Annotated in this window: 85 protein-coding genes and 1 tRNA gene (1 of these 86 running past the window's edge); 46 read left to right on the plus strand and 40 right to left on the minus strand. The window is 62.8% G+C overall.

From position 1 onward, the window contains the following. Window positions 1-337: 337 nt before the first annotated feature. A complete protein-coding gene (gene polA, locus WKV53_RS25815; RefSeq protein ID WP_341407727.1) occupies window positions 338-3,115 on the minus strand; it encodes a DNA polymerase I in 2,778 nt (925 codons plus the stop codon). A gap of 137 nt (window positions 3,116-3,252) precedes the next feature. On the opposite strand from polA, the gene WKV53_RS25820 reads away from it, so the two are divergent. Beyond that, window positions 3,253-3,885 (plus strand): hypothetical protein, encoded by a 633-nt coding sequence (locus WKV53_RS25820; RefSeq protein ID WP_341407728.1) that lies wholly within the window; start codon window positions 3,253-3,255, stop codon window positions 3,883-3,885. A gap of 71 nt (window positions 3,886-3,956) precedes the next feature. On the opposite strand, the gene WKV53_RS25825 is transcribed toward WKV53_RS25820, so the two are convergent. The 12 genes from WKV53_RS25825 to WKV53_RS25880 all read right to left on the minus strand — a co-directional run bounded on the left by WKV53_RS25825 (window position 3,957) and on the right by WKV53_RS25880 (window position 21,396). Then, window positions 3,957-4,475: a hypothetical protein gene (locus tag WKV53_RS25825; RefSeq protein ID WP_341407729.1), complete on the minus strand. Its 519-nt coding sequence runs from the start codon at window positions 4,473-4,475 to the stop codon at window positions 3,957-3,959. A gap of 22 nt (window positions 4,476-4,497) precedes the next feature. After that, window positions 4,498-5,964: a carboxypeptidase M32 gene (locus tag WKV53_RS25830; protein WP_341407730.1), complete on the minus strand. Its 1,467-nt coding sequence runs from the start codon at window positions 5,962-5,964 to the stop codon at window positions 4,498-4,500. Between the two features lie 47 nt (window positions 5,965-6,011). Beyond that, window positions 6,012-7,025 (minus strand): chorismate-binding protein, encoded by a 1,014-nt coding sequence (locus WKV53_RS25835; protein WP_341407731.1) that lies wholly within the window; start codon window positions 7,023-7,025, stop codon window positions 6,012-6,014. Continuing rightward, window positions 7,022-7,462, minus strand: a complete 441-nt coding sequence (locus WKV53_RS25840) for a hypothetical protein (RefSeq protein WP_341407732.1) — start codon at window positions 7,460-7,462, stop codon at window positions 7,022-7,024. Before WKV53_RS25840 ends, WKV53_RS25835 begins: the two co-directional genes overlap by 4 nt. A 30-nt stretch (window positions 7,463-7,492) precedes the next feature. Beyond that, the gene (locus WKV53_RS25845) at window positions 7,493-8,614 is read right to left on the minus strand and encodes a hypothetical protein (protein WP_341407733.1); all 1,122 of its coding nucleotides are present in this window, start codon (window positions 8,612-8,614) and stop codon (window positions 7,493-7,495) included. A gap of 2 nt (window positions 8,615-8,616) precedes the next feature. Beyond that, the gene (locus WKV53_RS25850; RefSeq protein ID WP_341407734.1) at window positions 8,617-9,843 is read right to left on the minus strand and encodes a proprotein convertase P-domain-containing protein; all 1,227 of its coding nucleotides are present in this window, start codon (window positions 9,841-9,843) and stop codon (window positions 8,617-8,619) included. A gap of 133 nt (window positions 9,844-9,976) precedes the next feature. After that, window positions 9,977-10,363 carry a hypothetical protein gene (locus WKV53_RS25855; RefSeq protein WP_341407735.1) on the minus strand — a complete coding sequence of 129 codons (387 nt, stop codon included), beginning with the start codon at window positions 10,361-10,363 and terminating at the stop codon, window positions 9,977-9,979. A 50-nt stretch (window positions 10,364-10,413) separates the two neighbouring features. Beyond that, window positions 10,414-10,779 (minus strand): 30S ribosome-binding factor RbfA, encoded by a 366-nt coding sequence (gene rbfA, locus WKV53_RS25860; RefSeq protein WP_341407736.1) that lies wholly within the window; start codon window positions 10,777-10,779, stop codon window positions 10,414-10,416. A 92-nt stretch (window positions 10,780-10,871) separates the two neighbouring features. Further along, window positions 10,872-13,034 (minus strand): translation initiation factor IF-2, encoded by a 2,163-nt coding sequence (infB, locus tag WKV53_RS25865; protein WP_341407737.1) that lies wholly within the window; start codon window positions 13,032-13,034, stop codon window positions 10,872-10,874. Window positions 13,035-13,097: 63 nt separating this feature from the next. Beyond that, window positions 13,098-14,363, minus strand: coding sequence for a transcription termination factor NusA (gene nusA, locus WKV53_RS25870; RefSeq protein WP_341407738.1), 1,266 nt, complete (start codon window positions 14,361-14,363; stop codon window positions 13,098-13,100). Between the two features lie 152 nt (window positions 14,364-14,515). After that, window positions 14,516-15,139, minus strand: a complete 624-nt coding sequence (locus tag WKV53_RS25875) for a LamG domain-containing protein (protein WP_341407739.1) — start codon at window positions 15,137-15,139, stop codon at window positions 14,516-14,518. Between the two features lie 29 nt (window positions 15,140-15,168). After that, window positions 15,169-21,396 carry a PA14 domain-containing protein gene (locus WKV53_RS25880; RefSeq protein WP_341407740.1) on the minus strand — a complete coding sequence of 2,076 codons (6,228 nt, stop codon included), beginning with the start codon at window positions 21,394-21,396 and terminating at the stop codon, window positions 15,169-15,171. A gap of 244 nt (window positions 21,397-21,640) precedes the next feature. Here WKV53_RS25880 and WKV53_RS25885 point away from each other — a divergent pair, with 244 nt between their 5' ends. Together WKV53_RS25885 and WKV53_RS25890 are read left to right on the plus strand one after the other, a co-directional pair. After that, window positions 21,641-22,315, plus strand: a complete 675-nt coding sequence (locus WKV53_RS25885; protein WP_341407741.1) for an HAD-IA family hydrolase — start codon at window positions 21,641-21,643, stop codon at window positions 22,313-22,315. Window positions 22,316-22,403: 88 nt separating this feature from the next. Further along, a tRNA-Lys gene (locus WKV53_RS25890) sits at window positions 22,404-22,476 on the plus strand. A gap of 72 nt (window positions 22,477-22,548) precedes the next feature. On the opposite strand, the gene WKV53_RS25895 is transcribed toward WKV53_RS25890, so the two are convergent. Next, on the minus strand, window positions 22,549-27,966 hold the full coding sequence (locus WKV53_RS25895; RefSeq protein WP_341407742.1) for a beta strand repeat-containing protein: 5,418 nt from the start codon (window positions 27,964-27,966) through the stop codon (window positions 22,549-22,551). Window positions 27,967-28,263: 297 nt separating this feature from the next. Between WKV53_RS25895 and WKV53_RS25900 the strand changes: the two genes are divergently transcribed. Continuing rightward, entirely contained in the window at window positions 28,264-29,343 is a 1,080-nt protein-coding gene (locus WKV53_RS25900) for a hypothetical protein (RefSeq protein WP_341407743.1), read from the plus strand. 32 nt (window positions 29,344-29,375) lie between these two features. On the opposite strand, the gene WKV53_RS25905 is transcribed toward WKV53_RS25900, so the two are convergent. After that, entirely contained in the window at window positions 29,376-31,055 is a 1,680-nt protein-coding gene (locus tag WKV53_RS25905; protein WP_341407744.1) for a LamG-like jellyroll fold domain-containing protein, read from the minus strand. After that, window positions 31,045-31,611, minus strand: a complete 567-nt coding sequence (locus WKV53_RS25910; protein ID WP_341407745.1) for a sigma-70 family RNA polymerase sigma factor — start codon at window positions 31,609-31,611, stop codon at window positions 31,045-31,047. The genes WKV53_RS25905 and WKV53_RS25910 overlap by 11 nt, the downstream gene beginning before the upstream one ends. 172 nt (window positions 31,612-31,783) lie before the next feature. On the opposite strand from WKV53_RS25910, the gene WKV53_RS25915 reads away from it, so the two are divergent. The 4 genes from WKV53_RS25915 (at window position 31,784) to WKV53_RS25930 (ending at window position 37,548) form a co-directional block, all read left to right on the plus strand. Beyond that, entirely contained in the window at window positions 31,784-35,170 is a 3,387-nt protein-coding gene (locus WKV53_RS25915; RefSeq protein WP_341407746.1) for a beta strand repeat-containing protein, read from the plus strand. Between the two features lie 194 nt (window positions 35,171-35,364). Continuing rightward, complete coding sequence (locus WKV53_RS25920; RefSeq protein WP_341407747.1) at window positions 35,365-36,069, plus strand: LuxR C-terminal-related transcriptional regulator; 705 nt, start codon at window positions 35,365-35,367, stop codon at window positions 36,067-36,069. A gap of 24 nt (window positions 36,070-36,093) precedes the next feature. Next, window positions 36,094-36,375 carry a hypothetical protein gene (locus WKV53_RS25925; protein WP_341407748.1) on the plus strand — a complete coding sequence of 94 codons (282 nt, stop codon included), beginning with the start codon at window positions 36,094-36,096 and terminating at the stop codon, window positions 36,373-36,375. Between the two features lie 81 nt (window positions 36,376-36,456). Continuing rightward, the gene (locus tag WKV53_RS25930) at window positions 36,457-37,548 is read left to right on the plus strand and encodes a glycoside hydrolase family 76 protein (RefSeq protein ID WP_341407749.1); all 1,092 of its coding nucleotides are present in this window, start codon (window positions 36,457-36,459) and stop codon (window positions 37,546-37,548) included. 171 nt (window positions 37,549-37,719) lie between these two features. Here WKV53_RS25930 and WKV53_RS25935 read toward each other — a convergent pair whose 3' ends face one another. Continuing rightward, the gene (locus WKV53_RS25935; protein WP_341407750.1) at window positions 37,720-41,568 is read right to left on the minus strand and encodes a beta strand repeat-containing protein; all 3,849 of its coding nucleotides are present in this window, start codon (window positions 41,566-41,568) and stop codon (window positions 37,720-37,722) included. A gap of 230 nt (window positions 41,569-41,798) precedes the next feature. After that, a complete protein-coding gene (locus tag WKV53_RS25940) occupies window positions 41,799-42,965 on the minus strand; it encodes a substrate-binding domain-containing protein (RefSeq protein WP_341407751.1) in 1,167 nt (388 codons plus the stop codon). A gap of 116 nt (window positions 42,966-43,081) precedes the next feature. Here WKV53_RS25940 and WKV53_RS25945 point away from each other — a divergent pair, with 116 nt between their 5' ends. The 5 genes from WKV53_RS25945 (at window position 43,082) to WKV53_RS25965 (ending at window position 50,084) form a co-directional block, all read left to right on the plus strand. Continuing rightward, on the plus strand, window positions 43,082-44,446 hold the full coding sequence (locus tag WKV53_RS25945) for a sugar porter family MFS transporter (RefSeq protein ID WP_341407752.1): 1,365 nt from the start codon (window positions 43,082-43,084) through the stop codon (window positions 44,444-44,446). Continuing rightward, window positions 44,430-44,942: a hypothetical protein gene (locus tag WKV53_RS25950; protein WP_341407753.1), complete on the plus strand. Its 513-nt coding sequence runs from the start codon at window positions 44,430-44,432 to the stop codon at window positions 44,940-44,942. Before WKV53_RS25945 ends, WKV53_RS25950 begins: the two co-directional genes overlap by 17 nt. Window positions 44,943-45,079: 137 nt before the next feature. Beyond that, complete coding sequence (locus WKV53_RS25955; protein ID WP_341407754.1) at window positions 45,080-46,960, plus strand: glycoside hydrolase family 32 protein; 1,881 nt, start codon at window positions 45,080-45,082, stop codon at window positions 46,958-46,960. 58 nt (window positions 46,961-47,018) lie between these two features. Beyond that, on the plus strand, window positions 47,019-49,136 hold the full coding sequence (locus tag WKV53_RS25960) for a fused MFS/spermidine synthase (protein WP_341407856.1): 2,118 nt from the start codon (window positions 47,019-47,021) through the stop codon (window positions 49,134-49,136). Between the two features lie 45 nt (window positions 49,137-49,181). After that, the gene (locus WKV53_RS25965) at window positions 49,182-50,084 is read left to right on the plus strand and encodes a YihY/virulence factor BrkB family protein (protein ID WP_341407755.1); all 903 of its coding nucleotides are present in this window, start codon (window positions 49,182-49,184) and stop codon (window positions 50,082-50,084) included. A 31-nt stretch (window positions 50,085-50,115) separates the two neighbouring features. On the opposite strand, the gene WKV53_RS25970 is transcribed toward WKV53_RS25965, so the two are convergent. Continuing rightward, complete coding sequence (locus WKV53_RS25970) at window positions 50,116-54,249, minus strand: Calx-beta domain-containing protein (protein WP_341407756.1); 4,134 nt, start codon at window positions 54,247-54,249, stop codon at window positions 50,116-50,118. A 351-nt stretch (window positions 54,250-54,600) separates the two neighbouring features. Here WKV53_RS25970 and WKV53_RS25975 point away from each other — a divergent pair, with 351 nt between their 5' ends. Genes WKV53_RS25975 through WKV53_RS25985 form a run of 3 tightly spaced genes read left to right on the plus strand, consistent with a single transcriptional unit; the run spans window position 54,601 to window position 57,203 of the window. Next, window positions 54,601-54,825 carry a hypothetical protein gene (locus WKV53_RS25975; protein WP_341407757.1) on the plus strand — a complete coding sequence of 75 codons (225 nt, stop codon included), beginning with the start codon at window positions 54,601-54,603 and terminating at the stop codon, window positions 54,823-54,825. Between the two features lie 25 nt (window positions 54,826-54,850). Then, window positions 54,851-56,209 (plus strand): hypothetical protein, encoded by a 1,359-nt coding sequence (locus tag WKV53_RS25980; RefSeq protein ID WP_341407758.1) that lies wholly within the window; start codon window positions 54,851-54,853, stop codon window positions 56,207-56,209. A gap of 34 nt (window positions 56,210-56,243) precedes the next feature. Next, on the plus strand, window positions 56,244-57,203 hold the full coding sequence (locus WKV53_RS25985) for a hypothetical protein (RefSeq protein ID WP_341407759.1): 960 nt from the start codon (window positions 56,244-56,246) through the stop codon (window positions 57,201-57,203). A gap of 126 nt (window positions 57,204-57,329) precedes the next feature. On the opposite strand, the gene WKV53_RS25990 is transcribed toward WKV53_RS25985, so the two are convergent. Together WKV53_RS25990 and WKV53_RS25995 are read right to left on the minus strand one after the other, a co-directional pair. Continuing rightward, complete coding sequence (locus WKV53_RS25990) at window positions 57,330-57,692, minus strand: hypothetical protein (RefSeq protein ID WP_341407760.1); 363 nt, start codon at window positions 57,690-57,692, stop codon at window positions 57,330-57,332. Next, on the minus strand, window positions 57,658-58,005 hold the full coding sequence (locus WKV53_RS25995; RefSeq protein WP_341407761.1) for a hypothetical protein: 348 nt from the start codon (window positions 58,003-58,005) through the stop codon (window positions 57,658-57,660). The genes WKV53_RS25990 and WKV53_RS25995 overlap by 35 nt, the downstream gene beginning before the upstream one ends. A 235-nt stretch (window positions 58,006-58,240) precedes the next feature. On the opposite strand from WKV53_RS25995, the gene WKV53_RS26000 reads away from it, so the two are divergent. Beyond that, on the plus strand, window positions 58,241-58,825 hold the full coding sequence (locus tag WKV53_RS26000; RefSeq protein WP_341407762.1) for an REP-associated tyrosine transposase: 585 nt from the start codon (window positions 58,241-58,243) through the stop codon (window positions 58,823-58,825). 301 nt (window positions 58,826-59,126) lie between these two features. Here the strand turns inward: WKV53_RS26000 and WKV53_RS26005 are convergent, their stop codons facing one another. Together WKV53_RS26005 and WKV53_RS26010 are read right to left on the minus strand one after the other, a co-directional pair. Next, entirely contained in the window at window positions 59,127-59,888 is a 762-nt protein-coding gene (locus WKV53_RS26005; RefSeq protein ID WP_341407763.1) for a hypothetical protein, read from the minus strand. Between the two features lie 261 nt (window positions 59,889-60,149). Continuing rightward, a complete protein-coding gene (locus WKV53_RS26010; RefSeq protein ID WP_341407764.1) occupies window positions 60,150-60,854 on the minus strand; it encodes an SDR family oxidoreductase in 705 nt (234 codons plus the stop codon). Window positions 60,855-61,025: 171 nt separating this feature from the next. Here WKV53_RS26010 and trpS point away from each other — a divergent pair, with 171 nt between their 5' ends. From trpS to WKV53_RS26060, 10 genes are all read left to right on the plus strand, one after another. Beyond that, the gene (trpS, locus tag WKV53_RS26015; RefSeq protein ID WP_341407765.1) at window positions 61,026-61,994 is read left to right on the plus strand and encodes a tryptophan--tRNA ligase; all 969 of its coding nucleotides are present in this window, start codon (window positions 61,026-61,028) and stop codon (window positions 61,992-61,994) included. A gap of 88 nt (window positions 61,995-62,082) precedes the next feature. After that, window positions 62,083-62,424, plus strand: a complete 342-nt coding sequence (locus tag WKV53_RS26020) for a DUF6547 family protein (protein WP_341407766.1) — start codon at window positions 62,083-62,085, stop codon at window positions 62,422-62,424. Between the two features lie 371 nt (window positions 62,425-62,795). Beyond that, window positions 62,796-63,548 (plus strand): YebC/PmpR family DNA-binding transcriptional regulator, encoded by a 753-nt coding sequence (locus WKV53_RS26025; RefSeq protein ID WP_341407767.1) that lies wholly within the window; start codon window positions 62,796-62,798, stop codon window positions 63,546-63,548. Window positions 63,549-63,564: 16 nt separating this feature from the next. Continuing rightward, window positions 63,565-65,550 (plus strand): transcription termination factor Rho, encoded by a 1,986-nt coding sequence (gene rho / locus WKV53_RS26030; RefSeq protein WP_341407768.1) that lies wholly within the window; start codon window positions 63,565-63,567, stop codon window positions 65,548-65,550. Window positions 65,551-65,906: 356 nt separating this feature from the next. Next, window positions 65,907-66,179, plus strand: a complete 273-nt coding sequence (locus WKV53_RS26035) for a hypothetical protein (RefSeq protein WP_341407769.1) — start codon at window positions 65,907-65,909, stop codon at window positions 66,177-66,179. Continuing rightward, window positions 66,172-66,483 carry a hypothetical protein gene (locus tag WKV53_RS26040; RefSeq protein ID WP_341407770.1) on the plus strand — a complete coding sequence of 104 codons (312 nt, stop codon included), beginning with the start codon at window positions 66,172-66,174 and terminating at the stop codon, window positions 66,481-66,483. The genes WKV53_RS26035 and WKV53_RS26040 overlap by 8 nt, the downstream gene beginning before the upstream one ends. 647 nt (window positions 66,484-67,130) lie before the next feature. Beyond that, window positions 67,131-71,051: a DUF7133 domain-containing protein gene (locus WKV53_RS26045; RefSeq protein WP_341407771.1), complete on the plus strand. Its 3,921-nt coding sequence runs from the start codon at window positions 67,131-67,133 to the stop codon at window positions 71,049-71,051. Between the two features lie 118 nt (window positions 71,052-71,169). Then, a complete protein-coding gene (locus WKV53_RS26050; protein ID WP_341407772.1) occupies window positions 71,170-71,745 on the plus strand; it encodes a hypothetical protein in 576 nt (191 codons plus the stop codon). A 49-nt stretch (window positions 71,746-71,794) separates the two neighbouring features. Further along, the gene (locus WKV53_RS26055) at window positions 71,795-74,320 is read left to right on the plus strand and encodes a protein kinase domain-containing protein (RefSeq protein WP_341407773.1); all 2,526 of its coding nucleotides are present in this window, start codon (window positions 71,795-71,797) and stop codon (window positions 74,318-74,320) included. 83 nt (window positions 74,321-74,403) lie between these two features. Further along, complete coding sequence (locus tag WKV53_RS26060) at window positions 74,404-75,330, plus strand: phytoene/squalene synthase family protein (protein WP_341407774.1); 927 nt, start codon at window positions 74,404-74,406, stop codon at window positions 75,328-75,330. 4 nt (window positions 75,331-75,334) lie between these two features. Here WKV53_RS26060 and WKV53_RS26065 read toward each other — a convergent pair whose 3' ends face one another. The 4 genes from WKV53_RS26065 to WKV53_RS26080 all read right to left on the minus strand — a co-directional run bounded on the left by WKV53_RS26065 (window position 75,335) and on the right by WKV53_RS26080 (window position 82,109). Continuing rightward, window positions 75,335-76,042, minus strand: a complete 708-nt coding sequence (locus tag WKV53_RS26065) for a hypothetical protein (protein ID WP_341407775.1) — start codon at window positions 76,040-76,042, stop codon at window positions 75,335-75,337. Between the two features lie 36 nt (window positions 76,043-76,078). Then, window positions 76,079-79,591, minus strand: coding sequence for a pilus assembly PilX family protein (locus WKV53_RS26070; RefSeq protein WP_341407776.1), 3,513 nt, complete (start codon window positions 79,589-79,591; stop codon window positions 76,079-76,081). Between the two features lie 195 nt (window positions 79,592-79,786). Next, window positions 79,787-80,575, minus strand: coding sequence for a hypothetical protein (locus WKV53_RS26075; RefSeq protein ID WP_341407777.1), 789 nt, complete (start codon window positions 80,573-80,575; stop codon window positions 79,787-79,789). Next, complete coding sequence (locus WKV53_RS26080) at window positions 80,550-82,109, minus strand: S8 family peptidase (RefSeq protein WP_341407778.1); 1,560 nt, start codon at window positions 82,107-82,109, stop codon at window positions 80,550-80,552. The genes WKV53_RS26075 and WKV53_RS26080 overlap by 26 nt, the downstream gene beginning before the upstream one ends. Window positions 82,110-82,351: 242 nt before the next feature. Here WKV53_RS26080 and WKV53_RS26085 point away from each other — a divergent pair, with 242 nt between their 5' ends. The 7 genes from WKV53_RS26085 (at window position 82,352) to WKV53_RS26115 (ending at window position 88,425) form a co-directional block, all read left to right on the plus strand. Continuing rightward, window positions 82,352-83,773: a PLP-dependent transferase gene (locus WKV53_RS26085; RefSeq protein ID WP_341407779.1), complete on the plus strand. Its 1,422-nt coding sequence runs from the start codon at window positions 82,352-82,354 to the stop codon at window positions 83,771-83,773. A 190-nt stretch (window positions 83,774-83,963) separates the two neighbouring features. Further along, entirely contained in the window at window positions 83,964-84,188 is a 225-nt protein-coding gene (locus tag WKV53_RS26090; RefSeq protein WP_035602756.1) for a hypothetical protein, read from the plus strand. 77 nt (window positions 84,189-84,265) lie between these two features. Continuing rightward, window positions 84,266-85,030 (plus strand): NIPSNAP family protein, encoded by a 765-nt coding sequence (locus WKV53_RS26095; protein ID WP_341407780.1) that lies wholly within the window; start codon window positions 84,266-84,268, stop codon window positions 85,028-85,030. Between the two features lie 67 nt (window positions 85,031-85,097). Next, on the plus strand, window positions 85,098-86,069 hold the full coding sequence (locus WKV53_RS26100; protein ID WP_341407781.1) for a DHH family phosphoesterase: 972 nt from the start codon (window positions 85,098-85,100) through the stop codon (window positions 86,067-86,069). Between the two features lie 18 nt (window positions 86,070-86,087). After that, window positions 86,088-86,822: a tRNA pseudouridine(55) synthase TruB gene (gene truB / locus WKV53_RS26105; protein ID WP_341407782.1), complete on the plus strand. Its 735-nt coding sequence runs from the start codon at window positions 86,088-86,090 to the stop codon at window positions 86,820-86,822. A 93-nt stretch (window positions 86,823-86,915) separates the two neighbouring features. Beyond that, entirely contained in the window at window positions 86,916-88,001 is a 1,086-nt protein-coding gene (locus tag WKV53_RS26110) for an alpha-hydroxy acid oxidase (protein WP_341407783.1), read from the plus strand. 76 nt (window positions 88,002-88,077) lie between these two features. After that, on the plus strand, window positions 88,078-88,425 hold the full coding sequence (locus WKV53_RS26115) for a hypothetical protein (RefSeq protein ID WP_341407784.1): 348 nt from the start codon (window positions 88,078-88,080) through the stop codon (window positions 88,423-88,425). Between the two features lie 9 nt (window positions 88,426-88,434). Here the strand turns inward: WKV53_RS26115 and WKV53_RS26120 are convergent, their stop codons facing one another. Then, window positions 88,435-89,127: a Fe2+-dependent dioxygenase gene (locus WKV53_RS26120; protein WP_345789690.1), complete on the minus strand. Its 693-nt coding sequence runs from the start codon at window positions 89,125-89,127 to the stop codon at window positions 88,435-88,437. 212 nt (window positions 89,128-89,339) lie between these two features. Between WKV53_RS26120 and WKV53_RS26125 the strand changes: the two genes are divergently transcribed. Further along, window positions 89,340-91,697: a TonB-dependent receptor gene (locus tag WKV53_RS26125; RefSeq protein ID WP_341407786.1), complete on the plus strand. Its 2,358-nt coding sequence runs from the start codon at window positions 89,340-89,342 to the stop codon at window positions 91,695-91,697. 77 nt (window positions 91,698-91,774) lie between these two features. Continuing rightward, window positions 91,775-92,950: a PepSY-associated TM helix domain-containing protein gene (locus WKV53_RS26130; protein ID WP_341407787.1), complete on the plus strand. Its 1,176-nt coding sequence runs from the start codon at window positions 91,775-91,777 to the stop codon at window positions 92,948-92,950. On the opposite strand, the gene WKV53_RS26135 is transcribed toward WKV53_RS26130, so the two are convergent. Both WKV53_RS26135 and WKV53_RS26140 read right to left on the minus strand, forming a co-directional pair. Further along, on the minus strand, window positions 92,947-94,398 hold the full coding sequence (locus tag WKV53_RS26135) for a DUF1501 domain-containing protein (RefSeq protein WP_341407788.1): 1,452 nt from the start codon (window positions 94,396-94,398) through the stop codon (window positions 92,947-92,949). The two genes, WKV53_RS26130 and WKV53_RS26135, sit on opposite strands and share 4 nt — an antisense overlap. A 6-nt stretch (window positions 94,399-94,404) precedes the next feature. Continuing rightward, complete coding sequence (locus tag WKV53_RS26140) at window positions 94,405-97,626, minus strand: DUF1553 domain-containing protein (protein ID WP_341407789.1); 3,222 nt, start codon at window positions 97,624-97,626, stop codon at window positions 94,405-94,407. A gap of 242 nt (window positions 97,627-97,868) precedes the next feature. Between WKV53_RS26140 and WKV53_RS26145 the strand changes: the two genes are divergently transcribed. Beyond that, window positions 97,869-98,330 (plus strand): hypothetical protein, encoded by a 462-nt coding sequence (locus WKV53_RS26145; RefSeq protein WP_341407790.1) that lies wholly within the window; start codon window positions 97,869-97,871, stop codon window positions 98,328-98,330. Window positions 98,331-98,402: 72 nt separating this feature from the next. On the opposite strand, the gene WKV53_RS26150 is transcribed toward WKV53_RS26145, so the two are convergent. The 6 genes from WKV53_RS26150 to WKV53_RS26175 form a co-directional block, all read right to left on the minus strand. Continuing rightward, entirely contained in the window at window positions 98,403-99,182 is a 780-nt protein-coding gene (locus WKV53_RS26150) for a TatD family hydrolase (RefSeq protein ID WP_341407791.1), read from the minus strand. A 55-nt stretch (window positions 99,183-99,237) separates the two neighbouring features. Then, window positions 99,238-99,696: a RidA family protein gene (locus WKV53_RS26155; protein WP_341407792.1), complete on the minus strand. Its 459-nt coding sequence runs from the start codon at window positions 99,694-99,696 to the stop codon at window positions 99,238-99,240. A gap of 58 nt (window positions 99,697-99,754) precedes the next feature. Beyond that, window positions 99,755-100,828, minus strand: coding sequence for a M23 family metallopeptidase (locus WKV53_RS26160; RefSeq protein WP_341407793.1), 1,074 nt, complete (start codon window positions 100,826-100,828; stop codon window positions 99,755-99,757). Window positions 100,829-100,835: 7 nt separating this feature from the next. After that, entirely contained in the window at window positions 100,836-101,321 is a 486-nt protein-coding gene (locus WKV53_RS26165; protein ID WP_341407794.1) for a hypothetical protein, read from the minus strand. A gap of 198 nt (window positions 101,322-101,519) precedes the next feature. Then, window positions 101,520-102,431, minus strand: a complete 912-nt coding sequence (locus WKV53_RS26170; protein ID WP_341407795.1) for a nucleotidyltransferase family protein — start codon at window positions 102,429-102,431, stop codon at window positions 101,520-101,522. Between the two features lie 102 nt (window positions 102,432-102,533). Further along, entirely contained in the window at window positions 102,534-103,277 is a 744-nt protein-coding gene (locus WKV53_RS26175) for a gamma-glutamyl-gamma-aminobutyrate hydrolase family protein (protein ID WP_341407796.1), read from the minus strand. 142 nt (window positions 103,278-103,419) lie between these two features. Between WKV53_RS26175 and WKV53_RS26180 the strand changes: the two genes are divergently transcribed. Further along, window positions 103,420-104,076 (plus strand): thioredoxin family protein, encoded by a 657-nt coding sequence (locus WKV53_RS26180; protein ID WP_341407797.1) that lies wholly within the window; start codon window positions 103,420-103,422, stop codon window positions 104,074-104,076. Window positions 104,077-104,085: 9 nt separating this feature from the next. Here the strand turns inward: WKV53_RS26180 and WKV53_RS26185 are convergent, their stop codons facing one another. Continuing rightward, on the minus strand, window positions 104,086-104,448 hold the full coding sequence (locus WKV53_RS26185) for an MGMT family protein (protein ID WP_341407798.1): 363 nt from the start codon (window positions 104,446-104,448) through the stop codon (window positions 104,086-104,088). 82 nt (window positions 104,449-104,530) lie between these two features. On the opposite strand from WKV53_RS26185, the gene WKV53_RS26190 reads away from it, so the two are divergent. Genes WKV53_RS26190 through WKV53_RS26205 form a run of 4 tightly spaced genes read left to right on the plus strand, consistent with a single transcriptional unit; the run spans window position 104,531 to window position 108,154 of the window. Next, the gene (locus WKV53_RS26190; RefSeq protein ID WP_341407799.1) at window positions 104,531-105,553 is read left to right on the plus strand and encodes a thiamine pyrophosphate-dependent dehydrogenase E1 component subunit alpha; all 1,023 of its coding nucleotides are present in this window, start codon (window positions 104,531-104,533) and stop codon (window positions 105,551-105,553) included. A gap of 2 nt (window positions 105,554-105,555) precedes the next feature. After that, on the plus strand, window positions 105,556-106,524 hold the full coding sequence (locus WKV53_RS26195; protein ID WP_341407800.1) for an alpha-ketoacid dehydrogenase subunit beta: 969 nt from the start codon (window positions 105,556-105,558) through the stop codon (window positions 106,522-106,524). 6 nt (window positions 106,525-106,530) lie between these two features. After that, complete coding sequence (locus tag WKV53_RS26200; protein WP_341407801.1) at window positions 106,531-107,763, plus strand: dihydrolipoamide acetyltransferase family protein; 1,233 nt, start codon at window positions 106,531-106,533, stop codon at window positions 107,761-107,763. 16 nt (window positions 107,764-107,779) lie between these two features. Beyond that, window positions 107,780-108,154, plus strand: coding sequence for a hypothetical protein (locus WKV53_RS26205; protein WP_341407802.1), 375 nt, complete (start codon window positions 107,780-107,782; stop codon window positions 108,152-108,154). A gap of 78 nt (window positions 108,155-108,232) precedes the next feature. Here WKV53_RS26205 and WKV53_RS26210 read toward each other — a convergent pair whose 3' ends face one another. Then, window positions 108,233-109,114, minus strand: coding sequence for a transporter (locus WKV53_RS26210; RefSeq protein WP_341407803.1), 882 nt, complete (start codon window positions 109,112-109,114; stop codon window positions 108,233-108,235). Window positions 109,115-109,223: 109 nt separating this feature from the next. Next, the gene (gene ald / locus WKV53_RS26215; RefSeq protein WP_341407804.1) at window positions 109,224-110,333 is read right to left on the minus strand and encodes an alanine dehydrogenase; all 1,110 of its coding nucleotides are present in this window, start codon (window positions 110,331-110,333) and stop codon (window positions 109,224-109,226) included. 105 nt (window positions 110,334-110,438) lie between these two features. Here ald and WKV53_RS26220 point away from each other — a divergent pair, with 105 nt between their 5' ends. Then, window positions 110,439-111,362: a malate dehydrogenase gene (locus tag WKV53_RS26220; protein WP_341407805.1), complete on the plus strand. Its 924-nt coding sequence runs from the start codon at window positions 110,439-110,441 to the stop codon at window positions 111,360-111,362. A 50-nt stretch (window positions 111,363-111,412) separates the two neighbouring features. Here the strand turns inward: WKV53_RS26220 and WKV53_RS26225 are convergent, their stop codons facing one another. Next, window positions 111,413-113,443, minus strand: coding sequence for an ATP-dependent helicase (locus WKV53_RS26225; protein ID WP_341407806.1), 2,031 nt, complete (start codon window positions 113,441-113,443; stop codon window positions 111,413-111,415). A 137-nt stretch (window positions 113,444-113,580) separates the two neighbouring features. Here WKV53_RS26225 and WKV53_RS26230 point away from each other — a divergent pair, with 137 nt between their 5' ends. The 3 genes in view from WKV53_RS26230 to WKV53_RS26240 are tightly spaced (at most 6 nt apart) and all read left to right on the plus strand, a layout consistent with a single transcriptional unit that may run on beyond the window. Next, a complete protein-coding gene (locus WKV53_RS26230; protein ID WP_341407807.1) occupies window positions 113,581-114,333 on the plus strand; it encodes an energy transducer TonB in 753 nt (250 codons plus the stop codon). A gap of 3 nt (window positions 114,334-114,336) precedes the next feature. Next, window positions 114,337-115,002, plus strand: a complete 666-nt coding sequence (locus tag WKV53_RS26235) for a MotA/TolQ/ExbB proton channel family protein (protein ID WP_341407808.1) — start codon at window positions 114,337-114,339, stop codon at window positions 115,000-115,002. 6 nt (window positions 115,003-115,008) lie between these two features. Then, window positions 115,009-115,343, plus strand: the 5' portion of a protein-coding gene (locus WKV53_RS26240; RefSeq protein WP_341407809.1) for an ExbD/TolR family protein. It continues 91 nt past the right edge of the window; only the first 335 of its 426 coding nucleotides appear in the window; its start codon is at window positions 115,009-115,011; its stop codon lies beyond the right edge, outside the window.

Below are 115,343 nucleotides of genomic sequence, written 5' to 3' on the forward strand. Positions count from 1 at the left end.
CGGCATCGGCCCCCCAGCCGATGCCGCCGCGTTCTGTCCCACCGGTTCACTGCTACCAGCCATTCGGAAGCCTCCTCTGTGGCTTCACGCGGTCAGCGAACCGGAAGTTTACACCCAGTGTTACAACACCCTGGCCCCGTGTGATCACACGAAGGGAATCAGTGGGGGACCAGCGTCTCATGACGAGGGCACGATTCGCCCGGATCTCCCGACAATCAATAGGGCATGATAACGAATTTTTTATGAGCGGATAACTCGCCGTAGTGCAACACGCCCAAATTCGGCAATCGGGATTGCCGAATGCGTTTTTCCCGGCGCAGAAAGTCTTCCACGTTGCTTAATGCGCCGCCAACCAGTTTGGACCGGTGCCGTGTTCGACCAGGATCGGCACATCTCCGGGAAGCGGCAGTGCGGTCTCCATGGCATGAAGAATTTGCGGGATGAGTTCTTCTTGTTCTGGAAGCGCGAGATCGAAAACGAGTTCGTCGTGGACCTGGAGAAGCATCCTGGTTTGGCGAGACGTCTCGCGGAGCAGGGCATCGATGCGGATCATCGCCAGCTTGATCATGTCGGCGGCGGTACCTTGGATCGGGGTATTGATCGCCGCGCGCTCGGCATTGCCGCGGATGGTCTGGTTGGCCGAGGTGAGATCGGGGAAATGGCGGCGGCGACCACTGAGGGTCTCGACGTAGCCTTTGTCGCGGGCCTCGGTGATGGTGCGATCCATGAACTCTTTGATCGCGGGATACTCCTTGAAGTAGTTGTTGATGATGTCCGCGGCCTCGCCGCGGGGGATGCCGAGGCGTTGGCTGAGGCCGAAGGCGGAGATGCCGTAGATGATGCCGAAGTTCACCATCTTCGCGCCGCTGCGCTGCTCGCGGGTGACTTCGCTTTCGGCGATGCCCCAGACCTTGGCGGCGGTGGCGGTGTGAATGTCGCGGTTCTCGCGGAATGCCTCGATCATCGAGACGTCGTTGGCGAGGGAGGCCATGACGCGGAGCTCGATCTGGGAGTAGTCGCAAGAAAGCAGCGTGAAGCCTTCGCGGGGGACGAAGGCCTTACGGATCTGGCGGCCGAGCGCGGAGCGGATCGGGATGTTCTGCAGGTTCGGATCGGTCGAGGCGAGACGGCCGGTCGCGGCGACGAGTTGGTGGAACTGCGTGTGGATGCGGTTCGTCTTCTGAACGATGTGGCCGGGAAGGGCGTCGAGGTAGGTGCCCTTCAGCTTGGTGGCTTCGCGGTATTCGAGGATCTCGTCGATGATCGGGTGTTTGCCGGCGAGCGAGGCGAGAGTGGCTTCGTCGGTCTTGAACTGGCCGGTCTTGGTCTTCTTCGCCTTGTCGGCGAGGCCAAGTTCGTTGAAGAGGATTTCCCCGAGCTGCTTGGGGGAGTTCAGGTTGAAGGGGCGTCCGACATGGGCGGCGATTGACTTCGAGAGTTCATCGATGCGCTGCTGGAGCTGTGCGCCGATCTCGACGAGGGCAGTGGGATCGATCGCAATGCCTTCCATCTCCATGCGGACGAGCACGGGCAAGAGGGGGCACTCGATGGCGCTGAAGACGTGCTGCTGTCCGTCTAACAGCGGGCGAAGTTTTCCCGCGATCTGCCAGGTGACGTCGGCGTCTTCGGCGGCGTATTCCGCCAGCGTGGCGAGTGGAATGGAGGCGATGTCGAGTTCCTTGGACGCCTTCTTGGTTTCGGCAAAGGCGAAGAGATCATCGCTGGCCGCGGGTGACGGGACGGCATTGGCGATGTCGATGAGCTTGACCGGCGTGTAGCCGAGCATGGTCTCGCTGACGTAGTCCATGGTGTGGCGCTGGTCAGGAAACGCGAGGCCGTGGGCGAGCATCGAGTCGAAGATGGGCCCGGCGACTTCGATGCCGTGCTGGTGCAGGACGCAGAGGTCGTATTTGAGATTGTGGCCGATCTTTTCCGCGGGTGAGGAGAGCGCCTTGCGGAGGTCCGGGAGGAGCGAATCGGAGTAGGGGAGATACCAGCCTTCGTAGTCGTTCCAAGAGAAGGCGACGCCGAGCAGCCTGGCGGCGAAGCGATCGAGCGAGGTGCTCTCGATGTCGAAGCAGAAGCGCTCTTGTTTGGCGAGCTGGGCGAAGAGCTCGGCTTGTTTCTCCTGGGTGTCGGCGAGGTGATAGGTATGCGGGACCTCGACGATGGTCTTGAGGTGGGAGAAGACCGGCGCGGGCGATGTGGTTTCGCTGGCTTCCGCTGGAGCATCAGCGGTGCTGGCGGATTCACCGAAGAGCCGCTTGGTGAGGGTGCGGAATTCGAACTCGGTGAAGATAGCCTTCACTGCCTCATCATCGCGCGGGGAGAGGGCGAGGTCTGCCCAGGTGACGTCGATCGGTGCGTCGATGATGATGGTGGCGAGATCCTTAGAAAGCAGCGCCTGATCGGCGTAGGTTTCGAGGTTCTCCTTCTGCTTACCCTTCAGGGACGAGAGATTGGCGAGGAGGTTTTCCACGGAGCCGAAGTCGGCGATGAGCTTTTGCGCGGTCTTGGGTCCGATGCCGGGGACGCCGGGGATATTGTCGACGGCGTCACCCATGAGGCCGAGCAGGTCGATGATCTGGTGCGGATCCTTCACGCCCCAGATTTCCGGGAGCTGGGGGACGCCGATGACTTCGTGCTCGGAGCCCTTTTTGCCGGGCTTCCACATGAAGGTGCGCTCGCTGAGGAGCTGGGCGAAGTCCTTGTCCGGCGTGACCATGTAGGTCTCGATGCCCTCCGCGTCGGCGCGCTTGGCCAGTGTGCCGATCAGGTCGTCGGCCTCGTAGCCGTCGATTTCCAGAAGCGGCAGGTGAAAGGCGCGGCAGAGGCGCTTCACATTCGGGATGGCAGCGGCGAGTTCCTCCGGCATTTCGTCGCGCTGGGCCTTGTAGGCGGGAAATTTCTCGTGGCGGGGGGTGGGGGCGGAGGTGTCCCAAGCGACGCCGAGGTGGGTCGGCTTCTCCTTTTCCAGAATCGTCAGCAGGGTATTGATGAAGCCGTAGAGGGCTGACGTGTTGACGCCCTTGGAGTTACGGATGGGGTTCTGGATGAAGGCGAAATGGGCGCGATAGACGAGCGCCATCCCATCCAGCAGGAAAAGTCGAGACATGGGCGGAGGCTACGGGGGGGCGTGGCGAGCCGGAAAGCGGAAAGGACGGGCGATGGCGGGTGGAAAATGGATCGCCGGTTGGACCGGTGAAATTTCTCGTCAAAGGGTGTGTTAAACTCCTACGTATCCGCAGTCACATGAACGTTGTTTTCCCGATCATTTGTGTCGTTGCTGCCGGTGCGGCTGGCTACTACTTGGAGCCGGGCTTGCGCCCGACGCTGACCGGGAGGACCCAAGTGGCCATCGTGGTGCAGAACCTGCCGGAAGACGGGGATGATACCCCGGCGCCGCCGACGCCCACTCCGACTCCGAAGCCGGAACCCACGCCAAAGCCCGAGCCCACTCCGAAACCGGAGCCTGCTCCCGAGCCCGCGCCGCCTGAACCGGCTCCGACCCCGACACCGGAACCAACACCCGAGCCCGCACCGACGCCTGAACCGGCTCCCACTCCGACTCCTGAGCCTGCACCGACTCCTACGCCCGAGCCTGCCGCGACTGCAGGTGGTGCCGCGCTGGGTGCGGACGACATCGTGAAGGCGATGCAGGAGAGCATCAAAGGCAAGCAGGTGAAGGAATTCACCTTTGAGCAGGTGCTCGGCTGGAAGGCCGGTGAGGAAAAGGAAGTGGACGGTGTGAAGTATCAGACCGGCCAAGCAGCCTACAAGGCAGAGACGATTTTCGGTGTGAAGACAATCCAAGCCCAAGCCCTCATCAAGGATGGCAAGGTCGCCAAGTGGATCTGGCCGAACAGCGGGATGGAGATCAAGTAAGCGACGGAAGGCGCGAACACTCCAGACACCAGACTTTAGAACGGCGGCCGGTGGGCCGCCGTTTTTCTTGCTCAGCCGCCACTGCCTTCCATGAGCAAGACCGCGCCCTCGTCCTGACTCAAATAGTGGGTCATTTTCAAGGAACTCTCAGCTTGGAAGAGAATGTGGTTGAGAGTCGTGGCCTCTTGGGAGAAGGCGGGCACATTCTTATCAAGCAGGTGCGGTGAAGGATAGAGGACTTCGTCCATGCCCAAGCGAAGCTTGATGTCCCTTTTCTTCAGCAGCGCGTTGATCGCGAGGATGCGCTCTTGCAAGGTCTGCTCCGGGAATTCGGTTTGTCCGGGCAGGATCTCTCTCAATCCCGCGAACATCTCGTCAATGCCATGCTCCTTCTTCGGTTCGCGTTCGTGGAGCTTGCCCTTCAAGCGAACTGCTTCTGTCGATGAAGTCTTCCCTTCGTCTGAATGAGCTTCGCTTGCTCCGGAGGCGGGCATGCCGACTTCTGCAACCCCGTGCTGCAAAAAGACGGAACGGAGAAACAACGCCAAGCCGACGACGAACAGTAGGATACAGAATCGGCGGAATGACATGGCTGGGATCGCCGTGAGTTCTTCAGCCGACGTAGCGCGCCTTGAGATGGGCGAGGTGGGCTTCGGGTGAGGGGGCTTTGCCGGTCGCTTGCGTGACGATCTCGGTGGGAGTGAGCACGGCGCCCTTGCTGTGGACCTTGTCGCGCAGCCAGGAGAGCAGCGGGCCGTATTCGGCCTTTGCGATGGTGGAGGCGATGTCGGGCTGGGTGTTTGCGGCGGCGAAGAGTTGGGCGGCGTTGAGGTTGCCGAGTGTGTAGGTCGGGAAGTAGCCGAGGCCGCCCATCGCCCAGTGGATGTCCTGGAGGCAGCCGTGGGCGTCGTCCGGCGGTGTCATGCCGAAGAGGTCGCGGAAGCTTTCGTTCCATGCGGCGGGCACGTCCTTGACGGCGAGCTCTCCGGAGACGAGGCGGCGCTCGAGGGCGAAGCGCAGGAGGATGTGAAGGTCGTAGGTGGCCTCGTCGGCTTCGACGCGGATGAAGGAGAACTCCGCGCGGTGGATTGCGGCGAGGAAGTCATCGAGCGAGGTGTGGGACAGCTGCGGGAAATGTTTGGCGGCGACGGGCAGCCACTTTTCCCAGAAGGGTCGCGAGCGGCCGACGTGGTTTTCCCAGAGGCGGGATTGCGACTCGTGGATGCCGAGCGAAGCGGCTTCGCCGGAGGGCAGGCCGACTTCGCTGGAAGGCAGGCCTTGTTCGTAGAGGCCGTGGCCGGCCTCGTGCATCACGCCGAAGAGCGAGGAGGTGAAATCGCTCTCATCGTAGCGAGTGGTCAGCCGGATATCGCGCGGGCCGAGGGTGGTGCAGAAGGGATGTGCGGTGGTGTCGATACGGCCGGCCTTGAAATCGAAGCCGAGCGATTCGGCGACCAAGGCATTGAACTCCTGCTGGGCGGCGATGGGATAGGGGCCGCCGGGAAGAGTGGCGTTGCGTTTGTTAGAGCGCTCCACGGCGGCTGCGGCGAGTTCGCGGAGCTGTGGCTTCAGGGCATCGAACAAAGAGGCGATGTTGGACGCGGTCGAGCCGCGTTCGTAAGTATCGAGCAAGGCGTCGTAGGCTTCGGCTTGGTAGCCCCAGCGCTCCGCCTTCTCACGCTCGATGCCGAGGATGGTCTCCAGATGCGGAGCGAAGGAGGAGAAGTCGGAGCGCTTGCGGGCATCGGCCCATGCGACTTTAGCCAGCGAAGACGCTTGGGCTTCTCTCGCGACAAGCTCGCCGGGCAGCTTGGTGGCGCGATCGAAATCGCGGCGCATGGCGGCGGTCAGCGCCGGTGCGGTGGCATCCGCTTCGGCGGCGGCAAGGGCGTCGCCCCAGGCGGCGGAAGTGCCGAGTTCGTGGGCGCGTTCCGAAAGCCAGGCGAGCTGATCGGCGCGCCACTCGTGGCCATCGTCCGGCAGGTAGGTTTCCTGATCCCAGCCGATGGTGGCGGCGGAGGTGGCGACGACGGCCCGCTCGCGGGCCAAGGTGCGGAGGCGATCGAGGGCGGTGCTCACGTCCGGGAGATTGGAGAGCGGACAGGCCCGAAGCAAGAACTGGACTGCTACAGTCCGAAGCGAGCTTTCACCGCCTCGCGTTTGAGGCGCAGTTCGCGCCATTCGTTGACGAGGCGGCTGGCCTCGATGACACCGCAGCCGGCGGGGAGGATCACCTCGCGGTGGTGCCACCAGAGGCCGCGGATGGCGACGATGGCGTGGAATTCGCCGTCGAGGATCGCGCCGAATGGGGCGCCGAAGTCTTCTGGTGTGCCGAGACGGCGACGCCAATCGATGAGCTGCTGCAGTGTTTCGGGCGTGCGGGGCAGGGGACCGAGCGCGGGCGTCGGGTGAAGGCGGCGGACCAATTGGGCCGGGCTTTCATCGCCGATGAGATCGACTTCGATGGGGGTGTGGAAGTGAACGATGGAGCCGAGTTCCATGATGCCGCGCGGGCCACGGCGGACACGGCCGATGTCGCCGAGCTTGGAGACGAGTGACTGGGCGACGTATTCGTGCTCGCGGATCTCCTTTTCATCCACGGCGAGGACGTCGCGTTCTTCGGTGCGAGCGGTGCCGGCGAGGGCCATCGTTTTCAAGATGGTGCCGGTGATGGAGAAGAGCTGTTCCGGCGAGGCTCCGGCGAATCCCGAGATTCCATCCGAAAAGCCGTAGCCTAACAGGGGCTCCTCGCTTCCCGCGGCAGTTGCCAGCAGGCGATGGCCGGGTGGCTCTTCCAAGGTCCCGCGCTCGACGACAACGGGGACGGTTTTTTCAAAGGTGCCGGTGCGGATGGCGGCGCTGATTTCCTGGAAGATGGCGGCGAAGTCGGAGGCGTCCGGTGGTTCCCAGTTGCAGGTGGGAACGCCATCGGTTTCGGCGATGAATGCCGCCACTTCATTTCGACCGACGACTTCCCAATGTTGAGGGACCAACCACGGCTCGGTGGATGTTAGTCCGAAGTCATTCCGGTAAAACGCGACGCCATCGTGTGGTGGCTTAGCGGACGACGCAAATGGTCCGCGACCGACGAGGGAACGTCCGTCCGCGAGGTCGAGGAAGGCGAAGCTGTCGGAACTCACGCGATCGGACCTCCTTCACGCAGCCGGTTGATTTCCTCGGACATCGCGGCGGTCAATTGCTCGAGTTCTTCGGCGCGATTTGTCGCGCGTGCAGCGGCGAATCCATGAATCGCGAAGCCCACCGAGAACAAGATCAATCCGATAGGAATCAACAAGCCACCGGCCATCAGAAGGCCGGGAATTGCGGATCCTCCGACCGAAAAGGCACTGGAGCTAGCGCTTGCGGAAGTCGACCCCAAGGACCGGAAAAGGATCATCGTGCCTGCTGAGTAGAGGAAGGGCCCGATCGTCAGGAAGGTTATGCCAATGGCCATCATCCACCACGCCGCACCCCGGCGGGCTTTCCACAGGCCGACGATTCCGGCCCAGAAGCCGGACATCAGACCGAGAAACAGGATCAGGACGATGATGCCGATCCAAGACGATGCGGTGGCCATGCCGCATCCAAGGAAACTTCAGCCATGCCGTCAATTACCTGCCTGTTTGGTCCATCCCTGCAGGCGTCCTTCGAGTGTCGCGAAATCTCCGGCAAGGTTGGCAAGTCCGGGATCGCTTTTCCAAGCGGCCACCATGGCGAGGGCGGCTTGGTCACCGGCTTGGACCTGGTCTTTTTGAAACGGCGCAGGTGGCTTGCCATAGAGGCGATAGCCGGTGGTCGCGCTACGCAGGGGGAAGAGTGAGAGGAAGCGCTGCTTCTCGGATTGGGGGATTTCCGGATTCTTGAGATAGGCTTCCACCTGACCCGCTTGGGCTGGGTCCGAGACATTGGTCCGTGCCATGAGGCTGGCGCGGAGGTCCGGTTGTGCGGCGAACAGGCTATCGTCCGTGGAGATCAGTTCCGCCACCAAGGCCGGCTGCTCTGCTGCCGTTTCATGGAGGGCGAAGGATCCGGCCTTGAGAGCGGTTGGGGAATGATCGACCCAGTGAGCGAGGCTTTCTGCGATTTCAGGAGACCGGGAGAAGCGGGAAAGATCGAGGGCTTCCGCCAATCCGACGGAATCCTGCCAGGCAGGCGTCTCCAACATCTTCGAGAAATACCCGGCGAGTTCCTTGTCGGAAGCGCGCCACGTCTCGCCGAAGGTCAGCGGTTTCAGCGCCACGGCGAACTCTTCCGCGGAAGAGGTGGTCGTAAGGACTTCGCGAGCGATCTCCATCGCAAGGTCCGGATCAGTGACGGACAAGACATCGAGAAGGAAGACCCGCATGGTGGGCCAGCCACGCAATGCACGGCCGGGCCCGGTTTCGAAGGCGATGCCGGTCTTGGCGTCGGCACCGCTGCGGAGCAGTTGGCCGATCGTCTGGGCCACGACATCCGGCTCTTCTTCAAGCCACCGACTCTTGGTGGTGACGAGCCATTGCTTCAGCTTGGCGGGATCGTCTCCATTCTCACATCGCGAAAGGCATTCCTGCCAGTCGGACAAGATGGTCTTGTGGCCGGGCACGTCCAAGCGAGCCGGTGGGGTCGCTTGCTTCGGCGGTGGAGGTGGGGTGGAGGCAAGGTTTTCCCGAGGGCCGTGCGAAAGCGCGATCCATCCCGCGAGTCCGCCGACCGCGATGAGAACCAAGGGTAAGGCCTGGGGGCGAGCCATGCTCAGTCGGTGCCGACTTCCAGTTGAAAGCGTGTGACGGTGGCGATGTCTTCGGTCAGGCGATCCTGCACCAGGAGTTGCCACTTGCCGGGGATACCTTCGGTGGTGCTTTCGCCGCCACCGATGAACTCCCCGCTGAGGTCCATGTCATTGATGACGAGGTCATCGGCACCCGCGCCTTCGCTATCGTGGAGGAGAACGAAGGTGCCATCCGGGCCTAACAGGCCGACGACGAGATCGCCGACGTGGTTGGTGGTGATGGTCAGATTCAGCCGGACGAAGGAGATCACGGAGCCTTCCGGGAAAGCACCGATTTTCAGCGGGATGCGAGTCCACTTCTGGCGGCCGTCTGGAATCACCTTCGGGGTGGAAAGCGCGGCGAGGCGGCTGCTGGTGGTGACGCTCGAGGTGTCCTTGACCGTGCCGGTGACTGACTCACCCAGGACGGGCTGGGCGCTCTTGAACAGGCTCTTGATCTCGGAGGTGAAGGCGTAGAGTCCGGCTTCCGAAGGGCGACCGGAAACGAGTAGGGCGCCGACCTTCCATCCGCCTTCTCCATCGCGAACCCATACCGGACCGCCGCTGTTGCCGGGACCGGTCGAGATGTGAGTGGCGTAGAGATAGTTTCCCTGTTCGGATTTGAAGGGATGGGCCTCTTCGAGGGTGGTGTGCAGGTAGTAGTTCCCCTCATTCCCGGTGTAGTCGATCAGGGCAGGATAGCCGGTGATCATCGACGGGATGCCTGCGCGCAAATTGACGGCGCCCTTGAAATCCACGACGGCGGGTGCTTCCTCGGTGAAGAGGTCGAAGGACCATGCGAGGGCGGCGTCACGGGTGAATGCGGCTCTGGAATTGGAGCCCGAGAGTTCGACTTGTTTCGCGTAGGATGCCCAGCGGAAGAAGCCGCGGGCCTGGACGCCCGATTCCTCGGCGGGTGCGTCTTCGGAATTCACGCCGCTGAACCAGAGCGGAGGCAGGCTCCAGCGGCTGCCTGCGTCATCATAAAGCACGTGCCCGGCGGTCAAAAACAGATGGCGATCTTGTGCGACCACGCCGCTGCCGCGGCTGTCGTCCGAATAGACCACGCCGTTGAGGTTATAGGGACGTTCGGTGAGAAGGCTCTCATCGATGGGAAGGGATGAGTTGGTTTTGGGCGGCGGCTCTACGGTGCCTGCGAGGGCGGGGAGCGACAAGCAAGCGGCGACAAGCGAGGGCGCGAAAATTCTCATATCTTGAAGGGTGACAAACGTGGACAGCACGCATCCCTTAAATTTTTAGAAAAATGTTGTCAAGACACGCCTTCGGCCGGGGAAAGGCGATCCCGTCACCAAAACTTCCCGGGACATGTTAGAAGCCAGCCTCCTACGATGGCCGGGAGCCCTCGCTGCGGAGTCTATCCATGTCCTCTGACATGGCGGCGACCAACTGCTCAAGCTCGGCCTGGCGTTGGAAGGCGCGGGCCATCTGGAGCGCGTACAAGGTGAATCCCACGGCAAAAGCCACACCCCCCAAGCGGGAGGCCATGGACCACCATTCCCAGATCCTAGGATTCCCAAACCGGGACAATCCGATCATCGGGCCGACGATGAAGTAGATAGAGGTAAGGGTGCCAACGAGCAGTCCCGAGAACATCAGCCACCACGGGAGTCTGGCCGAAGACCGCCGGAGAAAGACTATGCCGGCCCACTGTACCACGAAATATACCAGCGAGCCGAAGGCGGCCAGCACCTGGGGAAGGGAGAAACTCATTGCCACCATCTCATCATGGCGGCAGAGGATAGGTCAATTCCCCGGAGGCTTCAGTCCTGCGGTTCGTCCGCGTCCTTCGCCGTGGGCAGTTTCGCGACTTCGTCGAGAAGGTTCACGATTTCCACGCCGCGCTCGGCGGAGCCGTCGTGACGGAAAGACAGAATGGGTGTCGACTTCAGCACCACGCGCTTCGAGATCTTCTTCTGGATCGCGCCGTGGTCGCGATTGAGCTTTTCGAGCACGGGCTCGACCCGGCCGCCGAGGACGCCAATCCAGACTTTGGCTTCCTTGATGTCCTGGGTAGTCTCCACTGCGTTCACGGTCACGAGGGCGCCATGCCACTCATAGTCCTTCTGGACCACGGTGCCGATCTCGCGCTTCAGCAACTCATTGACCCGGTCGATGCGTTGGGACATGGGAATGTGTTCAGTTTGAAGTTTCAAGTTTTCAGCAAAGGCAGGAACCATGGATCAGTTCCTGCCTTTGTCTTGGAAAACCAGCCCCCAGCTTACAGCGTCTGCGGGATCTTCTCGAGCGTGTAGCACTCGATGACGTCGGCTTCCTGATACTCGTTGAACTCACCGAGTCGGATACCGCATTCCATGCCCGACTTGACCTCTTCCACTTCGTCCTGGAAGCGGCGGAGGGTGGACATCTTGCCGTCGAAGACCGGCACGCCACCGCGGATGACGCGGGCGTGGGCCTTGCGATGAATCTTGCCATCCGTGACGTATGAACCGGCGGCGCGGCCCTTCGACTTGGAGAGCTTGAAGATCATTCTCACCTCGGCGTGGCCGATGATGTTCTCGCGGGTGAGCGGCTCGAGCATGCCGAGCATCGCCTCGCGGACCTGATCGATCAGTTCGTAAACGATCGAGTAGAGCTTCACCTGGACGCCCTCGGACTTGACCACCTTGACGGCGTTGGCCTCGACCTTGGTATTGAAGCCAAGCACCACCGCGTCGGCGGAGCTTGCCATCTGGACGTCGGCCGCAGTGATCGGACCGGCAGCAGCCACGATGATCTGGGTGGTAACCTTGTCGGACTTGATGTCGCCGATGGCCCGCTTGATCGCTTCGACCGAGCCCTGCACGTCGCACTTGAGGACGACCTTGAGGACGGCCTTGCCGGTGCCTTCGATGACGTTGGAGAAGAGGTCCTCCATGCGGCTCTTCCGGGTCAACTGGAGGCGATCGTTGCGGCGGTCAAGCTGGCGTTCATCGGCCAGCTTCTGGGCTGCGCGGATGTTGTCCATTTCGACGAGGCTGTCGCCGACGTTCGGCATCTCGTCGAAGCCAATGACTTCGACTGGGGTGCCGGGCTTGGCTTCCTTGACGGATTCGCCGCGGTCGTTGATGAGCGACTTCACCTTGCCGGCGAAGGGACCGCAGATGAAAGGAGTGCCGACCTTGAGGGTGCCGGTTTCCACGATGACCGAAGCGGTGGCGCCGCGGCCGGGCTGGACGCGTGCCTCGATGATCGAGGCGCGGGCATTGCCCTTCGGGTTGGCCTTGAGTTCGAGCACCTCGGCCTGGAGGGCGAGGAGTTCGAGCAAGCCATCGACACCGGCTCCGGTGAGAGCGGAAACTTCCACGCATTCGACGTCGCCGCCGAAGTCGACGGTCTGCAGGCCTTTCTCGGCGAGCTGGGTCTTCACCCGCATCACGTTGGCAGTCGGCAGATCGACCTTGTTGATGGCGACGATGATGGTCTTTTCGGCCTTCTTCGCGTGTTCGATCGCTTCCAGCGTCTGCGGCATGATGCCGTCATTCGCGGCGACGACGAGCACCACGATGTCCGTGATGTCGGCACCGCGGGCGCGCATGTCGGAGAAGATGGCGTGACCCGGAGTATCGATGAAGGTGACCGGCTTGCCCTCGCGCTCCACCTTGTAGGCGGCGACGTGCTGGGTGATGCCGCCGGCCTCGCCCTTGGTGATCGAAGACTTGCGGATGTAGTCGAGCAGGGAGGTCTTCCCGTGGTCGACGTGGCCCATGATGGTGATGATCGGCGGGCGGAGTTGGAGTACGTCTTCCGGCTCGTCCTGGACCTTTTCCGGCTCGACGACGACTTCCTCGATCTTGTGAACGCCGCCGCCCTTTTCGCGCTTCTCGCGCTCGAAGATGAAGCCGTGGAGTTCGCAAACCTTCGCGGCCGTTTCGGGCTCGATCGCCTGATGGGGAGCGACGAAGACCTGGAGCTTGATCAGATCCGCCAGCAACACGAAGGGCTTGAGGCCCATGCGGGTGGCGAGCTCGCTGACGATGATCGGCGGCTTGATGCTGATGACGTTGCCACTGTCGCCGGATTCTTCGACGGGCGCTTCGACCGCGGCGGCTGGCGAGATGGACTCGGCTGGCGGCGGGGGAGGAGCCGGTGCCGCGGGAGCGGGTGCAGGCTTCTCCTCTTCCAGCAGCTTGGAAATGGTCGGCAACACGGCCTTGCCCGATTGCTCGGTCTTGCGGACGCCACTGCGCTTCTTCTTTCCGCCTTCGTCGAAGAGATCAAGGGCGGCAGCCTTGGCTTTGTCGAGGGCGCTTGGTGGCGGCGGTGTGTCGGCTGCAACTTGAGCGGCTCGCTGGCGCTCGCGGCGCGTCGATGCCTTCGGTTCCTCGATCAGATCGAGAACCTTCTTTTTCGGAGGCGTGCTATCCTTGTCTTTAGGGACCATCAGGCGTGTGTGTCGTCGTTTCGGAGCAACTGGCTCCGGGAAAAATCTGTCGAATCAATCGTATCAGGCCGAAGCCGAGTGCTGCTTCGCGCGGTCGAGGATATCTTGGGCGCGCTCTTCGGTAATCTCAAGGTTGGCGGCAATGTAGTCCACCGGCATCTCCGCGACAATATCGGCGGACATGCCACCTGCGCGGAAGAGTTTGGCGGCCAGGTCGTCGTCGAGACCGAGTTGCTCGGCCATCGAGTGGGCGGCACCGGCGATCTTCTTTTCGAATTGCTCCAGCTTGCTCTCGTCCTTGCGAACTTGGACGTCCCAGCCCATCAGGCGGGAAGACAGGCGGGCGTTCTGGCCGCGGCGGCCGATCGCCTTGCTGAGGTCTTCCTCGTCGACGGTCACATGGACCACGCGGTTTTCCTTGTCGACGGTGATGGTGCGGAGGACGGCCGGCTTGAGGGCTTCGCGGACGAATTCCTCCGGATCATCGCTCCAGCGGATGATGTCGACCTTCTCGTTGTTGAGCTCGCGGACGATGTTCTTCACGCGTGCGCCGCGGAGGCCGACGCAGGCGCCCACAGGGTCCACCTTGTCGTCGGTGCTGAAGACGGCGACCTTGGTGCGGTAGCCGGCTTCGCGGGCGATGCCGCGGATTTCCACGGTGCGGTCGGAGATCTCATTCACTTCCGCTTCGAAGAGGCGGCGGACGAAATTCGGGTGGCTGCGGGAGAGGATGATCTCCGGGCCGCGGCCTTCGTTTTCCACGGCCACGACGTAGGCGCGGATGCGGTCACCGATGTTATATTCCTCGGTCTGGACGCGCTCGCGGGACGGCATGACGCCCTCGAACTTGCCGAGGTCGATGAGCACATCGCTGCGGTCGAAGCGGCGGACGGTGCCGGAGACGATGTCGCCCGCGCGGTCCTTGAACTCCTCGTAAATCATCTCCTTCTCCGCCTGGCGGAGGCGCTGCATCATCGTCTGCTTCGCGGTCTGGACGGCGATGCGGCCGAAGTCCTTCGGCGTGACGTTGAACTCGAGGAGGTCGCCTGGTTGCGCGTCCGGCTTCTTCTTGAGCGCGGTGGCAAGGGGGACCTCGTTGAACTTGTCCTTATACTCCTCATCGGCCACGGCCGTCAGTACCGCGAAGATGCGGGTCTCGCCCTTCTTGGTGTTCACATCGGCCCGCAGGGTCTCGATGGCATCGGCCCCGGGGACCATTTTGCGATAGGCGGAAATGAAGGCGTACTCGAGCGCTGCAACGACCTTGTCGCGGTCGATGCCTTTTTCTTTCTCGTAGTAATCGATGAGGGCGACGATGTCGTTGGTCATGGCGGGCAGTGCGGCGCGGGTGCGCTCCGTATGTCCAGAGACGCGAAAGAGCGGGCTTTTGACCCGCTCCGTTCGCGTCGGAAGTTTGATCTGCGGCGGGGATACGGCGGAACGACTTGACTTGCAAGCCGAATCTCCCGTCTGAGTCAGGGCTAAAAAGGCCTCCAGCGGAGGCTCCGAAACTCCCCGCTGGTCTGCCATGTGGCGAGCCCGAAAGGGGCGCATTGGTCGATCGGTCCGGGCCGCAAACCGAGCTTCCGGCCGGTGGTCTGGAAGTCAATGACCTGCTCGTCATCGATCCACGCCTCGATGCGCCCGGCGGAGCATTTCAGGCGCAGCCGGTACCAGCGTTCCTTTTCAAAGGAGCGGCGGAAGGTGGTCTCGTTTTCGGACGCATCCTTGCCGTCGATCGAGGAGAGTCCGACGGCGTTGCCGCCCCAGCCGCCGACGATCCAAGTCAGGCATTCGCCGCCAGCGCGGGCGGGGAAGGTGAGGCCGCAGAAGAAGTCGGTGCCATCGAGTCGGCGGGCTTCAAATTCTATTTCAAACGGCGGTTTCACGGGTGGCCCGGTCCACTTCGTCGCGCTGAGGCTTTCGCTCGACTGGAGCCGCAGCTGGCCGGGGGAGGGGAATGAGAGCTCGCCGCCCGCGGCGGGTTGCCAGTGGGCTGTGAGGGGCTGCCAAACTGACCCGGCCTCGACGGCCGCCGGTCCCTCCCTACGGCAGGCCGCGGGGAGGGTGGCGAAGGTGAGCTGGAGCCAGCCGCGGCGGTTCATGGCGGAATTACGCCACGAACCGCGGGGATTTACAGGTTCCCATTGAGGCGGACGAACATCTTGGCCCCGGTGCGCGGGATCTTGACCGTCACGCGATCGACACCGGGGCCGAAGCCATCGTCGGTCTCGGTGATCTGGACACCGTTCACGCCATTGGTGGCGGGGGTCCAGGTTCCGGTGAGAGTTCCACCATACTCCGCGAAGGGCGCGGCCGCGGAGGCGACGTCGGCGCGGCGGAACACGAAGGTGGCCCAGGTGGGGTCCATGGTCAGCTGCGGCAGGACGGCGACGGGTGGAGTGCCGGTGCCGGTGGGATTGCCGCCGAGGACGAATTCCAGGCTGTTCGGAATGCCGTCCTTGTCCGGGTCGGCGGTGGCGAGGCGGTTCGTGCCTTGCAGTCCCATGTAGTCGAGCCAGAAGGTATAGCTCGGGTCGCCGGGTGGTGGGGCGATTGCATTACCAGGTTGCGTCTCTCCCGGCATCAGGCCCGGATACTCCAGGAACTCCTTGCGGATGATCTGACGGCTGAAGCCCGGCACTTGCCAAGCCACCGACACGTAATCGTCGCCGCCGCCTTCCTTCTGCAGCGCCTCGATGTAGCAGCGCTGGCCTGCGACGAGTGCGATCGTTGCCGAGGTCTGGTTGGTGTTGTTGGTCCAGTTTTGGTAGCCGGTGGCACCGGTCGTGTAGGCGACGCGGGTCTTGTTCGCGGGATTGCCATCGGTCGCGAGGTTGAGGTCGCCGCCATCGTCCGAGGCGATCCAGAACGTGTAGCTGCCGGTGCGCGGAGCGATGAGGTAGCCGCTGATCTTCTGGCCGTAGTTGTCGCCCCAGTTCACCGGCGCGTCGAAGCTATCGAGGGTCAGGGTCTGGTTCGGCGTGTTCGGGTAGTTCGCGTTGCCGGTGAGGTCGCTGACGTTGTTGCCGCCGATGCCGGTCCAGATCTCGCGCTTGAGTGCCACGTTTGCCGGGGGCGTGCCGGGGTATTGGAGGAAGCGTCCATCGAGGACCTGCCGTGGGAACGATGGGCCCTGCCATGCCACCGAGACGTGATCTCCGCCCGCGCCTTCCTTCTGATACGCTTCGATGTAGTAGGTGGTGCCTGCAATCAGCGGCAAGCTGCCGGATTCCTGGGTGGCATACTTGGTCCACTGGCGGAAGTCGGTGAATGCCGTGGTGTAGGCGATGCGCACCTTGTTCGCGGGATTGGCATCGGTGGAAAGCCAGAGCTCGCTGGCGTCGTCGGAGCTGATCCAGAACTTGAAGTTGCCGGACTCCGGGGCCACCAGCTTGGCGGTGAGGCGCTGGCCGTAGTTGTCACCGTGATCGGTCGGCGTTTCGAAGGTGGTGAGCTGGCCACGTGCGGTGGGCGTGCCGGCAATGAAGGCGGCATTGCTCGTCAGATTGGAGACCTGCTCACCGGCGATGCCCGACCAGACCTCGCGGCGGATCGATGGCTTGCCGGGGATGACCGACGGGTGCTCCAGGAATTGATTCGGAATCACGCGACGGGCAAAGCCGGGGCCCTGCCACGCGACCGCGAGATGATCGGTGGTGGTGCCTTCCTTATGCAGCACTTCGAGGAAATAGCGGCGGCCTGCTTCAAGGGCGACCGGCACCGATTTCTGCGTGGCCTGCACATCCCAGCCCTGCGCCGCCACGGAACCGCTCACGCTGGCGAGCTTGATGCGGTTCGCCGGATTGCCGTCGGTGGAAAGCCACAGCTCGCTGGAGTTGTCGGAGGCGATCCAGAAGGTGTATCGCCCGTGATCCGGCGCGATGAGGTAGCCGCTGAGGCGCTCGCCAAAGGTATCGGCCACATTCGAGCCAGTAACCAGGCCGACATTCGCTGCCAGCGTGGTGACGGTCGATGGCGTGGCCGGGAACGCGGCGTTGCCGGTGAGGTCGGTAACGTTATCGCCGGCGATGCCATTCCACACCTCGCGCTTCAGCAACGAGCGATCCGCGGGAGCGGTGGGGTGTTCAAGGTAGTCATTGCCGATGACCTGCCGCGTGATGCCGGGGCCTTGCCAGGCTACGGCCACGTGGTCGCCGCCGATGCCGTCGCGGTGGCGCACTTCGATGTAGTAGCGCTTGCCTGCGATGAGGGTGCGGGCGGTCGATTTCTGCGAGGCATTGATGTCCCATGCTTCCGGGGCGACGAAGCCGGTGACCGAGGCGATCTGCGCGGCGTTGGCGGGGTTTTCGTCGGTGGAAAGCCTAAGCAGTCCATCGTCATCGCAGGCGAGCCAGAAGGTGTAGCTTCCTGTCACCTGTGGGACGAGGTAGCCGGAGATGCGGTCGCTGTAGTTGTCCGCAGTGTCGGCCCAGGACTTGAAGGTGAAGAGCGCGCCTTCCGAGCTCGGCGCGGTGGCCGGTGGCGTGGTGGTGGTATTGCCGAGCCAGACCTCGCGCTTCAAGGAGGGGCGATAGCTGTCGGGATACTCGAGGTTGTCGCCGCTGATCCGGGTGCGGGCGATGCCGGGGCCTTGCCACGCCACGGCGAGGTGATCGCCGCCGCCGCCTTCTTTCTGCAAGGCTTCCACGTAGTAACGCTGGCCGGCGACCAGCGAGATCGCCACCGATTGCTGGCTGGCTTGGTCGGTCCACGCCTGATTGCCGGTGGCTCCCACCACGCTGGCGATGGTCTTCTTGTTAGAAGGATTCGCGTCGGTGGAGAGGCGCAGCTCGCCGCCATCGTCGGAAGCGATCCAGAACGTGTAGCTGCCGGTGGCCGGGGGGATGAGATAGCCGCTCAGGCGCTGGCCGTAGTTGTCGCCCCAGCCGGACGGGGCCTCGAAGTGCTGCGTGTAACCGCTTTGATCCGGCGACTGCGGGAAGTAGAGCGAGTCGGTAAGTTCATTGAGACCCTGTCCTCCGGTGAGGCCGGTCCAGACTTCGCGCTTCAGGCCGGCCTTCACGACGTTCACGGTGACGGACGCGGTGTCGGAAAGGGGAGTAGGGCCGTTGTCGGTGGCAGTGATGGTTAGAACGCGAGTGCCCGTCGGCAGACGAGAGCCGGTGGCGCGGATGGTGCCGGTGGCGGGATCGATGGTGAAGGCTCCGTCCGTGTTTCCGCCGGTGATCGAGTAGGTCACCTTGGTGCCTGGATCAGACCAGTCTTTGGCTTCAAGGGTTGTTACCAGGCCATCGCGGTCGAAGACGGTGACTGTCTTGTCATCGAGCACCGGTGCGGCGTGATTGTAGAACTGCTGCGTCACATGGGGCGCGCCGAGGATGACCTGGCCGAAGTCCGGACCTTGCCATGACACGGCGAGATTATCCGAGACCGCGCCTTCCTTGTGGAGTGCCTCGATGTAGTAGAACTTGCCGCCTTCCAGCGTGATCGCGGCGGATTTCTGGGTGGCATACTTGCCCCACTCGCGCGAGCCGGTGGCGCCGGTGTGGTAGGCGATCTTCACCTTGTTCGCGGGATTGCTGTCGGTGGAAAGCCAGAGCTCACCGGCATCGTCGGAAGCGATCCAGAAGGTGTAGCTGCCGCTGTCCGGTGCGCGCAGGTAACCGCTGAGGCGCTGGCCGTAGTTTTCGGCGATGTTCTGCGGCGTCTCGAAGAATGCCTGGTAGGTGACCGAGGTCGGGCTGTTAGGGAAGGCGGCGTTCGAGGTCAGGTTGGTGATCTGGCCGCCGCTGATGCCGGACCAGTATTCGCGCTTCACGGCGCGCGGTTCGACTTCCACGGCGATCTGCGCGGTGCGCTGCAAGCCGCCGGAATCGGTCACGCGGACATCGAGGTAGTATTTCGGAAGGGTCGCGAAGGAGAGCGCGCCATTCACGGTCAGCGCGCCGGTGGTGGCATTCAGGGCGAAGGCGGTGCCGGTATTGCCGCCGGTGATGGTGTAAGCGGAGAGGACGGAGCCCGGCTCGAAATCGCCAGCCGCCAGGGTGCCGACCGCCGTGCCCACGGTGCTGTCTTCACGGACGCGGAAGGTCATATTCGCGAGCCACGGTGGGCGGTTCGCCATGGTGCCCGGATACTCGAGATACTCCATACCGATGAGACGGCGGGAAAGGGTGGGTGTCTGCCACGCCACCGCGGCGTGGTCACCGCCGGCATTTTCCCGATGCAGGTATTCGATGTAGTAACGCTGCCCGGCCACGAGCGCGATATTGGCGGACTGCTGGGAAGCCTGGTTGGCCCAATTGATGTCCGTGTTCGCGTTGTTGTAGGCGACCTTGACCTTGTTCGCAGGATTGCTGTCGGTGGACAGCCACAGCTCGCTGATGTCGTCGGCTGCGGTCCAGAAGACGTGATTGCCGGTCTCGGTCGGGACGAGATAGCCGCTGAATTTCTGGCCGTAGTTGTCGGCGGGGTAGCAGCCTTGGAAGGTGCCGGCATGGCGGGTGACGTTCGGGCTGTTAGGATAGTTTGCATTCGTGGTCAGTCCCGCGAGCGTGTTGCCGCTGAGGCCGGTCCAGATCTCCTGCTTCAGGCCACGCATGGGCGCGACGCGCACGGTGACGGGCACCGATTGTGCACCGCCGGAGGTGTAGCCCACGGTCAGATTGAAGACTGTGCCGCCTGTGAGAGCGGCGGCATTGGCCACGCTGAGCACGCCGGTGCCGCTGATCGCGAAGGCGGTGCCGGTATTTCCCGCGGTGATCGAGTAAGCCGAACCGCCCGGAGCGACGGTGCCGATCACTGCGGTGTTCAGGGCAATGACCGGAACATTGAAGCGCCAGCCGGGAGTGGGGACGGTGCCGGTGATGGTGTATTCGCCGAGTGAGCCGTAGTCATCGTAGCCATCGGTGGCCCAAGTGCCATTGCCGACGCCGTCGACCGTCACGGTGTAGGTGCCGGCGACGACGGCAGTGGAAAGCGTGGCGCTCAACTGATTCGCCGGGCTGGCGGTGGCAACCAGCGTGCCGGCGGAGTTGTAGAGCTTCGCCTCGATATCGAGGTTGGGGCTGTTGACCGCGCCATTGAACTGGAGATTCAAGGTGCCGCCGCCGGTGGTGAAGGTGAAGCCATCCACGTCATCAGGGCTGGCGATGATCCCTGTGTTAGAAACCGCTCCGCCCGAGCCGATGGTGAGCGGCGTCGCCTGCACGGCATCCGGCATGTGGTCGTCCACGCGGCGGGCTGCGACCGCCCCGATGATGATCAGGTCATCCTCGTGCTGGTTGGCATTGTTGTAGTCGCCCTTGCTCCACTGGCAGATGTTCTGATTGTAGGGTGCGCCCATGATCGGGCCCCAGCTCATCGCGCCGCTGCCGTGGCCGCCGTAGTAGCCCTGGGTGGTGGTGTCGTCGTGGCTGAGGCCGAAGGTGTGGCCGACCTCGTGCGAGATCACTACCGCGCCGGCGTTGCCGCTGTAGAAGTTCCAGCACACCGGATCGCCGGATTCGCGGAAGGTATTGTTGAACGCGACGCCGCCAGCAGAGGCGAAATTGTTCGTGGTGGTGATGCAGCGAATGCGCAGCCCCTGTGGTGCGCGCAGGTAAGCTTGCAAGTCGGTGGTCACATTGACCTCGAACGGTGCGAAGTCCTCCGACACCCGTTGCCACATGCCGGTGATCTCGCTGGCCGACAGATTATAAGCCGGGGCGATGATTCGCCGTCCGCCTTCCCACGATTGGCCTTCGATGATCTCGCCGTCGAAATCGAGGTAGATCGTCGCTTCCGCGCGCGGCAGGCTGCTGAGGACCGGGATGGCTTCATAGATGGTGCCGACTGAACGGCCGCCGTTATAGATCGCCGCCTTTTCCGGATCCGGGGCATCGGTCTTCGCGAACTGCTTCCAATTCGGGTCCGGCTCGCAAATCACATCGCCGATGGGCCGCCGGGCGACCTGCAATCCGCCATCCGGCCCGCTGGAATAGACGTAGGCGATGCCGTCTTTCTTCTGGAGAACGAATCCGCGATAGCCCCATGGCTCGCCGCCGATTTCAAAGGTGCCGCTGCCGTCCTCGACATCGCCGCCAGCCGCGCGGGCGCCATTGTCGTAATGATTCACGTAATTCAGGCGGGCGGCGATCTCGCCACCGCCGGGGAGGGGGAGGCGGATCACCGATCCTTTTTCCAAGGCGCCGATGTCGGTGAAAGGACCTGCATTCCCGGCGGCTACGGGCATTGGCTGGGTGAGCGGCAGCGCGGGAGCTGCCTTTTCCTTCACTTTCACCGCCGCGGGGGCGACGGCCTGGGCGGCGACCTCCGGCTTTTCCTTCAATAGGCCGAGCGCCAGAATGCCGGCTCCAGAGGTGATGGACGCGAGTAGGACCTTGGTCGAATTCTTCATTGGGTTTGGGGACAAGGAATCCCGACGGGCGGCGGGATTCGGGCGTAGGCGTAACGTCGTTTGTCCGCCTGCGGCTTAGTCGCTTTTTCTAACCGGCTTCTAACTTCCGCAGCTGCCTCCGGTGGCATCAAAGCTCATTTCCAGCGGTGGCTTAAGTTCGCGCCGTTCTGTCCGACAGCAACGGGAATCGCTTCCCGGGAAAACGCCCTGTGAAAGTGGACTCCCAGCCTTCACGCTCCAGCCCGTGCTCCAAGCTCTCTTCCTCGATGCCGCCGGGACCTTGATCGAACCGGCCGAACCAGTCGCCGTCGTTTACGCGCGCACTGCGGCAGCATACGGGCAGACGGTGGATCCAGCGGAGGTGAAAAAGTGGTTTGGCTTGGCTTTCGACGGAATCAGCGGTCCCGAGTATGAAGCCCATCCCGACGGCGACGCTGCGGAACGCGAGTGGTGGTCTTGGATCGTTCTCCTCGTCTTTAACAAGAGCTTGGGCACGCCATTGCCGGAGGGTTTTTTCCGGCCCTGTTTCGAAGCTTTGTTCGCGCACTACGCTCGCCCGGATGCGTGGCGGGTGTTCCCGGAGGTTCCCGATGTCCTTGCCGAGGCTCGATCTGCCGGGCTGAGGCTGGCCGTGGTGTCGAATTTCGACCTCCGGCTGCATGGCATTCTCGCCGGCCACGGGCTGCATTTCGACGAGGTGATCACCTCCGCCGATGTCCGGGCCCGCAAGCCGGATCCCGCGATCTTCCGCGCCGCTCTTGGAAGGCTCCGTCTCCAGCCGCACGAAGTCTTCCATGCCGGAGACTCGCCGGTAACGGACATCGACGGTGCCTCCGCCATGGGGATCGATGCCTGTCTCATCTCCCGCCCGGCGATGGACCTGCGCGCTTTCCTCGCCGAGGCCCTCGCGCGGTGTTGAAAATGATCTTGCCAAACTCCGACCCCACCTCTACCCATCCGCGCCCCGGCGACCGCCACCAGACGGTCACCGGATCCGGAACGGTAACGCGAGGATAGCTCAGTCGGTAGAGCAGTTGGCTTTTAACCAATTGGTCCTGGGTTCGAGTCCCAGTCCTCGTACTGTCCGGTTCATTGGTTTGCGGGAATTTGATTTCCCCCGTGGGCCCGAATTTGTCGGGTTGCAAGTTCCCCTTAGTCTTGGGCCTTGGCGCGCATGAATGCCTTCGTTTGTCCGGTGGGGACGATGTAGAAGGTGCGGTTGGTCCAGCCGGCTTCGGGTGCGGGGATGTTTGCCTGCGCGATGGCGGCGTCCGGGCCGGTCAGCTCCGTCACGGGAGCGGACCAATCGGTTAGATCGAATCCTCCCTGGATGGTGTAGGTGACACCATCGACGGGAGTGGACACTTGTTCACCGGGGCCGCTGAAGGTCGCGCCATTCCGCACTGCCAGGGTGAGCGTGAAGAGGCGGACTCCGGAGACCTCAAGGACCTTCGGGGTCATGCGCGGGGTATCCGCTGCGGAAAGGGGGGAGGTATTGAACGCGAACTCGGCGAGGTTAGTGAGGCCGTCGTTGTCTGGATCGGCGGTGATGATCAGGTTCGTGGTTGTTAAACCCTTCGCGAACGCCCAGGCGGTGTAGGCTGCGGAGCTGCTGAGGACCGTGAGTTTGCCGGTGCCGGAAAAGTGCGCGTCATCGATGTGGGCGGCTCCGGAGCCGGTGGCGCCGTAGGTGCCGGCGGCCATCTGCACGCCATCGAGGAAGAGCTGGGTGACAGTGTCCGAGGCGGTGGTGATCGAGAGCTTCGCGCCGCTGGCGATGCTGACCGTGGAGCTGTCCGCCAAGGTGGACGCGCCGAGAATCAAGGTGCCGGCATTGACGGTGGTGCTGCCGGTGTAGGTGTTCGCGCCGCCGAGCGTGAGATCGCCCGCGCCGCTCTTCACCAGCGAAAGGCCGCCGGTGCCATTGGCGATGATGCCCGCATAGGTGCTGGCGGTGGCGTTGTTGATGGTGAGCTCGGACGCGGTGGCGGCGGTGTTGGTGATGGTGGCGGCGTTCGTGCCTTTGGTCACGGTGTTCGCGGTCTGATTGAAGCCGTTCAGATCGAGGGTGGTGGCGGCCGAATTCGCGAGCACCACGTCCGCGGTTTTCACAAGCGCGTCATTGCTGCCGATTTTCAGGGCTCCGGAAATGTAGATCGAGGAATAGCTGCTGGTGGAGGCGGCGGGGATGATGAAATTCCCGGCGCGGAAGCTGACCGGCACGGTGCTGGTGATCGGTCCGGAAACCGTGAGCGTGGAGGTAGCGTCAGTGTAGAAATGGCCGCCGTTGGTTGGGTTCGCGGTGATGTTGATGGGGCCGGACCAAGTGGCGGCGGACGAGGTGTTGTTGATTTCCAGATCACCGCGGCCGGAGATGCCTTGATTCACGCCGAGGTTCAGCGTGTTGGCGACGTTCACGCCGTTGGTGAGTTGGATGCGTGCGGTCGTCGAGCCGCTGGTGTTGAGGGTCACCGCGCCGGCACCGAAGGCGGAGCTGTTAGAGATGATGAACAGGCCGTCGGTGATCGAGGTGCCGCCGGTGTAGCTATTGGCACTGGCAAGCGTCACGGTGGTGGTGCCCGACTTGGTGAGCGTGCCGCTGCCGGTGATGTCCAGGTTGGTGAGGGTGCCGGTATTGAGGGTCAGCTTGCTGACATCGATCTGCGTGCCCCCGCCATTGAAGATGCCGGCATTCGAGGTGAAGGTGGTGGTGCCGGTGTAGGTCTGCGGCGAGGTGAAGGTGACGTTGCCGTTGATCGAGAGGTTATTGGAGCCGGTGACGATGTTCGATCCACTCAGAGTGAGCGTGCCGCCGAGTTGATTGCCCAGCCGGACGGTGGTGCCATTCGGGGTGAGAGTTCCGGTGTAGGTGACGTTGTCCTTCGCGCCGAGATAGCCGTTGTAGCCAGCGGTGCTGAAGTTGAGGTTTTCGGCGAGGTTGTTGTTCGCGGTCAGTGCGAGGCCACCGGTCGATCCTACGGTGATGCGGGTGGTGAGCAGGGTTTGGAGCGAGGTGTTGTAGTCGAAGGCGATCGCGCCATTGGTGGATGAGCCGATATTCCGGCTGCTGCCGGGAACCGCATTGGCGTTGGCAAACACGAGGGTGCCTCCGTTGGAATTGGTCGCGCCGGTGTAGCTGTTGATGCCGGAGAGCGTCCAGATGCCGCCGCCGGTTTTGGTCAGGGCGGTGGAGCTGGAGCCGTCGACGATGGAGCCGGCGAATTCACCGATGCCCGAACCTTGCAAGGTGAGGACCTTGGCACCCGCACCGGTGACGGTAAGATTGCTGGTGAATTTCAGCGTGCCGGTGCCTCCCTGATCGAGGGTGCCGCCGCCGGTGGTGCCTGCCAGATTGATCACGCGGTCGGTGGTCTCGCCGGTGCCGCCGTAGGCGAGGTTGGCGCCAGTGGTGGTGTCTCCGAGTGAGATGGTGCCGTCGGCCACGGTAACGGGAGCGCCGAGTCCGCTGCTGGCAGTGCCACCGACCACGCTGTTGAAGGAATTAGCCTTCAATACGCCGCCCGCGACGCTGGTCGGACCCTTGTAGGTGTTAGATCCGGTGAGCGTCAGAGTGGAGGTTCCGAGTTTGGTGAAGCCGAAGCCATTGCCTTCGTCGCCGATCGCGCCGCTGATGGTGCCATTGAAGCCGTTGCTCGCTCCGAGCGAGGTGTTCGCCTTGAAGGTCACCGGGCCGGACCAAGTGCCGTTTTCAACCCGGAGTTGGCCGAGCGCCTCACCGGTCGTGCCACCGTAGAGCTGAACTGCCGCGCTATAGGATAAGGCGGAAGACGTGTAGAGCGTGCCGCCGTTGAGCACCTTGATGGTGGCGGCGGATGAGATGATCGTATTCTGTGAGCCATTTGCGACCGATAGTTTGCCGCCGGTGGTGGCGGGGGAAACCTCGATGATGCCGGTGAAATTATTCAGCGGGCCAGAGAGGGCGGTGGTGTTAGATCCGGTGGAGGTAGCCACGGTGATCTTGCCGGAGCCGGAGATCGTCTGGCCATAGTTTGAGGCACCGGCGATGGCCAGGGTGCCCGCTGCATTCACGGTGACGCTGCCGCCAGTGGGAAACGACGCGAGTGCAGGAAAGGACAGCGTGCCGCCATCAATGCGGGTGCCGCCGCTGTAGGTATTCGTGCCGCTCAATACGAGCGTGCCGCTGCCGAGCTTGGCCAGACCTGTGGAGGTGGAAGTGCCTGCGTTGACCAGGTTTGCGGAGTAGGTGAAGGTTCCGCCAGCGTTGGTGGTGTCCAGTCCGAGGACGGCTCCCGTTTTCAGGCCGCCGGTGGAGGAGCCGAGTGCATCGAAAAGGGCGATGTCCGAGGCGGTGAACTCACCGGCACCGCCGATGTTCAGGCCGAGGGTGCCGCCGGAGTTCACCACGAGATTGGAGGTGGTCCAGGCGGCGGAATTTCCCTGATAGAGGTTGGCCGGCTTGGGAAAGATGAGGGTTCCGCCGTTGATGGTGGTGACGCCGGTGTAGGTGTTCGCACCGGACAAGGTCCAGGTGCCGCTGCTGTTCTTCGCAACGCCTGTTAGATTCGTCACGCCGGAGACCGTCACGAGCTGGCCATTGACGCCGGTGCCCGTCGCCGCGGGGGAAAATGTGACCGTGCGGCTGCCGGTATTGATGGCAGTGATGGTGGTTCCGGCGGAGAAGCCGGTGCCGGAAATGCTGCTGCCCACGGTGACGCCATCCACGGAGGACAGGTTCACGGTGGTGCTTCCGCTGGAGATGGCGCTGGTCATTTGGGTGGTCCCGGACAGTCCATTCGCGATCACGCCGCTCAGTTCGCCGATGCCCGCGGTGGCTCCGCCGAGGGTGAGGACTTTGCTTCCCACACCGCTGGTGGTGATGTCGGAGGTGAATCTTAGCAGTCCGGTGCCGGATTGATTCACCGCCGGTGTGCCGGTGGTGCCCGCCATGTCTAGCACGCGGTCGGTGGTCTCACCGCTGCCCGTGTAGTTCAGGGTGCCGCCGGTAGTGCTGGCTCCAACGGTGATGGTGCCATTCGCCACGGTGGTAGGTGCTCCCAAGGAGCTGGTCGCGAGCAGGGGCGAGCCGCCGTTCACGCTATTGAGGGAAGTGGCGGTTAGGGTTCCGCCATTGACCTTTGTTTGGCCGGTGTAGGTGCTTGGGCCGGAAAGGGTCCAAGTGCCATTGCCAGTCTTCAGGATGGAGGTGAGATTCTGGACGCCGGAAACGATCATGGTCTGGCCGTTGGCGCCTGCGCCAGTGGCTGCCGGGCTGATGGTCACCACGCGGGTGCTGGTATTGATCGCGGTGATGGTGGTACCTGCGCCAAGGCCGGTGCCGGAGATGGTGCTGCCGATGATCACGCCATCGACGGAGGCCAGCGTGATGGTGGTGGCACCGCTGGAAAACGCTGCGGTGGTGGCGGTGCTGCCGGATGCGGCATCGCCGATCGCTCCGGCAATCTCGCCGGTGGTGGAGCCTTGAAGCGTGAGGGCCTTGCTGCCGAGGCCGGTGACGGAGAGGGGACTGGTGAATTTCAACAAGCCGCTGCCTCCCACGCTCAAGGTGGGTCCGGCATTGGTGCTGGCGATTTCCAACACGCGGTCGGTGGTTTCGCCGGTGCCGGTATAAGTGATGGAACCAAAGGTCGTGCTGGTGCCGAGTACGATGGTTCCCGTAGTCATGGTGGTGGGCGCGCCGAGGTTGCTCGTCGCGAGCAAGGGTGTGCCGCCGTTCACACTGTTGAACGATGTGAGGTTCACGCTGCCATAGCCGATTTTCGTTTGACCGGTATAGGTATTCGCTCCGGAGAGGGTGAGCGTGCCGGTGTCAGTCTTGAACAGGGAACCGCTGCCACTCACCGTGCCGCTGAGCACCAGGGTGGTCCCGCCGAAGGTCCGGAGCACGCCGGTGCCGCTCAGTCCGATCGCATTGGTCAGCGTCAGGGTGCCGGTGGTGGCTACGATGCCGCCGCCATTCAGGGTGATCGGCCCGCTGCCGGCGGCGGCCGGGCTGCCAAAGGCGACGAGGCCCGAGGTGATGGTCATGCCATGGGTCAGGCCGGTATTGGTGCCATTGAGCGTGAGACGGCCGGTCGTGAATCCACCGGTGGCTGTTAGATCGCCATTCGATGCGATCGAGACTCCGGGTGAGCCGGTGCCTGCGAGGTTGCTGTTGATGGTGGAGAAGATGTTGGTGGCTTGGGCCGTGGTGTTCACCACTCCGGTCGAGCTGCCGAAATCGAGGGTTCCGTTTCCGGCGACGTTGCCGATGACGTAGTTACCGCTGTTGATGTAAATGCCGCCGAGCGTGATCGTTCCACCTGGAGTGCCTGCGGTGACGAGGGTGACCGTTCCCGACGCACTGCCGAACATGGCGGTGTCGGCAGTGGTATTGCTCCACGCGATGTTCGAGCCACTGACGTTCGCGGTGTCCCAATTCGTGGAAACCGTATCCCAAGTGCCAGCGCCGCCATTGGCCGTGGAATTGCTGTCGGTGCCGTCCCAGTAGAACGTCGCCGCGGAGGCAGGAGAAACTAAAGCGCTGAGAGTTAAGGCGATGAAGGTCGGGAAGGGACGGGTGGTGAACATTCGGGCATCCTAGCTTCCGTTCATTAACCTAACATGAATGTAGCCAAAGGTTTCGCTTTTTCAAAGCGGTCACCTGCCCGCCCGATGTGTCGGCGACCCATCTTTTTCCCGCCTTTTTTGTCAGGATCTGCCGCCACGGGTGAATAAGGACGAGGATGGGGGAAACCCCTTCGACCGCAGAGCCTCTTCTTGATGCCGTAATTACCGGCGAGAAGTCCCAAAGGTGCGACAGCTCGCGCGTTCTTGAGCCGTAGGCCCGTCGTTTCGACTCCATTCTAACAAAAATCCACGGATATCATGACCAGCAAACCCCATCAGGTGAGGATGATTCTTTCGGCCATTGGTTTGGCCGCTGCTTCCGGGAGCCTTTCCAAGGCACAGGCGGCGACGCCCTGTATGGACGTGCTGCACCTTTTCACGGCGCCAGGGGTCCCGGCATTTGCCCCGGGCGAGATCGCGGTGCCGGACCGGCCGGCGGATGGGGTGGTGCGTGAGGGGCTGCCGGGTGAGGGTCTGGCGCGGCACCCGATGCTGTATGTGGGGGAGAACTACAACAAGATGTTCCTGGTCAACGATGGCAAGGTCATCTGGACCTATGCGACGGGGCCGCGTCCTGAGTTCGATGACGTGTGGATGCTTTCCAACGGGAACATCCTTTTTTCCCGCATGGAGTACGTGGCGGTGATCACGCCGGACAAGAAGGTGGTGTGGCGCTACGACTGCAAGCTCTCGAACGATGACAAGAAGACGGAGATCCATGCGTGCCAGCCGATCGGCGAGGACAAGGTGATGTTCGTGGAAAACGCGCTGCCGCCGCGGCTGAAGGTGATCAATATCAAGACCGGCGAGGTCGAGGTGGACCATGAAATTCCCTATGAGAAGCCGCAGGGAGTCCATGGCCAGTTCCGGCGCGCCCGTGTCACGGCGCAGGAAACCTATCTGCTTTCCTATCTGAGCCTCGATCGCGTGGTGGAGTTCGACAAGGACTTCAAGGAGATCTGGCGATACGACATCGCCAAGCCTTGGGCGGCGGTCCGCTTGAAGAACGGGAATACGCTGATCACGAATGAAAAGGACAGTCTCACGCGCGAGGTGAATGCCAAGAAGGAAACGGTCTGGGAGTTTGATTGCGCGAAAGATCTGCCGGCGGAGTATCAATTCACGTCGGCACCGCAGACCTGCACCCGCCTCGCGAACGGGAACACCATTTTCACGTCGCGCGGGCAGAATGGCAAAGGGCCGCAGCTCATCGAGGTGACACCGGACAAGAAGGTCGTGTGGGTGCTGCAGGATTGGAAAACGCTGGGGGATGCGACCGCGGTGCAGATTTTGAATGATCCCGGTGTTCCTGAAGTTCCGGGAGAGTCGGAGCATTGATCTTCCTTAGCCGTCTTTGGTGATTGGGCGGTTCAACGTTGCTTTCCTCCGAGCGCGGCGTGCTGGCGGATTTCTTCCGGGGTTAGTACACGATCGTAGATTGCGATCTCCGCGAGGCGGCCGTGAAGCTGGCGCCATGGCTTTGAGTCGGCTTCGGTGGTGGTGTAGCCGACGGAGTAGCCGAAGAGCAGGGCAACAGGAGTTTGCGGAGCCACCTCATCGCAGACCCCGGAGGCGAGGCGGACTCCGTCGACATGGATGGACATCTCGCGTTCCTGCCGTTGGGCGACGACATGGTGCCAGACGAAGGGGAGGGTGCCAGGTTGTGAAATCAGATTCACGCCCTCGGTGCTCATGGCCGTCGCACGCATCAGATAACGCATGCGGCCCGGGGCCAGCGAGCCGGCTGGAGAAGATGAGGTGCCTGCTTCCTGGCGGCCGGCAGGGACGACGAAGTCCGGATACTGCGTGGCAAACTCCAGCAGGCTGAATTGCCGCGAGCTTCCGGCATCTGGAGCGAACGATGCCAAAGTGGCGTGCCCGCAGTCGGTGGTGGCGAACCACATTTCCACTGCCGAACCGGCCCGTATCATGGTCCACGGCTGCTCTGCGACAAGGCCGGCGGGACCTTCCTCGTGGCCGAGTCTTGCGCTGACATGGCCTCGTTCATCCGGCAGCAGTTTGACGGCTCCCACCGATTGCAGCGCCATGCCGCCGGCGATTTCATTCGGGATAAGCCCGTCGGCGTCGCTGCGATCGAGTCGCCAGTAGTGCTTCGGCTTCGCGGCGAGGATGGCGCCAGCATAGTCATCACTAAGAGGAAGTGGCGGCAGCGGGATTTCCGGGGCGGCGGGGAAATCATTCATGCCGGAGGGTTCGAACTCTCCGGTGCTGGGAAGCATGCGGACGGCTTCGCTTGGCTTTAGAACCTGGGTGCGCACGCCGTCCTGTTCCGGTTGCTTTAGAGCGGCGAGCACCGAGCCTTTGAAGACGCCGACTTGCGTGGCGCCGTCATCGGCCACGGTCACGCCCATCTCTGTTCCCAGGTCGGTCGCGGTGCCGCGCGGGGTTTCGACGCAGAATCCCTCCGCTCCCATCGGCACATTCGTGCGGATCTTGCCGCGGTGAAAGATCACGCGGTTGAAGGCGGCCAACTCGAGATCCGCAGGGCCTTCTATCGTGAGCAGCACGCCCTTGTTGAAGAGCAGCGTGACCCGGCCGGATTGCAACTGCAGCCGTCCTTGCCTGAGCAGGTCTCCCGGTTGGGGAGGGCGTGCATTGGCCCATTGAGGGGAATCCGCCAGGAGCAGTTGGGCAAGTGGTGGCGGCTCAAGAGGCGAGTCCGCTGGTTTTCGCCAGAGGAGGAGGATGCAGAGCATCACCGCGACCGAGGCTGCGCCGACGGCGGCCAAGCGCCACCAGCTCTGGACGAGACGGAAGGGTTGCTTGCTGACGGCGGTCATCACGCGGCTTTCCAGCGCCTGCTGCGAACCTGCCGGCTCGTGGACGATGCCCAACCTTTCGCATAGCTCCAGCCAGCGGGGCTCGGGGGCCTGGGCGACGCGCGCGAGGGACAGCATCCAGATTTCCCCGGTGAAGGCGGCTCGGAACTCCGCGTCTTGTTCCAGCCGCGCGAGCAAGGCGTCGGCCCTTCCTGGCGGCAATTCACCGCCTTGCCACGCGGCCACGGCATCGAGCAGGTCAGGATCCATGGGACAAATTCCTTTCAACGCAGTCCCGCAGCAGTGCCGAGGCCCGGTGCTGGATCTGATAGATGTTAGGCACGGAAAGCGCCATCTCCCGGGCTAAGGCGAGAGCCTTTTCTTGGTCAAGCCAGCCTCGTATCACCCGGCGCATGCGGTCTGGCAATTTACCGATGCAGCCTAACAGGGCTTCGAGATGCACTTCCTTCGTTCGGCTGGCGGCGGTGTCGAGATCGGCTTCGAGGAGATTGACGGCCTCCCGCTGGAAAAGCTCCAGCGCTCCGGTGCGGCGTGAGGTGCGCTCGTAGTGATGCCGTAGCTTGTTGCGGGCGATGCCACGCAGCCAGGCTCCGAAATTCTCGCTCCTGACAAAAGTGGGAAGCCGTTCGTAGGCGACGATGAATACCTCCTGAGCGAGATCATCGAGATCATTCAGATGGAAGAGCTGCGTGCCGAGAAACGTGCGCAACGATGGACCATACTCGCGGACAATGCCGAGGAAGGCATCGGTCTGTCCGCCGAGGATGTCATCGAGGTGTTTTTCGAGATCAAAGGCTTCGGCCATATTCAGCTCTTATTCACGCGTTGCGGGGGATCCTGACAAAAAAAGTTCACCGGGAAAAATAAACGCGGCGGTTTGTCAGAATTCCGAAGTGGGCGGGAAGTTGTCGGACAGCAGCCCTTCGCAGCCCAGTGCGAAGCCTTTCCGCTGCTTCTTCAGAACCCAAGACCCCACAATGAAAGTCCGTAGAAACAACCCCTTCCTCCGTTTTTCGCCACTGTCCCCCGCAGCGGTGGTGATGATTTCCTTCGCTGGCTCCACCGGAGCACATGCCAACACCGCACTGAATGTGAAAACGGCGCTGGCTCTCGATGCCGGCCTGCAGGTGGCCACGACCTATGACCAGAACCTGGTGCCTGCCGCTACCCGCGACATCGTTTTCACCACGACCGCGAACTACGCGAACAACTTCGTGGCGGGCAGGTTTGGCATGGGAAACACGATCAATACGGGATCGATCAACCTCCTCAACACGGCCACGCCGATCACCCTTTTCAATGGCAACCAAGGCACCGCGGCACCGGTCACGCTGAGCGGAGGCAACTCGACGTCCGGCAATGCGGCGGACCTGCTCTATGTTGCTACCGGTGCGAATCTGGCGATCTCCGGATTCAAGGCCGATGGGATCGTGCCGAACACGGTGAACCTGATCCTGGGAACTTCCGGCAACTTCAACGTGGCGGGCACGGCGTGGATCAGCGCGCCGATCGCGAGCGGCACCATCACGCAGAATGGCACGACCAACAATCTCACAGCGAACACCAATGCCATCACCAAGACGGGAGCCGGCACGCTCCTCCTGACCAGCTCGCTGAACAACTTCACGGGCGGCATGACGATCAGCGGTGGCGTCTTGCAGTTGGGCAACGGCGGCACCACGGGGAAGCTCGCCACGGCCAGTGCCATCGTCAATGACGCGAACCTCACGATCAACCGGAGCAACGCGACGGTGCAGGGCACGGATTTCAGCGCCGCAGCCATCACTGGAGCTGGTTCGTTCATTCAGGCAGGATCGGGTAGCACGACCCTCACGGCAGCGAATACCTACACTGGTGCCACCACCGTGAACGCTGGCACCCTCCAACTGGACGGCTCCCTCACTTCGAACATCACCGTCAACGCCTCGGCGACTCTCACGGGCGCGGGTTCCACGACGGGTTCGCTGACGATGAACGCCGGATCGACCTTTTCCGCGGCGACCTTCGATCCGGCTTTCCAAGCCAACGGGGTCAACTTTGCCGGCGCTACCAAGCTCACGTTCAACGGCACTCCGAGCTACGGACAGCAGACGGTCCTCTTCAAATACGGTGCGGGTGGCGTGCAGTCCCTTGGAAATCTAACTTCCAACTTCCGGATCACGCCGCAAAACGATGTGGCGAATTCCCAAGTGGTGGGCACGGTGACGGTCAATGACCTGACGTGGAACTCGACCGATGGCACGTGGGCAATCGGCACCGGTGGATGGAGCGGCGCGCCGAGCTACTATGATGGTGACAGCGTGACCTTCAATGAACGTCCGGCGGCAAGCACGGTCACGATCAGCGGCGTTGTCAGTCCGGCATCAGTCGTGGTCACCAATACCGTCAATCCCTACACCTTTACGGGCAGCGGTTCGATCAGCGGGATCACGAACCTTTCCAAGGAGGGTGCGGGTGCCTTGACCCTCGCGACGGGCAATACCTACTCCGGTGGCACCAATCTCGAGGCGGGGATGCTCAATATCAATCATGCGTCGGCGCTCGGGACCGGTCCGCTGGCCATCTATGGCGGTGGCATCGACAATACGAGCGGCGCGGCGTTGGTGATGACGAACGCCGTCCCGCAGAATTGGAACACCGACTTCACGTTCACCGGCAGCCAGAATCTCGACATGGGACGCGGCCTGGTGGTGACGGGCGGCGAGGGATCTAACAGGACGGTCACGATTGCGGCGGGGACGCTCACGGTGGGCAGACTCACGACGTTCGGCCAGGGCTTCACCAAGCAAGGCCCCGGCAAGCTGGAGGTGACCGGATTCGCGAACAATATCGCCAACAGCACAGTCACCGGCGTGCTGAATGTTGCCGCGGGTGAACTGCAGATCAATCGCACCGGGGTGGCCGCGGCCGATTCCGGAGACTTCACGGCCGCGGGCCTCACCGGAAGCGGCACCGTCACCAATGGAGGCGCTGGTTCGCGCTGGTTCTACTCGAATCCGACGGAAGGCAGCTTCACTTTCACCGGCCTCCTGGCGAATGGCGGGGCGGGCGGCCTTGGATTCTACAAGAGCAATGCTGGCACCCAGATCCTGACCGGGGCGAACACCTTCACGGATGTCGGGAACGTCGTCGGCGGCGCTCTGGTCCTCGCGAATAACACGGCCTTGGGAACACCGGCTGGCAATACGAATGTGAGCACCGGTGGCTCGCTGCAATTGCAGGGTGGCATCACCGTGGCGGAGCCGCTGGTGACCTCGGGGCAGGGGACAGGTGTCGCGTCTAACAACGTGGTGGACCTCAATCCTGCCGCGCCGGGAGCGATCCGGAATCTGTCGGGAAACAATACCTTGAGCGGAACCGTGAGCCTCACCAGCGGTGGTGGTGGCACGCTGGTGCGGGTGGACAGCGGCAGCACGCTGCATTTCACGGGGACGATCGGCATCATCAATGCCGGTACTAACCGCCGTATCTTCCTCGGTGGTGCTGGCAGCGGTGACGTCAGCGGCGTCATCAGCAACAACTTCGGTGGAGCGGGAGTGCTCAGCGTTGATAAGGTGGACGCAGGCACGTGGACGCTCGCGGGCGTGAATACCTACACGGGTACCACCACGGTAAACGCGGGGACTCTGGTGCTGAACGGGAGCCTCTCTACAGGCGCGGTCACCGTGGCGACGGGCGGCACCCTTGGCGGAAATGGGTCGATTGGCGGAAGTGTCACCATCGCGACGGGAGGCATCCATTCGCTGGCGCTTGCTGCGACTCCGGAGGCCCAGGTGCCGCAGACCATCACCGGCTCGCTCACCCATGCCGTGGCTTCGGTCCTGAATCTGACTGCGCTGTCAGCGCCTGCTGCCGGAACCTACAATCTGGTCACCACCACGACGGGAACGATCACGGGACTTCCGGATCGCTCGGGATTTGCCGGTGGCACGCTGGAGATCTCGCCGGATGGCAAGACGCTGAGGCTGGTGGTTACCGGTGGAACGGACTATGGCAACTGGATCGGCGGGTTCACCTTCGCTCCCGGTGCGGATACGACGGCAGCGGGCGATCCGGATGGAGATGGCGTGAGCAATGCGAAGGAATACTCCTTCGGCCTCACTCCGAATAGCGGCGCCTCCCTCAGTCCGATGGTCTCGACCCTCGACAAAGCCACGGGGCAATTCAGCTATACCCGCCGCAAGCCGTCGCTGACCGGCCTCAACTACAGCTACGAATTCAGCACGAATCTCAGTGGCTGGACTTCCTTCACACCGACGGCGGTCGTTTCCAACAACGGTGATCCGATCGAGACAGTAACCGTCACCGTTCCCGCCGCGGTGATGAACAACGCGAAGGCATTCATCCGTGTGAGCGACCAATGACCGGGTGAAGATCGTCAAAATTGAAGTGAACCACTCACACGCGAGCGAGCCGACAACGAGGCTCGCCACATGACGAGTTTCCAGGGGTTTTCCTGAACGAGGTCATTCAGGAAGCGTAGTGGCGGCCCGGCCGGGTTACCGGGCCGCCATCCTTGGATGAGAGCTATGACGTGACTTTCACCTGCAGCAAGCCAATGAACCTTTTTCGAACGCCGATTCACGTCGGGATCGTGGAAAGCAATCGAGGGATCCTGTCCGAGCTTCAGCAGCTCATCAATGAAGCAGGAAACCTGCGTTGTGTCTGTGCCTCGACCAGCGGCGAGGATGCCTTGGAGAGGATTCCACAGGCGCGACCGCACGTGGTGATCATGGGCCTGGGCCTTGCCGGGATCTGCGGCATCGAGTGCACGGTCCGCCTCAAGCGGATTCTCCGGGAGACCCAGGTGTTGATATACTCGTCGCAAAGCGCGGAACAGTCGGTATCGCGTGCCTTTCAGGCTGGAGCGGGAGGATATCTTCTCAAGCACCGCGATCATTCGGCGATCGTGCAGGGGGTGTTGGATCTGGTGGACGGTGGCGCGCCGATGACCGGCGAAGTCGCCCGCAAGGTCGTTCAATCCTTATGGAGGACAGAAGCCCGCAGTCTCAGTGATCTCCTCACGCCGCGGGAAGAAGAGATCCTCGGATGTCTGACGAGCGGGCTGGTGAACAAGGAGATCGGGGACCGGCTTGCCGTGAGTTGTGACACGGTGCGCTATCACCTGAAGAATATTTACGCCAAGCTGAGTGTGCGAACGCGCACGGAGGCGGTGGTCAAGTATCTGAGTTCAACCGACCGACACCCGGGTGATGCGGAAGTGTATCCGCTGCCGCTGTCGCCCCTGATCGGGAGCAAGTGAAGCAAGCTCACGAATCGCCGGATCATGAGAGAAGCCATCCATGAAGCCGACTCGCTCGACCTCGAGAACGAGATTTTCGAGACGGCCCTGCAACTCACCGATCCCGAGCGAAGACGCGAATACCTGGACAGGACGTTTTACGGGGATCGTCAGGGCAGGGAGGGAATGGAGGAGTTGCTCGGGATGACCGGGATCGCATCGAGCTATTTTCTGGAGGGTCGCCAGAGAATGCTGGAACTCGCCCGGGAAGTGCTGGAGGAGCTACCGGAGTGGGTAGGTGTCCCGGTGCTTCCTCCAAAGCGCTGAAAGAATTTCCCCTCGCCACCGTTCCCGGAGTTCAATCGCTCGGCCCATGAGAGCGGCTTTCAACTCCCGTCAGGCGTGACAATGATACGAACCATCCGGATCCCTTGTATTGCAGCGACTAGCTTCGCACTGGCGGGCGGCCATTTGCAGGCATTCACCACGGCGGATTCGGATGCGATTTTCGAGGCCCATACGAAGACCTTCTATCGAGTGGAGAATGGCAAAGGGTGGCACCTCAAGAAGTCGGATGGAGACAACAGGGCGGACTTCTGGATGCAGGCGGAGATGCTGGAAATGGTGCTGGATGTTTACGCCCGCACCCAGAGCAAGAAGCAGCTCGCGATGTTCGACGAGTTGCTCAAGGGATTCATCGCCAAGCATGGGGAAACCTGGGAGCGCAACGATTTCAACGATGACATCATGTGGATGGTCATCGCCTGCACGAGGGGATACCTGATCACGAAGAATCCCGAGTATCTCTCGGTGGCGAAGGCGAACTTCGACCTCTGCTACAAGAGGGCGATCTCGGATGACCTCGGCGGTGGCCTGTGGTGGAAGACCGACAACAAGTCGAAGAACGCCTGCGTGAATGGCCCCGGAGCAATCGCGGCTTTCCTGCTGGGGCAGGCGACGAAGAATCACGCCTATACGACCAAGGCGAAGGAGCTGTTCCTGTGGGAGCGAAAGACGCTGTTCGACGAGAAGACGGGAAAGGTCTCCGATAACATCCAGAAGAGTGGCAAGGTGGGTGCCTTCGCACTCACCTACAATCAGGGGACCTTCGTCGGAGCGGCGAACTTGCTCGGTTACAACAGCGATGCGCAGCTGGCGGCTGCCTTCACGATGAACAGCATGTGCAAGGATGGTTATCTGCCGGCGTCCGGAGAGGCGGGCGATGGCGGTGGATTCAATGGGATCGGCGTGCGATGGATCGCCCGCTACATGAGGGACCAGAAGCAACAGGCGACCTTCGAGCCATGGCTGCAGAAGAATGCCGAGGCCGCCTGGCAAGCGCGGCGGGTGGACGACAATCTCTCCTGGTGTGCCTGGCCGAAGCCGACGCCCGAGGGAACGAGGCATGCGTGGGGCTGCAGCAGTGCGGTCGTGATCCTGCAGGCGGTGCGGCCGACCGAGCCGGTCAAGCAAGAGGGTGCTGTTAGAAAAGCGCCGTGAGTTGAAACGAGGGACCTCTTCTCCGGAACCTACCGCCGTTTTTTCCGGCGAACCCATGCCGGAGAAGAAAAGGCGGTTGCCCTCGGGAGCTGCGGTTGCCGGAGAAGAGGACCAAGTCGGGGAGGACACTTTGCCGCCCGCTGAGGAGGCGGGCGGCGCGTGAAGGGGTGCTTACTCGGTGGTGGTGGCCGTGATCCGGGCGAACAGTTTCCCGGTCGGCGCATTGGATGCCGGGATGGTGACGATCACGTGATCGGGCGTGGTTTCCTCATCGATCGTGACGGTGATGCCGCCCGCGTAGGAGCCGCCGCTCTGGGTGATGGGCACATCGGTCCAAGTGCCATTGAGAGTGGCGGCCCACTGGACGGTCGCATCGACTTCTCCGATGGAGGTTTCGTCGCGGTCGAACTCGAGGGTGAGTCCTTGGCTGCCGTCGCCAGTGACCGTGATGAGGGGCGTATTGTCCGTCACGAGTGGATTCCCGCCGAGCACCCACTCGAGGCCATTGGCGATGCCGTCTTTCTCCGGATCATCATTGAAGCCATTCTCCTTGCCGGGAGAGCCATCGAGGCCCTTTGACGTGGCCCAGACGAGATAGGGGCTGGCCGCGGAAGTGGAGACGAGCTGCACTTGGAACGGGGTGTAGTGGATTACAAAAGAGTTCAATCCAGAGCTGATCGTGGCACCTTCCGGCAAGCTGGCGAACGTGCCGGTGACTCCCCCGGAAGCATCGACGATGGCGAACTCGGTTCCCGTCGACAGGGTGCTCGCGCCGATTTCACCGAGCGTGAGCGTCGCGCCCGCGATATCGATGGTGCCGAAGGATTGGACCTGGTCGGCGCTGCTGAACTCGCCATCGATCTTCACATGGAGGGTCGAGCCCGGGGCGAGGTCGGCCGAGCTGCAGAAGAAGACAGCCGTGTCCGCATCACCAGGGGCAAGGGTGGCGCCCGAGGCTACGGTCAGGGCGGAGTTGTCGCTATTGCCATTGCCGCCGAGCGTGCCTGCCTGGACGGCCGTCGTTCCGCTGAAGGAATTGAGGCCATTCAGGATGAGCGTGCCGGCGCCGGTCTTCACGAGGCCGCCGGTGCCATCGAGGGCGCCCGTGAGGCGGATGGTGTGGCCGGCGGTGTCGAAGGTGGTATTGCCGCCGGTGCCGGTCAGGGCGATGGCCAGCGGTGACTGCCAGTCCGCGGCGGCACTGATGGTGCTGCCGCCGAGAGCGAAGGTGTAGAGTCCGCTGGTGGTGGTGATGCCGCCGGTGCCGATGGTGAAGGTGCCGCCATTCAGCGTGCAGGTGGCGGTGCCGAAGCCAAAGGTGGAGCCTAGTTCCAGCTGGCGGACGGAGACGGAGCCGCCGGCTTGCGTGAAGCTGCCGGTGACACCGGCGCTGGTGCCTCCGAGGGCGAGGCCGAGCTTGATGTTTGGCATATTCAGCGTGCCGCCGTTCATCTGGTAGCTGGAGGCGGTGCCCGTGTTCGCTCCGCTGGCGCCGATGAAGGCGTTGGCGCGGTTGGCGGGAGTGTAAGTGAAGGTGCCGCCGTTTTGAACGACTGCCGCGGAGCCGCCATCGCGGCCGAAAACGAGATCGTCAACGTAGCTGCCGGTGACATTGATGACGGCACCGGGCTCGATGGTGGCGGTGGTGTGGGCGCCGGTGATATTGCCGAGCCAGATGGTCGCACCGCCGCCGGTGAAGTTGGTGGTGCCGGTGAAGCTCAGCGTGGCATTGGTGGTGGTGATGCCGCCGAAGCTGCTCGTGCCCGTGAAGCTGCGGATGGCCGAGCCGCTATCGAGCAGACTGCCGGTGAAGGTATTGTTCCCACCGAGGGTGAGATTGCCCGAGGCTCCGATGAGCACGAGGTTTCCAGAGACCGTGGAGGTGCCATTGAGCGCGACCTCGCCAGCGTCCAACAGCAACGAGCTGCCGGAGGACAGGGGGGAGGTCAGCGTGAGCGAGCCGGCGCCCAGCTTGTGCAGGCCGCCGGAGGATGTGATCGTGCCGGTGCCACCGAAGGTGTAGTTGTTGGAACTGCTATCCACGGTGAACGAAGCGGTGGAGACGTTCGTGCTGACATTCACGGCGGGAGTTGCCGAGCCGGTGTTGCCGAAGCTCACCGGATCGCCGTCGGCGAAGGTGGTGGCGGCCACGCCGTCATTCCAATTCGGAGTGAGGAAATTCCACGCGTTGGTGGTGCCATCGCCGACCCAGGTAAGATTGCGGCGGCTGGTGCCGAAGACGACGTCCGACCAGCTCTGGCCGATGCGAATTTCATCGTGCTTCACGGTGCGGGTGCCGTCGAAGGCGGCGAGCGAAATGCCATTGAAGGACATGTCGGCCGCGGCCAGCCGGGTGAGCGTGGGGACGCCGGGCTCGGTGGCCGAGACGGGATTCTGATAGACGAGGACGTCGTCATTGCCGGCCTTGAAGTTGATGCGCACGACGTAGAAGTTCACGCCGGTGCTGCCGGCGCCGATGACGGTCTGGGTGCCATTCGGCGCGCGGAGCGAGATGGTGGCGTTGCCGGTGTCATTGCCGATGCCGCCGATGCGTCCGGGGTCGCCGAGATTGCCGCGGTGGAACTCGAACTCGAAAAACTTGGTGGTGCCGTCCGGCTGCTGGAGGAAGCTGATGTAGATCGTCTTGCCATCGGCGCCGATGTTGCCGCTGCCATCGACGTAGCCAGCGGTGCCGAAGCGGCCGCCGGTGGTGGCATCGAGCAAGCGTCCGTCACGCTGGCCATTGGGGACGAAGGAGGCGTTTCCGTGCGAGAGCAGGTCGTGGCCGTTGGGAGCATTGGTGCCGGCGACGAGGCTGGCGCCGATGATGTCAGAACCGCCGCCGGAGACATTGGTCCACGCGGCCCCCCAGCCGAGGCCGCCGGTTTTGGCGACGGTGGCGCCGGGACCTGTATCATAGTCGAAGCCCTCGTAGGCGAGCAATCCGGCGGGTGCAGTCTCCACCGTGACCTGTGCATCGGTGGTAGTGGCGTTGCCTTGGGAATTGGTGGCTACCAGATGGTAGGCACCGCTGTTAGAGGGTTGGGCATTGCCCAGCGTAAGCGTCGCGTTGGTCTCGCCGCCGAGTGGATCGCTGCCTTTGTACCACTGGTAGGTCGGCAGCGGTTGGGCGGTGACGTCCGTGGTGAGCACCACGGTGGAGCCGGCGTAGGCCTGGGTGGCGGCCCGCGGTTGCTTGACGATCACCGGTGCCGCATTGGGAGGAACGGTCACGTCCGCCCAAGTCTCGCCGATGCGGACTTCATCATGGGCGACGGTGCGGCTGTTGTTGAAGGCGCCGAAGGAGATGCCATCGAAGGACATGTCCGCTGCACCAAGCCGGATGAGCGTGGGGGAGGCAGGTTCGGTCAGGGATGTGGGATTGCGGTAGACGTAGACGTCGTCGTTGCCGTTCTTGAAGTCGATGCGGACAACGTAGAAGTTCACATTGGTATCGCCCGCGCCGATCGCGGTGTGGGTGCCGTTCGGTGCACGCAGGTTGACGTTGGTGCCGCCCTGGTCATTGCCGATACCGCCGATGCGTCCCGCGTCGCCGAGGTTGCCGCGGTGAAACTCGAACTCGTAGTAGTTCGAGGTGCCGTTCGCTTGCTGGAGAAAGCTGAGGTAAATGGTCTTGTTATCCGCGCCGATGACATTGCTGGCGTTCACGTAGCCGCGACTGCCGAAAGGGCCGGTGGCGGTGATATCCAGCTTGCGGCCGACGCGGCGGCCATTCGGCAGGAACGAGGCGCGGCCGAGCGAGCGGAGGTCGTAGCCTGCCGGGGCGCTGGCGGATGCGGTGAGACCAGCGGCGGAGACATCGGAGCTGGCGTTGCTCACCGTTTGCCAAGCGCCGTTCCAGCCGGAGCCACCGGCCTTGCCGGTCAGGCTGCCTGAGCCTGCGGGATAGTCGAAGCCTTCATAGGCCATCGGTGCGGCATGGGTTGCCAAGGGAATCAATAAGGCCACGCCAAAGGCGAGCGGGGTCAAAGGGAGGTAGGACTGAGTTGGTTTTTTCATGGACTCGGGGTCGCGGTTTTTCGAACCGGACACCGGACGGCGGCAGGATCATCACGATCACTCTCCATCCGATGGGTTATGCCAGCTACCCCGGCACCCAAAGGCGCAACAACCGGAAAGCCCGTGCCCCTTGCACGATTCTGTCACGACCGCTTTTGAGTGCAGCCATGACAGCATGCCGGCTCTCGAGACTCTCGGGTGCCGTTTTCAATCGTGTCGCTCCGCCTCCCCTACTTGCTCCCGCTGCGGGACGAGCCTTGGTAAGCGCCGCAGGTTTCACGCACGATCATCTGCGGCGAGAGCATGATGTTTCGCGGCGGCAGGGAGGGGTTAGAGATCCGCTCGAGCATGCAGTTGAAAGCCGTCAGGGCGATATCGCGGCAGGGCTGCTGCATGGTGGTCAGCGGGATGGTGAGCAGGTTGGCAAAGCGGACGTCGTCGAAGCCGACCAGTCGCACGTCATCCGGCACCTTTACGCGCAGGCGGTTCAGTGTTTGCAGCAGTTGCGCGGCGATGTGATCGCTGGTGCACATGATCGCCTCGATCCTGCCGCTCTGCACTATGGTGCGGACAAACTTCTGGTCGAGCGGATCGCCGATGCGGACGAAGTCCCTCGGGACATCGATGCCCTGGGCAAACATGGCGGATTGTGCGCCCGCGATTCGCAGATCCACGGTGGACGCGGTGTAAGGCTTCGCGACGTAGACGATGCGCTTCACGCCTAGCTTGATCAAGTGGGCGGCGAGGCGATAGCCGCCGGAGAAATTATCCACGCCCACGAGATCGAATTCGCTGCGGCGGGGGAGGCCTACCGCATCGCGATCGAGCAAGACGATCGGAATGCCAGCCTGTCGGAGCCGCGTGAGAATGCGCAGGTTCGCTTCATCGCGATCTGCTTGATGCTCGAAGGGGACGGCGAATACCCCGGCGAGTCCGCTTTCGATGAAGCGCTCACAGAGTTCCTCGGCCTCGCTGACGGTCATCTTGGGTTCGTTCAGGTTGCGGCTCAGTCCTTGGTCGCCCCACCACAGTCCGAAATCATGGACGCGGGCGAGGTCGGCAAGCTCGCCGCAGATCGTTTCGAAGATCTCGGTGTGGCGGAGATTCGGCACCAGCATGCCGAGTTGCCGGGTGCCTGCCTGAGGCCGACGAGGTGCGCTGCTACCGCTGCCAGTGCGCGGATCGGAGACATAGGTGCCTGAGCCCGCGCGGCGCTCGATCAGCCCTTCATCACGCAGCGCAAGCAACGCCCGGCCGATGGTAGGGCGGGAAACCTGGAACCGTTCCGCAAGCTGGAGCTCGCTCGGCAGCCGACCGGTTTTGGCATATTTTCCGGCCAGGATCTCGGTGGCCAGTATCCTCGAAACGTCACGGTGCTTTGCCTGCTTGTCACTCATGCGGTCATCTCAGGTTTTATCCAGTCATGTCTGGAAAATTGACCGTGTCAACGCTGGCTCTTGTCCGGGGAAGGGCTCGGGCTTGAGCTTGAGGTGTGATTTCAAACCCAGAATCGGTGAACGCCGACGACCTTGCCGGAGAACCGGTCGGCATTAGTCCGGCATTGATAGGTGCCACCTTGGTGGGAGCGCTGGGCGGCCTGCTATTCGGCTTCGACACGGCGGTCATTTCCGGCTGTCAGGACCAATTGAAGAAGCTGCTTTCGCTCACGACGGAGGCGCAGGGAATCATGACCGCGTCAGCCATGGCCGGGGCGACCGTGGGATCGCTGGCCGCTGCGAAACCCGGCGACCTCTTCGGCCGGCGCGACTGCCTCAAGTGGACGGCTGGCTTCTACCTGCTCTGCGCGCTTGGGTGCGCTTTCGCCACCGATCTGTGGATGATCATCGCGGCGCGTGTTCTTGGTGGTCTCGCGGTAGGCGCATCCTCGGTGCTGGGCCCCATGTATCTCGCGGAGATCGCACCGGCATCATGGCGTGGACGGTTGGTGGCCTGCTTCCAGGTGAACATCGTCCTTGGCGTGCTGGTGGCCTATTTCTCGAACTATCTGATCGGCACGTTCAACCTGGGCGACCAGGAGTGGCGATGGAAACTCGGCGTGCAAGCCGTGCCTGCCGCGGCTTTCCTTGCGACCCTATTTTTCATCCCGCGCAGCCCGCGTTGGCTGCTGATGAAAGGAATGCGGCAAGAGGCGGCGGAAACGCTTGGCCGGCTCGGCGTGAAGAATGTGGATGCCCAGATTGCCAGCATCGAAGGCTCGCTTTCGGCGAACCGTTCCACGGTTAGCGCATCGCTTTTCACGGCGCAGTTCCGCAAGCCGGTGATGCTGGCCATTATCATCGCGGTCTTCAACCAGGTCGGCGGCATCAATGCGCTGTGGTACTATGCGGATACGATTTTCACGATGGCCGGATTCGACAAGAATACGAGCGCGCTCCAGGCTGTAGGACTTGGCATTGCCAACATCCTGGCAACGCTCTTCGGCATGGCGGTCATCGACAAGGTCGGCCGCAAGCCACTGCTGATGTGGGGCACCGTGGGCTGCGGCATCGCCTTGGCCGGGGTGGCCTTGATCTTCACGACGGGAGCCCGGCCGGAGCTGCTGGTGTGGCTGTTCGGGTTGTTCGTGATCTGCCACGCCTTCGGCCAGGGTGCGGTGATCTGGGTCTTCATCAGCGAGATCTTTCCGACCGTGGTGCGGAGCAAGGGCCAGACGCTCGGCAGCTTCACGCACTGGTTCATGGCCATGCTCGTCTCGTATTCCTTCCCGATGGTTGCCCGGGGTGTGGGCCAGCCGCTCGCAGGATTGCCTTTCTGGATCTTCGCGATCTTCATGGTGATCCAGCTCATCGTCGTCGGAATGACCTTCCCGGAAACCAAGCAAATCGCACTCGAAGACATTGATGAAACCATCCGCTGAAACGACCGAAGCCGCCGGATGGCGGACCCTGCGCGCCACGGTGGTGCCGGGCCATCAAGTGGCCTCCGGCAATAACCGCAATCCGCTCTTTCCCGGTGGAACGATCCGCATGCAGGTGCCTCACTTCCGCGCGCTGGGCCTGGATCTCTCGGAATTCCATCCGGGCACGATCAACATCAGCATCGCTCCGAACCGCTACCAGGTGCTGGAAGCGGCGGTAACCTTGCGCGAGGTGCAATGGCATCCCACTGAGCCAGCGGAGGACTTTTCGTTCTTCGATGTCGAGGTGACCGCAGGTGAAGGTGCTCCGGTGCGCGGCTACATTTACTACCCGCACCCGGATACGAAGCCAACGCACTTCCAGAGTCCCGATGTGCTGGAGCTGCTGCTGCCGTTCGTGAGTGGCATCGAGTATGGAGCCGCGATCAAGCTGAAGGTCCGCGAGAACCAGCTGTCCGTGCTGGAGCCGGACGCGCGGGAACTGGCCGATTGTTAGATGCCGTATCTCCGAACGTTGATAGCAGCTTTACTGAAGCGACGTTCTGCTCTCTGCCTGGAATTCCCGGGTGCCTGTGCGTGTGGATCTCCGCGAGACAGAAGAATCCCGGCAAAGCTGCCCCTGATCCTTTCCCGATGAATTTCAAACGACCTTTCACCACCATGCCCCTCCGCTACCTCATCATGCACTCGTTGCTCGCCACCGTTGCATTCGGTGCCGACGATATTGTCATCAACGACTTCGAGAGCGCCGGCTACGGGGCGTGGCGGAAGGACGGCACGGCCTTCGATGAGGGGCCGGCGCGTGGAGCCAGCCTAGCGACGCTGGAGATCACCAATGCGGTGGGCTCGGGTGTCGCGTGCAGCGAGAACTTCAACTCGGGGACTACCGGCGGCAATGATGTGCCGCAGGGGCGCTTGACCTCGCAGGAGTTCGAGATCCAGCGGAAATACATTTCCTTCAAGATCGGCGGCGGCGACTACGAGCGCCATGCGTGCATGAACCTGCTGGTGGACGGCGAGATCGTGAAGAGTGCCACGGGAAGGAACTCCGATGCGATGTATGCCGCGAGCTGGGATGTCACGAAGTGGGCGGGCAAGAAGGCGAAGATCGAGCTGGTGGATGAAGCCAGCGGTAACTGGGGCCACATTCTCGCGGATCAGCTGGTGCAGACGGATGCGCCTGCGGTGCTGCCGGTGGTGACCACGCCGGTCTATCGGGAAGCGGCGCGCCCGCTGTATCACTTCACTGCCCGGCAGTGGACGATGGACCGGCTCAATCCCGGCATGCGGCAGGAAGGCTGGCTGAATGACCTCAATGGCATGATCTTCTACAAGGGCGAGTATCACATGTTCGCTCAGCGCTGGAACAAGTGCTGGATCCATGCGGTGAGCAAGGATCTGGTCCACTGGACCGAGCTTCCGCCGGCCTTCTGGGAAGAGGAGCTCGACAGCGCGGTGCAGTCCGGCTCCTGCGTGATGGACATGAAGAACACGTCCGGCCTCGGGCAACCGGGCAAGGAGCCGCCGATGGTTGCCGTGTGGTCCCGCAACGACAACCGCACCCAGTGTCTTTCCTACAGCCTCGACAGCGGACGCACCTTCAAGCACTACGAGAAGAATCCGCTCTTCGTCTTCCCCGAGCGCGATCCCAAGATCTTCTGGCACGCGCCGTCTAACAAGTGGGTGATGGTGATGTATGGCAGCGGCCAGTATCACATCTTCACGTCCACGAACCTGCTTTCGTGGAAGAACGAGAACAACCCGATTCCCAATGCCTTCGAGTGCCCGGATTTTTTCGAGCTGCCGGTGGAAGGCACGAGCACGAAGAAGTGGGTGCTGGTTCACGCGGACGGGAAGTATTCCTCAGGCGCCTTCAGCGGGACGAAGTTCACGGAGGAGACGGACCGCTTCCTGATGGACATCGGCGGCGACCCTTTCTACGCCACGCAGACCTTCAACAATACCGAGACCGGCGACGGACGGCGGATCCAGCTCGCCTGGATGCGCGGCTCGAATTTCCCCGGCCAGCCCTTCAGCCAGCAGGTGACCTTCCCGTGCGAGCTGAAGCTGAAGAATACCCGGGCGGGCCTGCGCATCTTCCGGCAGCCGGTGCGCGAGATTTCGCTGCTGGCGGATCAGGTCAAGAATGTGCCATGCGGAAAGCTCACCCCCGGTGAGGTGACCACCATTTGTGAAACGGGCGAGGCCTATCGCATTGAAGCCGAGGTGGACATCCCGGCGAATGCCTCGGTGGTTTTCAATGTTCGTGGCACCGCGGTGCGCTTGGGCAAGAATGAGCTCCGCGTGAATGACAGGAGCGCCAAGATCCCTGAGGACGTGAAGAAGGTGGAGATCCTCGTGGACCGCGCCTCGCTGGAGGTGTTCGTCAACGACGGCGAGATTTCCTGCACGCGGATCCTCCATCCATCGGCGGCGGGGACGCTGCTGACCACCGAGGGTGGCAGCGCGACGGTCCCCACCGTGCGCCTCACGACCCTGAAGGGAATGTGGTGAGTTAACCCCGGAGATAAAAACAGCTTGTCCAAAGGCCCTTCTCCGTGAAGTGAAGGGCATGCTCAGGCGAGGTGCGCCTCTTTTCACCCTAACCCTCTTTCTTGGCGCGGCGCTGCTGTTTCTGATCCAGCTCGTCTTCGCCCGCATGGTGCTGCCGTTGCTCGGCGGCGCACCGGCCGTGTGGAATACGGCGATGGTGTTCTACCAGGCGGTGTTGCTGGCGGGCTATGGCTACGCGCACTGGCTGACGACGAAGGCGGGAAGAAAGTGGCAGCCCGGGATTCACGCGCTGGTTCTTTTGGCGGGCTTCGCTTGCTTGCCGTTCGCCGTTCCGGGCAATGGCGGGCCTCCGGGTGACAGCAGTCCCATTCCGTGGCTCATAGGAGTGCTCACGATGGGGGTGGGGTTGCCCTTTTTCGCCGTTTCAGCGACCAGTTCACTGCTGCAACATTGGTTTTCCAAGACGGCCGATCCCGATGCTCGTGATCCGTATTTCCTCTACGCTGCGAGTAATGCCGGCAGCCTCGCCGGCTTGCTCGGCTATCCGCTACTGGTGGAGCCGAATGTCACGCTGAGAGGACAGGCGTGGGGATGGATGATCGGCTATGCCGTGCTCGCGGTGGGCGTGTTGGCTTGTGGCTGGCGTTCCGCGCAAACAACGTCGTCCGAGGTGGAAGCGCCACGTGGACGCATCACCGGCAAACGGCGCCTGCGGTGGGTGCTGTGCGCGCTGGTGCCGTCCAGCCTGATGCTCAGCGTGACGACCTATCTCTCCAGCGAGATCGCGGCGGTGCCGCTGCTGTGGGTGCTGCCGCTGGCTCTCTATCTGGCGACCTTCATGATCGTCTTCGCGCAACGCCCGCTGATCCCGCATGAAGCGTCGAAGCGGCTGCTGCCCTTGTTGCTGGTTGGAGTGGTGATGGTGATCGCGACAGTGGTGACGACGCCGATGTCGTTGCTGGCGGCGTTGCACCTGGCGGGATTTTTCGTCGCGGCGCTGGTGTGCCATGGTGAATTGGCAAAGGACCGGCCGGGCGCGGAGTCTCTAACAGAGTTCTACTTCTGGATGTCGTTCGGTGGGGTCCTGGGCGGGGCATTCAATGCCTTGGTCGCGCCGGCGATCTTCGACCGGGTCATCGAGTATCCGCTGATGGTGGTGGCTGCTGCATTGATCGGCATTTCCTCGGGGAAGGCCGGTCGCCATCTCGCCTGGGCGGTGGTGCCGGTGGTGCTGGCGCTTGTTTTGGTCAAGCCGCTGGGGCCGATGTTTGCCTTCGGTGTGGCGTCATTGACGTGCTTCCTCTTGTCGAGGAACGGTATCCGCTTCGCCCTCGGGCTGGCGGGAGTGCTATTGGTCGCGGGCTTCACGGGGGAGGGGGGAAGCCGGGTGCTCTTGACCGAGCGGAGCTTCTTCGGGATTCACCGGGTGGAGGACGATGGCAGATTCCACAGCCTCTTCCACGGCAAGACGATCCACGGGGTGCAGGACATGAGCCGGCCAAAAGTGCCGCTGAGCTACTATCATCCGGAGGGATCGCTGGGGCGCATCTTCGGCGCGGGCGTCACCGGGCCGGTCGGGGCCGTGGGGCTCGGTGCGGGGGCGCTGGCAGCGTATGGAAGGCCGGGGCAGGCAATCGATTTCTACGAGATCGATCCGGTGGTCGCGCGGATTGCCAGCGATCCACGATATTTCTCGTACTTGTCCGGTTCGCGGGCGAAGGTTTCGATCATTCTCGGGGATGCACGGCTGATGCTGGCGAAGGCTCCGGATGCCCGCTACGAGCTGCTGGTGCTGGATGCCTACGGCTCCGACTCGGTGCCGGTTCACCTGCTCACCCGCGAGGCGCTGCAGCTCTACCTGCGCAAGCTCGCCCCGGGAGGGCGGATCGCCTTCCACGTCTCGAATCTCCACCTGAATCTCCGGCCGGTGGTGGCAAATCTCGCCCATGATGCCGGGCTGGTCTGCCTCGCCGAAGACGACGAAGACGTGACCGATGAGGAAATGAAGGCTGGCAAGTTTCCCTCGCGCTGGATGATTGTAGCGCGGCGGTTGGAGGATTTCGGGTCCTTGCCGGACCACGGGAATTGGGAAGTTCTTGGAAGCGATCCGAAGTCGCCGTTGTGGACGGATGACCATTCCTCGATCCTGCCGCTGCTCGATTTCCGGCTGCGCTGAATCCGGGCTTTCGCGGGTGCCTTTCCGGGTGTTAGATCCCCGGTGATGTCGCGGATGAGAAAGCTGCGGTTTTTCCTCTTCTTCCGGATGATGACCCGCCGGTGGAGGCAGCATCGTCATGCGGACAATGCGGCGGCGCTGGCCTTTTACGCGCTGATTTCGCTGCCGCCGCTGCTGCTGATCGGGGTCACCGTGGCGGGCGTGGTGCTCGGCGAGACGGCGGCGCACGGGGAGCTGGAAAGCAAGTTCACCGCGGTGCTCGGGGTGGACATGGCGCGGATGATCGAGGCCATCTTGCAGAGCGCACGGATCGCTCCGCGGTCCCAGCCGGGAGCCTTCGTGGTCGCGCTGGTGACGCTGCTCTACGCAGGCTCGCACGTTCTTTCGAAATTACGCACGACGCTCAATATCGTGAACGAGGCCGCGCCGGCCGATCCCTCGCGGCGGTGGCTCGGCAAGCTGGCGGCGAGAGCGCTGTGCGCGGGATTGATCCTGATGTTTGGCGTGATGCTGGCTGCGGGCACGGTGCTGGATGCCTTTGCAGCCTTCGTGGCTGCACGGATGGATGCGCCGTGGCTCTCGAAGCTGAATCTGGTTCAGCGCTTCGGCTGGCTGTCCACCTACACGCTGCTGATGTTCGTCTTCGCGCTGATCATGAAGGTGCTGCCGCGGCGGCGTCCGCTGTGGCGGCACGCCTTCGCCGGAGCCGCCTTCGCCGCGCTGGTCGCGATCTCACTGAAGGGCGGCCTCGACCTCTACTTCCGCTACTCGGCGTGGGGATCCTTCATCGGTGGCGGTGTGAACTTCCTGGTCTTCCTGTTTTGGCTCGCGGCTTCGATCCAGGCCTTCCTCGCGGGAGCGGAGGTGGCGGCCTGGTTCAGCCGGCAAGTGGCGAGGAAGAAGCGGGCTGCCCAGCGGGCTGCGCTCTCTCGCGCGGGCAGCCAGTAGATCAGAAAGGTCTCTAACAGACGCCGATAGCTCAGTCCCACCGGAGCCGGAAGAAGCCGCCTGCTGCTTCTGACGGAATGGCCAGCGAGCCATCTTCGGAGAGCGTGCTGCCGGTCATTCCATGTTCCGGAAGCAAGTCCCAGTTGCCGGAGGTGTCGCGCTTCGCGACCGGATTCCAGGTCAAGAGATCACCGGAGTTTTCCAAATGGATCACACCACCGGAGGGAATAGAGAAATCGGAAGCCAGCGGGAGCGTGAGCGTCCAACCGCTTGCCGATTTCGTCAGCACCAGCGGCTGGGATTCGATGGACGGAGTGGTGACGATCGTTTGTGCCACGACGGTGGGCACGATGGGAGCCGGGAGGAAGGGCTGGAGCTGTGGGATATCGCGGAGATCGATGACCTTGGCCTTGGCCTGGTCGAAGATGTCGTTTTGCTGGCAGGCGAGTTGTTCGCCATTGAGCTGGATGTCGTAGAAGCCGACCTGCGAACCGCCCTTGATCTGGACGATGAGGTGCGGTGGCAGGGTGCCCGACAGCTCGTAGAGATAGAGGCTGCTGCCGCCGACGGCGAGGACGTTGCCCGGCAGGATGGCGAGCGAGTAGCCGATGTATTCGTCTTCATCGGTCGGAGTGCCGGTCCAGAGAAGGGCGCCGGTGGTGGCGGAGTAGCCTTGGACGGCACCGCGGAACTCGGGATCCGGGGCACTTGTCGGCTTCGAGGAGGCGATGAGCAGGTCTGCGGTCGAGACCATTTCCTCGCCGAAGAAGCGGCCGGCACCGGGCGAAGGCGTGGCGAGCGTGCGCAGCAGCTTGCCCTTCGGCATGGAGTATTGGAAGACCGCGCCGGAGCGGTTGTTGATCCATGGCGCGGCGATCCACACCGATTGGTCGTTCTCGGTGATGGTCTCGCCGAAGCTCATCGTTTGACCCTTCGGTGCCTTGATGGTCTTCAGCTTCTTGCCAGTGCGGATGTCGTAGAGGTAGGCGGCACCAGGAGACTTCTTCTCGGTGACGAATGCCTCCGAGCCGGGCGCGCCGATCCACAGATGATTTCCGCGGGTGTAGAGCTCATCGCCGAAGCGCTGGAGATACTTCTGGCCATTGATGTAGTAGAAGGGCGTCTTGCGATCGCCGGGACGATAGACGTAGACCCGCGATGGAAGCTCGTTGCCCAATTTGCGCCCGTAGTTTTCCTGGGTGACGGCCAAGTAGTCGCCAGTGCCTGCCATGGTGAAGGCGAAGGAGTAGGCGCCCATGGTGCCGACCGGCGAGATCTGTGAGAAGGTCGGGTCTTCCGTCCAGGATACGAGGTGGGCGCCATCAAGGCGGCTCTGATAGGCCCAGCCGTCGCCAACGGGGGCGAAGTTGCGGCCCATCGGCTTCTCGACCCAGCCGATCTCATCGACCGAGATCAGGTCGTCATCGGTCACGCCTACGGAGACGCGGCGGACCTCGGTCTTGCCATTGCCGGTCAGGGTGATTTCGAGCGCGGCGGTGAGGTCTTCCTCCGGGATGTAGTCATTCACGACCGACAAGCCGGAGTCGAAGGTGGTGGTGCCTGCCGGAACCACGACGGGGATGCCCGTGCCAGCCCAGTCCGCGGCCTCATTGCGACCGGCGGCGATGACCTGGCAGGTGACGGTGATCGGATAGGGAGCGGCCTCGGTGAAGGAGACCTGCAGGGTGCCATCGTTCTCGCGGATCGAGTCCGGAGTGACGAGTGACGGTAGGTCGGTGCCCTGCGAGAAGCGTGCGATGCGGAAGCCGTCCCACTCGAAGGAAGTCACGGCCTTCGTTCCCTCCACGGCGAAGGGCGCAAGCTGGAAGCGCGGTGTCTCCAGCGAGTCCGGCAGCTCCGCGGAGCCCGGCAAGACGGTGGCGGCGAGGTCGCCTAACAGCATGTCGATTTCCACGCTGGTGCTGCTTTCGAAAATGCGGACCACGGGGTGTCCATCGTAGCGCCGGTCGGTGACGAAGATCCTGCCGCCATCGACATCGATGCGGCCCACGTCGCCAAAGGAGCCATTCAGCGGGAACAGCTGCTTGAGATCCTGCGGCGTGGTGACATTGCAGAACCACACCTTGTTGTGATACGTCATCACAAGGAGGTTGCCATCCGCCGCGAGGGTGGGAGTGCCGCCGTTCCATGGACCGGGGGAGATCAGCAGGCCGAGGTCCGAGCCATCGGTGCGCGAGTACTTCCGCAGGGAACCGCCGGGCTCCGTCATGATCAGGAAGTCCTGCGTGTAGGCGGCAGTGCTCAGGAAGAGATTGCGCTCCGGCTTGAGCGTCGTGTGGGGCGGGGTGAGCGAATACTCGAAGCTGGCATCGGTGCCGATGCCGGTGACGACGTGAGTGTCGGAGAATGCCTCGGTGCCATTGTCGCCGAAGTCGCTGCTCTTCCGGAAGACCACCTGGTCCGTCACGGGATCATAGACGGTGATCGCGGCATACTCGCGCAGCAGGGCGCGGCCGTTGGCATTCCCGAGGAAGCTGAGGCCGGTCTGCGGGACCGCACGATTCCAGTTCGCCGCTGTCCAATCGCCGGAGTCAAACGGCTTTGTTAGAACGGCGGGCTGAGAGGAAGGAGCGGTGGTCCATTGGTTCGTCTGGATCAGGCGGCCACCGGCGAGTGAGACGCCCGTGGCCTTCGCCTCGGAGCCTACCCATGGTGCCACGGGTGACAGCAGGTTGAAGGACGAGCCGCGGATCACACCGGCGAAGCGGGTTGATGTTAGAAGGGCATTCGCGCTCGGTTCGGAGAGCTCGACGAAAAGCGATTCATTGCCCTCGATGACCTGGTCTTGCGTGAGCGGCACGTCGATGACCTTCGTCGTCTGCCCGGCGGCGATCGTGTAAACTTGGTCGACCGCGGTGAAGTCGGCGGGCGAGGTCGCGGAGCCATTGCTGGTGCGCAGGCGGAAGGACACGGGACTGGTGTCCGTTTCGGAAAGCGACACCTGCACCTTCAGGATGCCATCCGACTCATGGGCGGGCAGGCATTGGCCGCTGAGCTTCGTTTCCGGCAGGCCGCCGGCGGGCATGCGATAGGAGACGGTGCCGGACAGGGCGCTATCGGCCGGCAGGAACCACAGGTCGCCATCCACGAAGGCATAGGGACTGGCGACATTCGGTCCGAGGCTGCCCATGAAGAGCGACGCCTGATAGGCAGCGCTCGCAGAGGTGCCGGAGAGGAATAGGACATCGTTGCCATACTTGGAGAGCGTGGCGTGCCAGTTGCCATTCGCCGCGATCACCGGGCGGAGCTGTGCCTGGTAGTAGTTGTCCGCCGTGAAGTCCGACCGCGCCGAGAGTTGCGACGTGGCGAGATTGTAGTGAAGCAGCGAGGGAAAGGGATACGGGCTGCCGGTGCGGGCGGTGAAGATGAGCGCGCTGCCATTCATCGCGAAGCTGGCGCCCACCTCCGTGCTATTGAAGTCCTCGGGCAGTGGGAGGGCGGTGAAGGTGCCGGTGGCGAGATTCACATCCACGAGCTTCTGCGGGCCGGACCACATCGCGGCGTAGTAAACGACATGATCGCCGGCCATGGCGGCCGTGTTGCCACCGGCGAAGGTCTGTTGGTTCAGGTACGGGAACTCCGCCGGGATGGTCAGCGTGGGCAGCTCGGCCATCGTCGCGACATTCCACAGGTGCAGTTTTCTCGGGACCGGATCGGAGACGAGCAGGCGGCCATTCGAGAGTCCGCAGAAGGAATTGCTGACGCCACCTCCGACGGCGAGATCGGCGCTGCCGACGAGCGTGCCGGTGGACACTTGATACACGATGGCGGTCACGCCGCTATTCGCGCCCGGTGGATTCGTGTGGGTGACGAAGGAGTCGCAGAACACCGCGAGGTAGTCGCCCTCTGCGGCCATGGCCGAGCCGAAATTCGAGATATCCCGCAGTGAGCCGGGGCTGCCCGCGATCGGGGCGTCATCGGCGGGGCGAGTCAGCGTGCGGATCACCAGGCCGGTGGTGCGGTCGGCGATTCGGACGGTATTGAAGTCGGTGCGATAGGCGACCCAAGTGCCGCCGTGGACCACGTTCACGGCCGGCAGGGATCCCTCTGCCACGGGCTGCGGGATGAAGGGGACCTGTGCCTCCGCCGGAAGGGCGGCCAGCAAGGAGATCAGCGCGATGGCGCGGAAGTTGAAGAGTGACATGTGAGGCAGAGGGTCTAGGGGCGTGGGAAGTCTGGCGAATCGTTTTCTCGCCTATCATCATCGGGAAAGCCGATGGTCTCTGTGGCTCCGGGGGGAAGTTGTGTGGAGACTCTCCGTCATCTGACTGAGGTCAACTCGAATGTTGGAAAAGCAGCACGTTTCGGCGCGTCCTTAGCGCCGTGTTGCTTCCTGCAATCTGCACCGCTCGGGCCGCGATGATTTCGCGTGGGGCGAGGCACCGTGTGACAACTTCGTGCCAATGCGGGTCCTGTTCATGAAAAGGTTTTCTTCCGCCAGGGGGCCAGTCGATGCGATAGCCTCCCCAAAGGCTCCCGTGGCATCATGCTGCCGATGGTTGCATCACCTGATAGTCCACAGCTCGTCGGTGCCGAGGAGTGCATCGAGCTCATCTTCCCTTGTGAAAAATCCCGGCCGGGACTGCGGACCTTCCGCCAATGGCAGGCACAGGGATACATCCCGGTCCACAGGATCGGGCGGCGCACTTACTTCGATCCGGTGCAGGTCCGCGCCGCGATCGAGCGGCGCTTCCGCATCGCTCCCGCCGAGGTTCGCTAATCCACTCATCCTGCCGACGGAAATCATGCCAGATTCCCCTCAACCGATCACGCTCTCGTCCTTTGGCGAGGAGCCGGATTACTTCGAGCCCTACTCGTCACGCTATCTTGTCCGGAATGCCACGGGGCGCTGGCTGCCGCTGCTGGAGTCCGGCTACAAGCGCCACCTGCGAGCCCGCGGCTTGAAATCGAAGCCGGACGAAGGAGACGCGCTGTCGGACATCGATGCCGCCATCCTCGATGTACAGGACCACCGCGACATCTCGCACTACGGTCCCATCTGCGGGAAGAACGCGGGGCTGTTAGAAGCGAATGGCCAGCGCATCCTGGTCACCGAGGACCTGCGGTTGCCCGAGCCCGCGGCGGGATCGTGGGCGAACCTGCGGGCGGTGCTGGAGGGCCTGCTGCAAAGGGGCGAGGAGGAAGCGACCGGACGGCTCCAAGTAGCGACCTTCCACGGATGGATACGGAGCAGCGTGAAGGCCCTGCGAGCGGGCGAGCTCCAGCAGCAGCAGGCGCTCGCGCTATGCGGGCCGCCGCGCTGCGGGAAGTCCTTCCTGCAAGGCATCATCACCCACATGCTCGGGGGCAGGGGAGCGAAGGCGGAGCGCTACTTCTCCGGCAGGACGCCCTTCAATGCCGACCTCTATGCGGCGGAGCACCTGATGCTGGAGGATGAGCACTGCTCCACCCGCATCGAGAACCGGCTGAAGCTCGGCTCCTCGCTCAAGCAGCACACCGTCTCCACCTACCTCGGCAGCCTGCATGCGAAGGGGCGGAATGCGGTGAACCTGCCCGGCTGGTGGCGCGTGTCCATCACGCTGAATGACGATCCCGAGGCGATGATGGTGCTGCCACCGCTGGACCAGCACATCGCGGACAAGATCATCATCCTGCGTGCCTCGGTCTTCCAGTGGCCGATGCCGATGGAGAGCACCTCGGATCGCACGGGCTTCCATGCGAGGATTGTCAGCGAGATTCCCGCTTACCTGCATTGGCTGCTGCATGAGTGGCAGGCACCGCGGGAAGTGATCGATCCGCATCGCTACAATGTGGCGACGTTTCATCATCCCGAGTTGGCGGAGGCGCTGCATTGCTTCTCACCGGAGGCGGAGCTGCATGAGCTGCTCCAGCTCGCGTATGCGGATGCCGCGCTGCATCGCAGGTCAGTGGAGGCGACGGCGGCGGAGATCGAGGCGGCGGTGAGGTATCGCGATCCGGCACGTGCCGATCGTCTCTTCAGTTTCCGGAATGCGTGCAGCACTTACTTGGGAAGGCTGGTGAAGAAGTATCCGAACCAACTCGAAGCGGTGCGTGACAAGACGCACCGCTGGTGGGTCATCGATCATGGATTCCTCTCCAGCCAGCCTCCGGTGACGCGGTGACACGCGAAAGTCATATTCTCAGGAAATAGATAAAATGGCCCTCGATGTGGCGCGGCTGGAGAAGGTCCGGCACAGTCCTGCTGGCAAGATCACCGCCCGCTGTCCGGCCTGTGCGGAAGACGGCGGCGATCGGACCGGCAATCACCTGGTGATCTTCCCCGATGAGAAATTCGCCTGCGCCGCCCGCGCGGGAGACGGGGATCACCGGAAGAGGATCATGGCGCTGGTGGGCATTCGTTCCGAAGTCACCTTCGACGCGGAGCAACGCCGCCAATGGTGGAAAGAGAAGCATGCGACGCGGCAGCGGAGCATCGGGAAGCAGCGTCTTGCGAACTCCGCGCGGCATCGACGGCAGGAACTCATCCGACAATACGGGTGGCTTCGGGAAGAGGTGTGGGAGGATTCACCGCAACGGATCGACAGCGATCTCGTGGCGATGGACCCCGCCCATTTCCTCGGCAGCCTCTTCCTGCCGGATGATCTCCTCTGGACCGGTGAAGTTCATCAAAGCGGCAGTGACTGGCATGCGGAGCGCTGGAAGACCTGCTCGGAGTGGGCTGCCACCAGCACACGCATCGGCCCCATGACCACGCCCGCCGTGTGGATGCCGGGAACGATTTCCCGTGCTTCTAACAACGTGCTCAGGTCTCCGTATGTGGTCCTCGATTTCGATGGCTTCGATGGGATCAAGCCCATCACACCTGACGAGCTTTCGAGACACGTCTTGGACTCACTCGCGATCATCCGCTGGCTCCGCGAAGCCATGGCCTGGCAACTCGCCGCCATCCTCTGGACCGGAGGAAAGAGCCTCCACGCGTGGTTTCACACGCCACCGCCTGAAGTGCTGAAGAGCCTGCTCCCCGTGGCTCAATCCCTAGGCATGGACGCCGGCCTTATCGGACGGCCGGAGCATCCGTGCCGGCTATCGGGGCAGGTTCACAAAGGGAGCGGAAAGGTGTCGCGGGTGATGTGGGTCCAGGCCCGAACCCAGTAGTCGAAGACCCGGACTGCGGCAGCCTGCTGCCGCTCAATGCCAGCAGCCCTGCTGCGGGGAAGGACGGGGTAGATGAGCTCCATCAGAAAGCCAGCCCAATGGACATGCCGCATCGGCTTGTGTCTGCTAAGCGCGTCCCGGCTGACTGACGAATTGCTTCAGGGAGTAGTATGTGGGCGTAAGCCTTCCCATACCCCCGTAAGCTGCCGTGTATTTTCCCTCAAAAGTTTCGAAACACCCGGTTCGCGAAAGTCTGTTCATGAAGTCATCAAGCTGATCCGCCGGAATAGAAAGCTCCCGTGTCAGCGTCTTCTCCAACGCATCCCAAAACTTCTGAGCCAAGGTGTAGTCATTGTCGCCGGGTGCTCGCTCGATGGTTGATGAATACCCATCCAAAATCGAAAGCGCCCTCAGTTCACGGAAGCTCAGCTCATCGAGAATGGAAAGCAGGTCTTCATAAGCATCCGCATCGCACGAGGCATCGGTCACCGTTTGCCAGCAAGTTCGCGAACAGGACAATCTTCTCGCGCCGCCTTGTGTTTCTAGCAGCGTTCGCAGTGATGAAATACTTGTGGAGGAACTCCTCGCTACCAATGACGTCGTTCGATAGTTGGATCTGATTGTTGGAGAGAGCCTCGAAGAATACGGCTGTCCGTTCCTTTCGGATGGCATCGACTTTTCCGGTGATCAGGACATCAACCGCTCCTCCGATTCCGGCGGGGAACAATTGAAGCAATGCTCGCACGAGTTCATGGTCGGCATACCATGCCAAGGCGGTCTCTGATTTGGTGGGCTTTTCCATGAGGCCGGATTGGAACCGGGGAGTGAGGTCGTCGTCTGCTATAATCGGCCGGACGATTTCGACGCATCCGGCAGGGTGCTTCCCCGCAACAGGGCTGCTGCACTGCAGTCCGGGTCTCCGACTGCTGGATCAGGCAGTCCATATGTCCGGTCCGCTCGTTTGATTTCGATCTTAGTAACTCCCCATTGGTGTCTATTCACTTGAACATCTATGGGACGGGAGGCAAAGTGCTTCAGTGATCCCCCAGTCATCCCTTCCTGACGAAGAGACCTGCAAAGGCAGCCGCGATTGGCCTCATGCTCCACCTCATCGTCTCCAGTCCGCCGGGGTCTATTTCCTTACTGCCCGAACTTCTGAGCGTCGGCACTTGCTAGCAGAAGACTCCGCCAAGGATTGGTTCCAAGACACCTTGTTGAAGTTGGCCGAGGAGAAAGGCTGGAGGCTCGAAGCATGGTGCATCCTCTCCAATCACTATCACCTCGTCGCACATAGCCCGAAGGACGGCGGCGCTTCCTTGGGGCAGCTAATCCAGCAGCTCCACGGTCTAACAACCAAGGAGCTGAATCGACGCGATGGCATGGAGGGAAGAACGAGGCTTTGGCAAAACTTCAGGGAGACGTTGCTCGTGGAACAAGCCTCCTACCTGGCCCGGCTCCACTATGTGCATCAGAATGCGGTGCATCACCGGCTTGTGAAGACCGGTTCCGAGTGGAAATGGTGTAGCGCCTTGGCATTCAAGAAAGCCGCTACCCCGGCATGGGTGAAGACGGTGGCTAGTTTTAGATATGACCGGATTGCGGAGTTGGATGAGGATGGGTGATGGGTTTGAATGGTTAGACGGGGCTGAGGGGGCGGCTTGGGCGGGCAGTTTGGCGAGGGGCAGCCACACGGGTGCTTCCCTGCAGCAGGGCTGCTGGCTTCGAGCGGCAGCAGGGCTGCCGCAGTCCGGGTCTCCGACTACTGGTGTCGGGGTCTCTGACGACTTGGGCGACGCGGCCAAGTGTTTGAGCCACCCGCGGAGAAAAATTCCCCGCAAACATGACTTTCGCGCGTCACCGCGTCATCGCAGGCCGGTTCCAGCGCCTTTGCGATGCCTCAGGGCTTCGCTGGCCTGACTCACCTTATTCCTTCCAATACTCCTCCACCCACGGTGCGGGGAGCACGCGGTGGTGGATCTTGCCGGTGGTGACGCCGTTGACGGCGTCGGGCGGATCGGGCTTGCCGTGGAAGACGAGGAACTTGGCGCCCTTCGGTTTCTTGGGTGGGACGAAGAGATTGAGCGGGAAGGGCGGCCGGACGTTGAACTTGAAGCTGCGGACCCATTCTTCCGGCCACCAGTAGCGCTCCTTCATGGCGTAGGTGAGGAAGGCCTGCTCGGTCTGGAAGATGGAGCGGTCCTGGGCGCGGTCCATCTCGCGGAGGAAGGTATCGTAGATGTACTGCGACTTGCCGGCCTCGAAGCGGAAGATGGAGGAGTTCCCGATCTCGGGGCGCTTGTTCAGGATCTGTTTCCGGCGCTCCCACCAGTTGTGGATGATGCAGTTCTTGCCCGGCTGGTAGTCGAAGAGGCAGTCGATGTCATCGAGGATGACGAGGTCGAGATCGAGGAAGAGGGTGGGGCCTTCGAGGTTGGCGAAGCCGTCGCGGGTCATCACCAGCTTGAGGAAGACATTTGGCCACTTGGCCTGGGTGACGCCGGGGTTTTCCGGGAAGGGCAGGGTCTCGATGCCTTCGATCAGGCCTTCGGTATTATCTGTGAGGCACACGAAGCGGAAGGGCCGCTTGAGGTGGCGGCCGATCGAGCGGTAGAGGATATTGACGTAACGGGACGGGTATCGCGTCCCCCACTTCATGCAGATGATATTGACGGGTGCTCCGGGCATCGGGTCGTGTGGCGGCCGGGAGCTTGGCGGCCGGGCGGGGCGGGGGAAAGGCGAATCCGACGGGGCCCTCGAAGAGCAGGAACCGCGAATGGACGCCAATGGACGCGAATGGATCCAGAAAGGCGGGGATTCCGGTTGGGTTTGCTGAGACCGGTAGCCTCGGTGCTTGGTCGCCGCTGGGAATTGACCACGGATGTCACGGATGGTTTTGAGGATGCCTTGATCCGTGGCATCCGCGTTATCCGTGGTTCATTCCAGGGCTCACGCCTGCTGGTCGCTGCTGCGCATGAGGATGTCGCCGATTTCGACGTGGGTAGGCGCTTCCAGGATGGAGAGGATAGAGTAGGCGACGTCCTCGGGCTTGAGCATGGTCATGCTTTCGCGGGTCTTGCGGAGGGAGTCCTCGCGGCCGCGGAAGTATTGGTCGAGGAGCGGGGTATCGACGAAGCCGGGGGAGACGCAGGCGACCTGGACGGGGGAGCTGATGGCCTTGAGCTCATTGCGCAGGGCATCGGTCACGGCGCGGACGGCGAATTTCGTGGGGGCGTAGAAGCCACCGGTGGGCGGGACGCGATGGCCGCTCATGGAGGAGACATTGACGATGCGGCCGCCCTGCTTCGGGAAGTGGCGGAGGGAGAGCTGGCAGCAAAGCGCGAGCGCCATGACATTGACGCGCCACATTTCCTCCCAGTCCGCCGGGTTGCCATCGGTGATGCGGGCGAGGTAGGCGATGCCGGCGCAGTTCACGAGCGCATTGATGCGGCCGAGGTGGCTGAAGACCTCCAGCACTTCCTCGCGTTTCGTCAGGTCGGCCTGGATCGGGGCGACGCCCTGCGGCAGGGAATTCGGCCGGCGGGTGACGCCGAGCACATTCGCCCCGCGGTCCAACAGCAATTCGCACAATGCCCGCCCAATGCCACTGGACGCTCCGGTGACGAGGACGATGGGGCCATCTGGGCTGCTCACGCGGGAAAGGTGGCGGGCGCTGGCTGCGGGTCAATTCGAGACATGGGTCACCAGCAAGTTAGATGCCTTTTCCGGCCGGTATTTGGCGGGAGATCCCCGGAAAACCGGGCCGCATGCAAGAAGTCCGGGTGCCCTTGACCACGGGGGCCGGTCTTGTCCATGTTCCCGGCCATGCGCATTTTGACCGGGCTGCAACCCAGCGGAAAGATCCACGTCGGCAACTACTTCGGGGCGATGGAGCCGGCCGTGCGCCTGCAAGATCAGGGCGAGGCTTTCTATTTCATCGCGAACTACCACGCGATGACGACGGTCAAGAGCCCCGCGGACCTGCGCGCCTACACCCGCGAACTCGCTATCGATTTCCTGGCCTGTGGCCTCGATCCCGAGCGTGCGGTGTTTTTCCTGCAGAGCGCGGTGCCGGAGGTGAATGAGCTCGCGTGGATCCTCTCGACGGTGTGCCCGGTCAGCCAGTTGGAGAAGGCGACCTCGTACAAGGACAAGCTCGCGCACGGCTTTTCACCGAGCCACGGGCTCTTCGCTTATCCGGTGCTGATGGCCGCGGACATCCTGCTCTATGATTCGAACCAGGTGCCGGTCGGCAAGGACCAGAAGCAGCATCTGGAGATCACGCGCGACCTCGCGGGCAAGATCAATGAGGCCTTCGGCGAAGGCACGCTGGTGGTGCCGGAGCCGATCATTCGTGAAGCGACGGCGATCGTGCCCGGCCTCGATGGGCAGAAGATGAGCAAGAGCTACGGCAACACGCTGCCACTCTTCGCCGATCCGGCGGAGGTGAAGAAGCTCATCATGAAGAAGCTGGTGACGGATGCGACACCGCTGGAGGATCCCAAGCCGAAGGAGAACTCCACGCTGCTCGCGCTGTATCGCCTGATGGCGAGCGATGCGGATGTGGCGACGATGGAGGCTGACTTCGATCGCGGCGGCGTTGGCTATGGTGACTTCAAGAAGCGTCTGTTAGATGCGTATCTCGAACGCTTCGAGCCGATGCGCGCGCGCCGTGAGGAATTGCAGGCCGATCCGGGATACGTCGATGAAGTGCTTGCGAAGGGTGCGGAGAAGGCGCGTGCCGCGGCGGCGCCGGTGATCGACCGGGTGAGGCGTGCGGTGGGCTTGGCGTGAGCTGAAGCGAGAGGCGGTGAATGAGGCTCGTGTGACACGGCGCTCATGAGTAGGTGTTTCGCGCCGATGAGGCGCGATGCTCCTTGAAATGAGTGCGGAACTTGATGCCTACAAAAAGTTTGTCGACGGGTTGGTAAATTACAAGGGGTCGGTGACCTACATCATCGACGCCTTCGAAACGAAGCGGTGGAATCATCCTCCGTCTGCCATCTTGAACGACCTTCCCGATGAGGTGAGGGAAGCCGTGGTCTCCGTGATGCGGAAGGCCGCAGAGACGGCGATTCACGATGTGCTGGTGCAGATCGTTGATGGAGAATATGCACTCGAACGCGACGGGGTCCGGTTGGCGTGCCGTCCTTTCGATGGGGCGCTGCACGATGATTTTATCGCGCGAGTTGACGGCATTCCATGGCCGGATGAGCACTCGTGACCGGGGTAAATGAATGGGGTGGGGGCGGAATCGGCGAGCCACCGGCGAATGGAGACGCAGGACTTTTTGAAATGAAATGAGGGCTTGGGTGGCCTTTTTAAAAGGAACGGAGGGGTTTCGGAGGCTTCCGGAGGGGGTGAAATTTTTGCTTTGCCAAGCCGCCGGGACGGGCGCATCTTCCCTTTGTCCGATGGACGTGGGCAGCCGCAGGATTTGCAGCCGCCGCCGGGATTGAAAGCCTTGTCGCGATGGTTTCGCACAGGACACGGCATTCCCCAAACCCGGTCCCTTCGTCCCCCTTACTTATTCCCGTACCCTAACAAGGTCATGGCCGGATTGCGGCCGTCTCCTCCGATTTTTCCAAGCGATCCATGGCTGGTCACAACAAGTGGTCCAAGGTCAAGCACATCAAGGCACGCGTCGATGCCATCAAGGGCCGCGTCTTCAGCAAGTGCGCCCATGAAATCGCGCTTGCGGCCCGTGCCGGTGGGGGAGATGTCGGCATGAATCACCGCCTGCGCGCCGCCGTGGACAATGCCAAGGCGGTCTCGATGCCGAAGGATGGGATCGATCGCGCGATCAAGAAGGGGCTCGGCGAACTCGGCGGGGATGCGATCCAGGAGGTGACCTACGAGGGCTACGGCCCGGCCGGCATTGCCTTCATCATCGAGGCGGCCACGGATAATCTGAACCGTACCGCGGCGGACATCCGCGCGATTTTTTCAAAGAATGGCGGCGCCGTCGCCACGCCCGGCAGTGTGTCGTATCAATTCGACCGCAAGGGCGAGATCCGCGTGCCCGCCGCCGGCATCGGCGAGGACCAGATGATGGACGCCGCCATCATGGCCGGCGCCGACGATGTGCAGGGCGATGAATCCGAGCACGTCATCTACACCTCTCCGACCGAACTCGCCGCCGTGGCTTCCGAGCTCCGCAAGGCGGGCTTTGCCATCGCTTCCGAAAAACTCACCTCAGTCCCCCAAACCCCCTCAGTCGTCGCCGATCCGGACATCGCGCGTCATGTGATGAAGCTCTACGACCTGCTCGATGGCTACGACGACACCTTGAACGTTTTCACCAATTTCGAAGTCGCCGACGAGGTTCTCGCGGCACTCGACGCCTAACAATTTTTCTTTCCGCATGAGCGAACACACGACTCAGGACACCGCCGGCTACGAATCTGCCGCGGAGACTCCTTCCGATGCTGCCAAGCCCGCCAAGAAGGCGGCTACGAAGGTGGCGAAGAAGGCAGCCGCCAAAAAGACCGCCGCGAAGAAGACGGCTGCCAAAAAGACCACGGCAAAGAAGGCCGCAAAGGTGGCCGAGGCCGCTCCCGCGCCTGCACCCGTGGCACCACCCGCACCCGTGCAGGCGGTCTTCCAGCTCGAGGAACCGCCCGCACCCAAGGCCAAGGCGGTGAAGACCGCGAAGAAGGCGGCCAAGAAAGCGAAGGCAGCTCCGGTTGAAGAATCCTTTTCCATTGCCGAGCCCGCTCCGGTGAAAGCACCCGCAGAAGCGAAGCCGGTAGCCGCTGAAAGAAATGCGCCTCCCACGCATGCCGAGGAGTGGTCGCCGAGTTCGTCAGAAGCCCACTCAGGCGATTCCAAGCCCGTGACCTTCGGCCGTGTGCCGGGCGGTGGCCCGGTGCATCGCGATGACCGCGGCGATCGCCAGCAGAACCACCCGCAACAACAGCAGCCCCGTCATGAAGGTGGTGGTGGTGGTGGTGGTGGTGGTGGTAATAGCGGTGGCGGTGTCGGTGATCGCACCGATGCCAACCGCGAGCGTCGCAAGCGCCGCCGCAAGCGCCGCCGTGAACGCGACCGCGATGCCCGCCAGGGAGGCGGTGGTGGTGAGCAGGGAGATCGTCCCGAGCGCCACGATCGTCAGCAGGGTGAGCGTCAGGATCGCCAGCAAGGTGAACGCCAGGAGCGGCAGGATCGCCAAGAGCGCCAGCCGATGGCGGAGAGGCAGCGAGCCGAACCGGTCGAGCGTCCGCCTGCCTTCAGCGGCCCGAAGGTCGATGTGGATGGCATGCTGGAACTCGCGCCGAAGGGCTTCGGTTTCCTGCGGGTGCCTTCGAAGAACTTCGAGCAAGCGCGTGATGATGTCTTTGTTTCACCCGAGATGGTTCGCCGCTACGGCCTGCGTCCCGGGGTGTGGATCCATGGCATTGCCCAGGAGGGATCGCGCGGACAGCAGCTGGTGGAGCTTACCACCATCAATGGCTTTTCACCCGATGAGGCGAAGAAGTTCCCGGCCTTCGAGGAGCTCAAGGCGGTCAATCCGAGCAAGCGCATCTCCTTCGAAACGACGCCCGATCGCTACACCACCCGCGTGCTGGATCTGATGGCACCGGTCGGTCGCGGCCAGCGTGGCCTGATCGTTTCGCCGCCACGCTCTGGCAAGACCACGCTGCTGCTTCACATCGCTGAGGCCGTGCGTGAGCTTCACGATGAGACGCTGCACCTGATGATCCTGCTGGTGGATGAGCGGCCGGAAGAAGTCACCGAATTCCGCCGCACGCTGCCGGGCGCCGAGATCTACGCGAGTTCGAATGACGAGGGCGCGCGCAGCCACTGCCGCATCGCCGAGATGTGCATCGAGCGCGCGAAGCGCCTGGTGGAAGGTGGCAAGCATGTCTTCCTGCTGATGGATTCCATCACGCGTCTCGCCCGCGCCTACAATGGCAACGCGGGTGGCGGTCGCGGTCGTGGCATCGGCAGCGGTGGTGTCACCGTGGGTGCGCTGGAAGTTCCGCGGCGCTTGTTTGCTGCCGCGCGCAATACGCGTGATGCGGGTTCGCTGACGATCCTTGCCACCGCCTTGATCCAGACGAACAGCCGCGCGGATGAAGTCATCTTCCAGGAGTTCAAGGGCACCGGGAACATGGAGCTCGTGCTCGATCGCAAGATCGCCGAGAACTACGTCTACCCGGCCGTGGACATCTTCAAATCCGGCACTCGCCGTGAAGAGCTGCTCCTTCCGGAGCACATGCTTCACAAGATTCACCTGATCCGCCGCGGCCTCTCGGGGCACCGGCCGGTCGAGGCGATGGAGCGGCTGCTGTTCTTCCTGAAGAAGTTCCCGAACAACCCGAACATGCTGCTCGGGATTAAGGGCTGAACTTCATCTGGTTGACTCTTCCGTCCCAACGGGACGATTCATAAAAGCCCGGCACGAAGTGCCGGGTGATGCAGTCGAGGGATTGGTCTCCCAACGGGAGACTTCATGTGGGGTGAGGCGGACTTGTCCTGGAGCTGATGCGAGAGCTTCTTGATGGTTTTTCTTACTCTGAAGATGGATACAGCCGTTAGACGCATGATGCGTCCCTGTAGGACGCCATGGCATCTGGCCGTTTACCCGGCACTTCGTGCCGGGCTGTTATGAGCCGTCCCGTTGGGACGAAGAATGAGCCTTACCGTTGGGACTACGAATGGCTCCGGCAAATCCCGATCTCATCGGCATTAAAGAGGCAAGCCATGAGCCTCCTCGCCTCGGTCCTTTCGTTCTTCTGTTTCCTCGCCGCCACCGTCGTGATGACCCCGGCGATGGGAGAAGATGGTAGCATGGGTTTTCTGACGGAGAATCTGCCCGCGACGATTTTCGGGGCGTCGGGATTTCTTGTGCTCGCCGGGACGGTGTTTGCGTCACGAACCAAGGCACCATCCGGTGACCCGGCACCGGTTCCAACGAGCGCGAAAACTTCGAATTGCCCCGCCGTGAATCCCGGTGAAAATGCCGGCCGTGCCTGACACCATTGAAGCCGAGGTGCTGGAGATCGACGGCAAGCTGCCGCCGCCTCCGCATCAGCCCGAACCGCCGCGCCGGGATGACCCATGGCAGGCGATGCGTGGGCGGGTGATCAAACTCGACCGCCGCTGGTGGCCGCTGTGGGTGGTGCTCGGAATCATCGCCCTCGTTTTGGCTCTGACCGTCGGCGTGGTGGTCGCGGCGGTGATGATCGTCTTTAAGATCATCGGCAGCGTGCTCCGCCTCCTGGTCGGCGGGGGTGGGGGAGGAAATCAGGCCGGAACTTCGCTCTCGCGGCGGTCCTAACGGGCCCTTGTGGAGAAATCCCCATGTTATTCACAATCCTGGTGGGGAGAAAACCCGCTTGTTAAGCGGGTTTGGTGGCAAAATGCATACCTGCTATTACAGCCTGAATTGGGCATGGCTGCCGGTGGTGGGAAATTGTGAATAACTTGTGGGTAATACGTGTGAAACGGATCTGTAACTTTGTAAAATGCTCGATGGTAGTGACTTGCGATGAATTTCGGATTCGCGGTGCTGCTGGAGGGCGGTGAACAAAGTCGGGTATTTGATTGACCCGTCACGGTTCGGCACTTTTCCGGGAGTCCTTTTCTAGCAGAACCTTGGTGCGAGGCATGCTTTTTGCCCGAGGGGAAAATCAGACGATCTCCCAGGTTATTCACAAATGTGGCAGGAATTGGGGAAATCCCAGCTTCCTTGCGCGATTGGTGGATATGTTTTCCCCCTTCATTGTGATGATTTTCCGGGCCGGTGGGCTTTGCGGACAGGAGCGGGCGAGGTGCCCACGAGGTTTGTCAGCAGATCCCTCTTAAGAAGTATTCCTGAAAGATGCGCTCTCCCGCCATCGTCCCCGCCGGGGCATGCGCCTACGACCTTTTGTTCACCCTTCTGAGCCATTGCCAATCCGTCGCTCGCCGCTAGCGTCGCCCGCGATGAAAGCTCGCCTGCTCTGGGCCTCCAGCCTGCTACTTGCCACCGGTTCCTCCATGGGAGCCACGAAAGTGCTCCAAGCCTTCGAGGGCGACGGCTACGGGGACTGGAAAACGGAAGGGACCGCCTTCGGTCTGGCCCCCGTTTCCGGCAAGATGGATGGGCTCAATGCGGAACTGACCGGCTATTCCCAGGAGTCGCTGGCCTGTTCGGCGAACGGTGGCGACGTGGCGAAGGGCTCGCTGACCTCCCCGGACATCAAGATTTCGGAAAACTACATCTGTTTCCTCATCGCTGGCGGCAAGCACCCGGGCAAGACCGCCGTGCAACTGCTGGTGGATGGCAAGGTGGTCCGCGAGGCCACCGGCCAGGATTCCCTGCAGTGCCGCACCGAGGTGTGGGATGTGACCGAGTTCAAGGGCAAGAACGCCAAGATCCGCCTGCTGGATGATGAAGAGGGCCGCTGGGGCGTCATCGCTGCCGACCAGTTCGTGATGACGGACTACGCGAACTACAAGTTCCCGCCGACCACCAAGGACGGCAAGGCCCACACCGCAGGACTCGTCGCCACCGATGTTATCCCCGGTCTGACCGTGCCGCGTGGCACCAAGGTCTCGATCGTGGCCGACTACAAGAACGGCGGCGTGACCTCGCCGACCGCGCTGGCCTTCGGCGAAAAGGGCGAGATCTACGTGGCCGAGACCACGCGCTTCCGTCACGGCGTGCCGGACAATCGCGACCACCTTTACTGGTATCTCGATGACATTTCCTCCCACTCCACCGACGACCGCCGCAAGCTCCACGAGAAGTGGAAGGACAAGGAGGAGAATACCTCGATCAAGTTCCTGACTGAAAAGGCCGACCGCGTGCGCGTGCTCTCCAAGCCGGGTGCCGATGGCAAGTCCGCCACCAGCGAGCTCTTCGCGGATGGCTTCAATGATGTGCTCGATGGTCCTGCGGCGGGTGTCTTCGAATACGACGGCACCACCTACGTCGCCTGTATCCCGAACATCTGGGCGCTGCGCGACAAGGACGGCAATGGCAAGATCGACAAGCCGGACGAGCGGCAGAAGCTCTTCGAAGGCTTCGGCGTGCGCGTGTCTTTCTCGGGTCACGACCTGAATGGCTTCGCGCTCGGACCGGATGGCCGGCTCTATGGCACGCTCGGTGACCGCGGCATGAATCTCACCACGCGGGAAGGGGTTCACTACGAGTATCCCGACCAGGGCTGCGTCTTCCGCTTCGATCCCGATGGCTCGAACTTCGAAGTCGTTCACACCGGCCTGCGCAATCCGAAGGAGATCGCCTTCGATGAGTTCGGCAATGCCATCTCGGTGGACAACAACTCCGACCAGGGTGACCAGGCGCGCGTGGTCTACGTGATGGATGGCGCGGACTCGGGCTGGAGCATGGAGCACCAGGCGCTGCACAGCTTCCACCGCCAGATCGGCATGGAGGAGCGCCCGCCGAACCGCTGGATGGAAGAGCAGATGTGGGCACCGCTGAATGACAAGCAGCCGGCCTACATCCTGCCGCCGGTGGCGAACCTCACCTCCGGTCCCTCCGGTCTGACCTACTATCCGGGTACCGGTTTCCTCGAGGAAGAAGCGGGTCGCTTCCTAATCTGCGACTACCGCGGTGGCGCGGCGAATTCCGGCCTGTGGTCATTCAAGGTGGAGCCTTCCGGCGCCTACATGAAGATGACGGACTCGCGCCAGTTCAACTGGGGTGCCGCCGTCACCGACGTGGAATACTCCTACGATGGTAGGCTGATGGTGACCGACTTCATCACCGGCTGGCAGTCGCATGACGATGGCCGCGTCTACGCGCTCACGGCCGACAAGCCCTTCCGCGCCGAAGAGGCAGCACAGACGGCCGAACTGATCGAGGCCGGCATCGACAAGAAGCCGGTGCCCGCGCTGGAGAAATTGCTTTCCCATCCCGACATGCGCGTCCGCCTGCGCGCCGAGATCGCATTGACCCGCAAGGACGGCGGCTTCGACGTGCTGGCCAAGGCCGCGAAGGAGGGCAAGGACCGCCTCACGCGCCTGCATGGTGTCTGGGGCCTCGGTATCGTGGCTCGCCGTGGTTCGGCGGCGCTGCCGGTCGGTGCTGGCGATGGTTTCGGCAAGGTTCCCGACAAGGCGACGCGTGACAAGGCGCGCGCCGCGCTGGTGCCGCTCCTGACCGACAAGGACGCGGAAGTCCGCGCACAGGCCGTGAAGGTGCTCGGCGAATCCGGCCTCAGTGGCGCTGGCTTGCCGCTGATGGCATTGATCGCCGATGAGTCGCCGCGCGTGCGCTCGTTTGCCGCCATCGCGGCCGGCCGCATGAAGGAGACCGGAACCCTTTCCCAAGTGTGGGATATGCTCGCCCAGTCGGATGACGTGGCGCTGCGCCACGCGGGTGTCTTCGCGCTCAGCAAGCTTTGCACTCCCTCGCAGCTTGTCTCGCTCAGCCAGCACAAGTCCGAGCGGGTCCGGTTGGCTGCCGTCATTGCACTGCGTCGCCTGAAGGATACGGCGGTCGTGGCGTTCCTGCGTGATCGCGATCCGAAGGTCGCCCGCGAAGCGCTGGAGGCGATCCACGATACCAGCATCGAAGGCGCACGCCCGGCCGTTGCCGAACTGCTGGATGCACCGCCCGCCTGGATCAGCCCCATGGACTGGCGCCGTCTCCTGCACAGCGCGCTGCGTCTGGGCGATGAGAAGAACCTCCACCGCGTGATTGCGGTCGTCCTGGATGACAAGGCTCCGGATGCCTCCCGTGCCGAGGCGCTGCGCCTCGTCGGCCTGTGGAGCAAGCCACCCCTGGTCGATCAGTCGCTCGGCCACGTGGCTCCGCTGAGCGAGCGCGATCCGGCGATGGTCCGCAAGGTCCTCACTCCGGAACTCAGCAAGCTGCTCCAGCTTCAAGGCAAGCTCGCCGAGCCCGCGCTGGCACTGGTGAAGAAGTATGAGCTCGATCTTTCCAAGGTCGATGATGCCACCCTCAAGGGTCTCGTCATGAATCAAAAGCTGCCGGGTGCCGCTCGTTCCGAAGCATTGGAACTGTATGCGACCCGCAAGCCGGCGGGCTTCGATCAACTGCTGGGAGAACTTGCCAAGGGCCAGAATGACGACCTCGCGATCGGCGCGATCAAGAAGCTCGCCGCTTCGCATCCGGCTGCCGCATTGGAATCGCTGAAGGCCGCCACGTCTAACAACAGCGCCCATCGCCAGCAGGAAGCCTGGAAGGTCGCGGGCGATCTGAAAGTTCCCGGTGCCGAGTCGTTGTTCGTTGCTGGCCTGGATCAGCTGAAGGCCAAGTCCGGTGCCACTCCTTCCACGCTGGAACTGCTCGATGCCGCTGCCAAGCGCACCGAGCCCGAGGTGAAGAAAGCGCTGGAAGGCTACAAGGCCGCCATCGCTGCATCCACCGATCCGCTGACCCCTTACCTCGGTTCGCTGCTCGGTGGCGATGAGGACAAGGGCGGTCAGCTCTTCGAGTCCCACCCGGCCGGCCAGTGCATGCGCTGCCACTCCGCAGGCGGCGGTCACGGTGGTGGCGATGCCGGTCCGAACCTCGAAGCAGTCGGCAAGCGCGGCGATGCGAAGTATTTCCTCGAGTCGCTCATCAATCCGAACGCCAAGGTAGCCATCGGCTTCGGCATCTCCAGCGTCACGCTCAAGGGCGGCAAGAACGTCGCCGGCATCCTGCTGGCCGACGACAAGGACAAGGTCGACATCGATAGCAACGGCAAGGTCCTGCGGGTCCGCCGCGGCGATATCGAGAGCATGACCCCGCCGGTCTCGGCAATGCCGCCGATGGGGGCGATGCTGAGCGCCTCCGAGCTCCGCGACGTGGTTGCCTGGCTCGGCAGCCGCAAGGGCAAGGACCCGGAGCCGAAGAAGCGCCCGGAGCCGGAAGTGGTGACGCCTTGATCGATCATTGATCGTCTTCTCACAAAGCCTGGTCGCGTGTCGGCCAGGCTTTTTGTGTTCTAACAAGGTGTGGGAAATCGACTTGGTATCTCCCCGCGCTGTAGGGAAGATACGGAACGTGAGCGACAATCCCTACCAAGCGCCGGCCGTTCAGGAAGTCGTGGCACCGGCCGTGCCTTTGACCGATGCTGAAGCGATCCGGACCAAGCACCTCAAGCATGAGGCGTCGCTCAAGGCGATCGGGTTCCTCTACTTCCTCGGCGCGGTGCTCGTGGCGGTCTCGCTGGTGGGACTGATCGCGGTGTATGGAAGGATGAGGACAAGTTCGGAAAGCGCGCTGGGCAGCTGGGATTGGAGCGTGATGGGCGCTCTTGTCGCGATCTGCATCGGGCAGTTCGTGGCAGGGTGGGGACTTCGCAAGCTCAGGCCATGGGCGAAGATCCCCGGTGCACTGGTGGCGGCGATCAGCATGATCAAATTCCCGGTCGGCACGGTGATCGGTGCCTACGTCCTCTATCTGATTTTCTGCCCCAAGGGGCGCACCGTCCTGTCCCCGGCCTACGCGGAGATCGTCGCGCAGACGCCCCACCTTCGCTACCGGACCCCGCGATGGATCTGGATTCTGTTGGCGGTGGTGGTGCTGCTGTTCCTCGGATTGCTGTTCTTCGGGGGTGTCGCGCCCAGCCGGCGGTAGCACGAACTGAGGGATTGGCGAAATCGCCAACGTCTTGCATGATATGCCCATGCAGCCCCCCGATGTCAGTCGCTTGCAGGTCATCGGCCCGATCGGTGCCGGTGCCTGTGGCCGGGTCTATCGGGCGCGCGATGAGATCGGCCGGGAGCTGGCGGTGAAGGTCTTCTCGCCCGCGGCGGTCAATCCCGGGTTGCTGGAGGAGTCGTCGCTGCGGCTGGAGGCCCGCGGCTGGCCGGCAGGGGTGCTGGAGGCGCTCAGCGAGGACTATCGCGGCAAGCAGCTGCTGCGGGTGACGGCCTTCCTCGCCGACGAGGTGGAGGGGCAGCTGGTGCCGCGGTCGCTGCAGCATCGCTTGGCCCGGTTTCCCGGTGAGGATTCCTGGCCGGTGGTGCTGGAGATCCTGCGGGCGCTGGCCGCGATGCATGATCGCCAGGTGGCGCATGGCAACCTGAAGCCGGGGAATGTTTTCTTCGATGACGATGGCAAGGTAGTCCTGACCGACTGGACGCTGGGCAACATGCCGGGGATCGGCGCTCTCGAATACACGGACGCGATCCTCTATCAGGCTCCCGAGCAGCTTCGCGACCCGGCCGGTTACCTGCGTGAGAAGGGCTACCGCTGGGATGTCTTTGCGTTCGGGGTGATGGCCTACCGGCTGGTCACCGGGGCGTTTCCGCGGTGCACGGAGACCTTCGATGAAGTCGCTCCCGAGCCGGGCCTGACGCGGCGCGAGGGGATCGCCGCGAACCTGAAGAGCATCGCCCGGATGATCGAGTCGCGGCCGGGCGTCGCGTGGCCTGATGCCGCGGCGAATTCGCTGGAGGCGGCCTATCGCTCCTTGCTCGACCGATGCCTTTCGCTCGACCCCTCGGTGCGCCCCGCGAATGCCGGGGAGCTGCTGCGTGGCTTCGAGCAAGCGGAGCGGGCTGCGGCCGAGGAACAGATGCGGGATGCCTTGCTCGACCAACATCGCCGGGCGCGTCGCAGTTCGTGGCGGGCGCACGTGGCCAGTGGCCTGATGGCGGCGGCAGCGCTGGTGTTTTCCATGCTCTGGAATGTGAAGAGCAAGCAGCTGGAATCCGACGAGCAGGGACACCGCACCGAGATCGCCCGCCTCACCGCGGAGAAAAAGGTGGCGGAGAGCGGCAAGTCCGAGGCGACCGAGGTGCTGGACCGCGAACGCAAGGCTCTCCAATACGAGAAGGATCTCTGGCTGGCGCGACTGGAAGAGTCCCGGGCGACCGGCGACCACCTCTTCGCATGGGCGATGGAAAAGGGGAACCGGAACCTGCCGCCGCTCGACGGACGGGACCAGCGGCTGACCCGTCTGGAGCACTACTTCCAGGATTTCATCACCCGCACCGCCGAGGTGGATGCCCTGAAGGAAGAGCGGGCGCGGGCACGGCTGCAATTGGCGGAAGTATCGCTGGCCCGTGGCGAGCCGAAGGTGGCGGCGCAGCGCCTGGAGGAGGCGATGGCCACCACCAATGACCTGCCCGCCGGTGCCGATCTTGACTTGCGGCTTGCGACCGATCGGCTGCTGCTGGCGTTGCTGCTTCAGGACCGGAATGACGATGCGACGGAGGCGGCCTTTGTCTCCGCGCGCAAGTCGCTGGAAGCGGTGCCCCAGGCGGCGGCGGATGCGGATCGGGTGCAGCAGTTGCTGGCGATCTTGGATTTCCACGAGTCGAAGCTGCTCGCGGCGGAGGGGAAGGATGATGCGGCGCTCAACCAGCTTCATCGTGCGACGCAGACCTTGTCGCGTCTTTCGGAACAGCGGCCGGACGTGGTGATCCTGCGCTCGGAACTCGCAAGCTGCTTCATGGACTCCGCCACCATCCTCGATGGCATTGGCGAGATGGGGAGCGCGCGCGAGGTCAGGGAGATGGCGGCGACGAAGCTCTTGGAACTGCTGGAGAAGGATCCGCGGAATCTGGATCTGAGGCTGGAGCTGGCCGGGTGCTATGGCGGCATCGCGGAAGCGGCGATCCTCTCCGGCGATGTGGCTCTCGCGGGCTCGATGTCAAAGGCGGCGGTGAAATTGCTGGAAGAGCTAATGGGCCAGCAACCCGAGCGGGCGGAAGTGAGGTCGATGCTGGCCGGCCAGTATGGACTGACGGCGGACATGATGCGGGATCGCGGGGAGGCCCAGCAGGCGCGCAAGCTGGTGGATCAGGCGCTCCTGCTGGTAGAGCCGATTGCGATCGGCGACACGGGGAAGCCGATGGCCCGCTACCGGTTGGCACTACTGCTCCAGCAAAAGGGCCGCTTGGCTGGCACCGACGGCGACCGGGAAGGGGAGATCGACTTTTATACCAAGTCCGCGGACTTGCAGCGGAAGCTGCTGACGACGGACGACTACGGGGTGGTGCGCGCCGAGCAGGTCCGGCGGACGCTGGGCTACGTGCTCGGTGATCTCGGCCACGCGGCCCAGCTCGCCAAGAAGCCGGAGCTTGCCCAATCGGCCTTCGGCGAGGCCGTCGCGGTGTGGACCCAGCTGAACCGGGATCGCCCGCACAATGAGGAGTACGAGGGCTGCCTGACGTGGAGCCAGGCGCGCCTCAAGGGGCTGTAGTCGACCATGGTATCGGGATTTACGCACGATCCGGCCGATTTTGGGGCTTGATGGAGCGCGCTGGTCGGGGCTCTCTCAGCGCGGTGCAACTTGACCGTCACGTTTTGCGGAATGTTTCGCGGTCCTTTTACCTGAGTCTGCGGCTGCTGCCGGAGCCGATGCGGCCGGCGACGGCCACGGGCTACCTGCTGGCACGGGCCAGCGACACGCTGGCGGACACGGCGGAGGTGCCGGTGGATGACCGGCTGGAATTGCTGGATGGCTTTGCCGACGAACTGCGCGGAAAGGGTGCTGACTGGCGGTCACGGAAATTGCAGGCGTTTGCCGAAAAGCAGACGCATGCCGGAGAGCGCGTGCTGCTGGAGCGGTTGGACGAGTGCTTCGCGATGCTGGGTGCGCTGGATGGCCTGCAGGCGGACGCGGTGCGTGAGACGCTGGCTACGATCATCAGCGGACAGCGGCTCGATCTGGTGCGCTTTGAAGAAGCCAGCCGCCTCCGGCCGGTGGCGCTGAAGAACGAGGAGGAATTGGAAGACTACTGCTACCGGGTCGCCGGTTGTGTGGGTGCCTTCTGGACGCGCATCGGACTGCTCACCATGGGCAGCCGGTTCTCCGATTCGAATCCAGATGACCTGCGCGACCTCGGCGTGCGCTACGGGATGGGTCTCCAACTGGTGAACATCCTCCGCGACTTGCCGGAAGATCTTTCCAATGGCCGCTGCTACTTGCCAGCGTCTGATCCGGACAACCGGGAACAGATGGCGGCGCTGCGGAAGGAGTGGCTGGACCACGCGGCGGTGTGGCTGGAATCCGGCCGGCGCTATGCTTCACGATTGAATCACTGGCGCGTGCGCGCGGCATCCGTGCTGCCCGCCTTGATCGGCGAGGATACCATCGGGCTGCTGGAAGTGGCTTCCGCGGAGGAGGAGAAGGTGAAGGTCACCCGTAAACAAGTCAGGCGCGCCGCGTGGCGCGCCTGCTGGTGGCCCAAAGGGCCGGTGAAGCGTTAGAGCGTCAGGGAGTGGCCCCCGGCGGTTTCTCCAGCCACTGCGGGCTATCGTTGAAGTATTTCACCGACGGCTGCTTGAAGCGTGGATCGATCAGGGTGACGACGATTTCGCGGCGCTGGTCGCTGGCCTTCCAACTCGCCGAATAGCCCTTCACCCAGCTTCCGTTTCCGCTGAGGAATTCCACGGCCACGGGATACATGTTGTACTCGTCGACCTTGGTGGACTGCGGGAAAATAGCGTGCTTGTCGGTCGGGATCTGCGGCGTGGTGGTACCGGAGATGACGAAGCGCACGGGCACGGCTGCGAGATTGATCGCGCGGACCGAACCGAGCTTGAAGGTCGTCAGGTCGTCATCATAGGCGCGCATGATGTAGGGCGGCTTGCCTTCTCCTTCCGGGCCCGGGGTGAGCACGAAGAGCTGGCGGTCCGACTTGGCGAGCGGGGCCTTGGCGGCAATCACCGGCTTGGTGGGGTCGCCCTTGATGTAAAGCACCGCGTCAGTGGTCGCGAAGGTCGCCTCGATCACCGGTGAAGGACCGGAGGTATAGAGCGGCAGCGTGGTCGCGGCCTCGCCCGCCTTGGCGGCAGGCAAGACGACTTCGTTGACGGATCCCGAGTAATCCAGACACAAGGTGCGGAAGGAGACCTTGCGGCCATCGGCAAAGGCCGAAGAGGCGGACAGGGCAAGGGCGAGGAGCGGAAGAAGACGCATCGTCATCATGGCAGGTTGGCGATTCCACATCGCGCTTCACACTTCATCCGGGTGGAGCCAGCGGAATGCAACCACGGAAAAGCGCCGGCCGAAGGACTTGTTCGCCTGGGTGGTGGCGACCAGTTCCGGCTTGTCGGTTTGGTCGACATATTCCGGGAAGCGCTGCACGGTCGCTTCGCACCAGGCGCGGGCCAACACCTGGCCATCCTTGTCGCGGGCGTCGCCAAAGGCACGGATGCGGAAGGTATCCGAGCGCACGGTGGTGAAGGAGCCGATCGCCGAGAGCAGGTCACCCTGGGAGATTTCGCCTGGCGCGCCGGCACCGGTATTGGTGCCGATCACGGCAGCCGCATTTTTCCAGCCGTAGTTCGCCACGTCGTTGGCGCCGATCACGGTAGCATTGGCTTCCATGATCTGGTTGAACCTGGCGTGATCGATGGCCGCTTGCAGGGCACCTTTCTGGCCGAGGTCGCCGCTGGCCAAGCGCCGGTTCACGAAGTCGGACATCGAGAGGAAGGGGCCGCGCTCGCGCACTTCGATGACGATCTGCTCGGCAAGCGCGTCGATTTCAGCGGTGCTCAGCTTCCGGTAGCTGTTCCACAGCTGGTTCTTGATTTCGCGGCCTTCCTTGAGTCCACCGACGGGGCGGCGCATGCGCAGCATGGGGACATCGTCGGCGGTCTTTTCCAGAGCACCCGATGCGAGGGGGATGGAAGAGTCGGAAAGGGCGCTCAGCACCGAGATCCAAGCGGCCTTGGAGACGCTGTTCACGTTGAAGCCGCCCTTGGTCATGATGTAAGCGGCGGTCCTGGCGCCGTTGCGCTCGGCGATGGCGTCGGTGGCAGCATCCTTGGCCGCGGTGCCAGCCGTCAGATAAGGCTGGTTACGCGGGTTGGGGAGATTCTTCTCGCCGTTGAAGAACGCGCTGGAAAGGGCGGTCTGGGTCTGGGCGTCGCTGCCGGTGAAGGCGGTGCCCTGCAGGGTCGCGAGGGTGGAGAACCAGTAGCGGTCCCACAGCGCGTCATTGGCGAGCCAGGAATGGTCCAGCATGATCCGGCTGGTGTCCGGCGCGAACTTCACTGATGCGACCGGGATCGCCGGATGAGCGCGGGACTCGCCGACGGAGTAGGTGAAATAAGGCGCGGCACCGAGGCTGGCGGCATTCGCGTGGCGCATCTGGGCGATCGACTGCCACGGGGCTTGCGGGATTTCGTAGATGCTGGCGCTGGTGGAGCCGTTGTTCGTATCGTGACCGCCGAAGAAGTAGCCTTTCACGCCGTCAGTCTGGAATCCCAGGCTGGAGGGGAAGGGAGTCAGCACGAACTCAAGCGGGCTGGAACCCTGGCTGGCCGAGGTGGTGAAATCGCAGGTCGCCATCTGGAAGGTCAGGCCGGTGTCAGCGACCGGACGCGACTTGGTGAAGGAGTCCCGGGTGGTCTTGCCACTGAGGCTGAAGATCGCGAACGGACGAGCGTGGGTATACTTTTTGATCGGCTGCGTGTTCGGCTCGTAGAGACTCAGGGAAGTCTGGGGAAGGTCTCCCGTTCTCGGATAGGTCTCGGGGAATGTCCGGGGAAGCGGGAAACGCGGTGACGTTCCTTCTTCCAGGATCGCCTTCAGGCGGGCCTCATCCTTGAAGAAAACCTGGGTGGTCGAGTAGTTGTTCGTGGTGTTGCCGGGCGTCAGGCGCATCGTCACCGAGAACTTGTTGGTCGGCGTGCTTGCCTGAGCCTTCGGTGCGTATTTGACGCTGACCTGTTCGCCGTCCTTGAGGGGGATGATTCCTTCGCCGGTGCGCGCGGTAAGCCATGGCTGGCGATTGGTGGCGGCCAGCCAGTCGACATCATAGCCGATGCCGTCGTTGGGGCCGGTGATCATGCCGGGCATGATGCGGTTGCCCATCTGGGTCTTATCATTGCGCCAGTCGAACATCATGGTGCCATCGGCACCGGTTCCTGCGGATTCGTTGGCCCAGGTCCAATCCGGCGGGAACGGCTTGCCAAAGATCCGCGTTTCGCCCGCACCCATCACGACTTCACGGTTGGCGGTGAGGTCGCCGGTGAGGAGGAGCTTGAAGATCTTCTTGGTCGAGCCGTTCTCCTTGTTCACATAGAGCTGGTTGAAGGCTTGGATGTTCGAGGTGGCGGGCTGGCCTCCGACAAAGAACTGGAAACCCATCGGAAGGTCCTCGAATTCGAGCTCCAGCTGGGTGAAGCGGAGCGGCACGTTGTAGGGATTGTGCAGGGTGATGACCGGCAGGTACATCAGGTGAAGCATCTTGGGGTAGCCCGCGGCTCTCAGGCCATCGGCACGGCCACCGTGCACGTCACGGGTCATCATGCTGAAGACGATGTCCACCTTGGCGATGGTCGGCATGATGACCGACTCGGTGAGGGTGGCCATGTTTGGCTCATAGCGGTTGTCGCGCAGCGTGCGGTCGGAGACCGTGGCGAGGCGATAGCGGCTGCTGACGTAGCTCTTCAGGCCGTCCTTCGGGTTGTCGTTGGCGGTGGTCCGCTGATAGAGCCGGTAGTAGTGCTGGTAGATGCCCCACAGCGGATCGGCCGCGGTGGATCCGCCGAATGGAGCGGTGGTGCTGGAGTAGACGCGCTTGCTGGCGTAGTCGGTCGGCAGGGTGGCATTGTCGAAGAGGACGCTGAGGTCCGTCTTCAGGCCGCCGTTTGCGACGTCGGCCTGAACCGAATTCGAAGTCACGCTGAAGTCGTGGAAGTAGCGGCCGAAGGTCTCCTTGTCGGAGGACATCAAATTGACTTCATCCACGCTGACCAGTTTCGGCAGGGTCTCGTTTAGTGTGGCGGCTTCACCGTTGAGGTTTTCCAAGCCCTTGTTCTTCCCTGCCTTGTTGCGGGGCGAAGAGCCGACGCGCATGATATTCTTGCCGAGACCGGTAGTGGAGGTGTCCTTGTCGGGAAGGAGGTCGATGCGGCCTTTGACCCCTTCGTCCAGCGCCACCCAAGCGATCGAACCGGCGTCCGGCGTGCCCTTCTGGCCGACGCTGACGATGGGTGCCTTCACCTGGCGGTCCGTGGAACCCGAGCCAAGGCTGCCTTCACCCACCATTGTTTCCATGGGCGAGGCGCTGCCCGGCATTTCCGAAGGATCGACGTTCGAAGGGAAGCTCGGGGCCGACGTCATGTAGCCGGCGAAATGGTTCTTCTTTTCCGACTTGTAGTCGCCAGAGCCATCACTCGGCGGACGCCACGACTTCCAAACGCCGGCGACTCCCTGAGGATTGGTGGCCGAGACGAGATTCGCCGGGGCGGAGATCCGTTGGTCGGGGCCGGCAGCCTTTTGCAGCTGGCCGAGCGCCAGCATTAGCGCGAGCCGCGCATTGCCCTTGGCAGTCTGCATGGCCTCCGTGTGGGCGGAGGCCCGCATCGAGACCGATGACAGGGTTAGAAGGCCCACGGCGAGCACCGTGATCAGGACCATCAGGGATAAAGAGACGATAAGAGCAAAGCCCTGCTGTCGCCTGAAGCGATGCTTTGCACTGAATGGCTTTTTTTCGTCAAAAGAAGTGGGTTTCATGACGTTCGATAGTGAATAATTGCTGCGGCACCTGATTTTGTAAATACAAAACGTGTAACCTACCCCAATGGGGGAGTGCCGGCTTGGGTTTCCGCACAATCCGAAATGTCGTCGGAATGCCCCTAGATGACAAAAAAGTGAAAGATTGCCACGCCGCTGGCGGCTTACCCTGTTAACCCGCTCCGGACCGCTTGATTACCAGCGGCCGATGACTGCGGCGGGGACCACGACGGTCATTTCGCCCGCCCGGACATCCTTTTTGGCGATGTTTGCGGTGGGCACGAGCGCTTCCAAGCAGGGGGCGGGCTGTCCGGCTGCGGCTAGCACGGGGACGGCTGGCAGTCGGAACTCGCCTTGGCCGCGCTTTCCTCCCCATGGATCGAGGTAGGCAAAGCCGAAACTCATCTCATCGTTCCCCAGCTTCCGTGGAACGGCTGTGACCGTCACGAAGTGGCCCTGCAGCGGGATCCATTTTCCGCCGCGGAGGGCGAAGCGGCGGAGGCTGAGGAGCGGGGGGATGCCTTTGGAAAGGGACTTTTCCAAGCGCTGGTGGGTGCGGCGGAGCAAGGCCGCCTGCGTTTCGCCGCGGCGTGTGAAAAGATCCTCGTGGATGACTGCGGGCAGGTAGAGAGGCCGCGTCATTTCATTGGTCGCGGCGACGAGGTCCTCGACATTGATCCCGGCGTTGGTCCAACGCTTGCGGCCCTTCAGGGTTTCCGAGGGAAGCAGGCCATGGAGGCGTATCCACTGGCCCAGTTGCTCGCGGTCGGTGGTGCCTGTTAGAGACGAGGCAGCGCGTTGCCAGGCGTCATTGCCGGAGCGGAAGGAGGATAGCAATGCAGCCGGTCCGCAGGCGTTGCCGGAGATGGCGAGCTGGTTGACCGGGGTGGCGTCCGACTTGGGGGCTTCCCGCATTTCGCCTGCATGGCAGCAAGCGATCAGGGCGAAGAAAGCGACCTCAATTCGTCGGCGGAACGTAAACATCGGACCGCTTGTTGTTAGACGGTTTCACGTCGCTGGTGCTACTCGAAACGCCTGAAACAATCGTCGCGCCACCGTTCGCCAAGCTGAGTGGCAGGGTGAAGGTCTTGATGTCGCCTGCCGGGAGAGTGGTGATGATGTAACTGGAGGTGGAACCGTTGACGGTCACTTGCACGGGAGCATTGACCATGGTGGCGGTGCCGCGGTTTTCCACAGTCACTTGGAGCACTGGCTGGCCATTGGCACCGGTGGTCACGTAGTTTGATGCGATGGCTGCATCGGTGACTCCGCCCTGGCCCGAGCGGAAGATGCGGCCGACGTCCACGGTGCCGCCGCCGTAGTAGTCGTCGTCACCCGGTGCGCCGGACTCGTCCAGGTTGTCGACCACCATCTTGTAGGCCTTCTGGGCCGTGAGGCGGGTGCTGCCGGAGGACATGGTCGCTGCCAGCACGCCGACGCCGATGGGTGAACTCGCGGAGGTGCCGGTGAAGTAGATGTTTTGATCGCCAGTCCACGCGGTGACGAGGTCCAGTCCCGGAGCGCTCATGGTAACCGAACCGGTATTGGAGAAATTCAGGTGATTGCCTGCGGCATCGACCGCACCGACACCGACGACGCCCGGATAGGCGGCGGGGAAGGCGACCTGGTCGTAGCCTTCGTTTCCGGTGGAGGCGTAGATGATCACGCCGGCCTTCTGGGCAGCTTCCACGGCTTGGCGAAGCAGGGTGGAATTGCCGTAGGAGCCCATCGAAATGTTGATGACGTCCACGCCGGAATCGACGGCGGCGAGAATGCCTTGGGCGAGCAGGAAGCTGTTGGAGGTGCCCTCGTCATTGGCGACGCGCCACGAGAGCAGCTCCGTCGACGGGGCGATCTGCCGGATCAGGTCGGCGACTGCGGTGCCGTGGCCGTTCCAGTCCGCGGCGTTGGCCGGCGGATCGACGAGGTAATAATTCTTCGCTCCGGCCAAGGTGGAGCCGGTGTCGAGGATGCCGACCTTCACGCCGGTACCGTAGGCCGAATTGTCGCCACTGATGCCCAGCCACGCGAGCAACTGGTTGCCGAAGCCGATGGCGCCGTCTTGCACGCCGTCCGTCCGCGGGGTGGGGAGGGTGACCGGGTAGATGTAGCCGCTTTCCTCACTGCCATCGAGCAGCGCCGCTAATTGATCTTGAGAAAGAAAGCCGACGTGGAGGGCATTGAGCTTGTCGATCTGCCCGAGGATCGAGATACCCTTGCCCTGGGCTGCCTTGAGGAAGCGCTCCATGGCTTCGCGGCTGGAGAAGACCAGCGACCGCTGGTTTTGCATGGCTCCGGCCTTCGCGGCATCCTCGTCGCGCTTCCAGCCCTCGGGGCGCTTGGCGGGTTTGCTCTCCTTCGCGGGCGGATCGTAGAGGACTGTGGGCTTCGGAGCGGTGGTCGCGGCGACCGGTTTTTGGGCACTGGCCGGGTTCGCGGCGTGGGTGATCCACCAGCCGGCGACGCCCGCTGCCAGGATCGCCGCAGCTAGAACCGCCTCTCGTCCGCCTTTTCTCATGCCTTCCGGTAACCCCGATCTGTCTCCGGGGGTAGCGCGAAATTTCGAGATTCTCCGGCGGGGCATCACATTTTAAATCGTCGCCCAGCCCCCATTTTATCACCCGGTCGGTCAGAAATTCGCCCCCCCGCGCATACAATTCCGGGAATCCGGCTTGCCCAACCGCCCCCCCTCCCGGCAAGCAGGGGGCGCACATGCGTGATTTGTCGGCTCAGCCTGCCTGGCAGGAAGAGGATCTGGGAATGCCCCTCCCTGATTCGCCTCATGCCGTGTCGGTGTGTCTGCCGACATGGAAATCCGTGATCGGATACGAGGAGGGCCGCGACAAGGTGGTCCGCAAGATGCGCATGGGCTACCCGCGCTTTTTCCGCCATCCGCTGGTAAAACGCCTGACCGCGATGGCCGCGGAGGAAATCGCCGAGGACGGGGAAGAGGCGTTCGTTTTCCCCAACAAGGTCGCTGCCCAGCGGGCGCTGCGGTGGATCGAGCGCCGCACCGAAATGGCGGTCCGCTCGGAAAGCTTCAACGGGATGCACGTGCTGGCCGTGCCGGCGAAGGCGCGCCAGGCGGCAGTCGATTACCAGCGCTTCACCGGTGAACTGGTCAGCAGCCGGCAGGCCGAGGACTTCCTGGAAGGCAAGGTGCGTGAGGGCGACAAGTCGCACCTGCTCCAGCGCCGCCTGGGCAAGCTGCTCGCGATCGAGCCGGACCACGTTTTCATTTTCAACAGCGGGATGGCGTCCATCACCGCGGTGCTGCGCGCGCTGCCGGGGGTGAAGGAGGGCAAGAAGACGCTGCAGATCGAGTTTCCCTACGTCGATGCCCTGAAGGTGCAGGAGCAGTTCGGCAATGGCGTGGTCTTCCTGAACCAAGCGATCGGTGAGTCCTTCGATGAAGCGCTGCGCCGGATTCGCGCGGGCGAGTTCGCGGGTGTTTTCACCGAATGCCCCAGCAATCCGCTGCTGCGGACGATCGATGTCCAGCGGGTCGCTGCGGCTTGTGCTGAAGGCGGGGTGCCGTTCGTCATCGATGACTCGGCAGTCGGGCCGTCGAATGTGGCTGCGTTGCGTTATGCGGACGTCGTTACCACCAGCCTGACCAAGTGGCTGTCCGGTGTGGGCGATGTTATGGCCGGCATGGCCTCGGTTCGTCCGGACTCCGACCATGCTGGAATCCTGCTGGCGGCGCTTGCCGAGGAAAGTGCGCGCAGCACGCCGCTCTACATCGGCGATGCCGAGGTGCTGCTCTCCAATCTCAAGGGCTTCCCGGCCCGAATGGCTGCCCACAACGCCAACGGTCTGGCGATTGCCGAGATGCTCGCCAATCATCCGGGCGTTGCGGAGGTCTGGCATCCCTCGCTGACCACGCGCGAGGACTACGACAAGATCCGCGCGCCGCGTGGTGGCTACGGACCGCTGCTGTCCTTCGTGCTGAAGAATCCGAAGAAGGCACCGAAGGTGTTCGATGCCCTGCAGGTTTCCAAGGGGCCGAGCTTTGGCACCCCGTTCACCTTGGCGTGCCCCTACACAATGCTTGCCCACTACACGGAGCTGGATTGGGCGGAGGCGTGTGGCGTGCCATCACACCTCATTCGCGTTTCGTGCGGAGCGGAGGAAACGTCAGGCTTGCTGAATCACTTTGCTACGGCTTTGGAGCAGGCATGACGTAGATTTGACGGCTTTATAAAGGTTTTTTGGTCACTTGATTTACGAAAAAGTGATCTAAGGTGCTACCTTAGTAAATCTCCTTGCCTACCTCTACTAAACCCTTTGAATCGCGTCATTCGTGTCCGGAAAAGCAGCTTCTGCTCAAGAAGCGGCCTTTCTTGAACCCCAGCCCAAGACACCGAAACGCATGAAAAGGAAGCCCAAGCTCGCGCTGCGCGTGAATCAGGAAAACCCGAATCATCACCTTTGGAACAATCGCGGGGTCTGGTGGTGTCACCTGACCGTTCACAAGCCGGATGCGACCGCCGAGCGCCTGCGCTTTTCCCTGAAGACCCGCGATGTCGACCAGGCCCGTGAGCGCCGCGACCGCATTTTCCGCCAGATCGCGGAGCACTACGAAATCGCCGCTTGAGCGATTTTCTCCCGGCCTAACGGCCGTGTGACTGAAGACGGGGTTGTCAGGCCGTTCGCGGCGGGCAACCCTTTTTCATGCTCAAATCCCTAGTAGCAGGAATCCTCGCCATGGTGTCCCTCGCAGTGGCTGAAGAAAAACCCAAAGACACGCGGCTGTTCGAACTTCGCACCTATCACGCGGAGCCGGGCAAGCTGGATGCGCTGCTGACGCGCTTCCGCGATCACACCTGCAAGCTCTTCGAAAAGCACGGCATGACCAATGTCGGCTACTGGGTGCCAGCGGAGAACAAGGACAACCTGCTCGTTTACCTGCTGGCCTATCCGGATCGCGCCGCGCGTGATGCAGCGTGGAAGGGCTTCCTCGGCGACGAGGATTGGAAGAAGGCCGCGGCGGCTTCCGAAGTGAATGGCAAGCTGGTGGGCAAGGTCGATGAACTCTACCTGAACGCGACCGACTTCTCGCCGGGCTTCCCCGAGTCCGCCTCGCCGGATCGTTTGTTCGAGCTGCGCACCTATACGTGCAATCCAGGCAAGCTGCCGAACCTTCACAAGCGCTTCGCGGAGCACACGATCGAGCTCTTCAAGAAGCATGGCATCACCAATGGCGCCTACTTCAAGATGGTGGCTGGCCAACCTGCTGCGGACGATACGCTGGTCTATTTCCTGGTGCACAAGGACGCCGCTACCGCCGAGAAATCGTGGCTCGATTTCCGTGCAGATCCGATCTGGGTGGCTGCGAAGAAGGCTTCCGAGGATGCTGCCGGCGGATCGCTGACCGTGCTGCCCGACGGGGTGAAGTCGGTTTTCCTCAAGCCGGTGGATTTCTCGCCGCTCAAGTGACGCGTGTCCTTTGTCCTTGCGTGCGGGGGGCGCATCGGGAGAATCCCGCCCCCTTCCGCGGGACACCATGAACGCGAGCTACCAAGACATCGGCGAGGTTTTTGCGAAGCACGACTCGTTCGTGATCCTCAGCCATGTGCGCCCGGATGGCGATGCCATCGGCTCGCAGCTCGCGCTCGGACTCGCGCTGGAAGCGGCGGGGAAGAAGGTGCGTCTGATCAATGAGGACGGCCTTCCCGACAACCTCGTGTTCCTTCCCGAGTCGCAGCGGATCGAGTTGCCGCCAGCCGAGCCGCTCGATGTGGAAGTGGCGATCGCGCTCGACACCGCGACCAAGCCCCGGCTCGGCGACAATGCGCTGCATGCGGCCTCGAAGGCGAAGCTGTGGGTGAACATCGACCACCACAAGTCGAACCCGGCTTATGGCGATGTGAATCACATCGACTCGAGTAGCCCGGCCACGGGGCAGATCCTTTACAAGCTGATCACGGCGCTGAACCTGCCGCTGCCGGATGCATCGCGGGATGCGATCTACGTGGCCGTTTCGACTGATACGGGTTCGTTCCAGTATCCGTCGACGACCGAGGACACCTACCTGATGGCGGCCGACTTGATCCGCCGCGGGCTGGATGTGGGACGCATCAATTCGCTGACCTACGACCATAGCCCGTATCGCCGCGTGGAGCTGATGCGTGCGCTGCTCAATACGCTGGAGCTCACCGGTGAAGGCCGCGTCGCGTATTGGGACCTGACGAAGGACACCGGGGAAAAGCTGGGCCTGAAGCCGGAAGACAGCGAGGGGATGATCGACATTATCCGCGGCATCGATGGCGTGATCGTGGCGGTTTTCTTTGAGGAGTTGCCGGACGGGAAGATCCGCGTCTCGATGCGTTCCAAGGACCCACGAGTGGATGCCTGCAATGTCTGCATGGAGTTCGGCGGTGGTGGTCACGCGCTTGCTGCCGGTATCCGCATGGCGGGTCCACTTGCCGCTGCGAAGGAACGTGTGCTGGAAGCTGTGAAGCGGGCATTGCCCTGATAGTCTGACTGAAGTTTTATGAATCGACCGAATCCCGGCCCGATGGTGCCCAGCGGCGTGCTGCTGGTGGACAAGGCCCCCGACATGACCTCGCATGACGTGGTTGCGATTGCCCGCCGTTCGCTGGGCACGAAGAAGATCGGCCACTGCGGCACCCTCGATCCGATGGCTACCGGCCTGCTGATGCTGGTGGTGGAGCGTGCGACCAAGATCCAGGACCTGCTGATGAGCGAGGACAAGGAGTATCAAGGAACGCTCACGCTCGGCAAGGTGACCTCCTCCCAGGATCGCCAGGGCGAGGTGACGGAGGAGAAGGAAGTGCCGGCTTTCACGGCGGCGCAGGTCGACGCGGCCTTCGGTGAGTTCACGGGTGCCTTCGAGCAGATCCCGCCGATGGTGTCCGCGATCAAGAAGGACGGCGTGCCGCTCTACAAATTGGCGCGCAAGGGGCAGGAAGTGGAGCGCGCTCCGCGGCCGGTGACGGTGTCGAAGTACGAGATCTCTCGTATCGAGCTGCCGGAAGTGGATTTCACGGTGAACTGCTCGAAGGGATTCTACGTGCGGACTTACGCGCATGACATCGGTGGCAAGCTCGGCTGCGGTGCGCACTTGAGTGCGCTGCGCCGGACCCGCTCGGGACGCTTCACGCTGGAGCGCGCGATCACCGTGGATCAGCTCAAGACGATGCCGCGTGAGGAGCTGTGGAAGACTCTGGTGAGTCTTGCGGAGATTTCGTTGATGCGGGGAGCGTAAGCTTTCTTAATGTGGGCGCGGTGTCACGAACGCGCCTACGGAGGGTGGATCGGAGTCGCCATGGCGAAGGGGAGTCGTTAGGCTCGCTTCGCCATGCCGTTGCCGCCGCTTTCCACGATCCCGCCGGAAGTTGTCTCGCTCGATGACTATGAGGCGCTCGCCCGTGAGCGCGTAGAGGAAAGTGCCTGGGCTTACTTGTCGGGTGGAGCGGGGGATGAACTGACGTTGCGGGAGAACCGTGTGGCCTTCGAGCGGCTGAAGCTTTCGCCCCGCATCCTGCGCGATCTTTCGGGGGCGAACACGCGGTTGGAGTTGTTCGGGCGGAGCTATGCTCATCCCATCTTCGTCGCGCCGACGGCCTTTCACCGGCTGTTCCATCCGGAAGGTGAGCGCGCGACCGTGCTGGGCGCATCGGTGATGGAAGCTTGCCTCACCGTCAGCACTTCGGCCGGCGTCCCGCTTGAAGAGATTTCCACCTCGGCCACGGTGCCGCCGTGGTTCCAGCTTTACGTGCAAGCGGATCGTGGCTTCACGGCGGAGTTGGTGAAGCGCGTGGAAGCCGCCGGCTATGCCGCACTGGTGGTGACGGTGGACGCTCCGCTGCATGGCCTGCGCAATCGCGAGCAGCGCGCGTGCTTCCGCCTGCCGCCGGGAATCGAGGCGGTGAATCTGCGGGGCATGAAGTCATTGCCACCGGCCGAGGGTGTGTTCGGCACGCCGTTGTTAGAAACCGCGCCGACTTGGAAGGATCTCGCGTGGCTGCGATCTCTGACGACCTTGCCAGTGATCTTGAAAGGCGTGCTCGATCCGGAAGACGCGCGGATTGCCGCGGCGGAGGGATTTGCGGGGATCGTGGTTTCGAATCACGGCGGGCGGACGTTGGATACGGTTCCGGCGGCGATCGAGGTACTGCCGCAGATTGCCGAGGCGGTGGCGGGACAAGTGCCACTGCTGATGGATGGAGGGATTCGTCGCGGCACGGACGTGCTCAAGGCGCTCGCGCTCGGCGCCGACGCGGTAATGGTCGGCCGACCGGTGCTTCATGGGCTCGCCGCCGCCGGCGCGACCGGCGTGGCGCACGTGCTCAAGATCTTGCGGACCGAACTCGAGATAGCGATGGCATTGACCGGGAGGCCGACGCTTTCCTCGGTCGATCGAACTGTAATTGCGAATCCTTGATCGCCCCCCCTCGAACATGGAGCAGCCCTATCGCCCGCCAGCCGCAGAACCCCCGCGAGACGAGAGGGGTGACTCCATGCGCAGGGAGCGCCTGGGTGGTGTGGTCCGATGGTTGGGAGGCACCGCCATCGTTGTCGGGGTGGGACTTATGATGTTCCTCAAGCGCAACGGGGTGCTATCCGAGTTGGAGCAGGAAAACCTCCCGGCCAGCTATCCGGGATTCCTGCGGAAGCTCGTGAGTGAGTTTCCCGAATATCCGATCGGGGTTGGGGTTATCCTGGCTCTGGTGGCGCTGGGCTTCGGTTATTCCGGCAGGTTCACGCAGGGACTGGTTCTGGCGTTCCTGGCGGTTGGAGTCATCGGCGGATGGGCAGGCGTGCTATTGGGGGCACTGATGCATTTCGTCCGTAGCATCGCCGCCTAACTCCGCCATTCACATCTCCGCCCACTGGCGGATCAGGTTGTGATAGACGCCGGTGAGTTGAACGGCGGATTGGCTCGCGGCCTCGTGATCGGGGAGGGCGGAGGAGAGTCGCTGGATGGCGATGTCGAGGTCGAAGAGGAGGGAGCGCTGCTCATCGGAGCGGATTATGCTTTGCAGCCAGAAAAAGGAGCAGAGCCGGGTGCCGCGTGTGACGGGGGTCACTTGATGGAGGCTGGTGGAGGGGTAGACGACCATGTGGCCGGCGGGGAGCTTCACGCTCTTCGAGCCGTAGGTGTCCTCGATGATCAGTTCGCCGCCGACGTATTCCTCGGGGCCGGCGAAAAAGAGGGTGCAGGAGAGATCGGTGCGAATGCGGTGGGATGTGCCGGGGATTTGGCGGATGGAGCCGTCGACGTGGGTGCCAAAGGTCTGGCCGCCGGAGTAGCGGTTGAACATCGGCGGGAGGAAGTGGAGGGGCAGCGCGGCGGACTGGAAGAGGGGATTCGCTGCGAGGGCGCGGAGGATGCCGCTGCCGACCTCAAGCGCCACCGGATGGGTGGCGGGGATTTGCATGTTGTCCTTGGCCTTGGCGGCCTGGTGGCCGGCGGTGGCCTTGCCGTCCTGCCAATCGGCGCTTTCCAGCAAACGGCGATATTCGGCGGTTTGTTCGGGGCTGAGGACGTCGGGGATGCAGAGGATCATGGCCATGTCTCCGCCGGGGCGGGGGAGCGCGGTCAAGGCGATTTCCCGGAATCGCCTGCCAAATCCGGAAACATTAGAATTTGATTAGAATTTCTGCGACAGCGGTGCTTTTCGCTTTGACAAGGGTTCTGTGGTAATTGAGACGCATTCGCAACAGTCAATGCGATCCGTCCTCAGGATGATTCGCAAGCGCTGATTCCGATTCCGCTTCCATGAACACCGACTCCAGCCTGCGTTCCTCCCGTCTTCCGGAGGGCTTTGTTTTCACCGGCACCCTGTTTGCCATCGGCCAACTCGCTGCCCAGACCACGGCGCCTGCACCTGCCACCGAAAAGAAGGAAGAGCAGAAGACCGAGAACATGGGCGAAATGGTGGTCCAGGGGGACTTTGAGAAGACCCTCTACAAGCCGGAGCGCCTGCAATCGCCGAAGATGACCCAGCCGCTGCGTGATGTGGCCCAGACGGTGACCGTGATCCCGAAAGAGGTGATGAAGGAGCAGGCTGCCTCCAACCTTCGCGACGTGCTGCGGAACGTCCCCGGCATCAGCATGCAGGCCGGGGAAGGCGGCGGTGGTCCGGCCGGTGACAACCTCGCGATCCGCGGTTTCGCGGCGCGATCGGACATTTTCGTCGATGGGATGCGCGACACCTCCAGCGGTGGTTATTCCCGCGACCCCTTTGTCTTCGAGCAGGTGGAAGTGACCAAGGGACCGGCCTCGGCCAATACCGGCCGCGGTTCCACCGGTGGCTCGATCAATATCGTCACCAAGGTCCCGCACCTGCAGAATTCCTACGGCGCAACGTTCAGTGGTGGCACCGACGATTACATGCGCGGCACCTTCGACGTGAACCAGGAGATCCCCGGTCTGAACGGCGCGGCCTTCCGCCTCAATGGCATGTATCACGACCAGGACATCCCCGGCCGCGATCATGTGGAAAACGAGCGCTGGGGCATCGCTCCGTCGATCGCCTTCGGACTCGGCACGGACACCCGCTTCACCCTGTCCTATATGCACATGGAGCAGGACAATGTGCCGGACTATGGGGTGCCGTGGATTCCGCGGAACTCCGTGGTGCCAACCCAGGTCACGCCGAACAATCCCCTTGGGACGGTTACCACAGTCAATAATACCGGCCTGCCCTCCGGTGCTCCCCCCGAGTCGCTCTACTCCAACTACTACGGCAATCTCAATCGCGACTATGAAGACATCACTACCGATCTGATCACCGGTGTCTTCGAGCACGACTTCAACGAGAACCTGAAACTGCGCAGCACGCTTCGCTTCGGGCGAAACGACCGCGACTCGGTAACCACCGCCCCGCGGTTCGTTGACGGCGATACGTCCGCGCCCATTGCCAACTTCAACAGTCTGGCTCTGACCCAGCAGTTCCAGTCCCGCGACCAGGTCGATACCGCGGTCTTCGGTCAGACCGACATCCGATACGATTTCAACACCGGCACCATCGAGCACAACCTCGTGGGTGGATTCGAGGTCGGACACGAGGTGTCGAAGCTGCTCGGTCGCGCGGTGGAAAATCCGAATGGCACGCTTGCAGCCGCTCCAGTGACTAACCTGCTGTTCCCGAACAACTATCTGCCTTACGCCGGCTCGATCGTTTATAACGGTGCCTTCACCCAGACGGTATCCGACACGGCGGCGCTCTACCTGTTCGACACCATCAAATTCAACGACTGCTGGGAACTCAGCGGCGGCCTGCGCTGGGACAGCTATGAGGTGGACTATGATACCCGGACCGCGGACACCACGAATAACGCCCTAGTCACCACCAATGGTGTGCTCTCGGACTTGGGTCGCAACGACTCCAATTTCAGCTATCGCGCCGCGCTTACCTACAAGCCGGTCCGCGAAGGAAGCATCTATCTGGGCTACGGCACTTCCTTCAATCCTTCGACCGAAGGCCTGAGCTACATTGCTTCACCCGGTGGGACCAACAACACGCTCAACCTCTTCAACGCCCCTCCAGAAGAAAACGAGACGATCGAACTCGGTGCGAAGTGGGAGTTCTTCGATCAGAAGCTGCTTCTCAGTAGTGCCATCTTCCGGACTGAAAAGACCAACGCCCGCACCACCGATCCGACGGATCCGACGATCGTGACCCTGACCGGCGAGCAAGTCGTGCAAGGCTTCGAGGTCGGCTTCGCCGGCAGCATCACCGACAAGTGGCGCGTGATCGGCGGCTATACCTTCCTCGACAGCGAAGTGAAATCTTCCGCGGTCGCGGCCGAGGTTGGCAGCGAGGTCAGCAACACGCCGGAAAATTCCTTCAGCCTCTGGACCGTCTATGACCTGCCGAAGAATATCTCGGTGGGCGTGGGTGCCCAGTATGTGGGCAGCCGCTACAACAACAACAACGTGGACACCCGCCAGCAGGCCGATGGCTTCACCATCTTCAACGCGATGGCCAGCTACGCGATGAACGAGAATGTCACCTTCCAGCTCAACGTGGACAACCTCTTCGACGAGGAATACATCGACCGCGTGGGTGGCGGCCACTTCGTCCCGGGCCAAGGTCGCTCGGCGGTGCTCAGTGCCACGCTGAATTTCTAACTGTTCTTCTTTCATAGGTTGCTGCAAGAGCCGGGAAGCACGCCAGGGCGTGTTTCCCGGCTCGATTTTGACCCGATATGTTCCAGCGTTTTCGCAAGCTCGTCTTTTGGCTTCACCTCGTGGCAGGGGTTGCTGCCGGATTGGTGATTCTCGTCATGGCCTCCACTGGTGTGCTGCTGTCGTTCGAGCGACAGCTCACGACAGCAGCGGATGGATTCGAATTTTCGACGAGTGGTGAGAAGCTTCCGCCGGAAGCGCTCACCGCTTCCTTGCAAGCGGCAGGATTGAAAGGTGCCACCGGCCTCACACTTTCGTCCGATGCCACGAAGCCCGCGGCCTTCCAGTTCGGAAAAGAGAAGACGGTCTTTGTCCATCCTGTCACGGGTGAGGTATTGGGCGAAGGCGGGAAGAAGACGCGCTCTTTCTTCAAGTTCGTCACTGGCCTGCATCGCTGGTTGGCGATGGCCGGTCCGGCGCAGGAGGCAGGCAAGAGCATCACCGCCGCGGCGGCGCTGGTGTTCCTGTTCCTCATTCCGAGCGGTCTGCTCCTGTGGATTCCGAAGCGATGGACGAGGCAGGGCGTCAAGGCCATCACTACCATCCAACCACAGCTCAAGGGGCGGGCGCGCGATTGGAACTGGCACAACGTGCTTGGCATCTGGTTCGCCTTGCCACTGCTGGTAATCACGACCACCGGCGTGGTCATGGGCTATCCGTGGGCGAACGGGTTGCTATTCAAACTCGCGGGCGAGACCGCGCCGCCTGCCGGTGGTCCACCGGGAGGAAGAGGAGGTCCGCAAGGCGGTAGGGAAGGTCAGCAGGGCGGCAGAGGCGGTCCACAAGGGGAGCGAGGCGGCTCGCAGCCTGGAGTTTCGACCACCGGGTGGAATCAGGCGCTCGCCGCCGTGACTGCCAATCGCTCGGGGTGGGAAACCATCCAGTTCCAGTTTCCCGCAGGTAAGGAGATCGTCTTCCAAGTGTCTAACAGCCATCGCGGGCGTCCTGATCTCCGGGAAAGCGTGACGGTGGATCTCGGGACTGCCGCGATCATCAAGGCGGAGGGCTTTTCGCAGATGAGCCAAGGCAAGCGATGGCGCAACTGGGTCCGCTGGATTCACACCGGCGAGGCCGGTGGATGGGCGGGTCAATTGCTTGCGGGCCTCACCGCAATGGCTGCGGCGACGCTGGTGTGGACCGGCCTTGCGCTGAGCTGGCGGCGCTGGCGGAGGTCTCGCGCGAAAGCCAAGGCTTAGGCCAGGATGTCCTTCACCACCTTCGCCGGTTCGACGCCGGTGAGCTTTTGGTCGAGGCCTTGGAACTTGAAGCTCAGTTTTTCGTGGTTGAGGCCGAGCTGGTTCAAGATGGTGGCGTGCAGATCGCGGATGTGAACGGGATTCTGGACGATGTTGTAGCTCATCTCGTCGGTCTCGCCGTAAACTTGCCCGCCCTTGATCCCGCCTCCGGCGATCCAGAGGGAGAAGCAGCGCGGGTGGTGGTCGCGGCCGTAGTTCGTTTCGCTCAGTCCGCCCTGGCAGTAGATGGTGCGGCCGAATTCGCCGCCGAAGACGACGAGCGTGTCTTCCAGCATGCCGCGTTGCTTGAGGTCCTGAATCAGGCCGTAGACACCTTGGTCGACGTCCTTGCACTGCGAGGTGAGATCGCGCGGCAGGTCACCGTGCTGGTCCCAGCCGCGGTGGAAGATCTGCACGAAGCGGGTACCTCGCTCTAACAGACGGCGCGCCATCAGGGCCGAGGCAGCGAAGGATCCACCCACCTTGCTGTCCTTGCCGTAGAGTTCGAAGATGTGCTCGGGCTCGCCGGACATGTCGGCGAGCTCCGGAACCGAGGCCTGCATGCGGAAGGCCATTTCATACTGCTGGATGCGGGTCTGGATCTCAGGGTCGCCAACGGCTTCGTAGGAGCGCTGGTTCATCGCATTGAGGCCATCGAGCATCTTGCGGCGGAGATTGCGGGAAATGCCGGGGGCATCCTCAAGGTAGAGCACGGGGTCTCCCTTTGATCGGAGAGCGACGCCAGCGTGCTTGCCGGGCAGGTAGCCGGAGCCCCACAGGCGGGCGGAGATCGCCTGGACATTCGAGTAAGGCGAGCTGTGTTGGGCGTGTAGAACCACGAAGGTCGGCAAGTCTTCGTTCATGCTGCCGAGGCCGTAGGAGAGCCACGAGCCGAGCGAAGCTTTGCCCGACTGCATCGAGCCGGTGTAGACGAGTTGGTTGGCGGGCTCGTGATTGATCGCCTCGGTGTGCATCGACTTGATGATGCAGATGTCGTCCGCCATCTTCGCGGTCCACGGCAGCAGTTCGCTGATCCATGCACCGGACTGGCCGGACTGCGCGAACTTGAAGATGGTCGGTGCGAGCGGGAAGGCGGCCTGACCGGAGGTCATGCCGGTGAGGCGTTGGCCTTCCTTGGCGAGCCAACCCTTGAGGTCTTCCTTGAAGCGCTTCTTCAGCTCCGGCTTGTAGTCGAAGAGATCGAGCTGCGATGGTGCACCGATGAGCGAGATGTAGATGGCGCGCTTCGCCTTCGGTGCGATGTGCGGGATCATCTCCTGCATCACATCGGGGAAGGCGCGTCCGCTTCCTAACAGCGAGGAAAGCGCGGCCACGCCGAGGCCGGTGCCGTTCTTGCGGAAGAACTGGCGGCGGGTGATGGCGCTATTGTAGTCGGTGATTGAGTTCATGGCGGACTACTTGTTGAGCGTTTCGTCGAGATTGAGGAGCTGGCTGGAGACGAGCGTCCATGCAGCGAGTTCGGGGACGTCGAGGGAGGGATCGGCTTTTGTCTCGCCGTTGGAGATCATGGCTTGCGCTTCCTTGGCGTCGGACTTGTAGACGGCGAGGGCGGAGTCGTGGGTTTCCATGGCGAGCTTCCGCTCGGGTTCTGCGAGAGTGCGCGAGATGAGGCGGGAGCTGAGGAAATCGAGGCGAGCGGAGGCGTCGGCTGAAGCTTTCATCGCGTTTTCTGCCAAGCGTCGGGAGGCCTCGATGAACTGCGGGTCATTCAAGATGACGAAGGCCTGCAGCGGCGTGTTCGTCCGATCGCGGCGGACGCAGAAGACTTCGCGGCTCGGGGCGTTGAGAATCTCCATTGCCGGGTTGGGCGCGGTGCGTTTCCAGAAGGTGTAGATGGAACGGCGATAGAGGGCTTCGCCGGTGTCTTGCTTGTAGAAGCGGGTGTTGGACTCCTTCATCGCGACCGCTTCCCAGATGCCTTCGGGCTGATAGGGCTTCACCGGAGGGCCGCCGATTTTCGGAGACAGCAGGCCGGCGGTGGCGAGGGCGGTGTCGCGCAGCATCTCCGCATCCATGCGGTAGCGCGGGCCGCGCGAGATGAGGCGGTTCATGGGGTCCTTCTCCAGCTTTTCGGGCGAGACGGTGCCGGATTGCCGGTAGGCGGCGGATGTGACCATCAGCTTCACCATGTGGCGGTAGTCCCACTTGGAATCGACGAACTCCGCGGCGAGCCAATCGAGCAGCTTCGGATGGGTGGGCCGTGCGCCCATGATGCCGAAGTCGTCATTGGTCTCCACGATGCCGGTGCCGAAGAGGTAGTACCAGGCGCGGTTCATGGTGACGCGGGCGGGGAGGGGATTGGCCGGATCGGTCAGCCAGCGGGCGAGGCCGAGGCGGTTCTTCGGTGAATCTGCGGCCATCGGCGGAAGTACGGCGGGCGTCGTAGGTGCGACCTTCTCGCCCTTGTCGGAATAGACGCCGCGAGTGAGGACGTGGGCGAAGGGCTCGCCCTTCTTTTCCTCCATCACCAGCGACACCGAGCCGCGGGCGCGCAGGGTGCCTTGTTCGGACTTGAGGGCCTCCAGCTTCACGCGCAGCTCGCGCGAGGGCGCGTCGACGGTGGCGAGGTAGTAGCCGAAGAGGGTATCGAGCTGTTCCTTGGTCCGTTGGTCTGCTGGCAGCGCAGTGATGTGCTGGAGCATGCTGTCCTGTGCCAGGCTGGCGATTTCCTGCGGTGACAGGAGCCGGCGATAGAAGCGGAAGTCCTGGAGGGCGACCTTGCCATTGAGTTTCGAGTCGTTGTTTTCGCGCGAGCCCAGACGCAACGGGACCTTGGTCTCGATGGTTGCGCCGACGTTGTTCGGATTGGTGGCACCACCGGCGTTCTGGCCATCGATGTAGATCGCGCTGGCTTGCGGTGAAGCAGCGGTGCCGTCGAAGGTGACCATGACGTGGTGCCATTCGCCGGGCTTCAGGGGATTCGGGGCGACGATCTTGTTTGCGGACTTGTCCCACGAGTCGATGACGTGTGAGGCGGGCCGGCCGCCTTGCAGGTAGATGTCCCAGCCGCGGAAACTTTCGCCGGGATTCATGCGGGCGATCACGGCTCCGGTGGGCGCGCCTTCGAGGCGAATGAAGCCGCCGTAGGTGACGCGGTCGCCGCGGGAGAAGCTGGCGAGGTCGCCGAGTTCGACGGGCCCATCGCTGACCACGGGGGCCTTGCCGAGCGGGGCATCGATGCGCGAGAGATTCGCCGGCCACTCGCGGGACTGGCCGTCGACGAGGCCGCGCAGGGGACCTTCCGATTCGGTGAGCGGGAGGTGAAGCACCAGCGTGGAATCCGCTTCCTTCGGCGGGGCGATCGTCGCATTGGCGAGCCATGCCTCGAATTCCGGGCGGGCGGAGCCCTTGCGATCAGCGAGGGCCTTTTCGGTGCCGGAGATGTCGCTGGCCAGCGTTCCCCAACGCTCCCGATCTTCGATGAGCGGCACGAAGACATTCGGCGGGTGCTCGGCATTGTTGCCGTCGAGCGCGCTCATCGGCGTGTTCCGGAAGAACGCGGTGAGTGAGTAGAATTCCTTCGTGGAAACCGGGTCGAACTTGTGATCGTGGCAGGCCGCGCAGCCGGTGGTGAGGCCGAGCCAGACGGCGGACATGGTGTCGACGCGGTCCTTGGCGTAGATGGCGTCGTATTCCTCGGGGATCGCGCCGCCTTCGCCGCTGGTGGCGAGGCAGCGGTTGAAGCCGGTGGCCACTTGTTGATCGAGAGTGCGGTCAGGAAGGAGATCGCCGGCCATCTGCTCGGTGGTGAACTGGTCCCACGGCATGTTTGCCTGGAACGCGCGAACGACCCAATCGCGGTAGGGCCAGATGGCGCGGTAGTTGTCGATGTGGATGCCGTGGGTGTCGGCATAGCGTGCGGCATCAAGCCACTGGCGGGCGAAGTGCTCGGCACTGGCCGAGGTGGCGAGGAGGCGGTCGACTTCAGCTTGCAGCTTCTCCCAAGTGAACGCGGCGGATTCTTCGGGTGAAGGGGGAAGGCCTGTTAGATCCAAGTGAAGACGACGATAGAAGCGCGCGGGTGTCTCGGTCGGATTCGGCTTCAGGCCTTTCTCTTGCAGCTTGGCGGCGATGAAATGGTCGATGGGATTGGCGGCCCAGTCTTTGCCTGCCTCAGGGAGTTCCGGGCGCTTTACCGGGATGAAGGACCAGTGCGCTTCGTAAGGAGCACCCTGGGCGATCCACTTCTCTAACAGCGCGACCTGCTCCGGCTTCAGTGTCTTGTGGGAAGCGGGCGGAGGCATCATCTTCTCCGGGTCCTGCTCGTGGATCAATTTGACCACCATGGACTCCTCCGGCTTGCCCTTCACGATGACCGGCTTGCCGTCTTCCCGCGCGGCGAAGGCGTCCTTTTCAATATCCAGCCGGAGAGGGGATTTCTTCGGTTCGCGGGTTCCGGAGTCCGGGCCGTGGCAATGGTAGCAATTCTCAGAGAGGATGGGCTGGACGTGCTCGTTGAAGGAAACCACCTCCGGCAATTGGATCGGGGGAGCTTTCGCTGGCTCCTCGGCCGCCTTCACTTCCTTGTCTGCCGCTGTGGACGCCGGTTGCTCGCACGAGAGAATCGTCAGCGAGCAAACCGCGGCGAGGGCGGAAGTGAATGGGTTGAATCGCATTTTCAAACTGGTTTAGTGAGAAATCCGGTGATTTCCAGTGGATTCCGCTCAAACGTAGATCGGGAGGAGAAGCTTTCAGTCCGTCCAATATCCTGCCCTTCCTTGTGGCGTCTCACGATATGGCGCAAAACCACCCCGACATGAAGTCACCGATTCATGCGACCTTCGATTTTCCGGGATGTCCATTCTTGCCCGAAGTGACGCACGCGCACGGGCCTATGATCACGCGGGCTTTTGGTGGGATGAAGTGCGACCGCTACTACTTCGCGGCGCTCAGCTATGCTCAGTCGCTATGGCGCGAAGGGAAGCCGGCGCAGGCGATCCTGCAGCTCAACAAGGCCTTCATGGCGGATCTGAGCGGAGATGAGGAGGTTCTTGGAAAGTTCCCGCCGCCGTATGGGGCGCTCGTTTGGATGCTCCAGCAGCGGCCGGAGGGGCGCTTTTTGGGGAACCCGGTCCGTCATTTCCAGCATCTGGCGACGCGGGTGAGCGGAGAACGAAAGGAAATCCGCGCGTGGCGGGCTTGGGCGTGCTTTCACCTGTCGCAGCGGGTGTTGCCGGAAGGGGAGTTTCCGCCCGACGAGGAGCAGGTGGCGAGGGAGGCGGTTGTTTTTCCGGGGTGGGAGGAAGTTTTGGACGCGATTCGCGAGATGGGGTGGAGAGGAGAGGTGGAGGTGCTGGAGGGTGTGGCGTCGGCGCTTTGAGGCGTAATGAAGGCGCGAGGTTTGGTCCGCTTGTGGGGACCACTCGGGCGGGATGAATCCCGCGCTCCCAGTTTATCGGTCGGAGTTGAAGAACCTGCGGTGGTTTTCCGCAGTCAGCGCCACGAGATTCTCTTCGCCGGTCTCAAGCCTTTCCGCCAAGGCTCTCGCGATTCGGGTCAGGTTCGCGGGATGGTTTCCTTCGGCGGTGGGATGAGTGATGAACTCTTCCGGAGGCATCATGTCGGGGGCGTCGGTTTCCACGAGGAGCCGATCTTGCGGTACTGCCTTGAAGGCTTCGACGACCTTTGCCTTGCGCGGCTGGAGGAAGTATCCGGAGAAGGAGAACCAAGCTCCGAGATCGGCGAGGCGCTTCACGAGTTCCGGTGAGCCGCCGAAGGAGTGGAGGAGGAAGTTTTCCGGTGGCTTCTCTTGATCGAAGGCGGCGAACAGGGGCTCCCACGCTTTCAGCGCGTGAATGGTCACGGGCAAGCTACGCTCGCGGGCGCGGGCGAGTTGGGGGAGGAAGACTTCGCGCTGGACCTCCAGAGATGGTGAGGAGACCCAGCCATCGAGGCCGCATTCGCCGATGGAGGCGTTAGGGAAGCGGTCGAGGAAGTTCTCTAACAGGGCCAGCCAATTGCCGGAACGGAGATGGGCTTTCCATGGATGGAGGCCGAAAGCGGGTTGGACGAAATCGGGGAATGTTTCGGTCAACCGGGCGACGGTTTCCCAGTCGTCTTCGCCGGTGCCGTTGACGACGCACCCTGCCACTCCAGCGGCCCGCATTTCCGCGATGATTTTCGCGGGATCGGCGAAACGCTGGAGGTGGTTGTGGGAGTCGTAGAGGGTCATGGCGTGAGAATGTCGACCTGCGGCCGACATCGCGTCGACGGAACGTCGACACCCCTTATTCCACTTCGACGATCAGATTGATCTCCACCGCGACATTGAGTGGCAGGGCGGCGGCACCGAGGGCGGTGCGGGAGTGCTTGCCCTTGTCGCCGAAGATTTCGATGAGCAGCTCGCTGGCGCCATTGACCACCTGCGGGTGGCCGTAGAAGTCAGGCGCGGAGTTCACGAAGCCGTTGAGCGCGACGATCTGCTTCACCTTGTCGAGCGAGCCGATCTCCTGCTTCACCACGGCGAGGCGGTTGAGGATGATAATGCGTGCGCCTTCCTGGGCTTCCTCGATGGAGACGTCAGCGGGGACCTTGCCGACAATCTTGCGGTCGCCATCGATGGGCAGGCCGCCGGAGAGGAAGAGCAGGTTGCCGCTGCGGACGCAGTTGACGTAGGCGGCGACGGGGACGGGGACTTCGGGAAGCTTGTGGCCGAGGCTTTCGATGCGGGCGAGGATGGAATCCATGCCGGGAGCCAAGCGCTCCTCGGAAGAAGTGCCAAGTGCCAACCCCGACGAAGTTCGCTTACTGGTCCTCCGATGATTCCTCGGGTGCCGGGTGAGCGCCGGGTGCCGTGGCGGGTTGCGCCGGGAAGTCGTCCGTCAGCAGGGCAATGAGATGCTTGCCCGAAGCTGTCAGAGCTGCGCCGTTTCCTTGGCCGTCGATCAGGCCGCGGGTGAGGTAGCGGTGGTTGACGCGGGAATTGCGAACGGCGGTGACGACCGGCTCGGCGACGGAGCGCTGGCTCGGTGCGATGCCCACGATCAGACCGGTGGCGGAGAAGGATAGCTCCCACGAAGGAGATGCCTCGCTGATATCGCCCTTCACCATCCACTTGTGACGCTGGGCGAAGTCCCAGGTGCCTTCGCGCGGGATGGTCACCTTGAAATAAGCGGGGGTCGCGAGCACGAAGTCCTGCAGGCGCAGCTCCGGATTCTTCTCGTGGGCCAGGAACAAGGCACCCACGTCCATTCCGGCGAGGTTCATGCCATTGAAGTTGCCGTGGAAATTGGTGCCGCCGCCGTAGGCGTGGCTCCAGCCATCGTAGTGCTCGCTCATCAGCAGGCACATCTCGAGGTGGCAGTGGGCACGGGTGCGATCGATGCCGGCACCAGTGTAGCCCATGCGGCCGAGGACCGAGCCCGTCTTCACGACGTCACCCGGCTTGGCCGTGATTTCTGCGAGGTGGGCGTAAACGCTGTAGAAGCAGTCGCCCTCGAACTTATGCTCCACCACGACGTATTTGCCGTAGTTCGAGCGCCCGGCGACAGGGCTGGTGTGGACGACGGTGCCATCGGAAACCGACATCACGAGGTCGAGCGGGTTGCCGGCCTTGTCGCGCTTGGTGGGCTGGATGTCGACGCCCTCGTGGAACTGCTTCAGGACGACATCCTGTCCGATGCGGATCGGGGTGCGGACGAAGCCGAAGCTGCCGGCCTCCCATGGCTGGGTGGTCTCGCCCTCAAAGGTGCGATTCACATACATGTAGAACTTCTCCGGCTCGCCGGTGAGAAGATGGTGATTCTCCGTCGGGAGCTGGAGCTCGACGGCGAACAGGGGAGTGAGGAATGCGAGTGCGAGGGCTAGCTGGCGGAGCATGTCGGAATCAGTGTCGAGGCTTGGCTTCCCCGATGCGGGGGAATTCCTTGTCGAAAGCTTCGATTTCCGCGCCGCCGATGCCCTTCCAAATCACTAGGTGGCCGTCCTCGACGGTCTTGTCGATCAGCACGGCGTCGACCTTGCGGCCGTTGACCATGGCGAGCAGCCAGCGGTTGACGTTGGCATTGGTGACGGCGGCGATGCGGTTCTTGGCGGCAGGCTTGAGCTGGATCACCATGCCGAAGCCCTGGCCATCCTGCGACGGGAAGGGATTGAAGGCGGCAATGTCCTTGGTGGTGATCTCGGGGACGCGGCGGAAGACCATCTGCTGCCCGGCATTGAACTGCTGGAAGATCATCTTCGGGTTGTCCGAAGCGTCGCCTTGCATGTGGAACGAAATGCCGGAGGCCTCGCCCTTTTTCCCGCCGGCTTGGGCGGTTAGCCCGGGGCACAAGGAAAGGAGGGCGATGGCAAACAGGCGCGGCAGGGTCATGGCGGGGGAGCTTGCCTGCCATGCCGCGCTTTGGGAATCGGAAAATCGGGGCGTTAGGACCCTCGGGAGATGTTTGAAAAATAGTCGTGAAAGAGATGTCATTCCCGATCGCCCATTTTTAAAAACAGGCGAGGGGAGAGACGCTCTTTTTAACAGCCTGGGGCGAGATCCCTTGGCGGCATGTTTCCTGACAGGCGCTCAGCCGAGCGGGCTCGGATAGTCACCGGCGGCCACCAGCTTCGCGATCGACTCGACCACGTGGGGCTTGTCGTCCGGATAAGTCACGCCGAACCAAGAAGATGTGGTATCGAGCACGCGGCAATCGGCGCGGTCCTGGCGGATGAAGTCATCGACCACGGTGGGGATGTAGCACTCGGACTTCTGCTCGCCGCCCTTTTCCTTCAGGAAGGTGGTGAAGTGCTCCTCGAGCTGGGCGAAGTATTCCACGGTGAAGCCCCAGAAATTCATCGAAACGGGGCAGATGTCGGCGATTTCGCGGCGGCTGCCGTCGAGGGCGGTGCCGCGGACGATGCCATCCTCATCGCGGGCGATATCCACGACTTCCTCGACGTCGGTCAGCAGGCCCTCGGCATCGGTCTGGCAGATGCCGCGATTGACGGAGCCGTGCTCGGAGAGGGTGTTTTTCAGTGGGTAGCCGACCATCGAGTAGTGGTCCTTGCCAGCGGCGCCGGTATTGGAGGCGAACCAGCGGGCGATGACCTGATAGGCGTCCGCGCCGTAGAAATCGTCGGCATTGATGACAGCGAAGGGACCGGAGACGACGTGGCGGGCGGCGCGGACGGCGTGGGCGGTGCCCCAGGGCTTGGTGCGGCCTTCCGGGACGGAGAAGCCCTCCGGCAGGTCATCGAGCTTCTGAAAGGCGTAATCGACCTCGATCTTGCCGGCGAAGCGGGCGCCGACGCTGCTCTTGAAGGCTTCGGCGAAATCCTCGCGGATGATGAAGACGACCTTGCCGAAACCGGCGCGGATGGCGTCGAAAACCGAGTAATCCAGCACGGTTTCGCCGCTCGGGCCCATCGGGTCCATTTGCTTGAGGCCGCCGTAGCGGGAGCCCATGCCGGCGGCGAGAACGAGGAGAGTTGGTTTCATCAGGTCAGGTCGGGAAAAGTTCGGCGGGGTTATGAGGGGCGACCTCGTTTCCGGCAATGCGGAATGGCGCATGCAGGCGCGGGAAAGGCGAAAGCGGACGGATCAAGCCCGCCGGTTTCTCTGGGCGTGGCAGGCTTCGGCAAAAGCCTCGAAAATGCGCCGGGAGACCGGATTCGTGGCTGCCTGACATTCGGGATGCCATTGCATGCCGAGATTGAACGCGGGAGCGTCCGGAAGCGTGGCTGCCTCGATCACGCCATCCGGAGAGAGGGCTTCGACTCGTAGGCCCTCAGCTAGCCGATTGACGCCTTGGCCGTGGGCGGAGTTCACCGTGATCCGGGGCTGGCCGAGGATGGAGTCGAGCAGGCCGCCGGGGACGATGTCTACCTCGTGGGCCAAGCCATATCTCACAGCGAGATCGTCGGAGTCGGGTTCGCGGTGATCGTTGAAGCCGGGGACGGCATGGATGGCCTGATGGAGGCTGCCGCCGAGGGCGACGTTGATTTCCTGAAAGCCGCGGCAGATGCCCATGAGCGGAATGCCGCGCTCCACGGCTCGACGGATCAGGGGCAGCGTCCAGGAATCGCGCTCGGGATCGAGGGGAAGGGTGGGATCGAGCACGTCTTCGCCGAAATGCGATGGATGCACGTTTGCCGGTGCGCCGGTGAGGAGGATGCCATCGGCGAGATCGAGCAGGTCATCGGGCTCGCCTCCCGGGGTGATCATGGGCAAGCAGCCCGCCAGACGGACTGCGTCGATGTATTCGCATCGAGCAGCCAGAAACGGACGGGTGCCGAGCATTTCATGGGAGGCCGAAACGAGCACCAAGGGTAGGGAAGAGGGCATGGCCCGGGTAGGGTTAAGCGGAGGCCTTTGCCGGGCTATGCGGAATGGCGCATGCAGGCGCGGGAAAGGCGAAGGCGAGGAACCCGCTCGACTCCAGTCCTCTTCGGATGTTAATGGGGCAGAGGTCAAACCGCTCCTGATCATGAAAAAGTCCATTTTCTGTGTCCTTCTCGCAGGCTCCTTCCTGATCAACCCTCTCCATGCGGAGTATCGCAAGTGGGTGAACGCCGAGGGTGCAGCCATCGATGGCGAGCTGGTGAAAGTCGAAGGTGACCAAGTCACCATCCGGCTGCGAAACGGAAAGACGAGCACCTTTGCCCAATCGAAACTTTCGACCGCGGATCAAGAGTTCCTCAAATCCCAAGCGAGCAAGCCAGAAGCCAAGGGAACGAAAGATGCGCCGGTCGTGGCCGCAGACCGCAAGGCGAAGTGGCTGACCAAAATGGACAAGGCCCAGGAGCAATCCAAAGAGACCGGCCTGCCGATTCTGGTGCTCTTCACCGGCACCAGCTGGTGTCCTTACTGCATCAAACTGGAGAAGGAGGTGTTTTCCGAATCGGCTTTCAAATCGTTTGCCGACCAGAATCTTGTGTTGCTGATGCTCGACTTCGGCCCTGGCGGAACCCCAGGCAACAAGAAGGATGAGAAGCTGCAGAAGGAATACGGTGTGACAGGATTCCCAACCTACTTCCTCACCGACTCCACGGGCAAGCAGCTGGCGAAGGGTGGCTATCATGAGGGGATCAATCCCGAGGTGTTTGCCAAGTGGGCCCAAGATGCCTCGCCGAAGAAAAAGTAAGCTGCTCCTTTATTCGCGGTCCCAGCGGATATCCCGCCGGACGCCCACGACGTGGAAATGATCGTCGGAGTCCATGATGTAGCCCTTTTCGTTCACTTTCATGCCCTCGGCTTTGAGGAGCTTTTTCTGTTTGGCCGCCAATTTCGGGTCCATGGACTGGCTGATGCGGCCTTCGGCGGCGACTACGCGGTGCCAAGGCAGGTCTTGCGCTTCTTCCCGGGTGAGCCCGCTTAGGGTCTGGGCGACATGGCGCGGGTTGCAGTTCATGTGGACCGCGATCGACCCGTAGGTGGTGAATCGGCCCTCCGGGATCAGGGCGACCAGCCGGATCACTTCGGCACGGATGCGGGCGAAGGTGGTGGATTTCGGCATGGATTGCTTTTTGCCGGGCGAGTCCTGCCCGGCGAGTCGAAAGCGGTTGCGGCCCTTCGCCGTGGTTGTTTAGCCTTCGTCCGTGCCGGAGACCGAGGAAGCCCAAAGGACCGCCGTGGATTTGGATCGCGACTATGTTCGCGAGGTCTTCCGGGCGATGCTCCGGGCGCGACTCCTTGAGAACAAGCTATCCAGCCTCTACAAGGCGGGCAAAATCGTCGGCGGTGTCTACCTCGGCAAAGGCCAGGAGGCGGTCAGCGCCTCGCTCGGCGCTTCGCTGATCAAGGGCCGCGACATCTTCGCCGCGCTGATCCGGGACCAGGCCGGGCGGACGGCTTTTGGAGAGCCGCTAATCGATTGCACGCGGACTTATTTGGGTTCGGTGCTGGGGCCGATGAAGGGCCGGGACGGCAATATTCACCGCGGCCGTCCGCTGGACGGCATGCCGGCGATGATTTCCCACCTCGGCGCGGCGGTGTCGGTGGTCGGCGGGATGCTGATCGCCCGGCGCTTGAAAGGGGAGCTGGCAGGCGTGGTCGGCGCTACCTGCGTGGGCGATGGCGCAACTTCCACGGGTGCTTTTCATGAAGGGCTGAACATGGCCGCGGTCGAGCAACTGCCGATGGTGGTGATCGTCGGCAACAACCAGTTCGCCTATTCGACGCCGACGGACCGGCAGTTTGCCTGTGAGGATCTGCTAGACCGGGCGAAGGGCTATGGGGTCGGCGGGCATTCGGTGGATGGCACCGACTTGCTGGCCTGCACGAAGGTGATCGGAAATGCAGTGAAGCTGGCTCGTGAAGGCAATGGTCCTCAGATGGTGGTGGCTCGTTTGCTACGCCTGAGTGGCCACGGCGAGCACGATGACGGCAGTTATGTGCCGCCGGTGCTGAAGGATAGCCAACTCGGTCGCGATTGCATCGAGACCGGCGTGGTCCAGCTGATCGAGAGCGGCATCGCCACGGTGGAAGAGATTGAGCGCTGGAAGCGGGAGTTCACCGATGAGGTGCAGGCCGCGGTCGCGCAGGCCCAGCAGGAGCCGACACCGGATCCGTGGGATGAAAATTGGAATGCGTGCTCCACGCCAACGGGAAGGGGACTTTGACGATGAGCGTGACGTACGTCGATGCGATCCGTGAGGCGCAGGAAAAGCTGCTGCGTGAAGATCCGCGGGTCTTCCTCTACGGACAGGATATTTCGAAATTCGGTGGTGCCTTCAAGGCGACCAAGGGGCTCGCGGAGGAATTTCCGGGGCGCGTGCTTGATTCGCCGATCAGTGAGGACGCGATGATCGGCATGGCCGTGGGTGCTGCGATCGAGGGCATGCGGCCGATCATCGAGATGCAGTTCGCGGATTTCTCGTCGATCGCCTTCAACCAGATCGTCAATCAGGCCGCGACGCACTTTTATCGCACGGGCGTGCCGGTGCCTCTAACCGTGCGCCTGCCTTCCGGGGGGACTCCCGGTTCCGGGCCATTCCATAGCCAGAGCATGGAGGCGCTGTATGCGCACTATCCCGGTCTGATCGTGGTGACTCCGGCGACGGTGTCGGATGCGTATCACATGCTGTTAGAATCGGTCGCGCTGGATGACCCGGTCGTCTACTGCGAGCACAAGTTCCTCTACCGCTGGCTGAAAGCGCCGCGCATCAATGGCGATCAATTGCCGATCGGCAAGGCCCGCATCACCCGTCCTGGCAAGCACGCGACGGTGGTGGCCTACAGCGCGATGGTGCACGAAGCCGTGCGCGCCGCGGACCGCTTGAAGGAGCAGGGTGGATGGGAAATCGAAGTCGTCGACCTTCGCTCGGTGAAGCCACTCGATATTGATACAGTGCTCGCCAGCGTTGCCCGCACCGGTCGCTTGCTGGCACTGGGTGAAGCCTTCCCGTGGGGTGGTGTCACTGCCGAGGTGATCTCCCGTGTCTGCACCGACGGCTTCCACTTGCTCGATGCCCCGCCGCGCCGCCTGAACTCGCGCGACACGCCGGTGCCCTATCACCCGAAACTCTGGGCCGCCCACCGTCCGACGCCCGAGACGATCTGCATCGCCCTGCGCGAGCTGCTTTCCTTCTAACAAGTCATGCCCACCGTTCCCATCCTCATGCCGCAGCTCGGTGAATCGATCGCCGAGGCGACTGTCGTTCGCATCGGCATCGCGCCCGGCGACACGGTGCAGACGGACCAGGAGGTCATCGAGGTGGAGACGAGCAAGGCGACGATGGGTGTCACCACACTGTGTCGCGGCACGGTGAAGGAGATCATGGCCAAAGAAGGGGTGACCTATTCGGTCGGCACGCTGCTAGGCCTGCTCGATGTCACCGAAGAGGAAATCACGCGCACGGGTGTGGAGAGCATCGAAGCGGCCGCCGATCGCCGCGAGGCTGAAGAAGCCTCGCCGGTGCAGCAGGAGAAAAACCTGCACTTCGCTCTCGGCGATGATTCCTACGAGGAAACGCCTGGGGTGGTGCCGAGCGTGAAGGGTCTTCCGGTGCCGACCGGCACCATGGGAGCCCATTACATTTCCCCGCGCATGCGCGCCCGGATGGATGACATGGGGCTGCGCGAAGCGGACATTTCCGCGATCGTCGGTACCGGCACTGGCGGTCGCGTGACGGTGGAGGACTTGGAAAAGTTCCTCAACTACATCGACACTTGGCCGAGCAGCAATGCCTCGCCGATGCGAATGGCGGTGGCCGATGCGATGCGCCGGAGCTGGACGCGTCCGCTGGCAACCGTGGGTCTGCCGGTGAAGCTTGATCGTGTCCTGGAGCATCGCCGCAACCAGGATCCAAAGCCTGGTCTGACTCTCTACGTGCTGCGGGCCTTCGCCCTGGCGCTAGTGGAGGAGCCTGCGACCGCTGGTTTCCTGATCGGGCAAAAGGTCGTGCACCCGCGTGCCTTTGACATCGGAGTGGCGGTGCAGGTGGATGACGGGGTCGTGGTGCCGGTATTGCGCAAGGTCGATCAGAAGTCGCTTTCCGATCTCACGAAGGATTACGCCGAGATGGTCGAGCGTGGGCGCCGTCGCCGGCTTTCCGAAGATGATCTGCGTGGTGGGATTGCGACCGTGACGAACTTCGGGACCTTCGGGCTTACGTCGGGCACGCCGATCCCGCTGCCGAATGAAACGCTCATCCTCGGTCTCGGTGCGGGCGTGAAGAAGCCGGTGTGGAGCGATCAGGTGGAAGCCTTTATCCCCGTGACGGAGGCCGAACTCGTGGTCACCTTTGACCATCGCGTGGTCGATGGTGGTGGTGCCGGTGTGCTGCTCAGCCGCGTGGCGCAGTTGCTTCAGTCGCCGGAGAAGCTCTGATCCGGGTTTCACCCTGATGGAGTTCATCCGGTTCCAGTCCCCGGCGATCAGCCCTTACACAGGTGAGCCCTACGGCATCTTCGTGGCGGTCTGGCATTTGGTGCGGGATGGTCACACCAGCGAACAGGAAACACGTGACTACTGGGAACATCGTAGCTGGTTCGAAGCGAATCTTCCGGTGCCGCCTTATCATGCGGAGGGAAACCCGGATCGCGCGGTGACTTGGTTCAAGGAAGCGGCGCTGACCGCGGGAATGAGGGAGCGGCTGGAGTTTTATTTTCGACTCGCGAGGAAGTACGGGCTGGAGATTTCGATGGCTCGATCCGCGAATCCTGGAGTGGTTCTCTACGAGGACGAGTTCCAGATCGCGGTGGCCGGCCGTGGGGAGTAAGCGCCGACGGAGGGAAAAGAGAACGGCCCGCGAGCTGCGGGCCGTTCGAATACCGTTAGATGCGCTGGAAAGCGTGAATTACTGGCGGCGGGTCACCGGCTTGAAGTGGCTTTCGCCACTGCCGAAGTCCCAGCCGAGGACCAGCCAGCCCTCGACGTCCGGGGAGTCGTGGGTGAGACCGGCGAGGGCCACGACATCGACGTGGGTGCACTCGGTCGGACGCCACTGGATGCTGGGCCCGATGTTGAACTTGCGCTCCGGTTTGCTGCGCGAGCCGAGGGCGGTTTCCCACTTGTAGGTCATTTCGAGGCCGACCGAGAGCTTGCTATCGATCAGCGACTTGCTGATGGCTTGGGTGAAGGCCCACTCTTCCGCCTTGCTGTCGGTGAGTTCTCTCTCCCAGACGAAGTTGGCGGCCCAGTGCCAGCCGCAGCCGAAGTCTTCGGCGAGCAGGAGCTTCGGTTCCACGACGTTGCCGCCGTTCTCGGAGTCGACCCACTTGTATTCGAAGTAGAGGGTCGGGTTGAGCGGGATCTTGCCCCAATCAGCGAAGGCCCAGCGGACCTCGGCGGCGACGTCTTCGAAGTCGCTCTCGTGATCCTCGTAGGTCCAGTCGTAGTAGAAATCGAGCTGGAAGCGGTAGGGAAGGCCGAGTTCGATTTCCTCTTGGAACTTGTGGGTCCACTCGCTGCCGTTCTTGCGGCTGCGCCACCACTGTTCGACGCCGAATTCCCACGGATCCTGCTGGATGTAGGCGCGGGTGGTGGCGAAACGGCGGGCGCTGAGCCATTCCGGCTGGCCGTAGGCTCCGCCGGAGGTGTCGTCCTCTGCCAAGCCGGACTCGGAGGTGTAAGCCTGGCCTTGGACGGTGAGGGGTGGATTGAGGGTGGCGCGTTCTTCCGCGTGCAGTGCGAACGGCAACAGGCAGGCGGCGAGGAGGGTTTTGTGAGATAGACTCATGACTGGAGTGGAACGGCCGGGAGGGGATTTTCTTGGGGGAATTTTTTCAAGGGTATTCTGGCGTTAGATCGAGCCGCCAGGGTCCCCGCGAAAATACCAGCCAGCCCCCTCACTCCAACGCCGCGGCCGCGTCGACGACGGGGATGCCGTGGGCCTCGCCGACGGGGGGGCAGGTGAGTTTTCCGCCGCTGCAATTCACGGCGCCGAGCACTTCCTTGCGGATGCGACTGGCCCCGGCGACGCCGTGGTCGGCGAGGAGGGTAATCCAGCGCTGGGTCACGTTATTGAGCGCTTGGGTGGCGGTGCGGGCGTAGGCCCCCGGCATGTTTGCCACGCAGTAGTGAATCACGTCCTCCTCGACGAAAGTGGGGGCTTGGTGGGTGGTCGGGCGGGTCGTCTCGGCACAGCCGCCCTGGTCGACGGCGATGTCGACGAAGACGCTGCCGGGCTGCATCAGCTTCAGCATTTCCCGTGTGATGAGCTTCGGCGCCTTGGCTCCGGGGACGAGAACCGCGCCGATGACGAGGTCCACGCGCGGGAGGAGTTCGGCCAGATTCGCCTCGCTCGAATAGACGGTGTGGGTGCCGCTCATGGTGATGTCGAGGAAGCGCATGCGCTCGAAATCAACCTCGAGAATGGTGACGTCCGCGCCGATGCCGGTGGCGACGCGGGCGGCATTGACGCCCGCGGTGCCGCCGCCAATGACGACGACGCGGCCGGGGGCGACTCCGGGAACGCCGCCTAACAGGGTGCCGCGGCCGCCATTGTGCTTGGCGAGGTGATAGGAGCCGACGATCGACGACATGCGGCCGGCGATTTCGCTCATGGGTTCGAGCAAGGGCAGGCGGTGATTTACCTCAAGGGTCTCGTAGGCGAGGGCGGTGCAGCCGGTGGCGATCAATGCTTCGGTGAGCGGCTTGCTGGCGGCGAGGTGGAGGTAGGTGAAGAGCAGGTGGTGCGGCTGGAGGCGGGCGATTTCCTCGGGCTGCGGCTCCTTTACCTTCACGATCATCTCGGCGGTGGAGAAGACGGCATCGGCATCTGGCAGGATTTCCGCTCCCATGGCGCGGTAGTGATCGTCGCTGTAGCTGGAGCCTGCTCCGGCGCCAGTTTCAACGAAGACACGATGCCCGTGCTTCACGAGGTCTGCGATCGAGCCGGGGATCATGGAGACGCGGTGTTCCTGGGCCTTGATCTCCTTCGGGATGCCGATGTTCATGGTCCTACACGCTAGCGGCGATCCTCGCTGTCGTCTTGACGGAAAAGGCGAGCGCTACCGGGGGATTCGGACAATGAAGCGAGAGATCTTGAATGGCGCAGGGCCATGGCGGATGAAGAAGGGATGAAAGTCACGATCGTGGGGCCCGGCAAAGTCGGGATGGTGCTCGCTTACACGCTGGTACTGCGGGGCGTGGCCCGCGAGGTGGTGCTGGTGGGCTCGAACCGCGAAAAGGCCGAGGGCGAGGCGCTCGACCTGACCCATGCTCAGGCTTTCCAACAGATCCCGGTGAAGGTCCGGGCCGGAGAGATTGAGGATGCGGCTGGAAGTGAGGTGGTCGCGATCTGCGCGTCGATTCCGATGCCGGCGGGGCTGCATACCCGCAATGCATTGGCACAGGGGAATGCGGACTTGATGAAGGAACTGCTGCCGCGGATTGCCAAGGTCGCGCCGGATTGCAAACTGGTGATGGTGACCAATCCGGTGGACGTGCTCACGTGGCAGGCGCTGCAACTGACAGGCTTTCCTCGCGAGCGGGTGGTAGGCACGGGCACGCTGGTGGATTCAATCCGCTTCCGTGAGCTGCTTTCGGAAATGCTGGCGATCCATCCGGACGACTTGCGTGCGTACATCCTGGGCGAGCATGGAGAGCATCAGTTTCCTGCGATGAGTGTGGCGCAGTCGGGAGGGGAGAGGATCGATGATACGCCGGAACGGCGGGCGCTTTGTGAGCGTGCCAAGCATTTCGGCATCGAGGTGTTCCGCAAGAAGGGGAATACCTGCTATGCGATCGGGCAGTCGGCAGCCTACATCATTGAGGCGATCTTGTTAGACGAGAAGAGGACGGTGCCGCTGAGCGTGCTGGTCGATGGGTATCTCGGTGTGAACGACGTGTGCCTGAGCTTGCCCGTGGTGGTGGGGAAGAAGGGGGTGGAGCGGTTCCTTCACCCCGATCTTAATGAGGTGGAGGCGGGGCAATTCCGCGAGGCCGCGAGGGCGGTGCGGGAGGTGATTGAGGGGCTGAGTTGAAGAGCCCGCGAGCCTACCGACCAAGCGGGATGAATCCCGCGGTCCCAGTGTTAGAACGGCTCGTCTGCCCAGCTTGAGCCGACCTTCCACTCTTCGACGAGGTTGCGCGGGAAGTCCTCGAGGAATCGTGAGGGGCGCTGGATCACATCGCCGCTGTAGGACTTGGGATTGATGAAGGGGTAGGTGAGATACAGCTCGTCCTTCGCGCGGGTGATGGCGACGTAGAAGAGTCGTCGCTCTTCCTCCAGCTGGTCTTGATCGTCCGCTTCGAGGATGCGGCCGTTCGGGAACTGGCCGTCGGTCAGCCAGATGAGGAAGATCACTTTCCATTCCAGGCCCTTTGCCTGGTGGATGGAGGACAGCGTCACCTTTTCATCGTCCTTCTCTGCCGTATCGCCGGTGGGTTCGCCATCGGCTCCTCCGAGGAGAGAAAGCTGGGAGAGGAAGTCCAGCACATCATCGAAGTTGCTACCGTAGGACATCAGTTGCTCGATGTCGCTACGACGGTTCTCGTAGTTGTCGTAGGAGGCTTGGAGGAAGTCGGCGTAGAGGCCTTCGAGGATGCTGAAGACCATGTCGGACGGCCGAGCGAACTCGCCGTTCGGCGTGAGTTCGTCCAAAGTATAGCCGAGCTGCTCCCAATGCTTGGCCGCTTTCTTCGGCGGCTTGAGCCCGCCGAGGACTTCGGACCAGACGGGCATCTCCTCGCTTTCGGCGTAGCCGGTCTTCTGCCAGTCGCGCCACAGCTTATCGGCTCCGGCGGCACCGATTCCCGGCAGCAGAAGCACGAGCCGCTTGAAGCTGGTCTCGTCGCGGCGATTGGTGACCAGGCGCATGAAGGCGGAGACGTCCTTGATGTGGGCCTGCTCGAAGAAGCGCAGGCCGCTGGTGATGGCGAAGGGGATACCGCGGTGGGTGAGCTCCATCTGGACTTCCAGCGATTGGAAGTGGGCGCGGTAAAGGACGGCCATTTCCTCCAGCGGGATGCCTTCATCACGGAGTTCTAACATCCGCTGGGCGACGAATGCGGCTTGAGTGGCCGGGTCTTCGAGGGGAACCAGCGCCGGCTTGGTGCCGGTCTCATCGCGCGAGGACTTGAGGTCCTTGTCGAAGCGCGCGTGGTTGGCGCGGATGGCGGCGTTTGAGAGGTCGAGGATTTCCGGGACGCTGCGGTAGTTCGTCTCGATCTTGAAGACACGGCAGCCCTCGTGTCGCTTTGGGAAGCTGAGGATGTTTCCCATGTCGGCGCCGCGCCACGAGTAGATCGACTGCGCGTCGTCTCCCACCGCCATCACGCTGGCGCCGTCGCCGGCGAGCAGGTCGATGAGTTCGGTCTGGACCGCATTGGTGTCCTGATACTCATCGACGAGAATGTGGCGGAAGCGCTTGCGATAGAGGGCGAGCAGCTCCTCGTCCTTCTGGAAAAGCCTCAGGGTGAGAACGAGCAGGTCATCGAAGTCCATCGAGTTCGTCTCCAGCTTACGCTTGGCGTAGCGCTCGTGGGTCTTGTGGATCTCGGACGACCAATCCTCGAAATAGGGGTAGCGATGGATGAGGATGTCATCGAGCGACTCGCCGGTGTTCTCCACCAAGCTGAAGATCGAGGCGAGGACGTCGGCCTTCGGGAAGCGCCGGACTTTCGTATCGATGTCGAGGCTGGCGATCACCCCGGCGAGCAGTGACTTCTGGTCATCGCGGTCGAGGATGGAGAAGGACTTGGTGAAGCCTAACACCTCGGCGTGGCGGCGCAGGATGCGGTTGCCGATCGAGTGGAAGGTGCCGCTCCACAGCGCCGAGACGTCATGGGGGACAAGGGTGCGGACGCGCTCCGTCATTTCCCGGGCGGCCTTGTTGGTGAAAGTCAGGAGCAGGATGTTCCGGGCCTCGACTTCGTGATCGAGCAGGTAGGCGACGCGGTAAGTGAGGGTGCGGGTTTTTCCCGAGCCGGCGCCGGCGATAACGAGGGACGGGCCCGGCGGCGAGGTGACGGCGGCGAATTGCTCGTCATTCAGCTCTGCCCGGTAGTCGATCCCCGACGTGGGGCCGGTCGTTCGCCGGTTCAGCGTGTATTCGCGCGCCATGTGGAAGGCAGCTTCGGGATTTTCGGCAGGTGATCAAGAGTGGCGGATTCTTCAAAAAGTTTTCGCACGTTCACGTTTGACACTCGTGGGGGGAGGGGTTCAACTCCTCTTGCGACTGATTCTCATTAAGCATTGCCGTGAGCCCTCTTCTTTACGCCCTCAATATCGGAACCCTCGCCACTTGGCTGACGGTGGCCGGGGCGAGTTCTGTCGCCTGCGTGGTGAAAGTCGTGGACCGGCTTCCCGACCTGCTGGCTGACAAGCCGAAGGAAACCGAGGTGGTGATCACCCCGATGGCGATGGGGTCCGCCCCGCCGGCCGCCTCGGAGGCAACCAATGATGCGGTGACGGAGGAAGCTGCCGTTCCCGAGGTCCCCGAAGTGCCGGAGATTCCGGAAATGCCCGAGGTGCCGGAGATCGCCGACCTCGAGCCGCTGCCGGACGTTCCCGATCTGCCTCAGGTCACCAGCCCGGATGGCACTGAAAAGCCGAAGGCACCTGTCGCAAAGCCAGCCGCCCGGCCGAAGACGTCCTCGAACCGCAGCACGGCGGGTCAGAAATCGACCACCGGCGAGAGCGGCCAAGGTACTGGGACGGGAAACGGGACTGCGAAAGGTTCCGGCGATAGCCCGGCCGGTGCGAGCCGCTGGGTCGGCGGAAGCATGCCGAAGCCGAACTATCCCTCCTCCTGTCGCCAATCCGGCCAGCAGGGTCGCGTGGTGGTGAATTTCACGGTGGACGAGCGCGGCTATGTCGTCAGCGCCAGTGTTGCGAGCGGGTGCGCCTATTCGGCGCTGAATGATGAAGCCCTGCGCACCGTGCGCCGCTGGAAATTCAAGCCCGGTCCGCGGGCAAGTGCTTCCCGGCCGATTGTTTTCCAACTGAACTGATAGATGTTAGTCGCGAACGTTGTCCTGAAGACCTTCGAGCATGGAGGCTGGATCATGTGGCCGGTGGCGGCCACCTTCTTCCTGGCCCTGTGTGTTTTGTTAGAGCGCACCTACTGGTGGATTTCCCTCAAGCGCTCCATTCGCCCTGATGCGCAGGAGCAGGCCCGTGAAGCCCTTGGCACCGGGAATTTCGGCGTGGCATGGCAGCTCGGCCAGCAGATGCAGGATCCATTCCTCCACAATCTCAACGAGGGTATCTCCCACGCCCATACCTCGATGCTCGCGGCGATGCACCTGCACGCGACCAAGTGGATCGAGCGCTCGGAGGCCCGCATGTGGGTCCTCGGCACCATCATTACCTTGGCGCCACTGCTGGGACTGCTCGGCACCGTGGTTGGCCTGATGGGATCCTTCGCGAAGTTGGGGGACGATGCTCTTCAAGTGAGTTCGATCACCGGTGGTATCGGTGAAGCGCTGATCGCCACGTCATGGGGCCTTGCCATCGCGATCGGCTGCCTGCTGCCTTACAATTTCTTCCGCAAGCGGGTGTCCGCCTTCCGCGGGGCTTTCGAAAACTGGATCAACCACGCCGAGCTGCTGGTGCAGTCCGCCAAGGCGCACGGCCACGATATCGAGGCCTACGCCGTGGAACGCCATCTCAAGCGCTGAGAGCCGATGCCGGTCAAACTCCAGTCGAGCGGTGGCGAAGACCACGAGGAAGATGCGCGGATCGAAATCGTGCCGCTGATCGACATCATGTTCTTCCTGCTAGCCAGCTTCATGATGGTTAGCCTGAGCATGACGAGCATCCACCGGGTGAATCTCAAGCTGCCGGCCGCCAAGACCGCCATGGCCGATAACAAGACTCCGCCGATCCACCTCGCCGTGGATGCCCACGGCGTGATCACATGGGATGCGAAGATCGTCACGCCCACGGAGATCACCGAGCGTCTGCTGGCAATGAAACCGACGGAAGACACCAAGGTGCTGATCGCTCCTGACCAGGATAG

Source organism: Luteolibacter sp. Y139, assembly GCF_038066715.1.
GTDB classification, from domain to species: Bacteria; Verrucomicrobiota; Verrucomicrobiia; order Verrucomicrobiales; family Akkermansiaceae; genus Haloferula; species Haloferula soli.

Coding starts and splice junctions, on each gene's coding strand:
- polA (WP_341407727.1), bottom strand. CDS start 3,115: ATGTCTCGACTTTTCCTGCTGGATGGGATGGCGCTCGTCTATCGCGCC.
- WKV53_RS25820 (WP_341407728.1), top strand. CDS start 3,253: ATGAACGTTGTTTTCCCGATCATTTGTGTCGTTGCTGCCGGTGCGGCT.
- WKV53_RS25825 (WP_341407729.1), bottom strand. CDS start 4,475: ATGTCATTCCGCCGATTCTGTATCCTACTGTTCGTCGTCGGCTTGGCG.
- WKV53_RS25840 (WP_341407732.1), bottom strand. CDS start 7,462: ATGGCCACCGCATCGTCTTGGATCGGCATCATCGTCCTGATCCTGTTT.
- WKV53_RS25845 (WP_341407733.1), bottom strand. CDS start 8,614: ATGGCTCGCCCCCAGGCCTTACCCTTGGTTCTCATCGCGGTCGGCGGA.
- WKV53_RS25850 (WP_341407734.1), bottom strand. CDS start 9,843: ATGAGAATTTTCGCGCCCTCGCTTGTCGCCGCTTGCTTGTCGCTCCCC.
- WKV53_RS25855 (WP_341407735.1), bottom strand. CDS start 10,363: ATGAGTTTCTCCCTTCCCCAGGTGCTGGCCGCCTTCGGCTCGCTGGTA.
- rbfA (WP_341407736.1), bottom strand. CDS start 10,779: ATGTCCCAACGCATCGACCGGGTCAATGAGTTGCTGAAGCGCGAGATC.
- infB (WP_341407737.1), bottom strand. CDS start 13,034: ATGGTCCCTAAAGACAAGGATAGCACGCCTCCGAAAAAGAAGGTTCTC.
- nusA (WP_341407738.1), bottom strand. CDS start 14,363: ATGACCAACGACATCGTCGCCCTCATCGATTACTACGAGAAAGAAAAA.
- WKV53_RS25875 (WP_341407739.1), bottom strand. CDS start 15,139: ATGAACCGCCGCGGCTGGCTCCAGCTCACCTTCGCCACCCTCCCCGCG.
- WKV53_RS25880 (WP_341407740.1), bottom strand. CDS start 21,396: ATGAAGAATTCGACCAAGGTCCTACTCGCGTCCATCACCTCTGGAGCC.
- WKV53_RS25895 (WP_341407742.1), bottom strand. CDS start 27,966: ATGTTCACCACCCGTCCCTTCCCGACCTTCATCGCCTTAACTCTCAGC.
- WKV53_RS25900 (WP_341407743.1), top strand. CDS start 28,264: ATGACCAGCAAACCCCATCAGGTGAGGATGATTCTTTCGGCCATTGGT.
- WKV53_RS25905 (WP_341407744.1), bottom strand. CDS start 31,055: ATGGATCCTGACCTGCTCGATGCCGTGGCCGCGTGGCAAGGCGGTGAA.
- WKV53_RS25910 (WP_341407745.1), bottom strand. CDS start 31,611: ATGGCCGAAGCCTTTGATCTCGAAAAACACCTCGATGACATCCTCGGC.
- WKV53_RS25915 (WP_341407746.1), top strand. CDS start 31,784: ATGAAAGTCCGTAGAAACAACCCCTTCCTCCGTTTTTCGCCACTGTCC.
- WKV53_RS25920 (WP_341407747.1), top strand. CDS start 35,365: ATGAACCTTTTTCGAACGCCGATTCACGTCGGGATCGTGGAAAGCAAT.
- WKV53_RS25925 (WP_341407748.1), top strand. CDS start 36,094: ATGAGAGAAGCCATCCATGAAGCCGACTCGCTCGACCTCGAGAACGAG.
- WKV53_RS25930 (WP_341407749.1), top strand. CDS start 36,457: ATGATACGAACCATCCGGATCCCTTGTATTGCAGCGACTAGCTTCGCA.
- WKV53_RS25935 (WP_341407750.1), bottom strand. CDS start 41,568: ATGAAAAAACCAACTCAGTCCTACCTCCCTTTGACCCCGCTCGCCTTT.
- WKV53_RS25940 (WP_341407751.1), bottom strand. CDS start 42,965: ATGAGTGACAAGCAGGCAAAGCACCGTGACGTTTCGAGGATACTGGCC.
- WKV53_RS25950 (WP_341407753.1), top strand. CDS start 44,430: ATGAAACCATCCGCTGAAACGACCGAAGCCGCCGGATGGCGGACCCTG.
- WKV53_RS25955 (WP_341407754.1), top strand. CDS start 45,080: ATGAATTTCAAACGACCTTTCACCACCATGCCCCTCCGCTACCTCATC.
- WKV53_RS25960 (WP_341407856.1), top strand. CDS start 47,019: ATGCTCAGGCGAGGTGCGCCTCTTTTCACCCTAACCCTCTTTCTTGGC.
- WKV53_RS25965 (WP_341407755.1), top strand. CDS start 49,182: ATGTCGCGGATGAGAAAGCTGCGGTTTTTCCTCTTCTTCCGGATGATG.
- WKV53_RS25970 (WP_341407756.1), bottom strand. CDS start 54,249: ATGTCACTCTTCAACTTCCGCGCCATCGCGCTGATCTCCTTGCTGGCC.
- WKV53_RS25975 (WP_341407757.1), top strand. CDS start 54,601: ATGGTTGCATCACCTGATAGTCCACAGCTCGTCGGTGCCGAGGAGTGC.
- WKV53_RS25980 (WP_341407758.1), top strand. CDS start 54,851: ATGCCAGATTCCCCTCAACCGATCACGCTCTCGTCCTTTGGCGAGGAG.
- WKV53_RS25985 (WP_341407759.1), top strand. CDS start 56,244: ATGGCCCTCGATGTGGCGCGGCTGGAGAAGGTCCGGCACAGTCCTGCT.
- WKV53_RS25995 (WP_341407761.1), bottom strand. CDS start 58,005: ATGGAAAAGCCCACCAAATCAGAGACCGCCTTGGCATGGTATGCCGAC.
- WKV53_RS26005 (WP_341407763.1), bottom strand. CDS start 59,888: ATGCCCGGAGCACCCGTCAATATCATCTGCATGAAGTGGGGGACGCGA.
- trpS (WP_341407765.1), top strand. CDS start 61,026: ATGCGCATTTTGACCGGGCTGCAACCCAGCGGAAAGATCCACGTCGGC.
- WKV53_RS26020 (WP_341407766.1), top strand. CDS start 62,083: ATGAGTGCGGAACTTGATGCCTACAAAAAGTTTGTCGACGGGTTGGTA.
- WKV53_RS26025 (WP_341407767.1), top strand. CDS start 62,796: ATGGCTGGTCACAACAAGTGGTCCAAGGTCAAGCACATCAAGGCACGC.
- rho (WP_341407768.1), top strand. CDS start 63,565: ATGAGCGAACACACGACTCAGGACACCGCCGGCTACGAATCTGCCGCG.
- WKV53_RS26035 (WP_341407769.1), top strand. CDS start 65,907: ATGAGCCTCCTCGCCTCGGTCCTTTCGTTCTTCTGTTTCCTCGCCGCC.
- WKV53_RS26045 (WP_341407771.1), top strand. CDS start 67,131: ATGAAAGCTCGCCTGCTCTGGGCCTCCAGCCTGCTACTTGCCACCGGT.
- WKV53_RS26055 (WP_341407773.1), top strand. CDS start 71,795: ATGCAGCCCCCCGATGTCAGTCGCTTGCAGGTCATCGGCCCGATCGGT.
- WKV53_RS26065 (WP_341407775.1), bottom strand. CDS start 76,042: ATGCGTCTTCTTCCGCTCCTCGCCCTTGCCCTGTCCGCCTCTTCGGCC.
- WKV53_RS26070 (WP_341407776.1), bottom strand. CDS start 79,591: ATGAAACCCACTTCTTTTGACGAAAAAAAGCCATTCAGTGCAAAGCAT.
- WKV53_RS26075 (WP_341407777.1), bottom strand. CDS start 80,575: ATGTTTACGTTCCGCCGACGAATTGAGGTCGCTTTCTTCGCCCTGATC.
- WKV53_RS26080 (WP_341407778.1), bottom strand. CDS start 82,109: ATGAGAAAAGGCGGACGAGAGGCGGTTCTAGCTGCGGCGATCCTGGCA.
- WKV53_RS26085 (WP_341407779.1), top strand. CDS start 82,352: ATGCCCCTCCCTGATTCGCCTCATGCCGTGTCGGTGTGTCTGCCGACA.
- WKV53_RS26090 (WP_035602756.1), top strand. CDS start 83,964: ATGAAAAGGAAGCCCAAGCTCGCGCTGCGCGTGAATCAGGAAAACCCG.
- WKV53_RS26095 (WP_341407780.1), top strand. CDS start 84,266: ATGCTCAAATCCCTAGTAGCAGGAATCCTCGCCATGGTGTCCCTCGCA.
- WKV53_RS26100 (WP_341407781.1), top strand. CDS start 85,098: ATGAACGCGAGCTACCAAGACATCGGCGAGGTTTTTGCGAAGCACGAC.
- truB (WP_341407782.1), top strand. CDS start 86,088: ATGAATCGACCGAATCCCGGCCCGATGGTGCCCAGCGGCGTGCTGCTG.
- WKV53_RS26110 (WP_341407783.1), top strand. CDS start 86,916: ATGCCGTTGCCGCCGCTTTCCACGATCCCGCCGGAAGTTGTCTCGCTC.
- WKV53_RS26115 (WP_341407784.1), top strand. CDS start 88,078: ATGCGCAGGGAGCGCCTGGGTGGTGTGGTCCGATGGTTGGGAGGCACC.
- WKV53_RS26120 (WP_345789690.1), bottom strand. CDS start 89,127: ATGATCCTCTGCATCCCCGACGTCCTCAGCCCCGAACAAACCGCCGAA.
- WKV53_RS26125 (WP_341407786.1), top strand. CDS start 89,340: ATGAACACCGACTCCAGCCTGCGTTCCTCCCGTCTTCCGGAGGGCTTT.
- WKV53_RS26130 (WP_341407787.1), top strand. CDS start 91,775: ATGTTCCAGCGTTTTCGCAAGCTCGTCTTTTGGCTTCACCTCGTGGCA.
- WKV53_RS26135 (WP_341407788.1), bottom strand. CDS start 94,398: ATGAACTCAATCACCGACTACAATAGCGCCATCACCCGCCGCCAGTTC.
- WKV53_RS26140 (WP_341407789.1), bottom strand. CDS start 97,626: ATGCGATTCAACCCATTCACTTCCGCCCTCGCCGCGGTTTGCTCGCTG.
- WKV53_RS26145 (WP_341407790.1), top strand. CDS start 97,869: ATGAAGTGCGACCGCTACTACTTCGCGGCGCTCAGCTATGCTCAGTCG.
- WKV53_RS26150 (WP_341407791.1), bottom strand. CDS start 99,182: ATGACCCTCTACGACTCCCACAACCACCTCCAGCGTTTCGCCGATCCC.
- WKV53_RS26155 (WP_341407792.1), bottom strand. CDS start 99,696: ATGGATTCCATCCTCGCCCGCATCGAAAGCCTCGGCCACAAGCTTCCC.
- WKV53_RS26160 (WP_341407793.1), bottom strand. CDS start 100,828: ATGCTCCGCCAGCTAGCCCTCGCACTCGCATTCCTCACTCCCCTGTTC.
- WKV53_RS26165 (WP_341407794.1), bottom strand. CDS start 101,321: ATGACCCTGCCGCGCCTGTTTGCCATCGCCCTCCTTTCCTTGTGCCCC.
- WKV53_RS26170 (WP_341407795.1), bottom strand. CDS start 102,431: ATGAAACCAACTCTCCTCGTTCTCGCCGCCGGCATGGGCTCCCGCTAC.
- WKV53_RS26175 (WP_341407796.1), bottom strand. CDS start 103,277: ATGCCCTCTTCCCTACCCTTGGTGCTCGTTTCGGCCTCCCATGAAATG.
- WKV53_RS26180 (WP_341407797.1), top strand. CDS start 103,420: ATGAAAAAGTCCATTTTCTGTGTCCTTCTCGCAGGCTCCTTCCTGATC.
- WKV53_RS26185 (WP_341407798.1), bottom strand. CDS start 104,448: ATGCCGAAATCCACCACCTTCGCCCGCATCCGTGCCGAAGTGATCCGG.
- WKV53_RS26195 (WP_341407800.1), top strand. CDS start 105,556: ATGAGCGTGACGTACGTCGATGCGATCCGTGAGGCGCAGGAAAAGCTG.
- WKV53_RS26200 (WP_341407801.1), top strand. CDS start 106,531: ATGCCCACCGTTCCCATCCTCATGCCGCAGCTCGGTGAATCGATCGCC.
- WKV53_RS26205 (WP_341407802.1), top strand. CDS start 107,780: ATGGAGTTCATCCGGTTCCAGTCCCCGGCGATCAGCCCTTACACAGGT.
- WKV53_RS26210 (WP_341407803.1), bottom strand. CDS start 109,114: ATGAGTCTATCTCACAAAACCCTCCTCGCCGCCTGCCTGTTGCCGTTC.
- ald (WP_341407804.1), bottom strand. CDS start 110,333: ATGAACATCGGCATCCCGAAGGAGATCAAGGCCCAGGAACACCGCGTC.
- WKV53_RS26220 (WP_341407805.1), top strand. CDS start 110,439: ATGGCGGATGAAGAAGGGATGAAAGTCACGATCGTGGGGCCCGGCAAA.
- WKV53_RS26225 (WP_341407806.1), bottom strand. CDS start 113,443: ATGGCGCGCGAATACACGCTGAACCGGCGAACGACCGGCCCCACGTCG.
- WKV53_RS26235 (WP_341407808.1), top strand. CDS start 114,337: ATGTTAGTCGCGAACGTTGTCCTGAAGACCTTCGAGCATGGAGGCTGG.